Source organism: Streptomyces sp. NPDC000075, from assembly GCF_040301925.1.
In the GTDB taxonomy this organism is placed as follows: domain Bacteria; phylum Actinomycetota; class Actinomycetes; order Streptomycetales; family Streptomycetaceae; genus Streptomyces; species Streptomyces polychromogenes.
The window spans coordinates 1-113,194 of sequence record NZ_JBEPFL010000016.1; the positions used below are offsets into that span (position 1 = coordinate 1).

Annotated in this window: 103 protein-coding genes, 1 tRNA gene, 3 pseudogenes and 1 riboswitch (1 of these 108 cut by a window edge); of the genes and pseudogenes, 67 read left to right on the forward strand and 40 right to left on the reverse strand. The window is 73.6% G+C overall.

The genetic code is table 11. The annotated features are described in order from the left end of the window. Both ABT403_RS19615 and ABT403_RS19620 read right to left on the reverse strand, forming a co-directional pair. On the reverse strand, positions 1-1,431 hold a 1,431-nt coding region (locus ABT403_RS19615; RefSeq protein WP_351649413.1), incomplete at its 3' end, for an NAD(P)/FAD-dependent oxidoreductase. 108 nt (positions 1,432-1,539) lie between these two features. Continuing rightward, the gene (locus tag ABT403_RS19620; RefSeq protein WP_344166438.1) at positions 1,540-2,103 is read right to left on the reverse strand and encodes a toxin-antitoxin system, toxin component; all 564 of its coding nucleotides are present in this window, start codon (positions 2,101-2,103) and stop codon (positions 1,540-1,542) included. A gap of 397 nt (positions 2,104-2,500) precedes the next feature. Here ABT403_RS19620 and ABT403_RS19625 point away from each other — a divergent pair, with 397 nt between their 5' ends. After that, entirely contained in the window at positions 2,501-2,923 is a 423-nt protein-coding gene (locus ABT403_RS19625) for a hypothetical protein (RefSeq protein WP_344166439.1), read from the forward strand. A 10-nt stretch (positions 2,924-2,933) separates the two neighbouring features. On the opposite strand, the gene ABT403_RS19630 is transcribed toward ABT403_RS19625, so the two are convergent. Then, positions 2,934-3,737: a helix-turn-helix domain-containing protein gene (locus tag ABT403_RS19630; RefSeq protein WP_344166440.1), complete on the reverse strand. Its 804-nt coding sequence runs from the start codon at positions 3,735-3,737 to the stop codon at positions 2,934-2,936. A gap of 188 nt (positions 3,738-3,925) precedes the next feature. Between ABT403_RS19630 and ABT403_RS19635 the strand changes: the two genes are divergently transcribed. After that, positions 3,926-4,231: a 4a-hydroxytetrahydrobiopterin dehydratase gene (locus ABT403_RS19635; protein WP_344166441.1), complete on the forward strand. Its 306-nt coding sequence runs from the start codon at positions 3,926-3,928 to the stop codon at positions 4,229-4,231. A 24-nt stretch (positions 4,232-4,255) separates the two neighbouring features. On the opposite strand, the gene ABT403_RS19640 is transcribed toward ABT403_RS19635, so the two are convergent. The 3 genes from ABT403_RS19640 to ABT403_RS19650 all read right to left on the reverse strand — a co-directional run bounded on the left by ABT403_RS19640 (position 4,256) and on the right by ABT403_RS19650 (position 7,558). Further along, positions 4,256-4,744 carry an RICIN domain-containing protein gene (locus ABT403_RS19640; RefSeq protein WP_425580295.1) on the reverse strand — a complete coding sequence of 163 codons (489 nt, stop codon included), beginning with the start codon at positions 4,742-4,744 and terminating at the stop codon, positions 4,256-4,258. A gap of 7 nt (positions 4,745-4,751) precedes the next feature. Continuing rightward, positions 4,752-5,594 carry an aldo/keto reductase gene (locus ABT403_RS19645; protein ID WP_344166442.1) on the reverse strand — a complete coding sequence of 281 codons (843 nt, stop codon included), beginning with the start codon at positions 5,592-5,594 and terminating at the stop codon, positions 4,752-4,754. A 140-nt stretch (positions 5,595-5,734) separates the two neighbouring features. Continuing rightward, entirely contained in the window at positions 5,735-7,558 is a 1,824-nt protein-coding gene (locus ABT403_RS19650) for an AMP-dependent synthetase/ligase (RefSeq protein WP_344166443.1), read from the reverse strand. A gap of 256 nt (positions 7,559-7,814) precedes the next feature. Between ABT403_RS19650 and ABT403_RS19655 the strand changes: the two genes are divergently transcribed. Next, positions 7,815-8,489 (forward strand): hypothetical protein, encoded by a 675-nt coding sequence (locus ABT403_RS19655; protein WP_344166444.1) that lies wholly within the window; start codon positions 7,815-7,817, stop codon positions 8,487-8,489. A gap of 9 nt (positions 8,490-8,498) precedes the next feature. On the opposite strand, the gene ABT403_RS19660 is transcribed toward ABT403_RS19655, so the two are convergent. Beyond that, a complete protein-coding gene (locus ABT403_RS19660) occupies positions 8,499-9,350 on the reverse strand; it encodes a LysR substrate-binding domain-containing protein (protein ID WP_344166445.1) in 852 nt (283 codons plus the stop codon). Positions 9,351-9,529: 179 nt separating this feature from the next. Between ABT403_RS19660 and ABT403_RS19665 the strand changes: the two genes are divergently transcribed. The 4 genes from ABT403_RS19665 to ABT403_RS19680 all read left to right on the forward strand — a co-directional run bounded on the left by ABT403_RS19665 (position 9,530) and on the right by ABT403_RS19680 (position 13,069). After that, the gene (locus ABT403_RS19665; protein WP_344166446.1) at positions 9,530-9,868 is read left to right on the forward strand and encodes an effector-associated constant component EACC1; all 339 of its coding nucleotides are present in this window, start codon (positions 9,530-9,532) and stop codon (positions 9,866-9,868) included. After that, entirely contained in the window at positions 9,865-11,472 is a 1,608-nt protein-coding gene (locus tag ABT403_RS19670; protein WP_344166447.1) for a caspase, EACC1-associated type, read from the forward strand. Before ABT403_RS19665 ends, ABT403_RS19670 begins: the two co-directional genes overlap by 4 nt. Positions 11,473-11,578: 106 nt before the next feature. Further along, positions 11,579-12,631: a bile acid:sodium symporter family protein gene (locus ABT403_RS19675; RefSeq protein WP_344166448.1), complete on the forward strand. Its 1,053-nt coding sequence runs from the start codon at positions 11,579-11,581 to the stop codon at positions 12,629-12,631. A gap of 9 nt (positions 12,632-12,640) precedes the next feature. Then, positions 12,641-13,069 carry a (2Fe-2S) ferredoxin domain-containing protein gene (locus ABT403_RS19680; RefSeq protein WP_344166449.1) on the forward strand — a complete coding sequence of 143 codons (429 nt, stop codon included), beginning with the start codon at positions 12,641-12,643 and terminating at the stop codon, positions 13,067-13,069. A gap of 8 nt (positions 13,070-13,077) precedes the next feature. Here ABT403_RS19680 and fdhD read toward each other — a convergent pair whose 3' ends face one another. After that, positions 13,078-13,911: a formate dehydrogenase accessory sulfurtransferase FdhD gene (gene fdhD, locus ABT403_RS19685; protein ID WP_344166450.1), complete on the reverse strand. Its 834-nt coding sequence runs from the start codon at positions 13,909-13,911 to the stop codon at positions 13,078-13,080. A gap of 207 nt (positions 13,912-14,118) precedes the next feature. Between fdhD and ABT403_RS19690 the strand changes: the two genes are divergently transcribed. The 3 genes from ABT403_RS19690 (at position 14,119) to ABT403_RS19700 (ending at position 17,074) form a co-directional block, all read left to right on the forward strand. Beyond that, entirely contained in the window at positions 14,119-15,060 is a 942-nt protein-coding gene (locus ABT403_RS19690) for a beta-ketoacyl-ACP synthase III (protein ID WP_344166451.1), read from the forward strand. A gap of 182 nt (positions 15,061-15,242) precedes the next feature. Then, a tRNA-Leu gene (locus ABT403_RS19695) sits at positions 15,243-15,327 on the forward strand. 82 nt (positions 15,328-15,409) lie between these two features. Continuing rightward, on the forward strand, positions 15,410-17,074 hold the full coding sequence (locus ABT403_RS19700) for a serine/threonine-protein kinase (RefSeq protein WP_425580296.1): 1,665 nt from the start codon (positions 15,410-15,412) through the stop codon (positions 17,072-17,074). Between the two features lie 313 nt (positions 17,075-17,387). On the opposite strand, the pseudogene ABT403_RS19705 reads toward ABT403_RS19700, so the two are convergent. Both ABT403_RS19705 and ABT403_RS19710 read right to left on the reverse strand, forming a co-directional pair. Beyond that, positions 17,388-18,131 (reverse strand): annotated as a pseudogene (locus tag ABT403_RS19705) (IclR family transcriptional regulator); the annotation flags it as partial. 779 nt (positions 18,132-18,910) lie between these two features. Next, entirely contained in the window at positions 18,911-19,441 is a 531-nt protein-coding gene (locus ABT403_RS19710) for a sigma-70 family RNA polymerase sigma factor (RefSeq protein ID WP_351649421.1), read from the reverse strand. A gap of 444 nt (positions 19,442-19,885) precedes the next feature. Between ABT403_RS19710 and metG the strand changes: the two genes are divergently transcribed. Both metG and ABT403_RS19720 read left to right on the forward strand, forming a co-directional pair. Next, a complete protein-coding gene (gene metG / locus ABT403_RS19715; RefSeq protein WP_344166454.1) occupies positions 19,886-21,601 on the forward strand; it encodes a methionine--tRNA ligase in 1,716 nt (571 codons plus the stop codon). Positions 21,602-21,747: 146 nt separating this feature from the next. Next, positions 21,748-22,947, forward strand: coding sequence for a glycosyltransferase 87 family protein (locus ABT403_RS19720; RefSeq protein WP_344166455.1), 1,200 nt, complete (start codon positions 21,748-21,750; stop codon positions 22,945-22,947). Between the two features lie 11 nt (positions 22,948-22,958). Here the strand turns inward: ABT403_RS19720 and ABT403_RS19725 are convergent, their stop codons facing one another. The 6 genes from ABT403_RS19725 to ABT403_RS19750 all read right to left on the reverse strand — a co-directional run bounded on the left by ABT403_RS19725 (position 22,959) and on the right by ABT403_RS19750 (position 29,442). Beyond that, positions 22,959-23,780, reverse strand: coding sequence for a hypothetical protein (locus ABT403_RS19725; RefSeq protein ID WP_344166456.1), 822 nt, complete (start codon positions 23,778-23,780; stop codon positions 22,959-22,961). A gap of 97 nt (positions 23,781-23,877) precedes the next feature. Then, the gene (locus ABT403_RS19730; protein WP_344166457.1) at positions 23,878-24,441 is read right to left on the reverse strand and encodes a DUF6245 family protein; all 564 of its coding nucleotides are present in this window, start codon (positions 24,439-24,441) and stop codon (positions 23,878-23,880) included. Positions 24,442-24,490: 49 nt separating this feature from the next. After that, entirely contained in the window at positions 24,491-25,162 is a 672-nt protein-coding gene (locus tag ABT403_RS19735; RefSeq protein ID WP_344166458.1) for a response regulator transcription factor, read from the reverse strand. Beyond that, positions 25,150-26,487, reverse strand: coding sequence for a sensor histidine kinase (locus ABT403_RS19740; protein WP_344166459.1), 1,338 nt, complete (start codon positions 26,485-26,487; stop codon positions 25,150-25,152). Before ABT403_RS19740 ends, ABT403_RS19735 begins: the two co-directional genes overlap by 13 nt. A gap of 43 nt (positions 26,488-26,530) precedes the next feature. Beyond that, a complete protein-coding gene (locus tag ABT403_RS19745; protein ID WP_425580297.1) occupies positions 26,531-28,063 on the reverse strand; it encodes a YfcC family protein in 1,533 nt (510 codons plus the stop codon). Then, a complete protein-coding gene (locus tag ABT403_RS19750; RefSeq protein ID WP_344166460.1) occupies positions 28,060-29,442 on the reverse strand; it encodes a M20/M25/M40 family metallo-hydrolase in 1,383 nt (460 codons plus the stop codon). The genes ABT403_RS19745 and ABT403_RS19750 overlap by 4 nt, the downstream gene beginning before the upstream one ends. A gap of 261 nt (positions 29,443-29,703) precedes the next feature. On the opposite strand from ABT403_RS19750, the gene ABT403_RS19755 reads away from it, so the two are divergent. Together ABT403_RS19755 and ABT403_RS19760 are read left to right on the forward strand one after the other, a co-directional pair. Next, positions 29,704-30,276 (forward strand): hypothetical protein, encoded by a 573-nt coding sequence (locus tag ABT403_RS19755; RefSeq protein ID WP_344166461.1) that lies wholly within the window; start codon positions 29,704-29,706, stop codon positions 30,274-30,276. A 128-nt stretch (positions 30,277-30,404) separates the two neighbouring features. Continuing rightward, complete coding sequence (locus tag ABT403_RS19760) at positions 30,405-31,181, forward strand: bestrophin-like domain (protein WP_344166462.1); 777 nt, start codon at positions 30,405-30,407, stop codon at positions 31,179-31,181. Positions 31,182-31,220: 39 nt separating this feature from the next. Here ABT403_RS19760 and ABT403_RS19765 read toward each other — a convergent pair whose 3' ends face one another. The 3 genes from ABT403_RS19765 to ABT403_RS19775 all read right to left on the reverse strand — a co-directional run bounded on the left by ABT403_RS19765 (position 31,221) and on the right by ABT403_RS19775 (position 33,698). Then, positions 31,221-32,411 carry an MAB_1171c family putative transporter gene (locus ABT403_RS19765; protein WP_344166463.1) on the reverse strand — a complete coding sequence of 397 codons (1,191 nt, stop codon included), beginning with the start codon at positions 32,409-32,411 and terminating at the stop codon, positions 31,221-31,223. Next, positions 32,408-32,965, reverse strand: a complete 558-nt coding sequence (locus tag ABT403_RS19770; protein WP_344166464.1) for a toxin-antitoxin system, toxin component — start codon at positions 32,963-32,965, stop codon at positions 32,408-32,410. The genes ABT403_RS19765 and ABT403_RS19770 overlap by 4 nt, the downstream gene beginning before the upstream one ends. A gap of 64 nt (positions 32,966-33,029) precedes the next feature. Beyond that, entirely contained in the window at positions 33,030-33,698 is a 669-nt protein-coding gene (locus ABT403_RS19775) for a helix-turn-helix domain-containing protein (RefSeq protein ID WP_042817517.1), read from the reverse strand. Positions 33,699-34,033: 335 nt separating this feature from the next. Between ABT403_RS19775 and ABT403_RS19780 the strand changes: the two genes are divergently transcribed. The 3 genes from ABT403_RS19780 (at position 34,034) to ABT403_RS19790 (ending at position 38,644) form a co-directional block, all read left to right on the forward strand. Continuing rightward, positions 34,034-34,906: a helix-turn-helix domain-containing protein gene (locus ABT403_RS19780; protein ID WP_344166465.1), complete on the forward strand. Its 873-nt coding sequence runs from the start codon at positions 34,034-34,036 to the stop codon at positions 34,904-34,906. Positions 34,907-35,127: 221 nt separating this feature from the next. Then, positions 35,128-36,486, forward strand: coding sequence for a 6-phospho-beta-glucosidase (locus tag ABT403_RS19785; protein WP_344166466.1), 1,359 nt, complete (start codon positions 35,128-35,130; stop codon positions 36,484-36,486). 103 nt (positions 36,487-36,589) lie between these two features. Further along, a complete protein-coding gene (locus ABT403_RS19790; RefSeq protein WP_486388784.1) occupies positions 36,590-38,644 on the forward strand; it encodes an MDR family MFS transporter in 2,055 nt (684 codons plus the stop codon). On the opposite strand, the gene ABT403_RS19795 is transcribed toward ABT403_RS19790, so the two are convergent. Next, positions 38,641-39,150, reverse strand: coding sequence for a nucleotide triphosphate diphosphatase NUDT15 (locus ABT403_RS19795; RefSeq protein WP_344166468.1), 510 nt, complete (start codon positions 39,148-39,150; stop codon positions 38,641-38,643). The two genes, ABT403_RS19790 and ABT403_RS19795, sit on opposite strands and share 4 nt — an antisense overlap. 185 nt (positions 39,151-39,335) lie before the next feature. Between ABT403_RS19795 and ABT403_RS19800 the strand changes: the two genes are divergently transcribed. After that, a complete protein-coding gene (locus ABT403_RS19800) occupies positions 39,336-40,805 on the forward strand; it encodes an FAD-dependent oxidoreductase (protein ID WP_344166470.1) in 1,470 nt (489 codons plus the stop codon). Here the strand turns inward: ABT403_RS19800 and ABT403_RS19805 are convergent. Next, on the reverse strand, positions 40,772-41,836 hold the full coding sequence (locus tag ABT403_RS19805; RefSeq protein WP_344166472.1) for an ATP-dependent DNA ligase: 1,065 nt from the start codon (positions 41,834-41,836) through the stop codon (positions 40,772-40,774). The genes ABT403_RS19800 and ABT403_RS19805 overlap by 34 nt on opposite strands. Before the next feature lie 75 nt (positions 41,837-41,911). On the opposite strand from ABT403_RS19805, the gene ligD reads away from it, so the two are divergent. Next, positions 41,912-42,943: a non-homologous end-joining DNA ligase gene (gene ligD / locus ABT403_RS19810; RefSeq protein WP_344166474.1), complete on the forward strand. Its 1,032-nt coding sequence runs from the start codon at positions 41,912-41,914 to the stop codon at positions 42,941-42,943. 34 nt (positions 42,944-42,977) lie between these two features. Here ligD and ABT403_RS19815 read toward each other — a convergent pair whose 3' ends face one another. Beyond that, a complete protein-coding gene (locus ABT403_RS19815) occupies positions 42,978-43,907 on the reverse strand; it encodes a GDSL-type esterase/lipase family protein (RefSeq protein ID WP_344166476.1) in 930 nt (309 codons plus the stop codon). Positions 43,908-44,021: 114 nt separating this feature from the next. Between ABT403_RS19815 and ABT403_RS19820 the strand changes: the two genes are divergently transcribed. Next, positions 44,022-44,258: a WhiB family transcriptional regulator gene (locus ABT403_RS19820; RefSeq protein WP_344166478.1), complete on the forward strand. Its 237-nt coding sequence runs from the start codon at positions 44,022-44,024 to the stop codon at positions 44,256-44,258. A 29-nt stretch (positions 44,259-44,287) separates the two neighbouring features. Here ABT403_RS19820 and ABT403_RS19825 read toward each other — a convergent pair whose 3' ends face one another. The 4 genes from ABT403_RS19825 to ABT403_RS19840 form a co-directional block, all read right to left on the reverse strand. Continuing rightward, positions 44,288-45,259, reverse strand: a complete 972-nt coding sequence (locus tag ABT403_RS19825; RefSeq protein WP_344166480.1) for an acyl-ACP desaturase — start codon at positions 45,257-45,259, stop codon at positions 44,288-44,290. A gap of 263 nt (positions 45,260-45,522) precedes the next feature. Beyond that, on the reverse strand, positions 45,523-47,169 hold the full coding sequence (locus tag ABT403_RS19830) for an ABC-F family ATP-binding cassette domain-containing protein (RefSeq protein ID WP_344166482.1): 1,647 nt from the start codon (positions 47,167-47,169) through the stop codon (positions 45,523-45,525). 208 nt (positions 47,170-47,377) lie between these two features. Beyond that, positions 47,378-47,794, reverse strand: a complete 417-nt coding sequence (gene ssgD / locus ABT403_RS19835) for a spore wall synthesis regulator SsgD (RefSeq protein WP_344166484.1) — start codon at positions 47,792-47,794, stop codon at positions 47,378-47,380. A 179-nt stretch (positions 47,795-47,973) separates the two neighbouring features. Beyond that, positions 47,974-48,402: a (4Fe-4S)-binding protein gene (locus tag ABT403_RS19840; RefSeq protein WP_344166486.1), complete on the reverse strand. Its 429-nt coding sequence runs from the start codon at positions 48,400-48,402 to the stop codon at positions 47,974-47,976. A gap of 74 nt (positions 48,403-48,476) precedes the next feature. Between ABT403_RS19840 and ABT403_RS19845 the strand changes: the two genes are divergently transcribed. Further along, a complete protein-coding gene (locus ABT403_RS19845) occupies positions 48,477-49,583 on the forward strand; it encodes a WD40/YVTN/BNR-like repeat-containing protein (protein WP_344166488.1) in 1,107 nt (368 codons plus the stop codon). Positions 49,584-49,719: 136 nt separating this feature from the next. Here ABT403_RS19845 and ABT403_RS19850 read toward each other — a convergent pair whose 3' ends face one another. Next, positions 49,720-50,019: a YciI family protein gene (locus tag ABT403_RS19850; protein WP_344166490.1), complete on the reverse strand. Its 300-nt coding sequence runs from the start codon at positions 50,017-50,019 to the stop codon at positions 49,720-49,722. Positions 50,020-50,044: 25 nt separating this feature from the next. Here ABT403_RS19850 and ABT403_RS19855 point away from each other — a divergent pair, with 25 nt between their 5' ends. Both ABT403_RS19855 and ABT403_RS19860 read left to right on the forward strand, forming a co-directional pair. Then, positions 50,045-50,737: an endonuclease V gene (locus ABT403_RS19855; protein ID WP_344166492.1), complete on the forward strand. Its 693-nt coding sequence runs from the start codon at positions 50,045-50,047 to the stop codon at positions 50,735-50,737. Between the two features lie 148 nt (positions 50,738-50,885). Then, positions 50,886-52,127, forward strand: a complete 1,242-nt coding sequence (locus tag ABT403_RS19860; protein ID WP_344166494.1) for a DUF6923 family protein — start codon at positions 50,886-50,888, stop codon at positions 52,125-52,127. A gap of 51 nt (positions 52,128-52,178) precedes the next feature. Here ABT403_RS19860 and ABT403_RS19865 read toward each other — a convergent pair whose 3' ends face one another. Further along, positions 52,179-53,378, reverse strand: coding sequence for a saccharopine dehydrogenase family protein (locus ABT403_RS19865; protein ID WP_344166496.1), 1,200 nt, complete (start codon positions 53,376-53,378; stop codon positions 52,179-52,181). A gap of 96 nt (positions 53,379-53,474) precedes the next feature. On the opposite strand from ABT403_RS19865, the gene ABT403_RS19870 reads away from it, so the two are divergent. The 6 genes from ABT403_RS19870 to ABT403_RS19895 all read left to right on the forward strand — a co-directional run bounded on the left by ABT403_RS19870 (position 53,475) and on the right by ABT403_RS19895 (position 60,794). Continuing rightward, positions 53,475-53,861, forward strand: a complete 387-nt coding sequence (locus ABT403_RS19870) for an MmcQ/YjbR family DNA-binding protein (RefSeq protein WP_344166498.1) — start codon at positions 53,475-53,477, stop codon at positions 53,859-53,861. 132 nt (positions 53,862-53,993) lie between these two features. Then, a complete protein-coding gene (locus ABT403_RS19875) occupies positions 53,994-55,130 on the forward strand; it encodes a CaiB/BaiF CoA transferase family protein (RefSeq protein ID WP_344166500.1) in 1,137 nt (378 codons plus the stop codon). Next, positions 55,130-56,155: an LLM class F420-dependent oxidoreductase gene (locus tag ABT403_RS19880; protein WP_344166502.1), complete on the forward strand. Its 1,026-nt coding sequence runs from the start codon at positions 55,130-55,132 to the stop codon at positions 56,153-56,155. The genes ABT403_RS19875 and ABT403_RS19880 overlap by 1 nt, the downstream gene beginning before the upstream one ends. Positions 56,156-56,164: 9 nt before the next feature. Beyond that, entirely contained in the window at positions 56,165-57,307 is a 1,143-nt protein-coding gene (locus ABT403_RS19885; RefSeq protein ID WP_344166504.1) for an acyl-CoA dehydrogenase family protein, read from the forward strand. A 52-nt stretch (positions 57,308-57,359) separates the two neighbouring features. Next, complete coding sequence (locus ABT403_RS19890; RefSeq protein ID WP_344166506.1) at positions 57,360-58,574, forward strand: acetyl-CoA C-acetyltransferase; 1,215 nt, start codon at positions 57,360-57,362, stop codon at positions 58,572-58,574. 45 nt (positions 58,575-58,619) lie between these two features. Then, positions 58,620-60,794, forward strand: a complete 2,175-nt coding sequence (locus ABT403_RS19895; protein WP_344166508.1) for a 3-hydroxyacyl-CoA dehydrogenase NAD-binding domain-containing protein — start codon at positions 58,620-58,622, stop codon at positions 60,792-60,794. An 18-nt stretch (positions 60,795-60,812) separates the two neighbouring features. Here the strand turns inward: ABT403_RS19895 and ABT403_RS19900 are convergent, their stop codons facing one another. Continuing rightward, positions 60,813-61,550, reverse strand: a complete 738-nt coding sequence (locus ABT403_RS19900; protein WP_344166510.1) for a MerR family transcriptional regulator — start codon at positions 61,548-61,550, stop codon at positions 60,813-60,815. 85 nt (positions 61,551-61,635) lie between these two features. Between ABT403_RS19900 and ABT403_RS19905 the strand changes: the two genes are divergently transcribed. After that, positions 61,636-63,492 (forward strand): AMP-dependent synthetase/ligase, encoded by a 1,857-nt coding sequence (locus ABT403_RS19905; protein ID WP_344166512.1) that lies wholly within the window; start codon positions 61,636-61,638, stop codon positions 63,490-63,492. Between the two features lie 860 nt (positions 63,493-64,352). Here ABT403_RS19905 and ABT403_RS19910 read toward each other — a convergent pair. Together ABT403_RS19910 and ABT403_RS19915 are read right to left on the reverse strand one after the other, a co-directional pair. Then, positions 64,353-64,559, reverse strand: a complete 207-nt coding sequence (locus tag ABT403_RS19910; protein ID WP_344166514.1) for a hypothetical protein — start codon at positions 64,557-64,559, stop codon at positions 64,353-64,355. Next, entirely contained in the window at positions 64,552-64,713 is a 162-nt protein-coding gene (locus ABT403_RS19915; protein ID WP_344166516.1) for a hypothetical protein, read from the reverse strand. The genes ABT403_RS19910 and ABT403_RS19915 overlap by 8 nt, the downstream gene beginning before the upstream one ends. Before the next feature lie 198 nt (positions 64,714-64,911). Between ABT403_RS19915 and ABT403_RS19920 the strand changes: the two genes are divergently transcribed. From ABT403_RS19920 to ABT403_RS19930, 3 genes are all read left to right on the forward strand, one after another. Continuing rightward, a complete protein-coding gene (locus ABT403_RS19920; RefSeq protein ID WP_344166518.1) occupies positions 64,912-66,204 on the forward strand; it encodes an NsdA family TPR-like regulatory protein in 1,293 nt (430 codons plus the stop codon). A 21-nt stretch (positions 66,205-66,225) separates the two neighbouring features. Beyond that, the gene (locus ABT403_RS19925; protein WP_344166520.1) at positions 66,226-66,792 is read left to right on the forward strand and encodes a GNAT family N-acetyltransferase; all 567 of its coding nucleotides are present in this window, start codon (positions 66,226-66,228) and stop codon (positions 66,790-66,792) included. A gap of 673 nt (positions 66,793-67,465) precedes the next feature. After that, positions 67,466-68,074, forward strand: coding sequence for a phosphotransferase-like protein (locus ABT403_RS19930; RefSeq protein ID WP_344166522.1), 609 nt, complete (start codon positions 67,466-67,468; stop codon positions 68,072-68,074). Positions 68,075-68,150: 76 nt separating this feature from the next. On the opposite strand, the gene sph is transcribed toward ABT403_RS19930, so the two are convergent. Beyond that, complete coding sequence (sph, locus tag ABT403_RS19935) at positions 68,151-69,140, reverse strand: sphingomyelin phosphodiesterase (RefSeq protein WP_344166524.1); 990 nt, start codon at positions 69,138-69,140, stop codon at positions 68,151-68,153. A 161-nt stretch (positions 69,141-69,301) separates the two neighbouring features. Between sph and ABT403_RS19940 the strand changes: the two genes are divergently transcribed. Further along, the gene (locus ABT403_RS19940; protein ID WP_344166526.1) at positions 69,302-70,192 is read left to right on the forward strand and encodes an oxygenase MpaB family protein; all 891 of its coding nucleotides are present in this window, start codon (positions 69,302-69,304) and stop codon (positions 70,190-70,192) included. 36 nt (positions 70,193-70,228) lie between these two features. Here the strand turns inward: ABT403_RS19940 and ABT403_RS19945 are convergent, their stop codons facing one another. Both ABT403_RS19945 and ABT403_RS19950 read right to left on the reverse strand, forming a co-directional pair. Beyond that, positions 70,229-71,728 (reverse strand): M1 family metallopeptidase, encoded by a 1,500-nt coding sequence (locus ABT403_RS19945; RefSeq protein ID WP_344166528.1) that lies wholly within the window; start codon positions 71,726-71,728, stop codon positions 70,229-70,231. A 276-nt stretch (positions 71,729-72,004) separates the two neighbouring features. After that, positions 72,005-72,637, reverse strand: coding sequence for a LysE family translocator (locus ABT403_RS19950; RefSeq protein ID WP_344166530.1), 633 nt, complete (start codon positions 72,635-72,637; stop codon positions 72,005-72,007). Positions 72,638-72,881: 244 nt separating this feature from the next. Here ABT403_RS19950 and ABT403_RS19955 point away from each other — a divergent pair, with 244 nt between their 5' ends. From ABT403_RS19955 to ABT403_RS19980, 6 genes are all read left to right on the forward strand, one after another. Beyond that, positions 72,882-73,745, forward strand: coding sequence for an SCO6745 family protein (locus tag ABT403_RS19955; protein ID WP_344166532.1), 864 nt, complete (start codon positions 72,882-72,884; stop codon positions 73,743-73,745). A gap of 89 nt (positions 73,746-73,834) precedes the next feature. Beyond that, positions 73,835-76,288 (forward strand): Tex family protein, encoded by a 2,454-nt coding sequence (locus ABT403_RS19960; protein ID WP_344166774.1) that lies wholly within the window; start codon positions 73,835-73,837, stop codon positions 76,286-76,288. Between the two features lie 245 nt (positions 76,289-76,533). Next, entirely contained in the window at positions 76,534-77,040 is a 507-nt protein-coding gene (locus tag ABT403_RS19965) for a hypothetical protein (RefSeq protein WP_344166534.1), read from the forward strand. Next, entirely contained in the window at positions 77,027-78,223 is a 1,197-nt protein-coding gene (locus ABT403_RS19970) for an MAB_1171c family putative transporter (RefSeq protein ID WP_344166536.1), read from the forward strand. The genes ABT403_RS19965 and ABT403_RS19970 overlap by 14 nt, the downstream gene beginning before the upstream one ends. 41 nt (positions 78,224-78,264) lie before the next feature. Further along, positions 78,265-79,047, forward strand: a complete 783-nt coding sequence (locus tag ABT403_RS19975; RefSeq protein WP_344166538.1) for an SDR family NAD(P)-dependent oxidoreductase — start codon at positions 78,265-78,267, stop codon at positions 79,045-79,047. Positions 79,048-79,129: 82 nt separating this feature from the next. Beyond that, positions 79,130-79,363, forward strand: a complete 234-nt coding sequence (locus tag ABT403_RS19980; RefSeq protein WP_344166540.1) for a hypothetical protein — start codon at positions 79,130-79,132, stop codon at positions 79,361-79,363. Between the two features lie 6 nt (positions 79,364-79,369). Here ABT403_RS19980 and ABT403_RS19985 read toward each other — a convergent pair whose 3' ends face one another. Together ABT403_RS19985 and ABT403_RS19990 are read right to left on the reverse strand one after the other, a co-directional pair. Further along, positions 79,370-81,007: an ABC-F family ATP-binding cassette domain-containing protein gene (locus ABT403_RS19985; RefSeq protein WP_344166542.1), complete on the reverse strand. Its 1,638-nt coding sequence runs from the start codon at positions 81,005-81,007 to the stop codon at positions 79,370-79,372. A gap of 31 nt (positions 81,008-81,038) precedes the next feature. After that, positions 81,039-82,382: an SLC13 family permease gene (locus tag ABT403_RS19990; RefSeq protein WP_425580305.1), complete on the reverse strand. Its 1,344-nt coding sequence runs from the start codon at positions 82,380-82,382 to the stop codon at positions 81,039-81,041. Between the two features lie 35 nt (positions 82,383-82,417). Between ABT403_RS19990 and ABT403_RS19995 the strand changes: the two are divergent. Beyond that, positions 82,418-83,241 (forward strand): annotated as a pseudogene (locus ABT403_RS19995) (GlxA family transcriptional regulator). A gap of 92 nt (positions 83,242-83,333) precedes the next feature. Continuing rightward, on the forward strand, positions 83,334-83,978 hold the full coding sequence (locus tag ABT403_RS20000; protein ID WP_344166545.1) for a DJ-1/PfpI family protein: 645 nt from the start codon (positions 83,334-83,336) through the stop codon (positions 83,976-83,978). Here ABT403_RS20000 and ABT403_RS20005 read toward each other — a convergent pair. Then, the gene (locus ABT403_RS20005) at positions 83,947-84,726 is read right to left on the reverse strand and encodes an enoyl-CoA hydratase/isomerase family protein (protein ID WP_344166547.1); all 780 of its coding nucleotides are present in this window, start codon (positions 84,724-84,726) and stop codon (positions 83,947-83,949) included. The two genes, ABT403_RS20000 and ABT403_RS20005, sit on opposite strands and share 32 nt — an antisense overlap. An 80-nt stretch (positions 84,727-84,806) precedes the next feature. Here ABT403_RS20005 and ABT403_RS20010 point away from each other — a divergent pair, with 80 nt between their 5' ends. Both ABT403_RS20010 and ABT403_RS20015 read left to right on the forward strand, forming a co-directional pair. Further along, positions 84,807-85,457 carry an HdeD family acid-resistance protein gene (locus tag ABT403_RS20010; protein ID WP_344166549.1) on the forward strand — a complete coding sequence of 217 codons (651 nt, stop codon included), beginning with the start codon at positions 84,807-84,809 and terminating at the stop codon, positions 85,455-85,457. 130 nt (positions 85,458-85,587) lie between these two features. Next, positions 85,588-86,082, forward strand: a complete 495-nt coding sequence (locus ABT403_RS20015; protein ID WP_425580306.1) for an ATP-binding protein — start codon at positions 85,588-85,590, stop codon at positions 86,080-86,082. A gap of 32 nt (positions 86,083-86,114) precedes the next feature. Here the strand turns inward: ABT403_RS20015 and idi are convergent, their stop codons facing one another. After that, complete coding sequence (gene idi / locus ABT403_RS20020) at positions 86,115-86,717, reverse strand: isopentenyl-diphosphate Delta-isomerase (protein WP_344166553.1); 603 nt, start codon at positions 86,715-86,717, stop codon at positions 86,115-86,117. A 131-nt stretch (positions 86,718-86,848) separates the two neighbouring features. Beyond that, positions 86,849-87,361: pseudogene (locus ABT403_RS20025) on the reverse strand (GNAT family N-acetyltransferase); the annotation flags it as partial. A gap of 440 nt (positions 87,362-87,801) precedes the next feature. Here ABT403_RS20025 and ABT403_RS20030 point away from each other — a divergent pair. From ABT403_RS20030 to ABT403_RS20100, 15 genes are all read left to right on the forward strand, one after another. After that, entirely contained in the window at positions 87,802-89,583 is a 1,782-nt protein-coding gene (locus tag ABT403_RS20030; protein ID WP_344166778.1) for a DUF5941 domain-containing protein, read from the forward strand. Next, on the forward strand, positions 89,580-90,332 hold the full coding sequence (locus tag ABT403_RS20035; protein WP_344166555.1) for a phosphocholine cytidylyltransferase family protein: 753 nt from the start codon (positions 89,580-89,582) through the stop codon (positions 90,330-90,332). Before ABT403_RS20030 ends, ABT403_RS20035 begins: the two co-directional genes overlap by 4 nt. After that, entirely contained in the window at positions 90,320-91,381 is a 1,062-nt protein-coding gene (locus ABT403_RS20040) for an iron-containing alcohol dehydrogenase family protein (RefSeq protein ID WP_344166557.1), read from the forward strand. The genes ABT403_RS20035 and ABT403_RS20040 overlap by 13 nt, the downstream gene beginning before the upstream one ends. Then, positions 91,359-92,138 carry a CDP-alcohol phosphatidyltransferase family protein gene (locus tag ABT403_RS20045; RefSeq protein ID WP_344166559.1) on the forward strand — a complete coding sequence of 260 codons (780 nt, stop codon included), beginning with the start codon at positions 91,359-91,361 and terminating at the stop codon, positions 92,136-92,138. Before ABT403_RS20040 ends, ABT403_RS20045 begins: the two co-directional genes overlap by 23 nt. 35 nt (positions 92,139-92,173) lie before the next feature. Beyond that, on the forward strand, positions 92,174-93,019 hold the full coding sequence (locus ABT403_RS20050; protein WP_425580307.1) for a glycosyltransferase family 2 protein: 846 nt from the start codon (positions 92,174-92,176) through the stop codon (positions 93,017-93,019). A 96-nt stretch (positions 93,020-93,115) separates the two neighbouring features. After that, positions 93,116-94,051: an ABC transporter permease gene (locus ABT403_RS20055; protein WP_344166563.1), complete on the forward strand. Its 936-nt coding sequence runs from the start codon at positions 93,116-93,118 to the stop codon at positions 94,049-94,051. Continuing rightward, positions 94,044-94,826, forward strand: a complete 783-nt coding sequence (locus ABT403_RS20060; protein ID WP_344166565.1) for an ABC transporter ATP-binding protein — start codon at positions 94,044-94,046, stop codon at positions 94,824-94,826. Before ABT403_RS20055 ends, ABT403_RS20060 begins: the two co-directional genes overlap by 8 nt. Before the next feature lie 306 nt (positions 94,827-95,132). Then, positions 95,133-96,071, forward strand: a complete 939-nt coding sequence (hpnC, locus tag ABT403_RS20065) for a squalene synthase HpnC (protein WP_344166567.1) — start codon at positions 95,133-95,135, stop codon at positions 96,069-96,071. Next, complete coding sequence (gene hpnD, locus ABT403_RS20070; protein WP_344166569.1) at positions 96,068-97,018, forward strand: presqualene diphosphate synthase HpnD; 951 nt, start codon at positions 96,068-96,070, stop codon at positions 97,016-97,018. The genes hpnC and hpnD overlap by 4 nt, the downstream gene beginning before the upstream one ends. Before the next feature lie 184 nt (positions 97,019-97,202). Beyond that, the gene (gene hpnE / locus ABT403_RS20075) at positions 97,203-98,582 is read left to right on the forward strand and encodes a hydroxysqualene dehydroxylase HpnE (protein WP_344166571.1); all 1,380 of its coding nucleotides are present in this window, start codon (positions 97,203-97,205) and stop codon (positions 98,580-98,582) included. 53 nt (positions 98,583-98,635) lie between these two features. After that, entirely contained in the window at positions 98,636-99,736 is a 1,101-nt protein-coding gene (locus ABT403_RS20080; protein ID WP_425580298.1) for a polyprenyl synthetase family protein, read from the forward strand. A gap of 115 nt (positions 99,737-99,851) precedes the next feature. Next, the gene (shc, locus tag ABT403_RS20085) at positions 99,852-101,900 is read left to right on the forward strand and encodes a squalene--hopene cyclase (protein WP_344166575.1); all 2,049 of its coding nucleotides are present in this window, start codon (positions 99,852-99,854) and stop codon (positions 101,898-101,900) included. Further along, positions 101,900-102,535, forward strand: a complete 636-nt coding sequence (locus ABT403_RS20090; protein ID WP_344166577.1) for a phosphorylase family protein — start codon at positions 101,900-101,902, stop codon at positions 102,533-102,535. Before shc ends, ABT403_RS20090 begins: the two co-directional genes overlap by 1 nt. A gap of 6 nt (positions 102,536-102,541) precedes the next feature. Beyond that, positions 102,542-103,573: an adenosyl-hopene transferase HpnH gene (gene hpnH, locus ABT403_RS20095; protein ID WP_344166579.1), complete on the forward strand. Its 1,032-nt coding sequence runs from the start codon at positions 102,542-102,544 to the stop codon at positions 103,571-103,573. Next, on the forward strand, positions 103,570-104,982 hold the full coding sequence (locus tag ABT403_RS20100; protein ID WP_344166581.1) for an aspartate aminotransferase family protein: 1,413 nt from the start codon (positions 103,570-103,572) through the stop codon (positions 104,980-104,982). Before hpnH ends, ABT403_RS20100 begins: the two co-directional genes overlap by 4 nt. Positions 104,983-105,036: 54 nt before the next feature. Here the strand turns inward: ABT403_RS20100 and ABT403_RS20105 are convergent, their stop codons facing one another. Next, on the reverse strand, positions 105,037-105,801 hold the full coding sequence (locus ABT403_RS20105) for a tyrosine-protein phosphatase (RefSeq protein ID WP_425580308.1): 765 nt from the start codon (positions 105,799-105,801) through the stop codon (positions 105,037-105,039). 363 nt (positions 105,802-106,164) lie between these two features. Next, positions 106,165-106,325, forward strand: a riboswitch (cyclic di-AMP (ydaO/yuaA leader). Between the two features lie 4 nt (positions 106,326-106,329). On the opposite strand from ABT403_RS20105, the gene ABT403_RS20110 reads away from it, so the two are divergent. From ABT403_RS20110 to ABT403_RS20145, 8 genes are all read left to right on the forward strand, one after another. Continuing rightward, the gene (locus ABT403_RS20110) at positions 106,330-107,322 is read left to right on the forward strand and encodes a LysM peptidoglycan-binding domain-containing M23 family metallopeptidase (RefSeq protein WP_344166585.1); all 993 of its coding nucleotides are present in this window, start codon (positions 106,330-106,332) and stop codon (positions 107,320-107,322) included. Between the two features lie 164 nt (positions 107,323-107,486). After that, on the forward strand, positions 107,487-108,272 hold the full coding sequence (locus ABT403_RS20115) for an SGNH/GDSL hydrolase family protein (protein WP_344166587.1): 786 nt from the start codon (positions 107,487-107,489) through the stop codon (positions 108,270-108,272). A 151-nt stretch (positions 108,273-108,423) separates the two neighbouring features. Then, complete coding sequence (locus ABT403_RS20120; protein ID WP_344166589.1) at positions 108,424-109,635, forward strand: MBL fold metallo-hydrolase; 1,212 nt, start codon at positions 108,424-108,426, stop codon at positions 109,633-109,635. A gap of 237 nt (positions 109,636-109,872) precedes the next feature. Further along, positions 109,873-111,567 (forward strand): sensor histidine kinase, encoded by a 1,695-nt coding sequence (locus tag ABT403_RS20125; RefSeq protein WP_344166591.1) that lies wholly within the window; start codon positions 109,873-109,875, stop codon positions 111,565-111,567. A gap of 47 nt (positions 111,568-111,614) precedes the next feature. Further along, positions 111,615-112,067: a roadblock/LC7 domain-containing protein gene (locus tag ABT403_RS20130; protein ID WP_425580309.1), complete on the forward strand. Its 453-nt coding sequence runs from the start codon at positions 111,615-111,617 to the stop codon at positions 112,065-112,067. An 83-nt stretch (positions 112,068-112,150) separates the two neighbouring features. After that, positions 112,151-112,492: a DUF742 domain-containing protein gene (locus ABT403_RS20135; RefSeq protein WP_344166782.1), complete on the forward strand. Its 342-nt coding sequence runs from the start codon at positions 112,151-112,153 to the stop codon at positions 112,490-112,492. Continuing rightward, on the forward strand, positions 112,470-113,108 hold the full coding sequence (locus ABT403_RS20140) for a GTP-binding protein (RefSeq protein ID WP_344166593.1): 639 nt from the start codon (positions 112,470-112,472) through the stop codon (positions 113,106-113,108). Before ABT403_RS20135 ends, ABT403_RS20140 begins: the two co-directional genes overlap by 23 nt. Continuing rightward, positions 113,105-113,194, forward strand: the 5' end (the start) of a protein-coding gene (locus tag ABT403_RS20145) for a GAF domain-containing protein (RefSeq protein ID WP_344166595.1). Its footprint extends 456 nt past the window's final position; 90 of the gene's 546 nt are visible here — the first part of the coding sequence; its start codon is at positions 113,105-113,107; its stop codon lies off the right edge, out of view. The genes ABT403_RS20140 and ABT403_RS20145 overlap by 4 nt, the downstream gene beginning before the upstream one ends.

Here is a 113,194-nt window from a genome sequence, read left to right on the forward strand (position 1 = left end):
GGCCCGGCGGCCGGGGCCGACGGCGCCGCCCGCGGGCCCGTCGAGCCCGGCGACCGTCCGCTCGGCGGCCGTCAGCGGCGGGGCCTTGAGGGCGCCCCGGTCGGAGGACCGCAGCACCCGCCAGAGGACCTCCGGGCGGAACCAGACGGTGGGCGGGCTGGTCATCGTGATGACCTCGAAGAAGGCGGCCGTCAGGGGCTCCTCGACGGTGGCCCCGGCCATCAGCCGGTTGACGTACGCGTCCAGCAGCCCCGATCCCCGCTTCGGCCGCATGCCGGTGGCGCCGGGATAGAGGATGTCCTGCGAGGTCGCCAGGCTCCACGCGGCGGCCACCTGCGGGGCGAGGGCGCGCTGCGCCGCGTTGCCGAAACCGGGCCGGGACAGTCCCCCGGCGCGCAGCAGGGCGCGGACGGCGAGCAGCCCCTTGGCGGCGACCGACATGCCCTGGCCGTAGAGCGGGTTGAAGGTCGCGACGGAGTCCCCGACGGCGAAGAACCCGTCGGGCAGATCGGCCTTTTCGAAGTGGAGGCGGCGGTTCGTGGTGCTCTGGGTGACGGCGACGTCCGTGAGGGGGGTGCGCCCCCTCAGGAGCCGTCCCACGATCGGATCGCGCAGGTCCTCGGCGAACGGGATGAACGCGTCGGGGTCCCCGGTCGGCTGCCCGCCCCGGGTCCCGGACAGGGTGGCCTGCCACAGGCCGTTCTCGATGGGCACGATCGTCGCGGTGCGGCCGGGGACGGGAACCCGGGGGTCGGACTGGACGTTGACGATGGGGAAGCCCAGCGCGTGCGCGCCCTCGGGCGCCCGGAAGATCCGCGTCGCGTAGACGAGCCCGGAGTCGACCTCGGACTGGGGGACGGCGCCCGCGCCGAGCTCCTCCAGCCACAGCCGTGACCGTGAGCCGCGCCCGCCGGCGTCGACGACGACGTCGGCCGGGACCAGCACGCCCTCCCCCTCCGGGGTGTCCACGCGGACGCCGGTGATCCGCGCGGCCGTGCCCTCCAGGCCGCGCACCCGGCTGCGCTGCATCACGGTGACGCGGGGCAGGGCGGTGACCCGGGCCCGGACCACGGAGTCGAGCAGGTCGCGGCTGCAGGAGACGGTGAACTGCTTCTCGCCCCAGCGCGGCAGCCAGCCGTGCGCGGTCATCGTCACCACATCGGTGGGCAGCCGCCGGCGGATCGCCCCGGCCGCCGTCCAGGCGTCCGTGATGCCCGGCAGGATCTCCTCGATGGCGCGCGCCCCGCCCGACCACATGACGTGGACGTGCCGTGCCTGCGGCAGCCCGCGCCGGGGCTCCGGGCCCTCGGGGAAGGTGTCGGCGTCGATGATCGTGACCGTCGCGTACTCGGAGAGCACGGCCGCCGTCAGGAGGCCGGCCATGCTGCCGCCGATGACGACGGCGTGACGCGGCGGGGAGGACTGGGTCATCGTGTGGTGCTCTCTGTCAGGCCGCCGGGAACCCGGCACAGGTCCGGCGGCGGCTCGGGCGGGTGGAGTGGGGGCCGGCGGCCGGGGCGGGCGTCCGGTGGCGGGTGCTCAACGGCTCCAGCCGAGCGAGGACCTGATCCGTTCGAGGTCCTCGGGGAAGGGGTCCTGCCGGGGCGGGGGGAGGTAGGTCCGCAGGATTGTGCCGAGGTGCAGGCCGAAGGTCTCGGCCCGGACCTCCGCCGGATCCTCGGCGTCGGCGCGCGCGGCCGCCTGCCGGACCACCGCCTGCAGCCCGGAGTCCGTCCGCAGCAGGCCGGCGAGGCCGCCCCGGGGTCCGGTGAGCCGGGCGGCGACGGCCATGCCGGGGCCGTGGCGGTCGCAGGTGCCCTCGTCCAGGTGCCACAGCTCGTGGCAGGCGATGACGAGCTGGTGCTCGGGCCGGGTGCGCGCCTCGACCACGACCAGGTCGCGGTCCTCCAGCTCCAGCCACAGCCCGCTGGCCGTGTCCGGGGGGAACGGGACGAACCGGTGCTCCACCGGGCGCCCGCCGCGACGGCGCGCGTAGGCACCGCACAGCCCCGCGATGATCTCGGCGGCTCCGGACGGCCGCGCGATCCGCGCCTGCGCCAGCAGGTCGGAGCCGAGCCTTCGCATGGTCCGCGTGGTCCTCATCGCGCCTCCCCCTCGGCGACGGCGGCGAGCGGCCGCTCCCGGCCGTCTGCGTCGCGGCGGGTGGCGTCTCGCACCGGGAGGTTCTCCGTACGTCGACAGGGCGTTCGAGGGGGCTCGGTGCGACGAAGCCTAACCTCCGCTCCCGCGCCGGACCAGCGCATCCCCAAACATTGGCGCCATACGGACGGGTAGCTTTCCGGCCACCCCGGAGCACCCCGATCCGCCCGGCCCGGACGACCGCCATGACCCCGGCCCGGCCGACCGCCATGACCCCGGAGGTAATCGACCCCACCCGGCCCCCGTCGGCACAGTGGAGCCATCGGGCCCCGGGGCCGCGCACTCGGCCCCGGAGCCCGTCCCACCCCGCACGCTCCGACCTCGATGGAGGCTGACCGCCATGTCCGCGACCCTGCTCTCCGGCTTCGCCCGCACCACCGTCCCGCAGACCGCGCTGCGCCGCTTCCTCGCGCTCGACGCCGTCGTCACCACCTCGAACGGCCTCGCCTACGCCGCCTTCTGCGGCCCGCTGGGCCGCCTGCTCGGCGTCGGCCAGGCCACCCTCCTCGAACTCGGCCTCTTCCTGACCGCCTTCGGGGCCGGCGTCGGCTGGCTGGCCTCCCGCCGCCGCCCGCCGGTGTTCCCGGTGCGCCTCGTCATCGAGGCCAACTACCTCTGGGCGGCCCTCAGCCTGGTCTCGCTCCTCGTCTGGTTCTCGCCCACGACGGCCGGCGCGCTGTGGATCCCGGCCCAGGCCCTCACCGTCGCCTCCTTCGCCCTCCTGCAGCAGCTGGCGCTGCGCGCCACCGCCGCCGGCCGCTGACGGCGGGGCCTCAGCCCAGGGAACGCAGGTACTTCACCGTCGCCGGGTCCGCCGGCAGGAAGGTCTCGATGGCCAGCTCGGCGACGGTCACGTCCATCGGCGTGTTGAAGGTGGAGATGGACGACACGAACGACAGCAGGTGCCCGTCGTGCTCGATCCGCAGGGGCAGCGCGACGTACGGGACGGGCTCGTCCGGCTCGGCGTCGCCGGGCCGCTCCGCCACCGGGTACGCGGCCACCTCCTCGTACAGGGCGCGCAGCGGCGCCGAGCGGTCCAGCGCGATCTGCCGCTCCATCTGGGCCAGCAGATGGCCCCGCCACTCCCGCAGGTTGTGGATCCGCCCGGCGAGCCCCTCCGGGTGCAGGGTGAGCCGCATGGCGTTCAGCGGCGGCGCCAGCAGGTGCTCCGGGATCCCGTCCAGCAGCATCGCGATGCCCCGGTTGGCCGCGATCACCGTGTACGTCCCGTCCACCACCAGCGCCGGGTACGGCTCGTAGCCGGTCAGCAGCCGCTCCAGGCCCTCGCGCAGGGCGCCCATGGACGGGTCGTCGAGCGGGGTGTGCGCGTACCGGGGCGCGTAACCGGCGGCCAGCAGCAGCGCGTTGCGCTCCCGCACCGGCACGTCGAGGTGTTCGGCCAGGCGCAGCACCATCTCCTCGCTCGGCCGCGAACGGCCCGTCTCGATGAAGCTGATGTGCCGGGAGGAGCAGTCGGCGCGGCCCGCCAGCTCCAGCTGGCTGATCCCGCGCCGCACCCGCCAGGCGCGCAGCAGGGGGCCCGCGGAGGTGCCGTCCGGCAAGGTCGTGGTCGTCATGGCCACGACGTTAACCGAGGGGTACCGCGCCGGTCCGGACCCGTTCCGCGGAATGGGACGGCGGGGCCGCCCGCGACGCGGAAGCACCCGTGCGCACCGGCGCGGGAAGGGTTCACTCCGGCGCACACCGTGGAAAACTGACTGCACATCACGCACGAGGACCGGTAACGAGCACGAGGAGGCCGCGGATGCCGAGCGAACCGCTGTCGCAGAAGGAGATCGAGGACCGGCTCCGGGAACTCCCCGGCTGGGCCTTCGAGGACGACCGGATCCTGCGCACCTACCGGGTGGGCTCACACCGCGCCGCCAGTGCGCTCGTGGCCCATATCTCCGTGGTCCAGGACGAGTTGAACCACCACTCCGACCTGACCCTCGGCTACGACACCGTGCGCCTCGCGGTCAACAGCCACGACGCCGGCGGGCGCGTCACCGAGAACGACTTCGCCCTCGCCGAACGCGTCGAGGCCCTCGCCCCCGCCCACGGCGCGAACTGACCCGGGGGCCGGGGCCGGCCGGTGTCAGGCCCGCTCCAGCCGCCACCACTGCGACGGGGAGTCGGTGTCCTCGCCCTGCCGGGCCCGGCCCTCCCCGTCGGCCTCCAGCAGCAGGCCGCTGATGCAGGCCACCAGGGAGACCACGCCCGGGTCGTCCAGGTGCTCCTCGACGATCCACTCCTGGGCGCCGAAGGCGTTGGCCCGCCACACCTGCACCCGCGCCCCGCTGTCCGTCGACGCGTTCGCCACGTCGAGACGCCGGCCGTTGTCCTCGCTCACCACGTGGTACACCCCGGCGCCGCCGTGCGTCGGCGCGAGCCGCCACCGGCGGGCGGCCTCCGGGGCGGGCGGCCCGTCGGGGCCGACCCGCACCCGGGAGGCGCCCTCCAGCTGGAGCACCAGCCCGCTGCCCGCGTTGCGGATCAGGTAGACCCCCTCGTGGGGGGCCGGGGTACGGTCAGGGCCGGAAGCGCCCGAGGAGGCGGCGGATCCGGCGGAGCGCGGAGCGTTCACGTCCGCTTCAGACGTCGAACTCGGCCGGGTCCGGACCGATGCGGCGCCCGTCCGCGCCCAGCGCGTCCAGCGCCGCGAGGTCCTCGGCGTCCAGCTCGAAGCCGAACACGTCCAGGTTCTCCCGGATCCGCGACGGGGTCACCGACTTCGGGATCACGATGGTGCCCTTCTGGAGGTGCCAGCGCAGCACCACCTGCGCCGCGCTGCGCCCGTGCCGGGCGGCCACCGCCGCGACCGCCGGGAGCTCCAGCAGCTCCTTGCCCTGGCCCAGCGGGGACCAGGCCTCGGTCGCGATGCCGAGCGAGGAGTGCAGGGCGCGCAGTTCGTCCTGCGGGAACAGCGGGTGCAGCTCGATCTGGTTCACCGCCGGGACCAGCGGGCTCTCGGCCCCGAGCCGCTCCAGGTCCGCGGGACGGAAGTTCGACACGCCGACGGCCTTGGCGCGGCCGCTCGCCGCGATCTCCTCGAAGGTCTTCCAGATGGTGAGGAAGTCGTCGCGCATCGGGCGCGGCCAGTGGATCAGGTACAGGTCGACGTGGTCCAGGCCCAGCTTGCCGAGCGAGTCGTCGAAGGCGCGCAGCACCGCGTCGCGGTCCCAGCGCCGGTCCGGGCCGTTCCACAGCTTGGTGGTGACGAACAGTTCCTCGCGCGGCAGCCCGGAGCCGGTCACCGCCCGGCCGGTGCCCCGCTCGTTGCCGTAGACGGCGGCGGTGTCGACGCTGCGGTAGCCGGCCTCCAGCGCGGTTCCCACGACGCGTTCCGCCTCGTCGTCGGGAACCTGCCAGACGCCGAAGCCGAGCTGGGGCATGAGCGTGCCGTTGTTGAGCTTGATGTTCGGGACCTGGTGCACGGTGGGGGTTCCTCGTGATCGGGGCGCGGTGGCGTACGGGGGGCGACAACCGGCCTCCCGCGCACCGTATTCCCGCCGCCGCCCGCCACCACCGGCCACCACCCGGACGGCCCAGCCGCCGCCGCTCCCACGGCGTGCCGTCAGGACGGGTACAGGCCCGCGATCTCCCGCGCGTACGCCTTCTCGATCGCCCGGCGCTTCAGCTTCAGCGAGGGCGTCAGCAGCCCCCGCTCCTCGGTGAACTGCCCGGCCAGCACCCGGAAGGCGCGGATCTGCTCGGCCTGCGACACCAGGGTGTTGGCGGCCACCACCGCCCTGCGCACCTCCGCCGTCAGCGCCGGATCGCCCACCAGCTGCTCCGCCGCCCGCTGCGCGAGCCCCCGCATCGACAGCCAGTGCGCTATCCCCTCCATGTCGAGGGTCACCAGCGCCGCCACGAACGGCCGGTCGTTGCCCACCAGCACGCACTGGGACACCAGGGGATGCGAACGCACCCGCTCCTCCAGCGCCGCCGGCGCCACGCTCTTGCCGTTCGAGGTCACCAGGATCTCCTTCTTGCGCCCGGTGATCGTCAGATAGCCGTCCCCGTCCAGCCGCCCCAGGTCCCCCGTCGCCAGCCAGCCCTCGCGCAGCACATCCCGCGTGGCCCCCGGATCGCCCAGGTACCCGGAGAAGACGTGCCGCCCGTACAGCCACACCTCCCCGTCCTCGGCGATGTGCACCGTGGTGCCCGGGATCGGCGGCCCCACCGTCCCGTACTTCACCGCCCCCGGCGGGTTCGCCGTGGCCGCCGCGCAGGACTCCGTCAGCCCGTACCCCTCGAACACGGTGATCCCGGCGCCGTCGAAGAACAGGCCCAGCCGCCGCGACATCGCCGAACCGCCCGACATCGCGTGCCGCACCCGTCCGCCCAGGGCCTCGCGGACCTTCCCGTACACCAGCTTCTCGAACAGCTGGTGCTCCATCCGCAGCGCCGCCGACGGGCCCGGCCCGGTCCCGAACGCCTTCTGCTCCCGCGCCTCCGCGTACCGCACGGCCGTCTCCACCGCCCGGTCGAAGGGGCCCGTCCGCCCCTCAGCCTCCGCCGCGCGCCGTGCCGCCGCGAACACCTTCTCGAAGACGTACGGCACCCCCAGCACGAACGTCGGCCGGAAGGCGGCCAGGTCCGGCAGCAGTTCCGAGGCGGCCAGCGCCGGCTGGTGCCCGAGCTTGACCCCGGCCCGTACGGCCGCCACCTCCACCATCCGCCCGAAGACGTGCGCCAGGGGCAGGAACAGCAGGGTGGACGGCTGCTCGCCCGGCCCCGCCCGGAACACCGACTCCCAGCGGGAGACCAGGGTGTCGGCCTCGAACATGAAGTTCTCGTGGGTGAGCACGCACCCTTTGGGGCGGCCCGTGGTCCCCGAGGTGTAGATGACGGTGGCGACGGCCTCCGGGGTCACGGCCCGCCGGTGCCCGTGCACCACGTCCTCGTCCACCCCCCGCCCGGCCGCGACCAGTTCCGCCACCGCCCCCGCGTCCAGCTGCCACAGCAGTCGCAGCTGCGGCAGCCCCTCGATCACCGAGCCGACCGTCATCGCCTGGTCCTCGTCCTCCACGACGCACGCCGTGCAGGAGGAGTCGTAGAGGATCCAGTGCACCTGCTCCGCCGAGGAGGTCGGGTAGACGGGGACCGGCTGGGCGCCGACCGCCCACAGCGCGAAGTCGAACAGGGTCCACTCGTAGCGGGTGCGCGCCATCACCGCGACCCGGTCCCCGAAGCGCACGCCCTGCGCCAGCAGCCCCTTGGCGAGCGCCAGCACCTCGCCGGCCAGCTCCGCGGAGGTCACGTCCCGCCAGACCCCGGCCGTCTTGCGCCCGAGCACCACCCGGTCCGGGTCCCGCTCCGCACGCTCGAACACGACGTCGGCCAGGCCGCCGGCCGGCGAGCCGCTGACCACGGGCGGCACGGTGAACTCGCGCAACACTGCCTCCTTGGGTCCCGGGCGCCGAGACGCTACCCCACCGGCCCCGCCGCCCGGCACCCCTGAGGAAACCTCCACAAGATCCCCTCGCGCGTCCCCCCGCCCCACCTGCGAGATCCCTCGCCCGCACGTCCGAACGAGTGCCCCCCGGTCCGCCGTCCGGCCCCGCCCCACGGATGTCTCCCACACCCGCACCCCGCCCTGTGCTCCGCTGTCGGACGGCCCATCCCGCCGCCCTCCCGAAAGCTGGTCACCGGTGAACCGAACCCGCCTCCTCGCCGCGGCCGTACCGCCCCTCCTCGCCGCCGCCCTCTGCGCGGCCGCGGCGGGCGCACCCACCGCCTCCGCCGCCGACCCGGCCGCCAAGCCGCCCGTACCGCACTGCGTGGCCTCGGACGGTTTCGACTTCAACGCGGTCTTCCACGTCAGGGAGCGGATCATCGCCCCGCCGCCCACCTGCCGGGTCACGCTCGCGAAGGAGCGATGGGTGAGGGCGACCTTCGGCTGGTCGACCGCCGTGGACGCCGCGAGCGCCGTGTACCCCCCGGGCTACAAGCCGCTGCGCCCGGGGATCGCCCCGATCGAGGACTTCAACGCCAAGTTCGTCAGTGCCACCTACGTGCACGACATCGGAACGCCGCAGGAGCGGACCTTCACCTTCAAGAAGAAGGAGGTCCTGCGCACCGGTCTCTTCACCTCGGACGGCTTCCCGTACTCCGCCCCCGTCTCCCCGCCCTTCAAGGCACTGAGCGTCGGGACCCACACCAGCACGGTCTTCGTCACGCTCAGCGCCGAGCACTGCGACGGCGTCGCACCCGACCGGGAGGCGGACTGCCTGCCCGCGGGGACCATCCGGTTCAGCGGCGACGACACCTTCGAAGTCCAGGCCCGCCCCGCGGACGTCAAGCACCCCGCCCGGCTGCCCCGCTAGGCCGGCCGGTCAGGCCGGCCGGCTCAGGCGGTCGCCGCCCGCTAGGACTGCGGCCGCCAGGGCCTCCGCCGCCGGTGTGGGGCGGCGGCCCTGGAGGAGGGCGAACTCCACCGGGCCCAGCTCCGGCAGCCCGCCCACGCGCACCAGACCCGGCGGGATCAGCCCCCGGGTGTGCGCCATCACCCCGAGCCCCGCCCGGGCCGCCGCGATCAGACCGCTCAGGCTGCCGCTCGTACAGGCGATCCGCCAGGGCCGCCCCTCCCGCTCCAGCACCTCCAGCGCCCGCGCCCGGGTGATCCCCGGCGGCGGGAACACGATCAGCGGCACCGGCCGGTCCGGGTCCAGCCGCAGCCCCTCCGCCCCGATCCACACCATCCGGTCCCGCCACACCAGCCGGCCCCGCTCGTCCCCGGGTCCGCGCCGCTTGGCCAGCACCAGGTCCAGGCGGCCCTCGTCCAGCCGCTCGTGCAGGATGCCCGACAGCTCGACCGACAGCTCCAGGTCCACCTCGGGATGCTCGTGCCGGAACCCCTCCAGGATCTCCGGCAGCCGCGTCAGCACGAAGTCCTCCGAGGCCCCGAACCGCAGCCGCCCGCGCAGCCGGGTCCCGGCGAAGAAGGCCGCCGCCCGCTCGTGCGCCTCCAGGATCGTCCGGGCGAACCCCAGCAGGGCCTCCCCGTCCTCCGTCAGCGCCACGCTGTGGGTGTCCCGGGCGAACAGCGGCCGGCCGGTGGCCTCCTCCAGCCGGCGCACGTGCTGGCTGACCGTCGACTGCCGTACCCCGAGCCGTCCCGCGGCCTGCGTGAAGCTCAGCGTCTGGGCCACGGTGAGGAAGGTGCGCAACTGGACCGGGTCGTACACGCCCCCAGACTAGGCCGGTTCCTTCGGATCATCCGATCGCCGGTCCGGTGTGTCGCCAGGGCGCCCGGCGGGCACGCGTCGGACCGCTGTCGCCGAATCACCGGCGGCGCACGCCGCGCCTGACTAGCATGTGCGGCCTGCGAGTTGCGACATCCCGGGGGTGCTCCATGATCGTGCGGGTGGACTTGGCCGGCGACGAGGCGGGCGACGAGCTGCGCCGGCTGGAACAGTGGCTGCGGCAGGACGCCGACCTCGGGCGGGTCACCATCACCGCCGAGGCCGCGCCGGTCCAGGACGGGGACATGGGCCCGGTCGCGGAGGCGCTCCGGCTGCTGCTGGAACCCCAGGGGGTGCTCACGGCCGTCGCGGCCTCCCTGGGCACCTGGGCCGGCGTCCGGCGCCGCCCGGTGCGGATCCGCGTGCGCAGCGGGGAGAAGGAGGTGGAGATCGACGCCTCCCGGCTCCAGGACCCCGACGAGGTGGCCGTCCGGATCGTGCGGGAGCTGGACGGCCGGTGAGCGCGGGCCCCCTTCCCTCGTACGCGTCCTCCCGGGCCGTACTGATCGGCACCGCGGCGTACACCTCGCGTGACCTGAGGGCGATCCCCCACTCCGCGCGCAACATCCGCGGCCTCGCGGACGTGCTCACCGACGGCACGCTCGGCGGCTTCGCCGCAGCGGACGTGCGGCTCGTGGACGATCCCGGCACGGCGCAGGACATCATGGCGCCCGTGGCCGAGGCCGCCGCGCGGGCGGAGAACGTCCTGCTGGTCTACTACAGCGGCCACGGCCTCCTGACCGCCGGCGGTGAACTCCACCTCGGCCTCACGGGGAGCGAGCCCGGCCAGGACTGGACCAGCCTGCCGTTCTCCTACCTGGCGGGCGTCGTGAAGCGGTCCCGCGCGAACGTCAAGATCGTGATCCTCGACTCCTGCTACAGCGGCCGGGCGCACTGCGACCTCATGGGCGCCGAGTCCCGGCTGGTGACGGACCAGCTGGCCGTCTTCCAGGGCGTGTACTCCCTGACCTCCGCTCCCGGGAACCGCACCTCCAAGGCGCCGCCGGGGGCCCGGTACAGCGCGTTCACCGGGCACCTGCTGGGCGTCGTACGGGACGGCCTCGCGGACGCCGGACCGGTGCTGAGCCTGAGCGAGCTCTACGAGGAGGTCCGCCGGCGCATGCGGGCGGCGGAACTCGCCCCGCCGGAGGAGTGCGGCAAGACGGGCGCGGGGGCCTTCCCCCTCGTCCGCAACCGGCTCGACCGCCCCCGGGAGCCGGCCCCGCCGCCGGTCCCGCCGGTCCCGCCGCCGGTCCCGCCGGCCGTCGCGGCTCCGGAGCGGCGACCGGCCCGGGAGCCGGAGCGGCCGGCCGTCGCGGTGCCACCGGCGGCGGTCACCGGCGGGAAGATCCGCTTCGCCACGGTCAAGGCCGGCGGCTACCGGATGGAGGACGTCACCGCGCGGCTGAAGGAGGTCGAGGCGACGGTGGCCGACCCCGAGCGGTGGTCGCGGGCCGCCCCGCCGTACTTCCGCACCGAGGGGCGCCGCACGCGCCACGGTTTCGACATCGCGGAGGTCGACGCCCACATCGAGCGCCACCGCCGCGAACCGGCCACGTTCGAGGACGCCCTGCGCCTGGTGCTGATCCTGCGCGGCTTCACCCTGGCGGAGGCCGGCGCAAGGCGCGCCGGCCGGGTCGCCGCCACGCTGAGGAGGTCGTACCGCATGGCCGAGCGGGAGCGGTTGATCGGCCGTACCACGAACAGCTCGACCCGTACCGTCGCGTTCACCGACACGCACCTGTACGTCCTGAACGCCCCGACCGCCATCAGGATCCCCTACTCCCGTCTCGGCGACCTCTCCCTGTCCGTCTCGACCGGGATGGAGCGCGTGGTGACCGTCACCGATCAGGGGGGCTCCGCCGAGGACGTGCTGACCGTCACCACGGTCCTCACCTTCGGACACCAGCGGCTGGAGTTCACGGAGGGCTGGGAACACCCGCTCCTGTCGGCCCTGCGGAGCTTCCTCCCGGCCATGGCGCAGCTCCGCGAGCGGCACCCCGAATGGTTTCCCGAGCCCTCTTCCCGGGTCCAACCGGCATCCGCTCATCACGGAACCCGATGACAGTCAGAGCGGTGTGCGGGTTTCCCGATGACCGGGGACCGGCGACGATGGAAGCCGCCCCTCCGCCACGGGGCGCGCCCTTCCCGACAGCAAGTGAGCACCGCCCATGCGACGCCCCCGCCTTCCCGCCCGGCTCCCTCTGGACCCCTACGTACTGGCGCTCCTGGCCACCGTGGGGCTCGCCGCGCTGCTCCCCGCCCGAGGCGCGGCGGCCGCCGTCGCCGACGGAGCCTCCACGGCCGCCGTGGCCCTGCTCTTCTTCCTCTACGGAGCCCGGCTCTCCACCCGTGAGGCCCTTGACGGGCTGCGCCACTGGCGCCTCCACCTCACCGTCCTGGCCTGCACCTTCCTGCTCTTCCCGGCGCTCGGCCTGGCCGCCCGCGTGCTCGTCCCCACCCTGCTGACGCAGCCCCTCTACAACGGCCTGCTCTTCCTCTGCCTGGTCCCCTCGACCGTCCAGTCGTCCATCGCCTTCACCTCCATCGCCCGGGGCAACGTCCCCGCCGCGATCTGCGCCGGCTCCTTCTCCAGCCTCGCCGGGGTCGTCCTCACCCCGCTGCTCGCCGGAGCCCTCCTCGGCGGCGGCGCGGGCGGCTTCTCCCCGGACTCCCTCCTCAAGATCGCCGTCCAGCTCCTGCTGCCCTTCCTGCTGGGCCAGCTCCTGCGCGGCCGGGTCGGCGGCTTCCTCACCCGCCACAAGCCGGTCCTCGGCTACGTCGACCGGGGCTCGATCCTCCTCGTCGTGTACGCCGCCTTCAGCGCGGGCATGGCCGCCGGGGTCTGGCACCGGGTCAGCCTCCCGCGCCTGGGGGTGCTGATGGCCGTGGAGGCCGTACTCCTCGCCGTGATGCTCCTCGTCACCTGGTACGGGGCCGCCCGCCTCGGCTTCGGCCGCGAGGACCGCATCGCCATCCAGTTCGCGGGGTCCAAGAAGAGCCTCGCCGCCGGACTCCCCATGGCCAGCGTGCTGTTCGGGGCCCAGGCCTCCCTCGCCGTGCTGCCGCTGATGCTCTTCCACCAGACGCAGCTCATGGTGTGCGCCGTCCTGGCCCGCCGCCGCGCAGGGGACCCGCCGGCCCCGGACGGGACCCAACTCCCGGCCGGCCGTGTGGCGGAGGTCTCGCCCCGGCCCCAACACCCCGCTCCGCAGGGCCGGTAACGTGCGTCGGTGACCTGGATACGCCCGCTCGCCGCCCATGCCCCGCGCCCCTGCACCCTCGTGGTCTGCCGGGGCTGCTGCTGCGGGGACCCCCGCAAGAACCCCGGCACCGACCACGCCGGCCAGCTCGCCCGGCTCCGGGAGGCCGCCGACGCCTCCGGGGGCCGGCTCGCCGTGCGGACCAGCGACTGCCTCGGGCCCTGCGAGCGGGCCAACGTGATCGTGGTCCAGCCCACCACCGAGGCCCGCCGCCGGGGCGCCCGCGCCGTCTGGTTCGGCTGGGCCCTGGACGACACCGCGACGGACGAGATCATCGCCTGGGCCGAGTCCGGCGGCCCCGGCACCACCCCGCTCCCGGCCACCCTCGAACTGCACCGCATCGACCCCCCGGAGCCGAAGCCGGCCACGCCGGCCCCCCGCCGGGGCAGGCGCCGCTGAGAGCGGGCCTACGCGGGCAGGAGGATGCGCTCCTCGCCCGCGTAGATGTTCATGTCCGGCCCCCGCAGGAAGCCCACCAGCGTCAGCCCCGAGTCCAGGGCCAGGTCCACCGCCAGCGAGGACGGCGCCGACACCGCCGCCAGCACCGGGATCCCGGCCATCACGGCCTTCTGCGCCAGCTCGAACGAGGCCCGGCCCGACACCAGCAGCACCGCACCGGCCAGCGGCAGCCGCCCGGCCTGTAGCGCCCGTCCGACGATCTTGTCCACGGCGTTGTGCCGCCCCACGTCCTCCCGCAGGTCGAGCAGCTCGCCCTCCGCCGAGAACAGGCCGGCGGCGTGCAGCCCGCCCGTGCGGTCGAAGACCTTCTGCGCCGCGCGCAGCCGGTCCGGCAGCACGGACAGCAGGCCCGCGGGCACCCGTACCGGATCCGCCGCGAGCCCCGGGAAACGGGTCGCCGTGCGCACCGCGTCCAGGCTGGCCTTGCCGCACAGGCCGCAGGAGGAGGTGGTGTAGACGTTCCGCTCCAGCGTGATGTCCGGCACCGGAACCCCGGCGGCCAGCTGCACGTTCACGACGTTGTAGGTGTTGGACCCGTCCTCCGCGGCCCCCTCGCAGTACGTCACGGCCCGGACGTCCGAGGCCCGCGCGATCACGCCCTCGCTGACGAGGAAGCCCACCGCCAGCGCGAAGTCGTCACCGGGGGTGCGCATCGTGATGGCCAGCGGCTTGCCGTTCAGCCGTATCTCCAGCGGCTCCTCCGCGACCAGGGTGTCCGGCCGGACACCGGCCGACCCGCCCCGGACCCGTATGACGCGGCGCCGCTCGGTGACCCGTCCCATCGCGATCAGCCCGCCCGTTCCGTCCTCATCCTGTACCTGGCCAGTACATTCTCGCGGATCCGTCACGGGCCCGGTCCCCGGGCTGGAGCATGCTGGGAATTCTCCAAATTCCGGTGGCCTAATCCTGTTGGGTTACACGCAGACGTACTCATCAGTAGCAGGAGAAGGTGAATGATCCTGACTGCCGTACAAAGGGGGATCCCGCCCATGACCGGTTCACGCGTGGTGGCGCTTGGGCACTACCAGCCCGCGAAGGTGCTCACCAACGAGGACCTCGCGGCCATGGTCGAGACCAGCGACGAGTGGATCCTCTCCCGCGTCGGCATCAGGACCCGCCACATCGCGGGCCCCGAGGAGCCGGTCGACGAGCTGGCCTACCAGGCCGCCGCGAAGGCCCTCGCCAACGGCGGCCTGACCCCCGACGACGTCGACCTCGTCCTGGTCGCGACCTCCACGGCCATCGACCGTTCCCCCAACATGGCCGCCCGCGTCGCCGCCAAGCTGGGCATGAACAGCGCGCCCGCCGTGATGGACCTCAACGTCGTCTGCTCCGGCTTCACCCACGCCCTCGCCACCGCCGACCACGCCATCCGGTCCGGATCCGCCACCCGCGCCCTGGTCATCGGCGCCGACAAGATGGCCGGGATCACCGACTGGACCGACCGCACCACCTGCGTCCTGACCGGTGACGGCGCCGGCGCTGCCGTCGTCGAGGCCAGCCCCGAAGCCGGGATCGGGCCGGTCCTGTGGGGATCCGTCCCCGAGATGGGCCACGCCGTCCGCATCGAGGGCACGCCCCCGGTCTTCGCCCAGGAGGGCCAGTCCGTCTACCGCTGGACCACCAGCCGGCTCCCGGCGCTCGCCCGCAAGACCTGCGAGAAGGCCGGGGTCACCCCCGAGGAGCTCGCCGGGGTCGTCCTGCACCAGGCCAACCTGCGGATCATCGAACCCCTCGCCGCCAAGATCGGCGCCGTGAACGCCGTCGTCGCCCGGGACGTCGTCGACTCCGGCAACACCTCGGCGGCCAGCATCCCGATGGCCCTGTCCAAGCTCGTCGAGCGCGGCGAGATCCCCTCCGGCGCCCCGGTCCTCCTGTTCGGCTTCGGCGGCAACCTCTCCTACGCCGGCCAGGTCATCCGCTGCCCCTAGCCGAACCCCGCCCCGCCGCCCACCCCCTGCCGGGGTGGGCGCCCCCGTATCCGGCCCCGTGACATGCCCGCAGGTCAGCGCGGCGTGGCGGGCCGGCGGCCGGCCCGGATATCTGGTCGGAGGGGCGCCGATCCTTTGCTATTGTTGTCCATGTCGCCGCGGGAAACCGGGGCCAACCACCGGTCCGGGTGGCGGAATGGCAGACGCGCTAGCTTGAGGTGCTAGTGCCCTTTATCGGGCGTGGGGGTTCAAGTCCCCCCTCGGACACAGACAGAGAACCCCACTTCGGTGGGGTTCTTTTTCGTGTTCCGGGCCGGACCCCGGTGGCCGGATCCGCCGGTGCGGCATCATGGCCGTGACCAGGTCGAGGGGGAACAGCGTGCCGCAGGACGAACCGCGCAACGAGGTCGTGATCGCCGGGCGTTACCGCCTGGGGAAGAGGCTGGGCCGGGGCGGCATGGGCACCGTCTGGCGGGCCTCCGACGAGCTCCTCGGCCGCGCGGTCGCCGTCAAGGAACTCCACGTCGGCGAGGGCAAGGAGACGACGGGTGCCCTGCGCGAGGCGCGCACCGTCGCGCAGATCAAGCACCCGCACGTGGTCGTCGTGCACGACGTCGTCGAGGACGACGGCCGCCCGTACATCGTCATGGAACTCGTCGAGGGCGGCTCCCTCGCCGACCGCCTCACCGGCCGGGGGCCCCTGGACGCCGGCGAGGCCGCCCGCGTGGGGCTCGCCCTGCTCGGCGCCCTGAGCGCGGCGCACGAGCGCGGGGTGCTCCACCGCGACGTCAAGCCCGCCAACGTCCTCATGGAGGCGGGCACCGGCCGGGTGGTGCTCACCGACTTCGGGATCGCCCGCCTCGCCGGCTCCACCACCATCAGCGAGACCGGCGCGTTCGTCGGCTCGCCCGAGTACACCTCTCCCGAACGGATGCAGGGGGCCGCCGCCGGCCCCGCCTCCGACCTCTGGTCCCTCGGCGTCCTGCTGTGCGCCGCCCTCACCGGTGAGTCCCCTTTTCACCGGGACTCGCTGGGCGGCGTCCTGCACGCCGTCGTCTACGACGAGATCCGCCCGCCCGTCCAGGCCGGACCGCTGACCCCGCTGGTCCGGGGCCTGCTGGAGCGCGACCCCGACCGCCGGCTGGGGGTCGCGGAGGCACAGCGGATGCTCTCCGCGTACGTCACCACCGGCAGCCTCCCCCTCCTCGGCCGGCCCCCCGCCCCCGGCCCGGCGGGGCCCGCCCCCGCCGGGTACTCGCCCACCGAACGCGCCACCGCCCAGACCGGCCCCGCGCGGCCGCCGAACCAGCGGGCGGGCCTGCGCGCCGGGCTGGTCGCCGGGCTCGTCGCCGTGGCCGTCATCGGCGGCGTGACCGTGACCTCCCTGCTCTCCCGCTCGACGGGCGACGGCGGACGGCCGGCCGCGCGGGACGACCACCCCGCCACGTCCCCCGGCGCGGTCACACCCGCCGCAGGGTCCCCGGGCGCCTCCACGGCCACGGCGACCGCGACGGTGACCGCCCCCGCCCCCACCCGGCCGGCGCCCGGGACGCCGGCCGCCACCAGGCCCGTGCCCGCCGGCTACCGGACGGTGGCGGACCCGGAGGGCTTCAGCCTCGCCGTACCCCAGGGCTTCCAGCGCACCACCGACGACCAGCGGGTCTTCTACGTCTCCCCGGACGGGGCGTTCCGCATCGGCATCAAGGTCAAGCCCTCCTCGCCGGGCGGACCGCTCGCCGCGATGCGGCAGTCCGACGCGGACGGCCCCTCCACCAACCCCGGCTACCGCGACGACACCATCGTCCCCACCACCCACGACGGACTGCCCGCGGCCCTGTGGGAGTTCACCTGGAACGGCTTCAGCGCCGCCGAGGGCGCACGGCACACCTTCGACCTGTGCTGGGACCGGGACGGCCGGATGTACGACGTCTGGGTGTCGGCCCCCGTCGGCCGCCTCACCCAGGCCAGGGCCTACTTCGACACGGCCCTGGACTCCTTCGTCCCCGGGGCCTGAGGCCGCGACCACCCGGTCACGTGCCCAGGACCACCAGCCCCTCCTGCGCCGGCAGGCTCCCCGGGGCCAGCGGGCCCAGGGTCCGGGGGAGCGCCAGGCGCGGCCCGTCGCCCTCCGGGAGGGTGTCGAACAGGTACGCCGCCCCCGACGCGGAGTCGCTGACCAGGTGCGGTCCGGCGGCCGACGCCGCGAACCGGGTCAGCGGGGTCCGGAAGAGCCGGCCCAGGTGGCGCAGGGTCTCCGGGGCCGGGGCGGCGGCCGCCGGGGCGGGGGTCCGCGGCTGCGCCGGGGCGTCCGGGGGGATGGCCCCCGACAGCAGCAGGGCCAGCAGCACCGGCACCGCCTTGCGGCGCAGTGCCCGGGTCGCCTCGGGCAGGCGGTGGGCGTGGGCGGCCGGCAGGGACAGCGCCAGGCTCCCGGCGGCGCCGCCGGTGGCAATGGGCACCGCCGAGCAGACGACCCCGGGGGAGTACTCGCGCAGGTCGAAGACCGGGGCGCCGGGGGCCACCGCGTCCAGGGCGCTGAACAGGGCCCGGCTGTCGGTGATGGTGTGCGCGGTGAGCCGGGCCGGGCGGTGGCGGGCCACGTGGTCGGCCCGCACGTCGTGGTCGAGCTGGGTCAGCAGGCACTTGCCGACCGCGCTGGCGTGCGCGGCGGCCCGGAAGTCCACCCACTCCCGCACCGGCGGGGCCCCCGGGCCGTCCGCCATCTGGGTGATCCGGACCTCGCCCTCCGCGTACCGGCTGAGGTAGACGGCGGCGCCCGCGCTGTCCCGCGCCAGCGCCAGGGTGCGCTGGAGCTGGCCGGCCAGTCCCGCGCCGCCCGGGGCCGCGAGCCGGTCCAGGGCCGGGCCGGGCGCGTACACCCCCGCGCCGGGACGGTGGGCGTACTCCTCCTCGCACAGCATCGACAGCAGCGGGCGCAGCGCCGCCTCCGTGAGCCCGGTCTTCCGCGCGAGCTCGCCGGCCCGCACCCCGAGCGGGTGCCGCTCCAGGACCCGTACGACGTCCAGCGCGCGCCGGGCCTGCGCCAGGGCCTCCCCGGTGTCGGAGCGCACCGCCGTGCCCCGCGCGGCCGAGGTCAGCGCGGGGTGGCGCAGCGGGCCCGCGCCGGGGCGGGGCCGGGGCTCCGGGAGCGGGGGCGGCGGCAGGAACGCCGCCAGCACCCCGGGCAGCTCCGCCCGGGGCACCGGCACCGGGCCCAGGTCGGGGTCGTCGCACTGGTCGACGTACCGCAGGACGGCCGCCTGCGCGCACAGCCGTACCTCGCGCAGCTCCCGGCGGCCGGCGGGCCGAAAGCCGCGGCGGCCCAGTTCGCGGGCCCAGAGGCGGGCGTCGTGGTGCTCGCCGCGCCGGGAGTGGTCCAGGAACAGGCAGTAGGCGGCGGGGGCGGTGCGCGGGCTCCCGGACCCGGCGGCGAACTGCCACCAGAACCGGGCTCCGTCGCGCAGCCCCGCCAGGTGCAGCAGGCAGCCGAAGACGACCGACCCGGGCAGGTCGGCGTGGCCGCCGTCGACGAAGCGGCCGAGGTCGCGTCCGGCGCGCGGGTCGCAGACCACGGCGAGGCAGGCGGCCTTCAGGTCTCTGCGGGCCCGTTCGGAGTCGAGCGGGCGGTCCCGTGCCGGGTCGCTCCAGCCGAAGGAGCGGCGCCGGCCCCGGGGGGCCGGCGGGGTGGGGGCGCCCGAGGCGCGGGGGGTGCGCAGCAGCCGGGCCTCGGCGGCGCCGAGGTCGTAGTGCGGGTAACGGTCGCGCACGCCCGCGCGGAGCAGGAACTCGGCCAGGGCGCGGGGCGGGGCGTCCGGGCCGCCGTCCGCGCCGGAGCGGTCGTCGGCGGGGGTCATGATTCGGCGCCGGCGTCGAGCAGCCGTGCGAGGCGCCGGTGGGCCTGGCCGAGCTGCGAGCGGACGGTGGCCTCGTCGACGCCCATCACGGCGGCGGCCTCGCCCGGGGTGCACCGCAGCCCGTAGCGCAGCATCACGGTGTCCCGCTGCCGCTCGGCGAGGCGGGCGACGGCGCGGTAGAAGCGGATGGTGTCCGTCAGTACCTCGTACTGGTCGGGGTGGGCCTCCTTCAGCGCCGCCTCGAAGGCGCTGATGTCCATCGGCTCGGGCCGGCGCAGCCGGGGGTCGCGGCGCTGCTGCCAGTCGACGATGCGCTGCTTGAGCACGGTCCAGGCGTAGGCGTCGAGTCGGTCCATGTGCAGCATGCGGAGCCATTCGTGCATGATCGAGTCGAAGGTGGCGTCCACCGCGTCCTCGGCGTCCGCGTCGGAGCCGAGCTGAAGGTACGCGAAGCGCATGTACGCGGGCCGCCGGTTGGTGTGGAAGGCCCAGTACGACAGGCGCGCGGTCGGGTCCCACTGACTCATGGGCGTCGGCTGCCGCCGCCGGCTGGGCAGTCCCACGGCCCCGCCGGACTCCTCCGGTCCGCCATCGTTCACCGTTCCCCACCTCATCCCCTGGTGCCGGTCCATGAGAGCAGTACCGGCGCACTCGGGGGGCGCGGAGGAGGAACCTGAAGGGATTACGTGGGGTGGTGACCGCTTCGTGAACGATCTCGACCGGGCCGGGGGCCCGTCGGCCCGTACGCATATCCCGTCGGCACCTCCGCCCCGCCGGGCGCGGCGGGCGCCGCCGCCCGGCCCCGTGCCGGGTCCCCGTCCGCCCTCCGGATACCGGTCGGGGTCCGCGCCCGCGGTTCGATACGATGAACCGCCTCACCATGCGTGTCCGGCACGGCACGCCCCGGGCGGGCCGCCGCCGCGCACAGCCGCATGGACCCGTAGAAATGAACTGAAATGGAGCATCCGAGGATGGCTCGACACCTGATCACCAGCGCGCTTCCCTACATCAACGGGATCAAGCACCTGGGCAACATGGTCGGGTCGATGCTTCCGGCGGATGTGTACTCCCGGTACCTCCGCCAGCGCGGCCACGACGTCCTGTACATCTGCGCCACCGACGAGCACGGCACCCCCGCCGAACTCGCCGCCAAGGAGGCCGGGATCTCGGTCGCCGAGTTCTGCGCGCAGGCCCACGACGCCCAGAAGGCGGTCTACGACGGCTTCGAGCTGTCCTTCGACTACTTCGGCCGCAGCTCGTCCGCGCAGAACGCCGAGATCACCCAGCACTTCGCGCGGCAGCTCCAGGAGAACGGCTTCATCGAGGAGCGCGCGATCCGGCAGGTGTACTCGCCCGCCGACGGCCGCTTCCTGCCGGACCGCTACGTCGAGGGCACCTGCCCGCACTGCGGCTACGACAAGGCGCGCGGCGACCAGTGCGAGAACTGCACCCGCGTCCTCGACCCCACGGACCTGATCGAGCCCCGCTCCGCCATCTCCGGCTCCACCGAGCTGGAGGTCCGCGAGACCAAGCACCTCTTCCTGCTGCAGTCCAAGCTCCAGCACGAGGTGGAGGCCTGGGTCGCGCGGCACGAGGAGGAGTGGCCGCAGCTGGCCTCCTCCATCGCCCGCAAGTGGCTGACCGAGGGCCTGCACGACCGCGCGATCACCCGCGACCTCGACTGGGGCGTCCCCGTCCCGGCCGACACCTGGCCCGAACTGGCCGCCGAGGGCAAGGTCTTCTACGTCTGGTTCGACGCGCCGATCGAGTACATCGCCTCCACCAAGGAGTGGGCCGACGCCGACCCGGCGAACCGCGACTTCAAGTCCTGGTGGTACGAGGCCGAGGACGTCCGCTACACCCAGTTCATGGCCAAGGACAACGTCCCGTTCCACACGGTGATGTTCCCGGCCACCGAGCTCGGCACCCGCGAGCCCTGGAAGATGGTCGACTACGTCAAGGCCTTCAACTGGCTGACGTACTACGGCGGCAAGTTCTCCACCTCGCAGAAGCGCGGCGTCTTCACCGACCAGGCGCTGGAGATCCTCCCGGCCGACTTCTGGCGCTACTTCCTGATCGCCAACGCCCCCGAGTCCGACGACTCGTCGTTCACCTGGGAGCACTTCGCCGCCACCGTCAACAAGGACCTCGGCGGCACCCTCGGCAACTTCGTCAACCGCGTCCTGACCTTCTCCCGCAAGAAGTTCGGCGACGAGGTCCCGGCCGGCAGCCCCGCAGGCGAGGCCGAGGCGAAGCTGGGCGAGCAGATCGCCGAGCTCCTCGCCGAGTACGAGGGCCACATGGAGACCCTCCAGTACCGCAAGGCCGCGGCCGCGCTGCGCGCCCTGTGGTCGGCGGGCAACGCCTACCTGGACGAGAAGGCCCCCTGGCTGGAGGTCAAGACCGACCTGGAGGCCGCCGCGCTCACCCTGCGCACCGCGATGAACCTCATCCACCTCTACTCGGTGGTCTCCGAGCCGTTCATCCCGGCCTCGGCGCGCGCCATGCGCTCCTCGTTCGACCTGCCCGGCGACACCGCCGCGTGGGTCACCCCCGAGCAGGCCAGGGCGCTGGACGCGGTTCCGGCCGGGACCCCGTTCACCGTGCCGCCGGTGCTCTTCGCCCGGGTGACCGAGGAGGACCTGGAGTCCTACCGCGAGCGTTTCGGCGGTTCCCCGGAGGCCTGAGCCCCCGTGACCGCCGTCCGAAGGGCGCGACCCCGCCGGGGCCGCGCCCTTCGGCGTGTCCGGGGGCCGTGGTAGGGAAAACCCCACCCTGAAAGCTCCGCCCAGGCGTGCAGACCGGGCGGGGGCCGCGCGGCTGGAATGGGGCCATGACCCCTTCCCGTACCGCCCGGTGGACCGCCGGCTGGCTGCTCGCCGCCGCGTGGGCCCTGTCCTTCCCGCTGTTCTCCGCCCTGGCCCCGCACCGTCTGTGGGGGTGGTGCGCGGCCGCCGGATACCTCGCCGCCGCCGTGGCCACCGCCCTCGGCCGGCGCCGGGAGGCGGTCGGCGCGGCCCTGCTGGGGGCGGTCGCCGTCCCCCTCCTGTACCTGGTCCTGACCGGGCGGGGCCAGTCCGAGGTCGGCGTGATCGAACGCTCCGGGCGGCTCCTGCTCGACACCGGGAAGATGTACGTGGACCACCCGGCCGGGGTCGGCGACTACACCCCCTACCTCCCGGCCATGTCCCTCTTCGGCGTCCCCCGCGCCCTGCTGGACGGCGCCTTCGGCGGGGGAGGGGGATGGGCGGTCCGGCTCCTGGGCGACGCCCGCATCTGGTGCGCCGCCGCCCTGTTCGGCGGTATGGCCGCGGGCCGCCGCCTCCTCGGCGCGGCCCCCTCACCGCTGCTTCCGCTGCTGGTGGCCTCGCCCGTGGTGGCGCTGCCGCTCGCGGTGAGCGGGGTGGACCTGCCGCTGGCGGGGCTGTGCTGCCTGGCCCTGGCGGCGGCCGGCTCCGGCCGCCCGGCCCTCGCCGGGATGGCCCTGGGCGCGGCGTGCGCCCTCAAGTGGACGGCCCTGCCCGCGGTGGCGGTGGCGGTGGCCCTCCTCGGGTGCCGCTCCGGGGCCCGGGCGGCGGTCCGCTGCGCGGTGGTGGCCGGGTCGGCCGCGGCGGTCCTGGTGCTGCCGGGCGTCCTGCTCCAGCCGGGCGAGGTGTGGCGGCAGGTGTTCGCCTTCCCGACGGGCCGGGCGGCGGTGGCGACCCCGGCGAGCAGTCCCCTGCCGGGGCACCTGCTGGCGGAACTCGGGCCGTGGGGCTGGTACCTCACGACGGCCCTGCTGGTGCTGGGCGGGCTGGCGACGGCCCTCTCGCTGCGGGTGCGCCCGCCGCGCACGGTGGTGGCCGCGGCGGACCGGCTCGCGCTCGGGCTCACCCTGGCCTTCCTGCTGGCCCCGGCGGGGCGCTTCGGCTACCTGGCGCTGCCGGTGCTGCTGGTGGCGTGGGCCCGTTCGGCCGCCCCCGCCGGGCCCGCCGCCTCGCGGGTGGTGGCCCGGTCGCGGAGGCGGCCCGGGAGCCCGGCGCCGGTCCGGTGAGGGGCGCGGGGTCAGGGCGCGCCGGTCTCCTCGTACCGCCTGACCCGCTCGTCGACCGCGCGCTGGAGCGGTCGCAGCCGGTCGGCCAGCTGCTGGAAGTCGGCCGTCCGGCCGTCGGACCACTGCCCGAGCCCGGCCACCATGACCCGGCCGGTGCCCGAGAACGACTGCACCAGCCCGGTCCCGGGCCCCAGGGCCGCCAGCCCGGATCCCGGCGGTGGGGCCTGCACGCCGACCTGGTGGTCGTCGGGGGCCGCCGTCAGCCCGGTCACCACCCGCAGCGTGTCCTGGGGATCCCTCAGGGTGAAGACGGCGATGCTGAACTGGTTGTTCCGGGCGTCCTTGTAGAGGGCGATCTGCTCGCCGGCGCAGCCCTTGCCCTCCGTGAGCATGGCGGCGAGGCGGGGGCCGACCGAGTCCGGCTCGGTGCAGGAGGCCGGCGTCTTCGCGGTGACCAGGGTGAAGGCGCCCCCGGAGCCGTCCGGGACCTCGGCGGGGAAAGCCTCCGCCGGCGGGACCATCGGCCGGCCGTTGGCCGGAGACGCCGGAGCGGCCGGGGCGGGGGTCGCGGCGGCGGAGGGCGTCCGCCGGGGCCGGACGGTGACGTGCTCCTCGTCGGACGGGTCGGTCAGGTCGAGCGTGACGAGGGCCAGGAGGCCCATCAGCAGCAGCAGCCCGAGGACGAGCGGCCACGTCCGCGTGGGCCCCGGCGCGGCGGACTCGTGGATCGAGGCGCCACGGACGAAGTCCTCGTCGAGGACCACGTTCCACTTGTCCTCGTCCGGTCCGTCCGGTCCGTCCGGGCCTGGGGGCATCGCATCGTTCTTCGCCACCCTGAGACCCTAGTGAGCCCTTCCGTCGATCTGAACCTCAGCAGGTCACAGCCTCATCACTATGCGGCCCCCGGATCTTGCGCCGGGGGCGTGACGGCTACGTGCCGGACGGCGTGACCGACTCCAGCATCCTGTCGGTGTTCTCCAGGGCGTCCGCCAGGAATTCACGGGCCACCTTGATCACATCGACCTGGCGGACGATGGTGTCGTTGTCGCCCCTCGCGAGCGCCGTGTCGACCGCCGCGATGACGCCCAGAACGGTGTGCAGGAACTCGCCGGCGCGCGAGGCCGCGACCACGAGCGGCCCGGCCCCCGGGTCCTGGGCGACCATGTAGAGCGGGACGCCCACCCGCCGGACCTGCCAGCTCAGGAAGTCCATCTGCTTCGCCGGTTCGTCCCAGACGCCCGCGGCCTTGAGCTGCTCGAACCAGGCGGTGAACAGGTCCTCCCCGTCCTCCGCGGCCTCGTCGGCGAGCTTCGTCCGCCCCTGCACCGCGCCCAGCAGGGTGCTGAGCAGTCGCAGCCGGTAGATCTCGGGTCCGGCGAACTCCGCCGCCCTGCGGGCGTGCTCCTCCGGGGTGTTCTCCCCGTCGTAGAGGCCCAACGCGGCCAGTGCCGCGCAGATCTGTTCCACCGTCACATGATCCCCCTCGTTCTTCATACCGGCACGCTACCCGTCCCCGGCCGGGTGTGGGGAGGACGGCAGGGGGTCAATTCGCGGGGGTTCGCCCACCCGCGCCGCGCAGGTGGGCCAGTACGGCCAGGACGCGGCGGTTGCCTTCCGCCGGGTCCAGTTCCAGCTTCGTGAAGATGCTGCCGGCGTGCTTCACGACGGAGGCCTCGGTGACGAACAGCCGTGCCGCCAGGGCCTGGTTGTTGAGCCCCTCCGCCATCAGGGCCAGCACCTCGCGTTCGCGCGGGGTCAGCCGCGCGAGCGGGTCGCCCGCCGGGCGCGGGGCCAGCAGGACGCGGACCACCTCGGGGTCGAGGACCGTCCCGCCCTCGTGCACCCGTCGCAGGGCGTCGAGGAACTCCTCGACCTCGCCGACCCGGTCCTTGAGCAGATAGCCCAGGCCGGCCACCGAGCCTCCGGTGAACAGCCGCGTGGCGTAGGCGGTGGCCACGTACTGCGACAGCACCAGGACCGGCAGCGAGGGGTCCCGGGTGCGCAGTTCGAGCGCGGCCCGCAGCCCCTCGTCGCTCTGCCCGGGCGGCATCCGCACGTCCGTGACCACCACGTCGGGCCGCTCCTCGCCCACCGCCCGCAGCAGGGCGGGGGCGTCGCCCACGGCGGCGACGACCCGGTGGCCGCCCAGGGCCAGCAGCTCCGTCAGGCCCGCGCGCAGCAGGACGGAGTCCTCGGCCAGGATCACCCGGAGCACGGCACCTCCATCCGCAGCCGCGTCGGCCCGCCCACCGGACTGGACACCGTCAGTCTCCCCCGCAGCATCGCCACCCTGTCCGCCAGTCCCGCCAGGCCCGCTCCCGCGCCGGGATCGGCCCCGCCGCGGCCGTCGTCGGTGACGGTGAGGGTGAGCCGGCCGCCCTCGACCCTACCCGCGACGCCGACGCGCGAGGCGCCGCTGTGCTTGGCGGCGTTGGCGAGGGCCTCGGTGACGGTGAAGTACGCCGTGACCTCGACCGGTTCGGGCAGCCGGGGCACGTCGAGGTCCACCGTGACCGGGACCGGATGGCGCAGCGCCACCTCGGCGACGGCCGCCGCCAGCCCGTGGTCGGTCAGCACCTGCGGGTGCATCCCCCGTACGAGGTCCCGTAGTTGGGACAGCGCCAGCTTGGCCTCCTCCCGCGCCCGGCGTACGAGCACGGCGGCGCCGTCGGCGGCGGACGCCTTGCGCAGCTCCATCTCGGCGAGGCCCAGGGTCATGCTGAGGGCGACCAGCTGCTGCTGGGCCCCGTCGTGCAGATCGCGCTCGATGCGCCGCCGTTCCGCCTCGAAGGCCTCCACCAGCCGGACCCTCGACCGGGTCAGCTCCAGCACCCGGGCGTCCTCCTCGCGGGCTCCGAGCAGCAGCCGGGCCGTCTTCACCTGCGCCCCGGCGATCAGCGCGGCCGCGTACGCGGCGAGCGCCAGCCCCGCCAGGCCCACGGCCGTCCCGCCGAGGGCCTCCAGGGGCCCGGCCACCGCCTCGCCGGGTATCAGCATCACCGGCTCCGGGGCGAGGGCCCACACGATCACCGGGGCCGCCACCAGCATCAGGGAGAGGGCCACCAGGCTCAGCACCCCGAACCCGGCCGCGCCGAAGACCACCCCGAACAGCAGGGCGTACCCGAACTCCCGCCAGGTGGCCCGCTCCCGCAGCCGCGTGCGCAGCCAGGCCGCCGCGCCCGCCCCGGCGAGCGAGACGTGCGGATCGGCGACGGGCTCCGGCTCGACCCACCGCAGCCGCCGCCGCTCCAGCTCCCCGAGCGGCACCGCCCCGGCCACGGCGCCGACCAGCAGCACCAGCCCGATCCCGGCGACCGCCAGCAGCACTCCGAGCCCGATCAGCAGGGCCAGCGCGCACAGCACCCCGTACCCGAGCGCGAACCCGCTCCCCAGGTACGCCCAGCACCGCCAGGGCCACCAGGACCCCAGGAACCGCCGCGGCTGCCGCAGCACCCGCCAGACGGCCACGGGCGGTTCGGGAACGGGGGCGGGAACGGGGGTGGGAGCGGGGGTGGGAACGGGGGTGGAGGATCCGGGCATACCGTCAGCCTAGGCGAGAGGCGCCCCCGGGCCCGAGGGGCCGTCACATCGCCGCGCCCAGGGCTACGAAGCCGCAGATCAGCACGGCGAGCAGGGCCAGCAGCGGCCACACGAAGCGCAGGTACGTGTCGTAGCCGACCTTCGCGAGGGCGACGCCGCCGATGGTGACGGCCGTCGTCGGCACCCACAGGTTCATCCAGCCGCTGGCCGCCTGCCAGGCCGTCACCACCACCGCGCGGGAGACGCCCGCGAAGTCGGCCAGCGGGGCCAGGATGGGCATGGCGAGGGTGGCGTGGCCGGAGGTGGAGGGGATCAGGAAGGCGAGCGGCAGGTTGACCAGGAAGACGATCACCGCGAAGAGGCCGGAGGAGGTCCCCTTCACCACGCCCTCGATCGAGTGCAGGACGGTGTCGGTGATCTGCGAGTTGTTCATGATGACGGTGACCCCGCGCGCCAGCATGATGACCAGGGCGGGGGAGATGAAGTCGGCGGCGCCCTGGATGATCGTCGAGCTGAGCTTCGCCTCTCCCATCCGTGCCACCAGCCCCACCAGCACCGCCGCGCACAGGAACAGCGCCGACAACTGGGGGAAGGACCAGCCCAGCTCCCAGGGGTACGGGGTGGCGTCGGCCTTGCCGGTCAGCGCGCTGGACCAGGGCACCACCGAGAAGATCATGAAGGCGAAGACCAGGACGAGCAGCACCAGCACCGCCTGGTGCAGCCGGGTCAGCCGCGGCTCCTCGTCCGCGTCGGCCTCCGCCTTCCGGTCCAGGTCCCCGGGCAGGAACCCGCACAGGGAGCGGCCCGGGTCGCGCTGGACGCGCCGCGCGTAGCGGATGACGTAGAGGACGGTGACGGCCGTGAGCACCAGCCACATCGCGAAGCGCAGCACGATGCCGTCGCCCAGCGAGATCCCTGCCGCCGAGGAGGCCACGCCGGTGGCGAAGGGGTTGACGGTGGAGCAGAGCACCCCGATCCCGGCGCCCAGGATCGAGGCGCCGACGGCGACGAGCCGGTCGTAGCCGAGCGCCAGCATCATCGGCACCAGCAGGCCGTAGAAGCCGAGCGTCTCCTCGGCGAAGCCCTCCACGGTGCCGAGCACGGAGAAGACCACCATCACGGCGGCGATCAGCAGGGCCCCGCGCTCGCGCAGCCGGTGGGCCAGGCGGGCGATGCCCCGGTCGAGGGCGCCGGTGGCGAAGACGACGGTGATGAAGGCGCCGATGGCCAGCACGAAGAGGAAGACGCCGGCACTGCCGTACAGGGCGCCGGTGAGGCTGGGGCCGACCTCGTGGGTGGTGGTGTCCTGGATGCCGTAGAGGCCGTTGACGGGGGCGAGGAAGAGGTCGTCGAGGCGGTCGGTGAGGCTCCTGGTGCCGGGGACCCGGTGGTAGGAGCCGGAGACCGGGGCGCCGTCGGCGTCGCGGTCGTAGCTGCCCGCCGGGATCAGGAAGGCCAGCAGCCAGACGGCGACCGTGACCAGGGCCAGGATGGTCAGGGCGCTGGGGAAGCGCAGCCCCCTGGCGGGGGCTTCCGGTTCCGTCTCCGGGCCGCCGGTCCGGGGCGGGGCCGTCACCGGGGGGCTCCCGCGGCCCGGAAGTCCGCCGCGTACTCCCGTACGAACGCCGCCAGCGCCACCACCGTGTTGCGCAGCTCCGGCAGCAGGACCCGCTCGTTGGGCGCGTGCAGGTTGCACATCCCGTCCTGGGCGCCGAACAGCAGCACCTCCGCTGCGGGGGCCGCCTTGGCCAGCCCGTTGACCAGCGGGATCGAGCCGCCGCTGGCGATGTAGGAGGCCTCGGTGCCCCAGGCCTCCTTGAGCGCGGTCAGAGCCGCCCGGTAGGCGGGGCCACCGGTGCGGGCCTCGAAGCCCGGGCCGGTGTCGCCGGGGGTCACGGTGAGCGGGACGCCGAACGGCCGCTGCGCCCTCAGGTGCTCGACCAGGCGCGTGCGGGCCTCGACGGGGTCCTGGTGCGGATGGAAGCGCAGGTTCAGCTTGGCCCGGGCGTACGGCACCACGGCCGAGGCGGCGTGGTCCACGGCCGGTGCGTCCAGGCCGATCACCGTGACGGCCGGGCCGCTCCAGAGCCGCTCGCCGAGCGAGCCGGTGCCGGTCAGCGGGACGCCCTCCTCGACGGAGGCGAGCGCGCGGAACTCCGCCTCGGTGTAGGACGTTCCCTCCCAGGGGTCGCGCCGCAGGCCGGGGACGGCGACGTCGCCGTGCGCGTCGTGCAGGGTGGCCAGGGCGCGCAGCAGGACCAGCAGGGCGTCGGGGGCCGCGCCGCCGAACTCCCCGCTGTGGCGCGGCTCGGCGAGGGTGCGCACCTCGACGGTGACCTCGGCGGCGCCGCGCAGGCCGGTGGTCAGGGTCGGGGTACCGGGGCGCAGGTTGCCGAGGTCGGCGATGACCATCGCGTCGCAGGCGAAGCGGCCGGGGTCGGAGGGCGGGTACGCGTCGAAGGGGCTGCCGTACTCCTCCTGGCCCTCGATGACGATCTTGACGCCGACCGGGGGGCGTCCCCCGTAGACCCGGAGCAGGCCGAGGTGGGCGATCACGTTCGCCTTGTCGTCCGCGATGCCGCGCGCCCGCAGGCCGCCGGGGACGGGGGTGGGCTCGAAGGGCGGGGAGAGCCACAGGGCGGGGTCGCCGGGCGGCTGGACGTCGTAGTGGCCGTAGAGCAGGACGGTCGGGGCCGAGGGGTCCGGCGGCGGGATCTCGGCGTAGACCGCGGGCGCGGTCCCCGGCAGGTCGATCCGCTCGACGGTGGTGGCCCCGGCCGCGCCCAGCAGGGCGGCGACCAGGTCGTGGGCCTCCTCGACCGGCCCCGGGGGGTAGCCGGGGAAGGCGATCGAGGGGATGGCCGTGAGCCGCTCCAGGTCCTCCCGCAGCCCGTCCATGAGCGCGTCCACCCGCGCCTCCAGCCCGTCCGCCGGACTCCGCCCGCCTTCTTCCACGCGCGCCACCGTCCCTCGGCCGAGCCGCGAATGCGTCCCTCCGAGCATGGCCCGGGGGCCGGAGGGCCGCCGTGGCGGACTGGGCCGCACGGGTGACCGGGGGGCGGGTTCCCGCGCGCCCGCGTGCGCGGGGCCGTCATCCGCGGGCCCGAAGTCACCCCTCGGACAAGGATCTTGATCCGTCCGGCGCGTGTCGAACCGGGCCCTTGATCGTTTCTTCAGCCGTAACCCCCCAATCGGCCACCGAATCGGAGGACCGCGGTGACGGCTTGGCAGTACTACGCCGGGGCGGGCATGGTGGCCGCGCTCTGTCCGCTGCACGGTCACGTGGCGGTCGCCGGTGACGGGCACGGCAGCGGGGCCCGGGTCGACGTCTGCGTGCCCGCCGGACGGCCGCCCGCCGGCCCCCCGCCGATGCCCCCGCCCCCCGTGGCCCGGCCCGGCACGCCGGCCGTGGTCCCGCCCTCCGTCCGGTGGACCCTGCGCGGCGCCGAACGGCCCGCCGTGCACCACCCCGGCGAGGCGCCGGGCCTGCCGCGGCCGCCCGAGCCCGTGCCCCCGGCGCCGGACGGCGCGGCGCAGCCGCCCCCGGTCCCGCCGGCGCCCGCGCCCGGGCCGCAGGCCGCGCCGGCCACGGCTTCCGGTCCGCCCGCGCCCGCCGCCGCCGCACCCGTGCGCGCCTTCCACGTGCGCCCGTACCGCTCCGTGGCGCTGGAGCGGCGCGGCCCGAACGGACTGAGCACCATGATGCTGATGGTGGTCGTCACCACCCCGGCCGTGCTCGCCGCCGCCGCGCTGCGCCCCCGCTCCAAGGGCCGGGGCGCGGCCTCCTGAGACACCGAAGCACCGAAGTCCCGAAGCACCGAAGCACCGAAGCACCTGAGCACCGAAGTCCCGAAGTACCCCACCGCCGGCACCGCGGCGCACCCCGCACCGACGCATCCACGAACGGGAGATCCCTCGTGTCCGAATGGCTGGTCCTGGCCATCGCCATGGCGCTCGTCTGCGCCCTCGTCCTCGCCATGACCGTGATCCGGCACCGCCGGGTCGCGGACGACGAGGACACCAGCGAAACCCCCGACGTCATCGAGTACATGACGATGATGGTCGGCGTGGTCTACGCGATCGTCCTGGGCCTGGCCATCGCGGGGGTCTGGGAGGCGCGCGGGGCCGCCGAGGACAGCGTGCGCCGCGAGGCCCAGTCGCTGTACGAGGTGACCCAGCGCGCCGACGTCTACCCGGCGCCCGTCCGCGACCGGATCCGCGGCGAGGTGGACGCCTACGTCTCCCACACCGTCTCCGTCGACTGGCCGCGGCTGGTCGCCGGCAAGGAGGCCTCCCCCGAGGGCGCGCAGCTGCTCGGCAAGCTGCGCAGCGACGTCACCCACCAGAGTCCCGCCAGCGAGCTCCAGGCGCAGGCCTACCAGCCGCTGCTCGACCAGATCGCGGCCGCCGACGACGCCCGGCACTCGCGCACGCAGAGCGACGAGTCCACCCTGCCGAGCGTGGTCTGGGTCGGGCTGCTGGTGGGCGGGGTGGTCACCATCGGGCTGATCTTCACCCTGCAGATCCGCCGCTCCGGCCGCGAACTGCTGCTGGCCGGGCTGTTCAGCGCCCTGATCGTGTTCCTGCTCTTCATGGTCTGGAGCTTCGACGCCCCCTACGGACGCGACGGCACCGACTCCGCCGGCGCCTTCGAGGACCTCTTCCCGGCCCTGTCGGTGACGGCCTCCCGCTGAGGTCCGAGCCCTGTTCCCGGCCGCGCGGCCCCGGCGGAGTCAGCTCCCCGCCGGGGCCGCACGCCGTCGGGCGGCGGCCACCAGCGGCGAGTGCCGCAGCGCGCGCGAGATCCGTACGAGGTCGCGCGGCCCGTCGGCGGTGACGAGCACTCGCTCCCCGTCCGCGGGCTCCTCCTCGCTCCCGGCCGCCGCCTCCGGGTCCGCGGCGCAGACCAGTACCGCGGCCGCGACCATCGCCGCGTCGGCGACGGCGCGGGCCGTCTCCTCGTCCGCGCCGTTCTCCAGGGCCCGCTCGTAGGCGGTGTCGCGGTGGCGCCGGTCGAAGCAGGGGCCCAGCCGCAGGAACCCGTCGTGGATGTCGGACTCCCGCTGGATCACCCGGATCGCGGCCGGGGACCACCAGGACATCCGCACCCCCGGGGTGCCGCTCGGCGCGGTGGACTGCACCTCGTGCCACAGCGCGCCCAGGTGCCGGTAGGTGCTCCAGGTCCGCCAGCTGTCCGACACCCGCTGGTACACCAGGGGCAGCACGAAGCCCACCGAGCTGACGAGCGCCCCGGCGGAGGCCAGCGGCGGGGCGACGAAGGTGCTCAGGAAGTCCAGGTCGCGGCCCAGCCAGCGGGCGGCGACGGCGGACATCTTCGCGGCGTCGTAGGCCAGGCTGATGGCGTAGCCCGAGACGATGATCAGCAGGCCCGCCCGGAGCCAGCCGCAGACCTGGAGGGACCAGCGCCAGCACATCGACACCATCATCATCACGGCCACGTTGTGCGCCAGCAGGTAGGAGGCGATCATCAGCCGGATGTACGGGGTGTTCGCGTAGTACGTGTCGAAGTCGCGCAGCCGCTCGACGGGCACCGAACCGAGGGAGAACAGCACGATGATCGCGACGACGACGACGGCGTAGCCGGCGATCCAGCGCAGTGAGGTGTTGCGGATCTCCTCCGCCGGGCCGCCGCGCCAGTTGAACACCAGGACGAGGCAGGAGGCGCTGAAGGCCGTCATCAGGCAGTAGACCAGCGGGGCGGAGAAGTTGGGGACCCCGGTCCAGCGGTTGACGGCCTCGATGGTGGGCGGCGCCGCGAAGGTGAAGACCGAGCCGGCGAGGAGGAGCAGGAAGCAGACCGACCGCAGGAGCGGATCGCGCCAGTTGGTGCGCAGGGCCGGCAGTTTGCAGACGAGGGAGACCGCCATGGCGGCCGCCGGGATGTAGTAGTCCGGTCCTTTCAACGGTCGTTCCTGTGCCCCCGGTAGCCGAGGGAGGTCTCGATCCGGCTCGCCAGCTCGTCGCGCCCGCCGGCGGGCCGCCTGCCGGAGGAGCCCGCGAGCCAGGTGCGGCACCGGCTGCCCAGCAGGAGGCCGAAGGTCTCGGCCTCCGTCTCCTCCTGGACATCGGCGCGGGTGCGCGCGGCGACGCTGCGCACCGTCTCGCCGAGGTCGGCCCCGTCGGTCAGCAGCCGGGCCGCGACCGCGGCGCCGTCGACGTGGTGGCTGCAGTGGCCGGCCTTCATGTGCCACAGCTCGTGGCCCAGGATGACCAGTTGGTGGTCCGGCGCGGTGCGCTCCTCGATCACGATCAGGTCCCGGTCCGCCATGTCGAGCCACAGGCCACTGGCCGTCCCCTGCGGGAACGCCGCCATCCGGAACTGCACCGGGCGGCCCCGGTGCCTGCTCATGCCGTCGCAGAGGGCGGCGTAGAGGTCCACGGGTTCCACGGGGGCGGCCAGCTTGATGCCGGACACCAGCTCCGCGCACAATCGCCGCTGCGCTCTGCCTATGCTCACCGTTCTCCCCGTCGACGCGGATCCGGATCAGGACTCAAGGATCAGATCCAGACTTTCGACTGGGTCATGATTCGTTCGGTTTGACGCTTTCGAGAAGCATGTCCAGCCATTCGGTCACCTTGTCCCGGTGCTTGTCGCTGGGCAGTTGGGCGGCGCGCCAGGCGATGCCCCGGACACCGTGGTTCTGCAGGAGCCGTGCGAGCGGGTCCCCGGCCGCGGCGGCCTCGGCCGGTACGGTCTGCCGCTCGCGCCCCGCGAAGTCCTGGAGGAGCTGCTGCTCGGTGCGCTGGAGGGCGTCGGTGAGCGCGTCGGCGTCATGGGCGGTGAGGAAGCCCGCGTGCACCCCGAAGAAGCGCTGGATGGCGTCGCAGTGCTCCATGGTGGGGCGCCGGTCGCCGTTGATGAGCGCTCCGGCCTGCTGCCGCGACATCCCGGCGCCGTCCGCGATCTCTTGCTGGGTGTAGCGGCGGCCGTTGGGTTTCACCCGGGTCCGCCGGAGCAGGTCCAGACGCTGGAGGAACCGCGCCTGCAGGTCGGGTTCACCGGCCCGCCTGCCGTCGAGCAGGGATCTGATCACGTCCGTGGGAACCCCGGACGCCTCGGAGAGGCGGCGGAGGTCGAAGACCTGGTTCGGGTCGCGGCCCATTTTGTTCGCCAGCTCGGCGACCCGCGTGACGGTTGCCGCCAGGGGCGCGTTGGCCACCGCGACGGGAGCCGGGAAGCCGTCTGTCACCAGTGGTTCTCCTAGATCGCGCGAGGTCAGTGGGCACGTGGTCGGCCTCAGGGAATCTATCCGGTTTGTTTTGGGAGAGCCAGAACTTGCCACAGCTGTGGCGCGAATGAGCTGTCGCCAGGCTGGAATTGCCACAATAGTTGACACTCGAATGAAGTCGGTAGCAGGATCGCCACACGGAAATGAAGATCCAGACCGTTGAGGAGGGGGAGCTCTCGGTGCCACATCTCGCAGCGGTGGGCCCGTCTGATGGCCTCGTCCGAGCCGGTGATGAGCGCCTGGCGGGCGACGAGTCCGCCCGTGGCGCAGTGCGGACGGAGCGGCGCAAGGAGATTTTGCGCCAGCGCCGTGAAGAACTGGGCCTGAGCCAGGAAGACCTCGCGGCGCGCCTGCGCATCAGCGTACGCGCGTACGGGAACTGGGAGCGCGGGCTGGTCAAGGAGTGGACGGACCGCAAGCTCCTCGCCCTGGCCGAGGCCCTGGAGATGAGCGAGCGGCAGTGCTTCTGGCTCTTCCGGATCATGGTCGACCGCGACCCGCCGCCCACCTGGCGCGCGGCCGAGGAGAACCGGCTGCCCCAGGACCCGGCCCAGCGCGACTACCTGGTCGACTACGCGGCCCTGATGGAGGCCGTGCCCTTCCCCAGCTTCCTGGTGGACCACCGCTGGGACGTGGCCCTCACCAACTCGGCCTTCGACCGGCTCTTCCAGACGGTCAGGCCGCATCCCACGGCCCTGCCGGACGACAACTTCCTGCGCTTCGTGCTGTTCCACCCGGACGCCGCGGCCGTGCTGGAGGACCACGAGCCGGCCTGGTGCGTGCCCCTGCTCGCCCAGTTCGCGACCGCCCTGGCGACCGCCCCGGAGGACGAGGGCCTGCGCAGCATCCGCCAGGAGGTGGCCCGTGACCCGTTCATGGAGGCGGCCTACCGCTACGGGGTCCCGCACTGGCTGACCACCCACGGGCAGGAGGCCGCCGAACAGGACGGCGCCGTGCGCACGGTCCGCCACCCCGACCCGGGCTGGGGCCTGGTGCGCTGCCGGATGGTGGCCGAAACCAGCCGGATGCTCGACGGGATGGGGCTCACCCGGATCACCCTGGTGCTCTCCGCCCCGCAGGGCCTGCCGGCGGGTCCGGTGCGCGGCGGGGCCGGGTTCCCGCAGCAGCAGGGAGCCCGTCTGCGGGCGGTCCCGGCGCTGGGGGACTGACGCGACGGGGGACACTGGTCCGCGGGCGCCCGCCACGGCGCGCGGCCGCGGGTTCCGGCGTCGCTCCGGTACGCCCCCGCCGCGCGCCGAGGCCCGGATGCCACGATCGGCGACATCATCCCGGTGTCGCCGATCGTGGCATTCGTGTCGGAGCCCGGGGTGCGTCGCCCCGGGCCGTGGCGGCGGGCGGTACCTCGGAAGGCCGGAAGGACGGTAGGGGCGTGCGGTTGACCATCCTCGGCGGGGGCGGATTCCGCGTCCCGCTCGTCTACGGAGCACTGCTCGGCGACCACGCCGAGGGCCGGGTGTCCCGGGTGACCCTCTACGACGAGGACCCCGCGCGGCTCGCCGCGATGGCCCGGGTGCTCGCGGACCAGGCCGCCGCCTCCGGGGCGGCGGACGCCCCGGAGGTCACCGCCACCCGGGACCTGGACGAGGCCCTGCGCGGCGCCGACTTCGTCTTCTCCGCCATCCGCGTCGGCGGCCTGGAGGGGCGCGCGGCGGACGAGCGGATCGCCCTCGCCGAGGGGGTGCTCGGCCAGGAGACGGTGGGCGCGGGCGGCATCGCGTACGGGCTGCGGACGGTGCCGGTGGTCCGGGAGCTGGCGCGCCGGATCGCCCGCAGTGCCCCGGACGCCTGGGTCATCAACTTCACCAACCCGGCCGGGGTGGTCACCGAGGCGATGTCCGAGGAGCTCGGCGGGCGGGTCATCGGCATCTGCGACTCGCCGGTCGGCCTCGGCCGCCGGATCGCCCGGCTGCTCGGCGTCGCCCGCCCGCAGGAGGCCTGGATCGACTACGTCGGCCTCAACCACCTCGGCTGGGTGCGCGGGCTGCGGGTGGGCGGACGCGACGAACTGCCCCGGCTGCTGGCCGACGACGCGGCGCTGGAGTCCTTCGAGGAGGGACGCCTCTTCGGCGCGGAGTGGCTGCGCTCGCTCGGCGCGATCCCCAACGAGTACCTGCACTACTACTACTTCAACCGTGACACCGTACGGGCCTACCAGGAGGCCGGGCAGACCCGCGGGGCCTTCCTGCGCGACCAGCAGCGCGGGTTCTACGCCGAGGCCGGCCGGCCCGGGCAGCCCGCCGGGGCGGCGCTGGCCGCCTGGGACCGGACCCGGGCCGAGCGCGAGGCCACGTACATGTCCGAGAACCGCGAGGTGGCGGGCGTCGGGGAGCGCGAGGAGAGCGACCTGGAGTCCGGCGGCTACGAGCAGGTCGCCCTCGCGCTGATGCGGGCCATCGCGCGTGACGAGCGGGCCACCCTGATCCTCAACGTCCGCAACGGCTCGACGCTCTCCGTGCTGGACGCGGAGGCGGTGATCGAGGTGCCCTGCCTGGTCGACGCCAACGGGGCCCACCCGGTGTCCACGGCGCCGCTGCCCCTGCACGCGGTGGGGCTGGTGACCTCGGTCAAGGCGGCCGAGCGGGCCGTGCTGGCGGCCGCGGCGAGCGGTTCGCGGGCGGACGCGGTGAAGGCCTTCGCGCTCCACCCGCTGGTGGACTCGGTGGGCGTGGCCCGGCGGCTGCTGGACGGGTACGCCGCCGAGCACCCGGGGCTGGCCTACCTGCGCTGAGCCGGGCCCGTGGCCGGCCGGCGCCGAACCGGGCCCGTGGCGGATTCACCCGTACGGCGGCTTGCGGCATGCGGGGCGGGCGGCCGGCTGTGACAGTGCGAGGGTGACCACTGCCCCCGTCGCGGCCGCGCCGGCGCCGGTGCTCGACCGGCGGCGGCGCAACGTCGTCTTCGGCACGATCATGCTCGGTGTGCTGCTGGCCGCCCTCGACCAGACGATCGTGGGCACGGCCCTGCCCACGATCGTGGGGGACCTGGGCGGCGGGGACCACATGGCCTGGGTGGTGACCTCGTACCTGCTCGCGGAGACCGTCGCGACCGTGCTCGTCGGCAAGTTCGGCGACCTCTTCGGCCGGAAGGTCGTCTTCCAGATCTCCGCGGTCGTCTTCATCACCGGCTCCTTCCTGTGCGGGCTCGCCGGGAACATGTCCCTGCTGATCCTGTGGCGGGGCGTCCAGGGCATCGGCGCCGGCGGCCTGATGGTCACCTCCATGGCCCTCATCGCGGACGTGGTGCCGCTGCGCGAGCGCGGCACCTACCAGGGCGCGATCGGCGCCGTCTTCGGCGTGGCCACCGTCATCGGGCCCCTGCTCGGCGGGCTGTTCACCGACCACCTCAGCTGGCGCTGGGCCTTCTACGTCAACGTCCCCATCGCCGTGCTGGTGGTCGCGGCGGCCGCCCGCACCATCCCCTCCGTCCGGGCCGGCGGCAGACCCCGCATCGACTACCCGGGCATCACTCTGGTCGCGGTGGGGTCCAGCGCGCTGATCCTGGCCACCAGCTGGGGCGGCAACGAGTACCCCTGGGGCTCCGGGGTGATCATCGGACTGCTGGCGGGCGGGGTGCTGGCCCTCGCGCTGTTCTGCCTGGCGGAGACCCGGGCCGCCGAACCGATGCTGCCGATGCGGCTGTTCCGCAACCCCGTCTTCACGGTGTGCTCAGTGCTCAGCTTCGTGGTCGGCTTCGCCATGCTCGGGGCGATGACCTTCCTGCCGACCTACCTCCAGTACGTGGACGGGGACTCGGCCACCCTCTCCGGCGTACGGACCCTGCCGCTGGTCATCGGCCTGCTGATCGCGTCCGTCTTCAGCGGCAACGTCACCAGCCGGACCGGCCGGTACCGGATCTTCCCCATCGTGGGCTGCGCGGTGATGGGCGCCGGCCTCTACCTGCTGTCGCGGATGGGCCCGGGCACCGGCGCCTGGCTGGAATCCCTCTACATGTTCGTGCTCGGCGCCGGGATCGGCCTGTGCATGCAGGTGCTCACCATCGCCGTCCAGAACACCGTGGACTACGCCGACCTCGGCACGGCCACCTCCGGCGTCACCTTCTTCCGCACACTGGGCAGCTCGTTCGGCACGGCCGTGTTCGGGACGATCTACGCCAACGGCCTGGGGCCCGCGCTGAAGTCCGCCGTGGCCGAGGCGGCCCGGGCCACCGGCCAGGACCCGGTCCGGCTCGCCGCCGCCGCGCAGAGCCCCCAGGGGGTGCACGCGCTCGACCCGGCGGCCTCCGCGGTGATCGTCGGCGCCTACACCGAGGCCCTGCACACCGTGTTCCTGTGGACCGTGCCCGTGGCGGCCGTCGGCTTCGTCGTCGGCCTCTTCCTCAAGCAGGTCCGGCTGCGCGACAGCGCCCGCGCCGCGTCCACGGACATGGGCGACGGCTTCGCCTCCCCGGCGACGGCCTCCGGGGACTCGGCCAAGCTGCTGGAGCTGGCCGTGGGCAAGCTGGTGCGGAACATGGGCCCGCAGCAGGCCCGGGGCATCGTCGAGGCCTCCGACACCCGGCTGGACATGGCCGGCGCGTGGGCGGTCATGCAGGTGGACCTGCTGACCCGCACGGTCGGGCACGCGGGCCTCGGGCTGATCGCCGCGCGCCGCTCCCTGCCGCCGGAGGTACTGCTGCCGGTCTTCGACCGGATGGTGGAGGAGGGCTACCTGACCCGGCAGAACGGGTTCTTCAGCCTCACCCGGGGCGGGCAGCGGGAGGCCGACGTCATCTCCGCCGCCTGGGCGGCATGGCTCGGCGACCAGCTGGAGCGGGACCGGGGCCGCCCGCGCAGCGCGGAGCTGAGGGCGGCGGCCGACGCGATCGCCAAGCGGCTGCTGGCGGAGGACCTGCGCGAGGGGAACTTCGCCCCCCGGCAGGGTGTCTAGCCTTCCGCCGTCCGGGTGGCGTAGTCGTGGCAGGGGACCTCGGGCAGGGACCTGAGGCCGGGCCGCCAGGCGCGCAGGACCGCCGCCGAGGGGGCGTACAGGGCTCCGGGGATCTCCGCCGGGGCGAACCAGCGCCACCGGGCGATCTTGTCCGGTTCGGTGACGGCCGGGGTGCCCTCGGCGGAGCGGGTCAGGGCGGCCGCCGTCAGCCGGGTCACCTCGGTCTCCGCCGCGGCGATCTGGACGGCCAGCACCTCGACGGCCTCCGGGGCGGTGCGCAGCGAGGTCTCCTCGGCGAGTTCCCGCGCGGCGGCCTGTTCGAAGCCCTCGCCGGGGTCGACCTTCCCGCCGGGCAGTTCCCAGCGCCCGTCGTGCGCCTGGCCGAGGAGGACCCGGTCGTCGGCGTCGAGCACGATCAGCCCGACGCCGACGACCGCGTTGGGGTGGGGGACGGCCCTCGGGGCGCCCGCGGGCTCGGGGTTCCGGTTCCGGTTCCGGGATGTCACGCGTGGCCGTCCTGTTCCTCGTCCGGCGGGGAGGGCCATTGTCCCATGCACCGCCGCGAGGAGACGGGGCGTCAAGGCTCCGCCGAACGGGTCCCTCGGACGGGTGTACGAGTTTCGGCCAGGGGCGGTGCGTGCAGGCTCTGTCGGTCTGATCGTCGTACGTACGTCGGTTCGGGGGGCGCGCAATGGCACATGTGCTGGTGATCGGCGGCGGGGTCGCGGGGCTGGCCACGGCCCTGCTCGCGGCCCGGCGGGGACACACCGCCGAGGTCTTCGAACGGGACGCCCGCGCTCCCGGGACCGCCCTCGACCGGGACTTCTTCGACTGGCGCCGCCCGGGCGTACCGCAGGCGGTCCAGCCGCACGTCCTGCTCGGCGCCGCCCGCGCGGTACTGCGGGCCGAGCTGCCCGACGTACACGCCGAGATGCTCCGGCTCGGCGCCCGCGAACGGCACGAGCTCGACTGGTTCGACGTCCGGCCTCCCGCGCGGCCCGGCGACGAGGACCTGGTGCTGCTCCAGGCCCGGCGCATCGTGCTGGAGAGCGCGCTGACGACCGCGCTGCGCGCGGAGCCGGGCACTGTGCTGCGCTACGGGGAACCGGTGACGGGGCTGACGGCGGCGGCCGGGGGAGCGGAGCCCCGGGTGACCGGGCTGCGCACCCCCTCCGGCCGGTACGCGGGCGACCTGGTGGTGGACGCGGGCGGCCGGCGCGGCGGATCGCAGTCCCTGCTGGCCGGGGCCGGCTGCCGCCCGTCCGCCGTCGAGCGGCACCGCACCGGCCTCGCCTACTTCTGCCGCTGGTACCGGCTGCCCCGGGGAACGGACGAGGGGCCGCGCCGGCCCTGGACGGTGACCGGCGGCGCCTTCGCCGGCTGCGCCGTATTCCCGTCCGACAACCGGCTCTTCGCCGTGACCGTCTTCGCCCACACCGGGGACCCCACCCGGGCCGCCCTGCGCGATCCGGCCGTCTTCGAGGCCGCTGCCCGGACCTTTCCGCCCGGCGCCGCCTGGCTGGACCTGGGCGCCGAACCCCTGTCGGAGGTGCTGGCCACGGGCGGGCTGGACAACCGGTGGAGCCCTCCGGCCGACGGGCGGGGCCCGGTGGTGAGCGGCCTGGTCGCCGTCGGGGACGCCCTCGCCCACACCAACCCGACCCTGGGCCAGGGAACCTCGCTCGCGCTGTGGGCGGCCGACCGGGTGGCGCGCACGGCCCACCGGGACACCGCTTCCCCCGGCTTCGCCGCCGGCTACCACGCCTGGGCGCTGCGCACGCTGAAGCCCTGGTTCGACTTCCAGGCCGGCGCGGACACGGCCGTGGGGGAGCGGCTCGCGGCCGGGGCGGGGACCGGCGGGCCGGACCGGCCGGACCGCGCGGACCGGGCGCGGCAGGCGGCCGCGCTGTTCGAGTGCGCGCTGGAGGACCCGGAGGTGATGCGGGCCCGGGCCAGGGTCCGCCACCTGGCCGAACCCCCCGGACGGGCCTACGCGGACCCCGTGGTCCGCACCCGGGTGGCCCGCTGGCTCGCACACCGCCCGGGCTGGACCCCCCACACGGCGGGCCCGGACCGCCCCCAGTGGGAAAAACTCACGACCCCCACCCCCACCCCCGCCCGAGCCCCTCAGCCCCTACCGAGCACTTCGGCCAGGTCGTAGCCCACGACCTCTTCGAGCTGGTCGTACGTGCAGCTCTCCGGGGTGCGGTCGGGGCGCCAGCGGGCGAACTGGGCCGTGTGCCGGAAGCGGTCGCCCTCCATGTGGTCGTACTTCACCTCGCAGACGCGCTCGGGGCGCAACGGAACCCAGGACAGGTCCTTCTTGCCCGTCCAGCGGCTCTGCGCGCCCGGCAGCCGGGCGCTCTCGTGCGCGGCCTCCTCGGTCCAGGACGCCCACGGGTGCCCCTCGGCGTCCGGCATCCGCAGCGGTTCCAGCTCCTCGACGAGCTCGGCGCGGCGCTTCATGGGGAAGGCCGCGCAGACGCCCACGTGCTGGAGCGCGCCGTGGCCGTCGTACAGGCCGAGGAGCAGCGATCCGATGATCGGACCGCTCTTGTGGAAACGGAAACCGGCGAGGACGACGTCGGCCGTACGCTCGTGCTTGATCTTGAACATCAGGCGGGCGTCGGGCCGGTAGGGGAGGTCGAGGGGTTTCGCGACGACCCCGTCCAGCCCGGCGCCTTCGAACCGCTCGAACCACTCCCGCGCGAGCGCGGGGTCGGTGGTCGCGGGCGCGAGGTGCACGGGGGGACGGGCTGTGGAGAGGATGCGGACCAGGGCGCTGCGGCGGTCGGCGAGTGGGGTGTCGAGGAGGGAATCGTCGCCCAGGGCCAGCAGATCGAAGGCGACGAAGCTGGCCGGGGTGGTCCCGGCGAGCAGTTTCACCCGGGAGGCGGCCGGGTGGATCCGCTCGGTGAGCCGGTCGAAGTCGAGCCGCCCGCCGTGGACGATCACGATCTCCCCGTCCACCACGCAGCGCGCCGGCAGGTTCTCCTTCAGCGCCGCCACCAGCTCGGGGAAGTACCGGGCCAGGCTCTTGCCGGTGCGGCTGCCCAGCTCCAGCTCGTCCCCGTCGCGGTGCACGATCGCCCGGAAGCCGTCCCACTTGGCCTCGTACTGCATGCCGGGCGGGATCCTCGCCACGGACTTGGCGAGCATCGGCTTCACGGGCGGCATCACCGGAAGGTCCATACGGACGATTCTGCGGTGGTACGTCCGGGCCCGCTCGGTGTGCGCGTCCGCCCGCGCCCGCCTACCGTGGCGGCCATGGGCGGTAGCGCGGGTGGTGCGATCGAGCTCGACGCGGGCGGCCGGGCGGTGCGCCTGTCCAGCCCGGACAAGGTGTACTTCCCGGAGCGCGGGTTCACCAAGCGGGACGTCGCCGAGTACTACCTGGCCGTCGCCGACGGGATCACCCGGGCGCTGCGGGACCGCCCCACCACCCTGGAGCGCTACCCGGACGGGGTGGAGGGCGAGTCCTTCTTCCAGAAGCGGGCCCCGAAGAACCTGCCCGACTGGATCCCGACCGCCCACATCGCCTTCCCCAGCGGCCGCACGGCCGACGAGATCTGCCCCACCGAGCCGGCCGCCGTCCTGTGGGCCGCCAACCTGGGCTGCCTCACCTTCCACCCCTGGCCGGTGCGGCGCGGGGACACCGACCGGCCGGACGAGCTGCGCATCGACCTGGACCCGCAGCCGGGCACCGACTACCACCACGCGGTGGCCGCGGCGCACGAACTGCGGGCCCTCCTGGACGAGGTGGGGATGCGCGGCTGGCCCAAGACCTCCGGCGGACGCGGGCTGCACGTCTTCGTGCCGATCGAGCCGCGCTGGACCTTCACCGAGGTCCGCCGGTGTGCGATCGCCCTGGGCCGGGAACTGGAGCGGCGCATGCCGGGCCGGGTCACGACGGCCTGGTGGAAGGAGGAGCGCGGCGAGCGGATCTTCGTCGACTACAACCAGACCGCCCGCGACCGCACCATCGCCTCCGCCTACTCCGTCCGCCCCCGCCCGCACGCCCCGGTCTCCGCGCCCCTGCGCTGGGAGGAGGTGGACGACGCGGAGCCGCGCGACTTCGATATCGCGACGATGCCGGCCCGCTTCGCCGAACTCGGCGACCTGCACGCCGACATGGACGAGCACGCGTTCAGCCTGGAACCCGTCCTGGACCTCGCGGCCCGCGACGAACACGACCACGGCCTCGGCGACATGCCGTACCCGCCGGACTACCCGAAGATGCCGGGCGAGCCCAAACGCGTCCAGCCGAGCCGGGCGAAACACGACCCCCCGGGAACCTGAACGCCGGCAGGCCGCGCCCGTACCCCCGGCACCCCTAGTTCATGAGGTGGCGGTAAAGGGCTTCGTGCCCCTCGGGGGTGGGGTGGATGCCGTCCGTGAACAGGTCGGGGCGGCCGTGGAGGGGGGACCACAGGTCGATGTGGTCGACGTGGTGCTCCGCGCACCAGGTGCGCAGCGCCTCGCGCAGGGTCAGGGCGCGGGACTCGGTGAAGCGCAGACCCTCGTAGTCGGCGGTGCGGGACTCGTCCAGCCAGGCCGGGCCGAGGACGACCAGGCGGGCCTGGTGTTCCCGGGCCGTGGCCGCCAGCGAGGCGAGGGAGTCCGTCAGGTGCGCCAGACCGTCGGGGGACGGCGCCGGGGCCGCCGACGGGACGGCCGAGTCGTTGATGCCGGCCGCGACCAGGAGGGTGTCAGGGCGGCGCGCGGCGAGCAGGGCGGGCGTCTGCTCGGCGACGCCGGCCAGGGTGCTGCCCGGCACGGCCAGGTTGAAGACCCGGTGGTCCACCTCGTTCGCGGCGATGTGGCGGGCCGCGAGCCGGGCCGCCCAGCCGCCCTGCGGATCGCAGCGCCCGTAGGCGATGCTGTCGCCCGCGATCACGATCCGCGCCGCCGAGCGCAGCGGGTCGGCGTCCAGGTAGGCCCACGCGCTCTCCCCGGAGGCGAGCGGCACCCGCCGGCGGACGTAGTCGTCCACCTCGTAGGCGTCGGCGGCGGCCAGCTCCGCGTCGGTCAGCCGCAGGACGGCGCCCTCGACCTCGGAGCCCAGCCGGCACTCCAGGGTCAGGTGCACGTCGAGGCCGCTGGCGGCGATCACGGCCGGGTCGGTGATCTTCAGGGGCCGGGTCGCGTAGCCGGCCAGCGAGGCCGGTGAGCTGGGCACGGCCCGGCCGAAGAGGGAGGTCTGCACGCGCTCGTCCCGCAGCGTGCCGAAGGAGAACAGGGCGTGGGGGCGTGACTCGGTCACCGTGAGAACCGGGGCCTTTCTTCAGTGGATGATCATCACTTCACCCTATCGGCCCATGGACGGTGTTGATCAGGCGTTGATCGGACGTCCATCGGCCCCGTCCAGGATCGCCGCATGTCGATGAACACCACCACCGCCCCCGCCTGGTACGACCTCGCCCTGTGCGCCCAGACGGGCCCGAGCTTCTTCTTCCCGGACCCGGGCTCCTCCCTCCGGGACGCGAAGCGGCTGTGCGGGGCGTGCGAGGGCCGGGCCGCGTGCCTGGAGTACGCCCTCGCCAACGACGAGCGCTTCGGCGTCTGGGGCGGCCTCTCGGAGGCCGAGCGGCTGGCCCTTCGCCCGCGCGGCTGAGCGCCGCGCCGGGCCGGGCCGGAAGGGACTCAGCCCTTGCGTGCGGCCATGCGCGCGGCGCGCGCGGCCAGCCGCTCGTCGAACTTGCGGGCCTCGGCGTCCAGGCCGTTCATGAAGAGCCCGAGCTCCTCCTGGGCCTTCTGCCCCTCGGGGCCCAGCCCGTCGATGTCCATGACCTTGAGGAAGCGGATCACCGGGCTCAGCACGTCGTCGTGGTGGATCCGCAGGTTGTAGACCCCGCCGATCGCCATCTGCGCGGCCATCCGCTCGAAGCCGGGCATGCCGTGTCCGGGCATCCGGAAGTTGACGACGACGTCGCGCACGGCCTGCATCGTCAGGTCCGGGGCGATCTCGAAGGCGGCGCCCAGCAGGTTCCGGTAGAAGATCATGTGCAGGTTCTCGTCCTGCGCGATGCGGGCCAGCATCCGGTCGCAGACCGGGTCACCGGACTGGTGGCCGGTGTTGCGGTGCGAGATGCGGGTCGCCAGCTCCTGGAAGGCCACGTACGCCACCGAGTGCAGCATCGAGTGGCTGTTGTCGGACTCGAACCCCTCCGACATGTGCTGCATCCGGAACGCTTCCAGCTTGTCCGGGTCCACGGCGCGCGAGGCCAGCAGGTAGTCGCGCATCACGATGCCGTGGCGGCCCTCCTCGGCCGTCCAGCGGTGCACCCACGTGCCCCAGGCGCCGTTGCGGCCGAAGAGCGTCGCGATCTCGTGGTGGTAGCTGGGGAGGTTGTCCTCGGTCAGCAGGTTGACGACCAGCGCGATCTTGCCGATGTCGGTGACCTTGGACTGCTGCGGGTCCCAGGCCTCGCCGTCCTCGAAGAAGCCCGGGAAGTTCCGGCCGTCGCTCCACGGCACGTACTCGTGGGGCATCCAGTCCTTGGTGACCTTCAGATGGCGGTTGAGCTCCTTCTCGACCACCTCTTCCAGCGCGAACAGCAGCTTGGCGTCGGTCCACGCCTCCGAGCTGCCGAGGTGGGGAGAGGTGATCGTCACGGGTGCTCCTGGGGACAAAGCGAATTACCTACGGTTCCGTAGCCTACGGTCTCGTAGGTTAAGCGCGACATCAGAGCCCGCCAACCCCCAGCCATGGTTCTGTCCGGCTACATCCGGTTATCTATGCAGTTGGAAGGGGTGGCAGGGGCCTCCGCCAGGGTGAGAATCACGCCGGAAGGTGGCCGGCCCCTCCGGCCTTGACGGCGGGAGGGGCCGGTGCGCGGGCCGCGGCGGGCCGGTGTGCGGGCCGCCGCGGCGGGGTGTCAGTCCTGCCGGTGCGCGGCGCGGACCTCGTCGGCCGTGGTCGGCCGCAGCCCCCGGCCGGCGTCGAGCAGCAGCCACCTGGTGATCCCGACCGACTCCAGGAACGGCACGTCGTGGCTGGCCACGATCAGCGCGCCCTCGTACGACTCCAGGGCCTCGCCCAGCCGGCGCACGCTCGCCAGGTCCAGGCTGTTCGTCGGCTCGTCCAGCATCAGCAGCTGCGGAGCCGGCTCCGCCAGCAGCAGTGCCGCCAGCGTCGCCCGGAACCGCTCGCCGCCCGACAGGGTGCCGGCCGCCCGGTCCGCCCGGGCGCCCCGGAACAGGAAGTGCGCGAGCCGCGCCCGGATCAGGTTGTCGGAAGCGTGCGGGGCGAACCGCGCCACGTTCTCCACCACCGAGCGCTCGTCGTCCAGCACGTCCAGCCGCTGCGGCAGGAAACGCGCCGGGACGTGCGTCACCGCCTCCCCTGACACGGGCGGCAGCAGCCCGGCGAGCGTGCGCAGCAGCGTGGTCTTGCCGGAGCCGTTCGCGCCGACCAGCGCGATCCGCTCCGGGCCGCGCACCTCCCACTCGCCCTCCGCGCCCGCCCCGTGGGCCAGGCGCAGATCGCTCAGGGTCAGCACCCGCCGGCCCGGCGGGACCTGGGTGGCGGGCAGCTCGATGCGGATCGCGTCGTCGTCGCGGACCGCCCCGACCGCCTGGTCCAGCCGTTCGCGGGCGTCCGCCAGCTTCTCGGCGTGCATCGTGCGGTGCTTGCCCGCCGACTCCTGGGCGGCGCGCTTGCGCGCACCCATGACGATCTTCGGCTCGCGCTTGTTCTCGTACATCTTCTGGCCGTACCGCTTGCGGCGGGCCAATTTGACCTGTGCGTCGGCCAGTTCGCGCTTCTGGCGCTGTACGTCGGCCTCGGCGACCCGGACCATCCGCTCGGCCGACTCCTGCTCGGCGGCGAGCATCCGCTCGTAGTCGCCGAAGTTGCCGCCGTACCAGCGGACTTCGCCGTCGCGCAGGTCGGCGATCTGGTCCACCCGCTCCAGCAGTTCCCGGTCGTGACTGACCAGCACCATCACCCCCGACCAGGACTCGACGGCCGCGTAGAGGCGGCGCCGGGCCCGCAGGTCCAGGTTGTTGGTGGGCTCGTCCAGCAGCAGCACGTCCGGGCGGGCCAGCAGCAGGGCCGCCAGCCGCAGCAGGACGCACTCGCCGCCGGACAGTTCGCCGACGGTGCGGTCCAGGCCGATCCGGGCGAGCCCGAGCTGGTTGAGGACGGCCAGTGCCCGCTCCTCCACGTCCCAGTCGTCGCCGATGGCGGCGAAGTCGGCCTCGGTGGCCTCACCCGCCTCGATGGCGTGCAGGGCGGTGCGGGCGGTACGGATGCCGAGTGCCTCGTCGACACGGAGCGCGGTGTCGAGGGTGGCGTCCTGCGGGAGGTAGCCGATGGTGCCGGCCACGCAGACCTGGCCCCCGGAGGGGGTCAGGGCGCCCGCGACGAGCTTCAGCAGGGTGGACTTCCCGCAGCCGTTGACCCCGATCAGGCCGGTGCGGCCGGGACCGACGGTCCAGTGGAACCCCTCGAGGACGGGGGTCCCGTCGGGCCAGTCGAAGGAGAGGGCGGAGCAGGTGACGAAAGCAGGGGCATGACTCATGGAGGCCTCCAGGTTGCGTGAATGGTGCGTGCAACGCGGGGAGACAGCCGACTGTCACAAGGGTGTGGTCGTGGTGGTCGGTGTCTCGGACCTCAGAAGAGCAACGTCCTGCTCCGTTTCGACGGCTATGGGGGCGAGGACGACGTTACGGGCGGCCGTGGCCGCCCGCAACGGAATAAAAGGGGGCGAGCGATCCGGGACGGTGAGCTCAGCAGGAGCCGCGCATCAGCTCGTCCAGGCTGTGGTCCATGTCCAGGTAGCGGTGCTCCAGCCCCGGCGGGACGAGCTCACGGGAACGCTCCAGGAATCTCTGGATCTCGCCCGTGCTCATCAGCACGATCGCCACCCCCTCCGGCGCGTGGAACTCGACCGTCGTCCGGTCCCCGTCGTACGGGCGCACCCGGACGTCGCCGCAGCCGGCCGGGTGCTGGATGCCGGACATCAGCAGCTCGCGCGCGAAGGTCCACGAGACCTCGACGCCCTCCAGGGTGGCCAGGGCGGGGAAGGCCATGCGGACGGCGAAGGGATCCGAGCGGTCGTAGCAGAGGGTGACGGGGACGGTCTCGACCTTCGGGGCGGTGGCGACCAGTCGTGCCTGTACGGCCTGCTCGATGACAGTGATCAAGGCTCGCTCCCTTGCAGCGGATCTGCTGCCGGGCTGTGGGGTGGAACCCGGCAACCGGATAGACGCCGGAATCGGCAAATCCGTGCAGGGCGGATGACGTGAGCTGCGTCACCGGTTGGCCGGAATCCGCCCGTGTGATCGCACAGAGTGACCGTATGGGAGGCGAGGGGAAGGGGGTCTCACTCCTTTCCGCAGGCTCCGGAGTGATCGCAATAAGGCTGGTTACCGCTCACTCCACAGGCGCAAAGCACCGCCCTGGTCTCCCGGTGGACCGCTCCGTCCGGGGTGGTCACGCTCAGTTCCCCCCGCAGGAACAGCTGGCCGAGAGGCGACCGTGACACGCTGGTCGGCCGGTCCCCCTCCTCCGCCGCCGCCGGGCCGGCGGCGAGCCGGTACTGGAGCGCCCCGGACGGGCAGCGCCGCACCACCTCCGCGACCCGCTCCGGCGCGGCCCCGTCCGGCCGGATCCAGGGGTGCCCGGCACTGTCGAACACCTCGGGCAGACCGCCCACGCAGCGGGCGGCGTGCAGGCACCGGCCGGCGTCGTAGGTGACGGTGATCCCCTCACCCGCGTACGCCCTGGGCTCGTTCGCATCCTTGGAGGCCATGGGCCCACGGTAGGAACGCGCGGCCGGGAACGCACCCTGGACGGCGAAATAAGGGTGCGTTAGCTTCCCGCGCCATGAGACTTCTGGGAGTTGGCATGTGCGCGGCGGCCCTGCTGGCGGCGGTGGTGGCGGCCCCGGCGCGGGCGGACACCGGGGCGGCGGGCCTCGCCGCCCCCGGCGCGCGGGGCGTGGGCTGGGCCCTGAAGGACACGGGCCCGGCGGCCGCGCAGGGGGTCCGCTTCCGCGGACTGGCCGCCGTCGGGCACGACGAGGCCTGGGTGGCCGGCTCCAAGGGAACGGTTCTGCGCACCGGCGACGGTGGCCGCACCTGGCAGGACGTATCGCCGCCCGGCGCGGTCGCGGAGGGGCTGGAGCTGCGCGACATCGAGGCTTTCGACGCCCGGCGGGCGGTGGCGCTGTCCATCGGCGAGGGCGCGGCCTCGCGGATCCTGCGGACCGAGGACGGCGGCGCGACCTGGACCGAAGCCTTCCGCAACCCCGATCCGCGGGCCTTCTACGACTGCCTGACCTTCTTCGACTCCCGGCACGGGCTGGCCGTGAGCGACCCCGTGGACGGAAGGTTCCGCATCCTGGCCACCGACGACGGCGGGCGCGCCTGGCGGGTGCTGCCCGACGCCGGGATGCCGCAGGCCCTGCCCGGCGAGGCCGGTTTCGCCGCGAGCGGGCAGTGCCTGGTGGCGTCCGGGCCGCGCGACGTCTGGCTGGCCACCGGGGGCGGGGCGGCCGCGCGCGTGCTGCACTCCGGCGACCGGGGGCTGACCTGGCGGGTCGCCGACTCCACCGTCCCGGGCGGCGACCCGGCGCGCGGGGTCTTCGCCCTGGCCTTCCAGGGACGTACGACGGGCCTCGCGCTCGGCGGTGACTACCGCACCGGCCAGGCCTCGCCCCTGGCGGCGGCCCGCTCCGCCGACGCGGGGCGCACCTGGACCCAGGCGGCCACGCCGCCGCCGGCGTACCGCTCGGGCGCGGCCTGGTACCCGTACGGGCGCACGGTGGCCCTGGCGGTGGGCCCGACGGGCACGGACGTCACGCTGGACGCGGGGCGGAGCTGGCGGGGGCTGGACGGGGGATCGTTCGACACGGTCACCTGCGCGGGCGACGGGGGCTGCTGGGCGGCGGGGGAGAAGGGGCGGGTGGCCCGCCTGGAGCGGCGCGGCTGAGCCGGGCGGCGTTCCGCCGGGCAAGCCGCGCGGCCGAGCCGGGCGGCGTTCCCCCGGGCAAGCCCCGGCCCCCCCACGCCCCGGACGCCGGCGGGGCCGCGCACGGCCCCGTCGGCGTCCGAGGCGACCGGGTCCGCTACGACGGGAGGGACTCGCGGACCTCCGTCAGACCGGCCGAGGTCTTCGAGGCGATGAACTCCGTGATCCGGTACTCGCACACCCCCGCCAGCACGAACGGATCCCCGGCCGCGATCTGCTCGACCTCGGCCCGCGAGACCCCGCGGGCCAGGATGACCCCGCCCTCGCGCGGGACCTTGCGCCCCGAGGCGAGGAAGACACCGGACGCGTAGTACTCGTCGAGCCAGGCGATGTGCGCGTCCATCGCCTCCTCGACGTCCTCGATGGGCGCTGTGTACATGAGCTCCATGATGAACATGATCGCCACGCTACCCTCGCACTCCATGACACGTGTGAAGACCCCCGCCGACGAAGCCGAGGCCCGGGCGATACAGGACGAACTCCGCAAGCACGTCGTGCTCGACGAGCCCGGCCCCGAGCCCGGCGCCGGACTGGTCGCCGGGGTCGACGTGGCCTACGACGACGAACGCGACCTCGTCGCCGCCGCGGCCGTCGTCCTCGACGCCGCCACCCTCGACGTCGTCGCCGAGTCCACCGCCGTCGGCCACGTGAGCTTCCCCTACGTGCCCGGCCTCCTCGCCTTCCGCGAGCTGCCGACCGTCCTGGCCGCCCTGGAGGCGCTCCCCGTCACCCCCGGCCTCGTCGTCTGCGACGGCTACGGCCTCGCCCACCCGCGCGGCTTCGGCCTCGCCTGCCACCTAGGGGTGGTGACCGGGCTGCCGACCATCGGCGTCGCCAAGAACCCCTTCACCTTCACCCACGAGGAACCGGGCGCCCCGCGCGGCGCGGCCTCTCCGCTGCTCGCGGCCGACGGGACCGTCGTCGGCAGGGCGCTGCGCACCCGGCACGGGGTCAAGCCGGTGTACGTGTCCGTCGGCCACCGCGTCTCCCTCGACAACGCCTGCGCCCACACCCTCGCGCTGAGCCCCCGCTTCCGGATCCCCGAGACCACCCGGCACGCCGACTCCCTGTGCCGGCGCGCCCTGCGCGAGGCCGTGGAAGGGGCAGCGGGTTAGTAGAACAAGCGGACTGCCCTGATGTATACAGGCGAACTCGGCCGGTAGGCCCGAGCCGTGATATGCGGCGCAACGCCCCTTGTGCTCATCTTTGTCCGGCACTTGTGCCGGTACGTGCGGCGCACACGGCAGCGAAAGGGGCACACAGGTGAGCAAGGGAACGAGCAGGGCGGTCCAGAGGAAGCGGCACCGGCGGGCGCTGGCGGCGCTGGGCGCGGCGGCCCTGGCCGCCGGGCTCGCGGCCGGCACGCCGGCCGCGGCCGAGCCGAAGCAGCCCGACGGCGTTCCGGTCGCCTGTGATGGCAAGGTGTACGTCTCGTTCGGCAACCCGGACCAGCTCTACACCGCCGAACGGGAGCCCGGGAGGGTGCGGTTCGAGACGCTGGGCGCGCCGACGCCGTTCCTCTACAACGCCATCGGCGTGAACCCGGACGACCGCTTCCTCTACGCGCTGACGTTCGGCGGTGCGACCAACGAGCTGGTCCGCTTCGACGGCAACGGGGACTTCACCACCCTCGGTGCCATCGCGGGCCTGCCGAAGGCCGTCTACATCTCGGGCACGTTCGACGACGAGGGCAACTACTACGTCCTCGCCGACGACACCGGCCAGATCTACCGGATCGACGTCGAGCACCGCAGGGTCACCGGCGTCGTGAACGTGCCCGAGCTGGCCGATCCGGAGCTGGACGTCTTCGACATCGCCTTCCGCGACGGCTTCCTGTGGGGCTCGACGGACTCGGGCGCCATCACCCGGGTCGACATCGCCCAGCAAAGCGTGGACTTCTTCCCGGGCGTCCTCCCGGGTGGTGAGGACTTCGGCGGAGTCTTCGTCTACGGCAACGGTGACCTCGGGTTCTTCCGCAACTCCGGAGAGCTCATCCGGGTGCGGGTGAAGAACCCGACCGGCTCCAACCCCCGCTTCACCGTCCTGTCGCGGCAGACCACGACTCCGGCGACCAACCTCGACGCCACCTCCTGCTTCTTCGACTCGTCCGCCGATCTGGCGGTGCGCAAGCACGGCCCCGAGAAGGTGCGGGCGGGCGAGCGCGTCACCTACACCGTCGAGGTGAAGAACGACCACAAGGGCGACTCCTCCGGCTGGTCGCTGACCGACGACCTCCCCGCCAAGCTCCTGGACCCCAGCACCTCGACCGAGGGCTGCGGGATCACCGATGGGCTGCTCTCCTGCACGGGCGGCCCGCTGGCGGAGGGCGGACGCGTGAAGATCACGGTGACCGGCACCGCGGCGAAGGTCACGAAGCCGACCCGCGTACCGAACACGGCCACGGTGTTCGGTGACGACGAGGACCCGCGCAAGGAGAACGACAAGGGCTTCGCGTCCACCGTGATCAAGCCCCCGCACGAGGACGGCGACGGCGCGGCGAGGTGAACGTGCGGCCGGGGCCCGGACGCGGGCGGACCGGGCCCCGGCCGGCAAGCCCTAGCGCTCCGCCGCCACCCGGAAGCGGATGCCCGCCTTCTGGAGGCGGGCCAGCAGGGCGTCGCCCATGGCCACCGCCGTGGTGAGCTGGCCGGAGGTCTCGGGGAGGGCGTCGTACGCCAGGCACAGCGCGGACTCCGCCAGCATCTTCGCGGTCTCCCCGTAGCCCGGGTCACCGCCCGACACCTCGGTGAACACGCGGTGCCCGCCGCCCTCCCCGACGAAGCGGACGGTGAACCAGCTGCGGGCGCGCCGCTCCGCGTCCGGGCCGGAGCCCGGCTCCCAACGGGACGTCAGCCACCGCCGGCCCGCCGGGACCTGGGCCAGCGCGGCCGCCGCGCCCAGGGCCGCCGTCCCGCCCAGGGCGACCGGCAGGTGGCGGACCGAGGCGTAGTGCCGGTAGCGGAAGTCCGGACCGTACCGCTCCAGCGCGGCCGCCGACCGGGTCACCACCCGGGGGTCCAGGGTGGGCAGCGGCAGCGCCCAGGTCCCGGTCTCCCGGCTGAACCGGGGTGCCCCCACCGGGCCCCGCACCCGGCGCCCCGGCAGCCGGGGCTGGTACAGCCGGCGCTCCCGCGCGGCGGCCAGGGTCTGCGGGCCGCGGCCCAGGGCGGTGACGGCGGAGGCGAGGGTGCCGCCGGAGAAGAGCGCCGAGGACCGGACGAACCCGTCCACCCGCAGCGGCTCCCCGGCCGGCAGCAGGCCCACCGTGAAGTAGGCCCCCAGGTCGGCGGGGACGGAGTCGAACCCGCAGGCGTGCACCAGCCGCGCCCCCGTCTCCCGGGCCCGCGCGTCGTGCGCGACGTACATCCGGTCGACGAACTCCGGCTCGCCGGTGAGGTCCACGTAGTCGGTACCGGCCCCGGCGCAGGCCGCGACCAGCTCCGCCCCGTACCAGACGTACGGTCCGACGGTGGTGGCCAGCACCCTCGTCCGGGCGGCCAGCTCGCGCACGGCCCGCCCGTCGGCGGCGTCGGCGCGCAGCAGCGGCAGGCCGGCGCAGGCCGGGTCCAGGGCGGCCAGCCGCTCGCGCAGCCGCTCCAGTTTCGCGAGGTCGCGCCCGGCCAGGGCCCAGCGGCAGCCGGCCGGGGCGTGCCGGGTGAGGTACTCGGCGGTCAGCGCCCCCACGAACCCGGTCGCGCCGAAGAGCACGAGGTCGAAGTCCCGTTCCGGGCCACTGCGGTGGACGTGCTCGTACATGAAACGTTCCTCCCGGCTGATGTCGGTGGCTGAGGCTAGCGTGAAAGTCGACTGTCCGTGCGAGCAGGTGTGACCTGCGGTAAGTGGGAGGGTTCGATGAAGGCTGCGGTGCGCAAGTGGGAGACGGTGCGCGCGTTCGCGCTGGGGCTGCCCGAAGCGGTCGAGGAGCATCCCTGGGGCCCCGAGGACGGGGTGGTGAAGGTCAACAAGAAGATCTTCGTCTTCCTGGGGAACGCGGACGGCCCCGAACCGCCCGGCCTCTCGGTGAAACTCAAGGACGAGGCCCTCCACGGGCACGCGCTGGCCGCCCCCGGCGCGGCGCCCACCGGGTACGGCCTGGGCCGGGCGGGCTGGGTGTCGGTGCCGCTGGGGGAGAGGGGGGCGCCCACGGCGGAGGTGCTGTGCGAGTGGGTGGAGGAGAGCTACCGGACGGTCGCGCTCAAACGGCACGTCAAGGAGCTCGACGCGAGACACCCGTCGTGAAGGCGGCCACCGCGCGGGGGAGATTGAGCCAATCGGCTAAGCGCTTGCTCTTGTGCTGAGTGGGACGCGTTCCTAGCATCGCTGGTGTTACATCAGTTGTGTCACACACGCACCAGGGACGCTGGGGGCCCGATGACCGAGGCGAAGACAGGGACCGGCCCGCTCGCCGGGGTGCGCGTCGTGGAACTGGCGGGCATCGGACCCGGCCCGTTCGCCGCCATGCTCCTCGCCGACCTCGGAGCCGACGTCGTCCGCGTCGACCGGCCCGGCGGCGGCGGGCTCGCCATCGACCCCGCCTACGACGTCACCAACCGCAACAAGCGCTCCGTCCTGGTCGACCTCAAGTCCGGCGAGGGCCCCGCCCGGGTGCTGGACCTGGCCGAGCGGGCCGACGTGCTCATCGAGGGCTTCCGCCCCGGCGTCGCCGAACGGCTCGGCGTCGGCCCCGCCGAGTGCCTCGCCCGCAACCCGAAGCTGGTCTACGGCCGGATGACGGGCTGGGGCCAGGAGGGCCCGCTCGCCCACACCGCCGGGCACGACATCGCGTACATCGCCGTCACCGGCGCCCTCGGCATGATCGGCGCCCCGGACGGGCCTCCGGCCGTCCCCGCCAACCTGGTCGGGGACTACGCGGGCGGCTCCCTCTACCTGGGCATCGGCGTACTCGCGGCCCTCCAGCACGCCCGCACCCCCGGCGGGGCCGGCCAGGTCGTGGACGCCGCGATCGTCGACGGCACCGCCCACCTCACCGCCATGATCCACGGCATGGTCGCGGCCGGGGGCTGGCAGGACCGGCGCGGCGCCAACCTCCTCGACGGCGGCTGCCCCTTCTACGGCACCTACGAGACCTCCGACGGGGGGTACATGGCGGTCGGCGCGCTGGAGCAGCGGTTCTACGACACCTTCGTGCGCCTCCTCGGCATCGCCGACGGGGCCCCCGCCCGCAAGGACCTGGCCCGCTGGGGCGAACTGCGCGAGGCCGTCGCCGCCCGCTTCAAGACCCGTACGCGCGCCGAGTGGATGCAGGTCTTCGAGGGCACCGACGCCTGTGTGGCCCCCGTGCTCTCCCTGGGCGAGGCACCGCACCACCCGCACCTCGCCGCCCGCGCCACCTTCAGCGACTTCGGCGGGATCACCCAGCCCGCCCCCGCACCCCGCTTCTCCGCCACGCCGACCGCCATCGCGAGCGGCCCGGCGCGGCCGGGAGCCGACACCGAATCCGTGGCCCGCGACTGGGACGTGCCGGGCCTGAGCGCGAAGGGCGCCTGATGGAACTGTCCATGCTGCTCGACTACGCGGGCGACCCGCGCCGGGCCGCCGACGAGGCGGCCGCGCTCGAATCGGCGGGCCTCGACGCCGTCTGGGTCGCCGAGGCCTGGGGCTTCGACTCCCCGACGATCATGGGCTACCTGGCGGCGCGGACCGAACGGATGAAGATCGGCTCGGCCATCGTCAACGTCTACTCCCGCACCCCCGCCCTGATCGCCCAGACCGCCGCCGGCCTCGACGCGATGTCCGGCGGCCGGGCCCTGCTCGGCCTCGGCGCCTCCGGCCCGCAGGTGATCGAGGGCTGGCACGGCAAGCCGTACGACAAGCCCCTCGGCCGCACCCGGGAGACCGTAGAGCTGTGCCGGCGCATCTGGCGCCGCGAGACCATCGACCACCACGGCATCACCGACATGCCGCTGCCGCCCGAGCGGGGCGGCCGCCACGGCAAACCGCTGAAGATCCTCACCCGCCCGGTCCGCGACCGGATCCCCGTCTACATCGCCTCCCTCGGCCCGGCCAACGTCGCCCTGACCGCCGAGATCGCCGACGGCTGGCTGCCCACCCTCTTCATCCCCGAGAAGGCCCGCGCCGTCTGGGGGAGCGCCCTCGCCGAGGGAACGGCCAAGCGCCCCGCGGAGCTCGGCCCGCTCCAGACCGTCGCCGGCGGCCTGCTGGCCATCGGCGAGGACGCGGCGAGCGCCCGCGACCTGGCCCGCCCGCAGATCGCCCTGTACGTAGGCGGCATGGGCGCGCCCGGCCGCAACTTCTACAACGACCTCGCCGTGGCCTACGGGTACGAGGAGGAGGCCCGGAAGATCCAGGAGCTCTACCTCTCCGGCCGCAAGCGCGACGCGGCCGCCGCCGTCCCGGACGAGCTCTGCGAACTCACCACCCTCTGCGGGCCCGAGGGCTACGTGCGCGAGCGCGTCGAGGCCTTCCGGGAGGCGGGCGTCACCATGCTCAACGTCACGCCCGTCGGCCCCGAGCCGGCCAGGCTGATCGAAACCGTCAAGAGCTGGCTCTAGGGGGCCCCGATGCAACGCCGCATCTACGACGCCGACCACGAGGCGTTCCGCGAGACCGTCCGCACCTTCCTCACCAAGGAGGTGCTGCCGCACTACGAACAGTGGGAGAAGGACGGCATCGTCAGCCGCGAGGCCTGGCGCGCCGCCGGCCGCCAGGGACTGCTGGGCCTCGCCGTCCCCGAGGAGTACGGAGGCGGCGGGAACCCCGACTTCCGCTACGCGGCCGTACTCGCCGAGGAGTTCACCCGCGCCGGAGCCCCCGGACTGGCGATCGGCCTGCACAACGACATCATCGGCCCCTACCTCACCTCGCTGGGCACCGAGGAGCAGAAGCGCCGCTGGCTGCCCGGATTCTGCTCGGGCGAGACCATCACCGCGATCGCGATGACCGAACCGGGCGCCGGCTCCGACCTCCAGGGGATCCGCACGAGCGCCGAGGACCGGGGAGACCACTGGCTGCTCAACGGCTCCAAGACCTTCATCTCCAACGGCATCCTGGCCGACCTGGTCATCGTCGTCGCGAAGACCACCCCCGAGGGCGGCGCCCACGGGCTGTCCCTGCTCGTCGTCGAACGCGGCGCGGAAGGCTTCGAGCGCGGCCGCAACCTCGACAAGATCGGCCAGAAGTCCCAGGACACCGCCGAACTCTTCTTCAACGACGTACGCGTCCCCAAGGAGAACCTCCTCGGCGAGCTCAACGGGGCCTTCGTCCACCTGATGACCAACCTCGCGCAGGAGCGGATGGGCATCGCCATGGCCGCCATCGCCGCCGCCGAACACCTGCTGGAGATCACCACCGCGTACGTCAAGGAACGCGAGGCCTTCGGCCGCCCCCTCGCCAAGCTCCAGCACATCCGCTTCGAGATCGCCGAGATGGCCACCGAATGCGCGGTCACCCGGACCTTCCTCGACCGCTGCATCACCGACCACGCGAACGGCGAACTGGACCACGTCCACGCCTCCATGGCCAAGTGGTGGGCCACCGAACTCCAGAAGCGCGTCGCCGACCGCTGCCTCCAACTGCACGGGGGATACGGCTACATGACCGAGTACCGCGTGGCGCGGGCCTTCACCGACGGCCGCATCCAGACCATCTACGGAGGCACGACCGAGATCATGAAGGAGATCATCGGCCGCTCCCTCCTCGGCTGACGCCCCGACCCTCCCCGACCTCCGCCGGACCTCCCCCCGAAAGGCACGACCTGTGAGCACCGAAGCGTACGTGTACGACGCGATCCGCACCCCGCGCGGACGCGGCAAGGCCAACGGCGCCCTGCACGGCACCAAGCCGATCGACCTGGTCGTCGGCCTCATCCACGCCCTGCGCGAACGCAACGCCGGCCTCGACCCCGCCACCATCGACGACATCGTCCTCGGCGTCGTCGGCCCCGTCGGCGACCAGGGCTCCGACATCGCCCGCATCGCCGCCATCGCCGCAGGACTCCCCGACACCGTCGCCGGCGTACAGGAGAACCGCTTCTGTGCTTCCGGCCTCGAAGCCGTCAACCTCGCCGCCGCCAAGGTCCGTTCCGGCTGGGAGGACCTGGTCCTGGCCGGCGGGGTCGAGTCCATGTCCCGCGTCCCCATGGCCTCCGACGGCGGCGCCTGGTTCGCCGACCCGATGACCAACTGGGACACCGGCTTCGTCCCCCAGGGCATCGGCGCCGACCTGATCGCCACCATCGAGGGATTCACCCGGCGCGACGTCGATGAGTATGCCGCCCTCTCCCAGGAGCGGGCCGCCACCGCCATCAAGGAGGGCCGCTTCGCCGGCTCCGTCGTCCCCGTCACCGACCGCAACGGCCTGGTCGTCCTGGACCACGAGGAGTTCGTCCGCCCCGGCACCACCGCCGACACCCTCGCCAAGCTGAAGCCCTCCTTCGCCGACATCGGCGACCTCGGCGGCTTCGACGCCGTCGCCCTGCAGAAGTACCACTGGATCGAGAAGATCGACCACGTCCACCACGCCGGCAACTCCTCCGGCATCGTCGACGGCGCCTCCCTCGTCGCCATCGGCACCCGCGAGGCCGGTGAGCGGAACGGCCTGCGCCCTCGCGCCCGTATCGTCTCGGCGGCCGTCTCCGGCTCCGAGCCCACCATCATGCTCACCGGCCCCGCCCCCGCCACCCGCAAGGCCCTCGCCAAGGCCGGTCTGACCATCGACGACATCGACCTCATCGAGATGAACGAGGCCTTCGCCGGCGTCGTCCTGCGCTTCGTCAAGGACATGGGCGTCTCCCTCGACAAGGTCAACGTCAACGGCGGAGCCATCGCCCTCGGCCACCCCCTCGGCGCCACCGGCGCCATGCTGCTCGGCACCGTCGTCGACGAACTGGAGCGCCAGGACAAGCGCTACGGCCTCGTCACCCTCTGCGTCGGCGGCGGCATGGGCGTCGCCACCATCGTCGAACGCGTCTGATCCGTCCTGATCCCTGATCCCACCTCTGACACGGAAGTAGCGAACATGAGCGAGTCCACCACGATCCGCTGGGAACAGGACGAGACCGGCGTCGTCACCCTGGTCCTCGACGACCCCGACCAGTCCGCCAACACGATGAACCAGGCCTTCAAGGACTCCATCGCGGCCATCGCCGACCGCGCCGAGGCCGAGAAGGACACCATCCGGGGCATCATCTACACCTCCGCCAAGAAGACCTTCTTCGCCGGCGGCGACCTCAAGGACATGATCGCGCTGCGCCCCGAGCACGCCCAGCTGGCCTTCGACACCGGCACCGAGATCAAGCGGTCCCTGCGCCGCATCGAGACCCTCGGCAAGCCCGTGGTCGCCGCCATCAACGGCGCCGCCCTCGGCGGCGGTTACGAGATCTGCCTCGCCTCCCACCACCGCGTCGCCCTCGACGCCCCCGGCTCCAAGATCGGACTGCCCGAGGTCACCCTCGGCCTGCTCCCGGCCGGCGGCGGCGTCACCCGCACCGTCCGCCTGATGGGCATCGCCGACGCCCTCCTGAAGGTCCTCCTCCAGGGCACCCAGTACGACCCGCGGCGCGCGCTCGCCGCCGGCCTCGTCCACGAACTGGCCGCCACCCCCGAGGAGATGCTCGCCAAGGCCCGCGCCTTCATCGACGCCAACCCCGAGTCGAAGCAGCCCTGGGACGTCCCCGGCTACAAGATCCCCGGCGGTACGCCGTCCAGCCCGCGCTTCGCCGCGAACCTTCCGGCCTTCCCCGCCAACCTCAAGAAGCAGCTGAACGGCGCCCCCTACCCGGCCCCGCGCAACATCCTGGCCTGCGCCGTCGAGGGCTCCCAGGTGGACTTCGAGACCGCCCTGACCATCGAGGCCCGCTACTTCACCGAGCTGGTCACCGGCCAGACCGCGAAGAACATGATCCAGGCCTTCTTCTTCGACCTCCAGGCCGTCAACGCCGGCCGCAGCCGCCCGCAGGGCGTCGAACCCCGCAAGGTCCGCAAGGTCGCCGTCCTCGGCGCCGGCATGATGGGCGCCGGCATCGCCTACTCCTGCGCCCGCGCCGGCATCGAGGTCGTCCTCAAGGACGTCACCCCCGAGGCCGCCGCCAAGGGCAAGGCGTACTCCGAGAAGCTGCTCGACAAGGCCCTCGCCAAGGGCCGCACCACCGAGGCCAAGCGCGCCGAGCTGCTGGCCCGGATCACCCCGACGGCCGCGGTGGCCGACCTGGCGGGCTGCGACGCCGTCATCGAGGCCGTCTTCGAGGACACCGCGCTCAAGCACAAGGTGTTCCAGGAGATCCAGGACGTCGTCGCCCCCGACGCGCTGCTGTGCTCCAACACCTCCACCCTGCCCATCACCGGTCTGGCGGAAGGGGTTTCGCGCCCCGCCGACTTCATCGGCCTCCACTTCTTCTCGCCCGTCGACAAGATGCCGCTGGTGGAGATCATCAAGGGCGAGCGCACCGGCGACGAGGCCATCGCCCGCGCCTTCGACCTGGTCCGCCAGATCAACAAGACCCCGATCGTGGTCAACGACTCACGCGGCTTCTTCACCTCGCGCGTCATCGGCCAGTTCATCAACGAGGGCGTCGCCATGGTCGGCGAGGGCATCGAGCCCGCCTCGATCGAACAGGCCGCCGCCCAGGCCGGTTACCCGGCGAAGGTGCTCTCCCTGATGGACGAGCTCACCCTCACCCTGCCGCGCAAGATCCGCAACGAGACCCGCAAGGCCTTCGAGGCCGAGGGCCGCACGTGGACCGAGCACCCCGCCGACACCGTCATCGACCGCATGGTCGACGAGTTCGGCCGCCCCGGCCGCAGCGGCGGCGCCGGCTTCTACGAGTACGACGAGGCCGGCAAGCGCACCCGCATCTGGCCGGGCCTGCGCGAGCACTTCGCCAAGCCGGACGCCGCCGGGATCCCGTTCGAGGACATGAAGGAGCGCATGCTCTTCGCCGAGGCCGTGGACACCGTCCGCTGCCTGGACGAGGGCGTCCTCACCTCCATCGCCGACGCCAACATCGGCTCCATCATGGGCATCGGCTTCCCGGCCTGGACCGGCGGCGTGATCCAGTACATCAACGGCTACGAGGGCGGCCTGCCCGGCTTCGTGGCCCGCGCCCGCGAACTCGCCGCCGCGTACGGCGAACGCTTCATCCCGCCGGCCTCCCTGGTGGCCAAGGCCGAACGCGGGGAGACGTACTCCGACTGACCCGCCCGCGGGCGGCGTTCACCCGGTCTCCGGCTCCGAGGTGAACGCCGCCCGCAGCTCCTCCCGCAGCGAGCGCTGGAAGGCCGTCACCAGGGCCTGCACCACCATCGGCTGCATGTGCGCCGACAGGGCCTTCATCGACTCGATCCGCTCCAGATCGCTCTCGCCCTCGGTGAACGGCCCCCACACCTCGTCCCGGAACAGCGCCGTCAGCTCGTGCGCCGCCGTCCTCGCGTGCTCCAGCAGGATCCGCCGCGCCACCAGCAGCGTCTCGTGCGCGATCGGTACGTCGAGCAGCGCGACCCCCAGCCGCAGCAGGCCCAGGTCCACCCGGAAGCCCTCGCCCGTCTCCGACAGCACGTTCATCGCCGCCAGCCGGCGCAGGTCCGCGTCCGCCAGACCCCGCCCGGCCCGCTTCTCCAGCTCGTCCCGCGACACCTCCCGCGCCGTGTCCGGCGCCCAGGTCGCCACCAGAGCGCGGTGGATCGCCAGATCGTGCGGGCTCAGGTCGTCCGGGAGGGCGTCCAGATAGCGCTGGATCGCCGACAGGGTCATCCCCTGGTGCTGGAGCTCCTCGATCAGCGCCAGCCGCGACAGGTGCTCGGGCCCGTAGTGCCCCACCCGACGGGGTCCGATCACGGGAGGGGGCAAAAGCCCGCGCGTGCTGTAGAACCGTACGGTGCGGACGGTGACACCGGCCTTCGACGCCAGCTCGTCGACGGTGAGCATCGGCTCGGTCGCCCGGTGGTCGGCCATCGTCCGCTCCTCGCTCTCTGCTGCACGGCTTGGGTTCAACAGTATTGCTGTCGCACCAACGATGTGAAACGGCCAGGAGCTGCCCATGACCACGAACCTGCGACTGCCCGGACGTCCCGAGGAGCTCACCCTCCCCTCCCTGCTCGCCCGCAACGCCGCCGAACACCCGGACCTGCCCGCCCTCTCCTGGCGTGACGGGGGCGGGGACGGGGCAGAGGCCGGGGCCGGGGCCGGCTGGCAGACGCTCACCTGGAGCGAGGTGCGCCGCCGCGTCGCCGTCCTCGCCGCCGGATACACCGCCCTGGGCGTCGCCCGCGGCGAACACGTCCTGCTGATGATGGGCAACCGGCCCGAGCACTGGCTCAGCGACCTCGCCCTCGTCCACCTGGGGGCCGTCCCCGTCACCGTCTACGGGACCTCCGCACCCGAACAGATCGCCCACATCGCCCGCCACAGCCGCGCCCGCCTCGCCGTCGTCGAGGGCGCCCGCGAACTGGCCCGCTGGGCCCCGCTGCTGGACGACCCCGCCACCCCCCTGGAACGCCTCGTCGTCGCCGAGGCCGCCGAAGCCGGCCCGCACACCGCCTACGGCTCCCTCTACGCGAGCGGCGCCCGCCTGCACAGCCCCGACGCCTTCGAGAAGGCCTGGCGGGAGGCCCGCCCCGAGGACCCCCTGACCGTCGTCTACACCTCGGGCACCACCGGCGACCCCAAGGGCGTCCGGCTCAGCCACCGCAACATCGTGCTCCAGTCCGTGCGCCTCGACCGGCACGTGAACCTCCCCGAGCACGCCGAGCACATCTGTTACCTGCCCTTCGCCCACATCGCCGAGCGGATCCTCGGCATCTACCTGCCCCTGCTGCGCGCCGCGCACGTCCGGCTCGTCGCCGACCCCGCCGCCGTGGCCGGCGCGGTGCGCGAGCTGCGGCCGGTGCAGTTCTTCGGAGTGCCCCGGGTCTGGGAGAAGCTCGCCGCCGGCGTACGGGCGGCCCTGGCGGGCCTGCCCGAGGAGCAGCGGCGGGCCATCGACGGGGCCGGGGACGTGGCCCGCGCCCGGGCCGGGCACCGGGAGCGCGGCGAGGAGGTGCCGGCCGCGCTGGAGGCCTCGTACGCGGAGGCGAAGGAGCGGGTGCTGGACCCGCTGCTGCGGCTGGCGGGGCTGGACCGGCTGGTCTGGACGGCCAGCGCCACGGCGCCGATGCCGATCGACGTGGTCCGCTTCTGGGCCGGCTGGGGGATCACCATCATGGACGCCTGGGGGCTGACCGAGACCTCCGGCGTGTGCACGGTCAACAGCAACGGCCCCGGCGGGTTCCGGCTGGGCTCGGTGGGCCGGCCGATCGAGGGGCTGGAGCTCAGGCTCGCCGAGGACGGCGAGGTCCTGACGCGCGGAGCGACCGTCTTCGACGGCTACCTGCGGCCCGACGGCACCGTGGAGGGCGCGGCCGACGCGGAGGGCTGGTTCCCCACCGGGGACATCGGCCGGCTCGACGAGGACGGCTTCCTGTGGCTGACCGACCGCAAGAAGGAGCTGATCATCACCTCGAACGGCAAGAACGTGGCCCCGGCGCTGGTGGAGAACACCGTCAAGGAACACCCCCTGATCGGCCAGGCCCTGGTCCACGGCGACGGCCGCTCCTACCTGGTGGCCCTGCTGGTCCTGGACCCCGAACTGGCCCCGGCCTGGGCCGCCGCCCGGGGCATCGAGACGACCACCCTGGCGGAGCTGGCCGTGCACCCGGCGGTGCTGGGGGAAACGGCCCGCGCGGTGGAGGCCGCCAACGCCCGCCTCAACCGCACGGAACAGATCAAGCGCTACCGGCTGCTGGCCGAGGAATGGGGCCCGGAGACGGGCGAACTGACCCCGACGCTGAAACTGCGGCGCAGGGTGGTCCGCGAGAAGTACGGGGCCCTGATCGAGGGGCTGTACGAGGGGGAGTGAGGCGGGGGCCCTCGCGGGGGCCGGCCATCGCCCCCGCGAGGGGTCGGGGGTCTCGGGGTGCGGGCCCGCCATCTCCCCTTCGAGGGGCCGGGGGCGGGCCGGTGTCTGCCCACCCGCCTCCCCGGGTGCGGGCCGGTGGGTGGGGGCGGCGACCCGCCAGGCGGTGACGGGACGGCCGGGCGGGACCCGAGCCATCGGGGTCCCGGCGGGGCGGTCTCAAAGATGGCTTGGGGGTTTCCCGTCAGTCTCATCGTCCTTCCGCGTCGGGCCGCCCTGTCAAGGGCGCTCCTTCGTCGCGTCGCTTCGCGATCGCCTGCGGCGACCCTTGACAGACCGTCCCGCCACGGAAAAACGAAGACTGCCGGGAACCCCCCAAAGGAACGGGACGGTCCGGAGAGGGACATGCGGCGGGATCAGGGATCAGTCGGGGAGGTCGGGACACGGCAGACCAAACCTCCGGGCCGATATAGGCAGCAAGCTGGGCCACCCCACGCATCAGATCGCTACGCGCTTCTCCCGTCTCAGCGTCCAACGGCCGTCTGGGGCCGCTACCCGAACCTAGGGCCAATGAGATCGGCATCCGGGGCCGATAGGCGCATCAGATCGCTACGCGCTTCTCCAATTTCAGCGTCCGGCGGCCGTCCTGGGCTGGGATGATGTGCCGGTCGTGCGGTCAGCTGTGAGACGGCGGCTGCGTGATGAATCCGCGTGTCGGGCGTTTCTCCGGCTCGCGGGACGTCGGTTGCTGCGTCTGACGCCAGACCTTGACGAGCTCGGCGTACCGAGGGTCTGTCCACTCCTGCATGAGTCCTCCCACCTGTAGTCCTTGCTGCGGATCGTGCACCGACAGCGGATGGGTATCAAACCGGCTCGATGTTGCCGACTGCGGTGGTGAACTCGCGGCCGGAGGCGTTGCGGATGTAGGCCAGCTCCACCCAATGCTCGCTGCCGGCGGTCGAGACGTTTTCGTTGATCACGGCCATCAGCTCGCCTTCGACACCGGACGGGAGATCTCGAACGCGTTTGCGGAGGAGGCGATGAGGGACGTACTCGTACTGATCACTCATCTGCCGCCTCCGGTGAGGTGCTCATGAAGTGCTCCCATCCAACGCGGGCACGGTCGAGCAGGTCCGCGGTGGGCAGGGTCAGCGGGGCGGTCCCGGTGGCCGGGGCGTCGGGGGTGTCCAGGCTCAACACGCCACGGGGAATCGGACTCGGCACGGAGGCTTCCTTCCGTTGTCGGGGGTGGTGGACATCAGCGTCCCGGCGGGGTGGAACGCCTGCGAGGCAAGTGGGCGGAAGTTCAGCGGCAATTCGGAGGTGCCGGGCGCAGGGATTGGAGGCAAATGCACCGCGCCGCGTGCATTCACGGGCCGGCTCCGCCTAGGTTTTGTAACGGCCCACGACAGGAGCGAAGTGATGCGGACCCCCGCCAACGAGAAGCTGTTCGCTGCCAGAACGGCGCAGGGCTGGTTCTCGCAGGAGAGAGCCGCTGAGGAGATCTCGAAGGCCGGAGCCGCAGCACTCGGCCGCCCCGGGTACACGATCAGCGTGCGGACCTACCGAGCATGGGAGTCGAAGAACCCTCCGTGGCCACGCCCGGACCAGGCGACCGCGCTCCGAGCCGCGTTCGGCCGGGGGCCGGAAGCACTTGGCTTTCCCGGGTTCCCCGAGGGAGTGTTTGACAGTCGCCCGGGACTCCGGGAGATGATCCCGTCTGTGGACCGCCGAACAGCCTTGGGAGCCGGCGCGGCCGTGATGGGCCTGCCCTCGCTCAACTCATCCCCGCCTCGTGCCGCCTCAGACCTCCGCATCGGCCGTGACGAGATCGACCTTCTGGCCGCGACCGCCACCGACCTCGACGCGATCGATCAACGATTCGGCGGCGACCGGCTCTGGCGCACTGCGAAGATGCACCTGTCCTGGGTCCACCACGTGATAGACCACGGCTCTTACGCCGAGGACATCGGCCAGGAGCTGCACACCATCGCCGGGCAGCTCACCACGTCGTTGGGCTGGTTCTGCTACGACGCCGAGCAGCAGACCGAGGCCCGGGTGTACTTCTCCGAGGCCCTGAACACTGCGATGGTCTCGGGCGACGACCGGCTGGCCACCCGGACGCTGTCGAACATGGCCCGCCAGTCGGTGGACCTTGGCAAGCCACGTGAGGCGATCCGCTTCGCCCGCACCGCCGAGCGCCACGCGGCACGCTGGGACTCGCCGCCCCGGGTGAACGCGCTCTTGGCGATCCGGATCGCCCAGGGCTATGCACGGCTCGGCGACGAGATGAACGCCTCGTATTCGATCAAGCGGGCGTGGCAGGCATTCGACCAGGGCATCAGTGATCGTGATCCCGAGTGGACCCGCTTCTTCAACGAAGCCGAACTGGTCTGCCTGGAAGGCATGTGCCGTTCCGATCTCGGCCAATACAAGCGGGCCGTGCGCCTCCTGGACCGGTCGGCCGCCCTTCAAGGCATCGAGCATTCCCGTAACCGGGGGATGTGCCTCGTCCGGCTGGCGGACGCCGCCGTCCAAGCACGTGAACTCGACCGCACCGCCGAGGCCGCGCGTGAGTCCTTGCGCCTGATCCAGGGCGGGCAGGCGTCCATGCGCAACCGGAGGCAACTCAACCTGGTCAGGGACAAGCTTTACGGCCATTCCAGCCCGTCAGCCCGGGAGACCGCCGACTTGATCGCCGCGCAGATCGCATAGCGCGAGCATGGAAGGAACCGCATGCCCCACCGCACAGCGCCACAGCTCACCTTCGCCCGCCACACCCCTGAAACGGCGCGAGCGCGCATGGCCGAGTTGCTCGCCGTGTACGCCGAGGTCTACGACACCCCTCCCTATGCCGGTGACCCCTTCTTCTCCGTGACGACGTACGCCGATCGGCTTACGGCGGCGTTCGACATGACCGGTTTCGAGGTCGTGACCGCCGAACTGGAAGACGGATCTCTTGCGGGCTACGTACACGGGGTGACCTTGACTCCGGACCGGCCCTGGTGGGTGTCCCTCGCCGACCAGCTTCCCGCCGACGTAGCCGAGGCGGCCGAGTCCGGTGAGGTGTTCTGGCTGCGCGAGCTGATGGTCCTGCCGGAGCACGCGAACCGGGGCATCGGCCGGGCCCTCCATGACGAGATGGTGGCCGGACGGCCTGAGCCGTGGACGACGCTCACGTGCATCGTCGACAACGAGCCGGCCCGATCGGCCTACCCCCGCTGGGGCTATGACGTCATCGGCCGGATCAAGCACGCCCCGGAATCGCCGCTCTACGACGCCATGCTCCTACCGCCTGCCTAAACCTCCTCCCACCCCCGAATGCCGATCCATCCGTCATCTGGTGCGGGTACCAGCCCCCGACAGCGGCCGGACGCCGAGATGAGAGAAGCGCGTAGCGATCTGCCGCGCCCACCGCCCCCGGATGCCGATCCCGTCGGCCTTCGGGGCGGGTAGCGGCCCCGGACGGCCGCCGGACGCCGAGATGAGAGAAGCGCGTAGCGATCTGGTGCGTGGGCCGGCCCGGATTGCCGTTTGGCGCTGTCGGGGGCCGGATGTCTGGTCTGCCGGCCCCCGACCGCCCGGCTCATCGCTGATCCCGCCGTGTGTTCAAGGAACGTCCGTCCCGTTCCTTTGGGGGGTTCCCGGCAGTCTTCGTTTTTCCGTGGCGGGACGGGCTGTCAAGAGTGGAGCGCAGCGACATCGCGTAGCGACGCGACGAAGGAGCGCTCTTGACTGACCGGCCCGACGCGGAAGGACGATGAGACTGACGGGAAACCCCCAACCCTCCTCTGAGACCGTCCGGCTCAGGCACCGCCCTCCGTGGGGTTCCGGTCCGCTGTCCCGGGCCGGTCGTCGTGGCCGCTCCGGCACGGAAAACGTGACGCGTTCCTCCGTCCGGCCTGCGATGATCGCGGCCGCGGCATCACCGGCTCAGCGCCGCCGAGGTGAGATCGTGCGGCGGAAGGAGGGCACCATGGCAACCAGGGCAAGCGTGGACCAGGCCTCGGCGCGTATCCCCGATACCACGGCGGGCGGCACGGTCATCCTGCTCAACGGCGCCTCCAGTTCGGGCAAGACGAGCATCGCCCAGGAACTTCTCGACCTTCTCGACGGGACGTGGTTCCACGTTCCGGTGGACGCCTTCCATGCCATGCGCTGCGATCGCGAGATACCCGACGAAGAGCTCCAGGCTGAGATCGACCGCACCGCGAAGGGCTTCCATCGCGCCGTCGCCGGAATGGCGGCAGGCGGCAACAACCTCGTCGTCGACTATCCGCTCAGCCGCCGCTGGCGCCTGCTCGATCTGCTCGGCCTGCTCGTTCCCGAAGACACGGTCCTGATCGGCGTCCGCTGCCCGCTGGACGAGCTGAAACGTCGCGAGATCGCTCGCGGCGACCGGCAGCCCGGGCTGGCCGCCATGCAGTACGGGGAGGTGCACTCCCACGCACTCCATGACCTCGACCTCGACACCAGCCTCAACAGCCCGCGGGAATGCGCCGTTCGCATCCGCGGCTTCCTGCCGGTCCGGCCGCGCCCCACCGCCTTCGAAACGCTCCGGCAGACGATGTGCGCTACGCCCTGACCACGTTCAGGGCAGCCACCGCCCCGCCCCCGCCCCTCGCGGGGGCGATGGCGGGCCCGGGCCTCGGGCGGGGTGGTTAGCGGCCCACCACCGGGTAGTGGTCCGAGAGGTTGGAGTACGTGTACGACGTGCCCCAGCTGGAGACCGTCCAGGGGGCCGACTCCTCCTTGACCACGTTGTTCTCCCAGCCCGCCGGGCGGGCGTTGCCCTTGCGGTAGAGGACGTAGTCCAGGTCCTCGCGGGGGTCCGTCGGGTAGCGGTAGTTGGCGATCGAGTTGAGCGCCGTGTCGAAGGAGTACGGGTGGCCCGTGCGCGCGTCGGCCGGGGACAGGTCGAGGTCGCTGAGCATCGAGTTGTACTCCGGGCTGCGGGAGTCGACGTTCATGTCGCCCGCCACGATGACCTGTTCGCCGGCCGGGATGTTCTTGGCGTCCAGGAAGGCGTCTATCGCCTTGAACTGGCGGCTGCGCATCTGGGCCGCCTCACCCGCGCCGCAGCCGGGGTCGGTGGACTGGGCGTGCGTGCCGACCACGTGCACCCTGGTGCCGTTGACGTCGAGCACCACGTACGCGAAGCCCTTGTTGGACCACCAGTCGGCGCCGCACGCGTCCTTGTAGACCACCTGCTCCTTGCGCACGATCGGCCACTTGCTGAGGACCGTGACGCCGCCGTCCTCCGGGGTGGTGGAGGAGTAGGAGCCGCCCGTCGCGTCCCAGCCGCTCTTACTGCGGCCCACGACCGGGGTCTGGTACGGGTACTGGGCGGCGGCGTTCGCCTTCAGCGCGTCGGACGCGCCGTTGTCGAAGGTCTCCTGGAGGACCACCACGTCGTGGCCCTGGAAGAAGGAGGCCTTGGGGATCGCGGCGGCGCGGTGGTCCTGGCCCCAGTTCGGGTACAGGTTCGTGCTCATCAGGAACGTGTTGTACGTCAGCACGCTCAGCCGGGGCGCGGCGCCGCTCTCGGCGGCCGTGGCGGCGGGCGCGGAGGCGAGGGCGAGGGCGGCTGCGGCCGCGGTCGCGGCGACGGCCGTGGCGGCGGCGCGGCTGCGGTGCGTGATCTGCTGCATGGAGGTCTCCATCAGTCCTGTGGGATCCCCGGGAATCCGGCGGGGGAGGGGGGAGAGAAGATCGACGCCGTCATACAAGCAGCCGCGGTTACTTCGGGGTAACACCCGTGACAAGACTTTCTGTCCGGACCACGACTTCTCGCGCTCGCATAATGGAACTCATGAACCACACGGGTCGCATAGCCCCCGAAACCCCCACCGGTCGCCCCGACCCCGAGCCCCCGCCGCCGGGCGGAGTGCTGTGGAGCACCGCCGGGGACATCCGCTCCCTGCTGACCCTGCCCGCCGCGTTCACGATGCAGGTCGCCCACCCCGCCGTCGGGGCCGGGGTGGACCGGTACTCGGTCTTCCGCACCGACCCCTGGGGGCGCGGCGAGCGCTCCCTGCGCTCGGTGATGCTCTGGGTGTACGGCGGGGACGAGGCGGCCGCCGAGGGCCGCCGGGTGCGCCGCCTGCACAAGGAGATCCGGGGCACCGACACCCGGGGCCGGCGCTACCACTCCCTGGACCCGGCCTGCTACGCCTGGGTGCACGCCACCGGCTTCCCGGTCGCCCGGTACGCCGGGCGCTACCTGTTCCGCCGCACCACCCCCGAGCAGGACCGGCAGATGTACCGGGAGTGGCTCCAGGTGGGCCGGATCCTGGGGCTGCGCGACCGGGACATGCCGCAGACCGTCGAGGAGTTCTGGCCGTACTACCGCCGGATGCTGGCCGAGGAGATCGAACCGACCAAGGTCGCCCGCGAGCTGGTCTCCACCGACGCCGACCTGCCCCGCCCCGAGCCCGCCTCCCCGGTCCTGCGGCTGCTGCTGAGGCTCACCTGGCCGCTCCTGCGCGCCGGCTACCTGCGCTTCCGGGCCTTCGTCACCGTCGGCTACATGCCGCCCGACGCCCGGGCCGCCATCGGCCTGGAGTGGACCCCGGCCCAGGAACGCCGGCTCCGGCGGTTCAGTACCGCCGTACGGCTCCTCGTACCGCTCCTGCCCGAACGGCTGCGCTACCTCCCGCCGGCCCGCGCCGCCCGGGCGCGGTGGCGCGCCGGGACCCGCTGAGGGGTCCCGGCGCGCGGGTCCGCGTACCGCGGCCGGTCAGTGCTCGTGGATGTTGTTCGTCGCGGCGATCTTCTTCCAGGACTTCGGCTCCACGGCCGGCTTCGCCGGTGCCAGGGCGCGCGCGCCCGCCTTGGCGGCCGGGGCGCCGAACGCCGGCTTGCCCGGGGTGTACAGCCAGGTGTCGAAGAGCTGGGCGAGCGGCTTGTTCGAGATCTTCTCCGCGTACCGGACGAAGTCCCCGACCTTCGCGTTCCCGTAGGCCCGCTCGGTCGGCCAGCCCTTGAGGATCTGGAAGAACTTCTCGTCGCCGACCTCGTTGCGCAGCGCCTGGATCGCGATCGCGCCCCGGTCGTACACGGCCCCGTGGAACTGGTTCTCCGCACCCGGGTCACCCGGCTTGACCTGCCAGAACGGGTCCTCGGCCGGGCGGGTGTCGTACGCCCACTGGGCGAGCTCCTGCGCCGTGCCCTCGCCCTCCTTCTCCGACCACAGCCACTGGCTGTAGCGGGCGAAGCCCTCGTTGACCCAGATGTCCTTCCAGTTGTCGACGGACACGCTGTCGCCGTACCACTGGTGCGCCAGCTCGTGCACGACGACCGAGACGTTCGCGCCGTTCGCGAACTGGCGCGGGCTGTAGAACGGCCGCGTCTGGGTCTCCAGCGCGAAGCCGGTGGGCACGTTCGGGACGTAGCCGCCCAGGGCGTTGAAGGGGTACGGGCCGAAGACCGACTCCAGCCACTCCGCGACCTCGCCGGTCCGCTCGACGCTCGCCCGCGCCGAGCCCGCGTTGTCGCCCAGGTCCTTGCTGTACGCGTTGAGGATCGGCAGGCCGCTCGCCGTCTTGTCGGTGGTGATGTCGAACTTGCCGATGGCGAGGGTGGCCAGGTAGGTGGCCTGCGGCTTGTTGGAGCGCCAGTTGTAGCGGGTCCAGCCCAGCTTGGAGGTCTGCGACTGGAGGACGCCGTTGCTGATGGCCTGGGTGCCGTCCGGGACGTTGACCGAGATGTCGAACGTGGCCTTGTCGAGAGGGTGGTCGTTGCTCGGGAACCACCAGACCGCCGAGTCGGGCTCCTGCGCCGCGATGCCGCCGTCCGGGGTGCGCTGCCAGGCGGACCAGCCGTCGATCTTGAACTCCGAGGGCTTTCCGGCGTACTTGACGACGACGGTGGCCTGCTTGCCCTTAGCCAGCGGCTGGGCGGGGGTGACCTCCAGCTCGTGCGCGCCGGAGGTGGCGAACTTCGCCTTGGCCCCGTTGACCCGGATCTCGCTCACCTTGAGGCCGAAGTCCAGGTTGAAGCGCGACAGGTCCTGCTTGGCGGTGGTCAGGAGGGTGGCCGTGCCCTCCAGCAGGTCCGTCTTCGGCTGGTACTGCAGGCGCAGGTCGTAGTGGGAGACGTCGTAGCCGCCGTTCCCGCTCTCCGGGTAGTAGCTGTCGCCGATCCCCGGCGCACCCTGGACGGAGCTGGCCGCCGACGCCGGGATCACCAGCAGGAGGGAGGCGGCCAGGACGCTCGGGGCGATCACTTTGCGGTACACGAAGAGCTCCAAGGGGTAGGGGAGACAGATCGGTTCGACGTTCGTGGTGGGTCGTCCGTCGTACGTCGTTCGACCGTATTCACCCGTGGCGGCTCAGGTCATGTCCATGGCCCCTGCTGTCACACGATCGCCATTCGGCCGTCATGATCACGGCCCCGTACGGTGCGCCGTCCGGGGGACCGGGGTTCGGGGGAGTCCGTTCTGAGGCGTTCTCACACCCGCCGGGAGGGCCGCAGGTTGGCGCGAATGCGCCTGCCGCCCTCCGCCTTCGCGCGCTCACGGGCCGCCCGGCAGGAGGGCGGCCGCGGCCAGCGCCAGGTAGACCCCGCCGACCGCCCAGTGCCGCCGGGCCAGCGCGCGCGGGCTGCGGCGCAGCAGGCGGCTGACCATCCCGCCCGTGCAGGCGTAGCCGACGTCGAGGAGGGCGCCCAGGACCAGGAACACCGCGCCCAGCAACCGCATGCGTGCCTGCGGGTCGGCCGCGTCCGGTTCGACGAACTGCGGGAGGAACGCCAGGAGGAACAGGGTCGCCTTGGGGTTGAGCAGGTTGACGAGGAAGCCGTCGAGCCAGGCGCGGCCCAGCCGGACGGGGGCCGCCGCCCCCTCCCCGAGGGGCAGGGCCGACGGGCCGCCGCGCAGCGCCCGTACGCCCAGGTACAGGAGGTAGGCGGCGCCCGTGTACCGCAGGGCGAGGAAGGCGGCGGGGGAGCCGGTCACCAGCCGGGCCACGCCCGACACGGCGACGGTGAGGTGGACGACGGTCGCGCTCTCCACCCCCGCCGCCGTGGCGAGGCCCGCCCGGCGGCCCTGCGCGGCGGCGCGCGTCACGATCAGGATGAGGTTGGGGCCGGGCAGCAGGATCAGGGCCGCCGAGGCGGCGAGGAAGCCGAGGAGGGTGCCGGTGGTCATGCGTCCAGGCTGGCCGGAAGGGGACGCCCGGACCCGGGCCAATCGGGGGACAAGTGGACCGCCGCGCCGCGCGCGCCGGGACGCCGGACGGGCGGGACGGCGGAGGTGCGGGACGGGCGGGACGGCGGACTCGCGGACGGCCTCGCGCCCGGGGAACGGGCGGCGGGCGGGGCGGGGAGGCCCCGCGCGGCGGACCCGTCCGGGAGGCTAGGCGGCATACCGGCTAGTCGGTAGGGTGCCCCCCATGACCCTCGCCCCGCATGCCGCCCGCCGCTGCTGGCACGCCGCCGTCAACCCCCTTCACGCCACGAGCTACTTCTCCCCCGAGATCTTCGAGGAGCTCGGCGCCCTGGGCGTCACCCACCGCGTGGCCGTCAACCTCGCCAGCCGCTCCGCCGCCATGGGAGCCGTCGGCCCCGGCGTGGTCACCGCGACGTTCTACAACTACCGCCACGACCTGGTCACCCGCCACCTCCCCGCCGTCTGGGACACCACGACCCCCGAGCAGGTCCTCGCCGCCCGCCTGCGCGCGGCCGACCGCACCCTGCGCCGGCTCCTCGGGCCCGGGACCATCGCCTCGCCCGAGCTCGCGGAAGCCGCCGACCTCGCCCTGCGCGCCACCGAGGCCTGCACCCGCCACGGCCGGACCCTCTACGCCGCCCACGCCGACCTCCCCGTCCCAGAGGAGCCGCACCTGCGGCTGTGGCACGCCACCACCCTCCTGCGCGAGCACCGCGGCGACGGGCACCTCGCCGCGCTCCTCCTCACCGGCCTCGACCCGCTGGAGGCGCTCGTCAGCCACACCGCCACCGGCCGCGGCATGACCGCGAAGTGGATCAAGGGCAGCCGCGGCTGGGAGCAGTCCGACCTCGACGCCGCCGCCGACCGGCTCCGCGCCCGCGGCGTCCTCGACGCCGCCGGGGAGCTCACCGAAGAGGGCCGCGCCCTGCGCGAACGGCTGGAGACCGAGACCGACCGCCTCGACGCCGCCCCGTACGAGCACCTCGGCGCGGAAGGCGTCGCCCGGCTCCACACGCTCGGCGGGGCCCTCGTCCAGCAGGCCGTCGCCGCCGGGGCCTTCCCGCCCGGACTCTCCGGAAAGGGCTGAGGGGCTCCCCGCCGCCGTCACCGGCACCTGCCACAATTGGCAGCCTTCCACGCACACGCACGAAGGCAGGCGGGACCGCAGTGACGACGATGTCCATCGAAGGCAGGATCGCCGAGGAGCTCGGCGTACGGGAACGGCAGGTCAAGGCCGCCGTCGAGCTGCTCGACGGCGGCTCCACCGTGCCGTTCATCGCGCGCTACCGCAAGGAAGCGACCGAGATGCTCGACGACGCCCAGCTGCGCACCCTGGAGGAGCGGCTGCGCTACCTGCGCGAGCTGGAGGACCGCCGCGCGGCGGTCCTCGACTCCGTACGGGAGCAGGGCAAGCTCGACGCCGAGCTGGAGGCCCGGATCAACGCGGCCGACACCAAAGCCCGGCTGGAGGACATCTACCTCCCCTTCAAGCCGAAGCGCCGCACCAAGGCCCAGATCGCCCGCGAAGCCGGCCTGGAGCCGCTCGCCGAGGGGCTGCTGGCCGACCCCTCCACCGAACCGGCCGCCGCCGCGGCCGCGTTCGTCGACGCCGCCAGGGGCGTCGCCGATCCGGCGGCCGCCCTGGAGGGCGCCCGCGCCATCCTCACCGAGAAGTTCGCCGAGGACGCCGACCTCATCGGCGACCTCCGCGAGCGCATGTGGGGCCGCGGCCGCCTCGCCGCGAAGGTCCGCGAGGGCAAGGAGGAGGCGGGGGCGAAGTTCTCCGACTACTTCGACTTCGCCGAGCCGTTCACCGCCCTCCCCTCCCACCGCGTCCTCGCCATGCTGCGGGGCGAGAAGGAGGAGGTGCTCAGCCTGGACCTGGAGCCCGAGGAGCCCGCAGAGGCCGCCGCCGGCTCCCCGGCCCCCACCTACGAGGGCCTGATCGCCCGTCGCTTCAACATCGCCGACCGGGGCCGGCCCGGCGACAAGTGGCTGGCCGACACCGTCCGCTGGGCCTGGCGCACCAAGATCCAGGTGCACCTCGGCATCGACCTGCGGACCCGGCTGCGCGCCGCCGCCGAGGACGAGGCCGTACGGGTCTTCGCGGCCAACCTCCGCGACCTGCTGCTCGCCGCCCCCGCCGGCACCCGCGCCACCCTCGGGCTCGACCCCGGCTTCCGTACCGGTGTGAAGGTCGCCGTCGTCGACGCCACCGGCAAGGTCGTCGCCACGGACGTGATCCACCCGCACGTTCCCGCCAACAAGTGGGACCAGTCCCTGGCCACCCTCGCCCGCCTGGCGAAGGACCACGCCGTCGAGCTGATCGCCATCGGCAACGGCACGGCCTCCCGCGAGACCGACAAGCTCGCCGGGGACCTCATCACCCGCCACCCCGAGCTCGGGCTGACCAAGGTGATGGTCTCCGAGGCCGGCGCCTCCGTGTACTCGGCCTCCGCCTTCGCCTCGCAGGAACTGCCCGGCATGGACGTCTCGCTGCGCGGCGCCGTCTCCATCGCCCGCCGCCTCCAGGACCCCCTCGCCGAACTCGTCAAGATCGACCCGAAGTCCATCGGCGTCGGCCAGTACCAGCACGACCTGTCCGAGGTGAAGCTCTCCCGCTCCCTCGACGCGGTCGTCGAGGACTGCGTCAACGGCGTCGGCGTGGACGTCAACACCGCCTCCGCGCCGCTGCTGTCGCGGGTCTCGGGCATCAGCGGCACCCTCGCCGAGAACATCGTGGCCCACCGCGACGCCAACGGCCCCTTCCGCAGCCGCAAGGGCCTCAAGGACGTGGCCCGCCTCGGCCCCAAGGCGTACGAGCAGTGCGCGGGCTTCCTGCGCATCCGCGGCGGCGACGACCCGCTCGACGCCTCCGCCGTGCACCCTGAGGCCTACCCGGTGGTGCGGGCCATGGGCAAGAAGGCGGGCGGCGAGGTCGCGGCGCTGATCGGCAACACCTCCGTCCTGCGTTCCCTGCGCCCGGATGAGTTCGTCACCGAGGCCTTCGGCCTGCCCACCGTCACCGACATCCTGCGCGAGCTGGAGAAGCCGGGCCGCGACCCGCGCCCCGCCTTCAAGACGGCCACCTTCAAGGAGGGCGTGGAGAAGATCGGCGACCTCGCCCCGGGCATGGTCCTGGAGGGCGTCGTCACCAACGTGGCCGCCTTCGGCGCCTTCATCGACATCGGCGTCCACCAGGACGGCCTGGCCCACGTCTCCGCCCTGTCGAACACCTTCGTCAAGGACCCGCGCGACGTGGTCAAGCCGGGCGACATCGTCAAGGTCAAGGTCATGGACGTGGACATCCCGCGCAAGCGGATCTCGCTCACGCTGCGCCTGGAGGACGAGGCCGGGGCCGAGCGCGGAGCGGGCGCCCCGCGCCAGCGCGACGAGCGCCGGGGCGGCGGCCGTCCCCCGCAGCAGCGCGGCCAGGGCGGCCAGGGCCAGGGCGGTCAGGGCCGGGGCGACGGGCAGGGACGCGGCCAGGGCCAGCGCGGCGGCGGCCAGCGCCAGGGCGGCGGCGCGGGCCAGCGTTCCGGCGCCCCGGCCCCCGCCAACGGCGCCATGGCCGACGCCCTGCGCCGGGCCGGTCTCACCGGCGACCGGGAGGACCGCCGCAAGCGGTAGCGCGGCACGTCGCGCGCGGTCGGCAGACCTGGCCGGATAAGGCCCCCGAGGAGGGGCCGGCCTTGCCAACTCCCGTACGTGATCTGTAGGCATGGTGGAACGCCCGTTCGTCTCGCGCGGACGGGCGTTCCGCGTTTCCCCCTCAGGGACCGCACTCCCGAGGCCGCCTCAAGGCACAGGACGTCATGCCGAAGCCCACCCACGCCTACCGACGCTGCCCGAGAAAGGGTCCGAAGAGGGAACACATGCCCTACCGGAATCTCAGCCTGCGCAGACGCTGCGAGATGATTCTCGGTCACCTGGATCTGACGCACCCGTTCTCCCTGGACACCCTGTGCGCCCGCATGGCCGAACGGCGCGGCCGCCCGATCCGGCTCCACCCCTTGCCACGCGAGGCCGCCGAATCCGGCGTCTGCGGCCTGTGGGTGGGCACCGACACCGTGGACTACGTCTTCTACGAGGCCCACACCACCCCCCTGCACCGCGAGCACATCGTGCTCCACGAGCTGGGCCACATCCTCTTCGGCCACCACTCCCTGGAGGGCGAGGAAACCGGCGGCCCGGCCCCCGTGATCCTGGGGCGCACCAACTACACCACCCGCCAGGAGCAGGAGGCGGAGATGCTCGCCAGCATGATCCGCATCCACACCGCGGGCGCCGGACACTCCCGGCCCGCCCCCGGACCCCGGGGCGCCCTCGCCCGGCTGGAGTCCGCCATGGGGTACGAGCGGGGCCACCGTGACGGCAGCTGAACTCACGGCCCTCGGGGACCGCCTGGCGGTCCCCGGCGTGGTCTGCCTGTGGATCGCCGTCCTGCTGCGCGCCCCCGGCGCCCTGCGCTCCCCGCAGCAGCGCGGGCTGTGGCTCGCCGTCGCCACCGCCGCCGGCGCCATGACGCTGAACCTGCCCGACGTCGTCGCGTACGCCATGAGCCGCGAGGCCTCGTACGCGCACACCATCGGCCTGATCCGCAACCTCATCGGCGTCCTGTCGGCGGGCGCCGTGCTCTACTTCGTGGCCGCCGCCACCCGGGGGCGCGCCCTCCAGCTCGCCTCCTGGGCCGGCACCCTGCTCTGGCTCGGTGTCCTCGTCACCCTGGACGCCGCCGCGCCCGCCCACGGCACGCACACCATCCCGAGCTCCGGGGCCCCCGTGCCCTCCCTGCCGTACTGGCTCGTGCTGATCTCCGCCCACCTGATCGCCAACACCATCTGCGTGTACGTGTGCTGGCGCTACAGCCGGCGCACCGAGAGCCGCGGACTGGCCGCCGGACTGCGGCTGTTCGGCCTGGGCACCGGCCTGGCCTGGCTGTTCTGGTTCGCGTACCTGCTCAAGGCCCTGTTCGCCAGCACCTGGGCGATGCCCGCCCTGCCGCTGCTGATGAACCTGCACGGACTGCTGCGCGCCGCCGCGATCCTCGTGCCCACCCTGTTCACGCTGCGCCACACCCTCGCCGACACCGCCACCGCCTGGCGGCTGTGGCCGCTGTGGCGGGACCTGGTCCAGGCCGTCCCGCACGTGGTCCTCTCCCGCCCCCGCGCCGGGCGGGTGCTGGAGGTGCTGTGGCCGCCCGTACCGCGCAACCTGCTCGTCTACCGCAAGGTCATCGAGACCCGCGACGCCATCCTGATCCTGGGGGAGTACGTGGCCCCGGGCGTCCCCGAGCTCGCCCGCGGCCACGTCGCGGGCAGCCGGATCCCCGAGCAGCGGCACACGGCGGCCGCGCTCGCCTGCGTACTGAGGGAGGCGCGCCGGGCCAAACTCGCCGGACTGCCCGGCCGGCCGGCGCAGGCGTCCGCCCTGGAGCTCCCGGCCGCCATGCAGACCTCGGCGGAGGGCGGCGGCCTGTGGGAGGAGGCCCGCTTCCTGGTGCACGTCGCCCAGGCCTACGCCTCGCCCGAGACCTCCGCCTTCGCCCCGGGACCCGCCGCCTGAACCACCGGCACCGACCGCGACACCGAGGAAGTGAACCCTTCTTGACCACCACCGTTCTGATCACCGGCGCCAGCGCCGGCCTGGGCGCCGCCTTCGCCCGCGGCTTCGCGGCCAAGGGCTGCGCCCTGGTCCTCGTCGCCCGGGACAAGGCCCGCCTGGAGGCCGTGGCCGCCGCACTCGGCAGGGACTTCGGGACGGTCTGCGAGGTCCTGCCCGCCGACCTCCTCGACCCGGCCGGCCGCACGGCCGTCGAGGAACGCCTCGCCGACACCGCCCGGCCCGTGGACGTCCTCGTCAACAACGCCGGGTTCGGCCTGCCCGCGCCCTACCCGTACAGCCCCGTCGAGGACGAGGAGCGGATGCTCGACCTCCTCGTGAAGGTCCCGCTCCGGCTCACCCACGCCCTGCTGCCGGGGCTCAGGGAGCGCCGCCGGGGCGCGGTGCTCAACGTCTCCTCGGTCGCGGGCCTGCTGCCGACCGGGACGTACGGGGCGGCGAAGGCCTGGCTCACCGCCTTCAGCGAGTCCCTGCGGGTCGACATGGCCCCGTACGGGGTCCGGGTGCTGGCGGTGCTGCCCGGCTTCACCCGCACCGAGTTCCAGGAACGCGCCGGGATGGACGTCAGCGCCCTGCGCGAGGGCTTGTGGCTGGAGCCCGAGGCCGTGGTGGCCAAGGCCCTGCGCGACCTCGCCCTGCGCCGCCCGGTCAGCATCACGGGCCGGGGGTACCAGGCGTACGCCCTCGCGGTGCGCCACCTCCCGCGCGCCTTCGTGGCGGGCCGGATGGCCCGCAAGCGCAGGGCCCCGGCCGGCCGGGCGGACTGAGCGCGGGCGCGTTTGCCGGGCCCGCTTCCGGGCAGCCGCCGGGCGAGGGGGCGGCTGTGCGGGGGCGGGAGGAGGACCTGTCATGGACGAGCAAGGCGGCGCCGGAGGTGTTCCGCTCCACGAAGACGACGACGCACGGCGGCGGCGCGGGCCGCACGCGGGAGGGGACGCCTCCCGCAAGCCGCCCCGGCCGGAGCCCGGCCCCGTCCGGCGCGAGGACACGGACGAGGCCAGCCGCCTCGACCACCCCGGGGTCCCGGAGCCGGACGAGCCGCGCAAGCACCGAGGCGGCGGCAAGGGCCCGGACGAGCTGTAGGGCCGGTCAGAGCTCGGTGACCTTGCCGTCCGCGACCTCCAGGCGGCGGGTCACGTGGACCGCGTCCAGCATCCGGCGGTCGTGGGTGACCAGGAGCAGGGTGCCCTCGTAGGCCTCCAGTGCCGACTCCAGCTGTTCGATCGCCGGCAGGTCCAGGTGGTTGGTCGGCTCGTCCAGGACGAGGAGGTTCACCCCGCGCCCCTGGAGCAGTGCCAGGGCCGCCCGGGTGCGCTCGCCCGGGGAGAGGGTCGCCGCCGGGCGCAGGACGTGCGCCGCCTTCAGGCCGAACTTGGCCAGCAGCGTGCGGACCTCCGCCGGCTCGGTGTCCGGGACGGCCGCGCAGAAGGCTTCCAGCAGCGACTCGTCGCCGAGGAACAGCCCGCGCGCCTGGTCGACCTCGCCGACCAGCACGCCCGAGCCGAGCGTGGCGGCGCCCGCGTCCGGGACCAGCCGGCCCAGCAGGACCGCGAGGAGGGTGGACTTGCCGGCGCCGTTGGCCCCGGTGATCGCCACCCGGTCCGCCCAGTCGATCTGGAGGGTGGCCGGGCCGAAGGCGAAGTCCCCGCGCTTGACCGCCGCCTCGCGCAGGGTGGCGACCACCGAGCCGGAGCGCGGCGCCGCCGCGATCTCCATGCGCAGCTCCCACTCCTTGCGGGGCTCCTCGACGACCTCCAGCCGCTCGATCGCCCGCTGCGTCTGGCGGGCCTTGGCGGCCTGCTTCTCGCTGGACTCGCCGCGCAGGGCCCGGCCGATCTTGTCGTTGTCGGAGGACTTGCGGCGGGCGTTGCGCACGCCCTTGTCCATCCAGTTGCGCTGCATCTGGGCGCGGCCCTCCAGGGCTGCCTTCTTGTCCGCGTACTCCTCGAACTCCTCGCGGGCGTGGCCGCGGGCCCGCGCGCGCTCCTCCAGGTAGGACTCGTAGCCGCCGCCGTAGAGGTTGATCTGCTGCTGGGCCAGGTCGAGTTCGAGGACCTTGGTGACGGTGCGCGTCAGGAACTCGCGGTCGTGGCTGATGACGACCGTGCCCGCGCGCAGCCCCGTCACGAACCGCTCCAGCCGCTCCAGACCGGCGAGGTCCAGGTCGTTGGTGGGCTCGTCGAGGAGGAAGACGTCGTAGCGGGAGAGCAGGAGGGAGGCGAGGCCGGCGCGGGCGGCCTGGCCGCCGGACAGGGCCGTCATCGGCAGGTCCAGGCTCACCGCCAGGCCCAGCTCGTCCGCCGTCTCCTGGGCCCGTTCGTCCAGGTCGGCGCCGCCGAGGTTCAGCCAGCGGTCGAGGGTCTCCGCGTACGCGTCGTCGGCGCCCGGGGTGCCGTCCACCAGCCCCTGCGTGGCCTCGTCCAGGGCGGCCTGCGCGGCCGCGACGCCCGTACGGCGGGCGAGGAACTCGCGCACCGTCTCGCCCTCCCGCCGCTCGGGCTCCTGCGGCAGGTGACCGACGGCCGCTCCGGGCGGGGAGAGGCGCAGCTCACCGGTCTCGGGGGTGTCCAGCCCGGCGAGCAGCCGCAGCAGGGTCGACTTCCCGGCGCCGTTGACGCCGACGAGGCCGATGACGTCGCCGGGTGCGACGACGAGGTCGAGGCCGGCGAAGAGCGTGCGCTCGCCGTGCGCGGCGGTGAGGTTCTTGGCGACGAGGGTTGCAGTCATGATGCCCCGATCCTATCGGCGCGCCGCCCGCCTACCCGCCGGTCAGGCGCAGCCCGGCCCACAGGGCCGCGACCGCCGCCGCGAGCGCGGCGGGGGTGGTGAGCAGCCCGAGGCGGGTGAAGTCCCCGAGCCGTACGTCCTCGCCGTGCGCGTGCAGCATCCGCCGCCACAGCAGGGTGGCCAGCGAGCCCGCGTACGTGAGGTTGGGGCCGATGTTCACCCCGATCAGCACGGCCAGGACCACGCCCGGCCCGCCCGGGGCCGCCAGCGGGAGCAGGGCGAGGACGGCGGGGAGGTTGTTGATCAGGTTGGAGAGCACGGCGGCCGTCCCGGCCACGGCCAGCAGCGCGGGCAGCGCGTCCCCGTCGGGCAGCAGCCACTCCAGCCCGTCGCCGAGGCCGTGGTCCACCACGGCCCGTACGACGACCCCCAGGGCGAGGACGAACAGGCAGAACGCCGGCGCGGTGGAGGCCGCCAGCCGCCGCACGGTGGTCTCCCGGCGCCACAGCGCCCGTATGCCCAGCGCCACCGCCCCGGCCAGCGCGGCCCAGGCCGGGCTCGCCCCCGCGAAGGAGGCCACGGCGAAGCCCCCCAGGGTCAGCAGCAGCACCGCCAGGGCGAACCGGGGGAGCGGGGCGGGCTCGGCCGCCCCGGGGACGTGCTCGGGCTCCGCAGCCAGGTCGGCCCGGAAGAACCGGCGGAAGACCGCGTACTCCACCCCGATCGCGACCGCCCAGGGCAGGGCCATCAGCGCCGCGAACCGGGTGAAGGTCAGCCCGCTCGCCGTGAAGGCCAGCAGGTTCGTCAGGTTGGAGACGGGCAGCAGCAGCGAGGCCGAGTTCGCCAGATGCGCGGTGGCGAACACGTGCGGGCGCGGCCGGGCGCCCAGCCGGGCGGCCGTCGCCAGCACCACCGGGGTCAGCAGCACCACCGTGGCGTCCAGGCTCAGTACGGCCGTCACCGCCGAGGCAACCAGGAACACCCCGCCCAGCAGCCCCGCCGCCCCGCGCCCGGCCGCGCGCCGGGCCACGGCGGATCCCGCGGCCCGGAACAGCCCCTCGTCGGCGCACAGCTGGGCCAGGGCCAGGATCACGGCCAGGAACCCCACCACGGGCAGCAGCCCGCGCAGCTGCTCCCACGCGTCGGCCGGCGACACCACCCCGAGCGCGATGAGCAGCCCGGCCGCCGGCACGGCGGCCGCCGCCTCGGGCAGCCCGCGTGGGCGCAGCACGGCGAAGGCCAGGACGAGGAGCAGCAGGGCGCACGACAGGGACTCGGCGAGGACGGTGTTCAGGACGGCACTCCGGGCGGGGCTGACGGGGACCGGCCAAGGATCGCACGGCCCCGATGGCCGGATAGGTGGGATGCCCGTCATTGCGGCCATCGCCGACGGCGTCACACCATGGAGGCATGCCGCTGCGAAACGTGCTGGTCGTCCTCTACGACGGGGTCCAGAGCCTGGACGTGACGGGCCCCGTCGAGGTGTTCGACGGAGCCCGGCGCTGCCGCCCGGACGACGGCGGGTACGCGGCCCGGACGGTCTCCCCCGGGGGCCGTCCGGTCCGGACCGGCAGCGGGCTGACCCTGCTCCCGGACGGGGCCCTGGAGGACGCCCGCCCCGGCCCGGACACCACCCTGCTGGTGCCCGGCGGCCGGTTCACGGGGGACTTCGAGCCGAGGATCACCGACTGGCTGCGTGCGCACGGGGCTCGGGCGGGCCGCCTGGTGTCCGTCTGCACGGGCGGCCTGCTGCTCGCGGAGGCCGGGCTGCTGGACGGGCGGCGGGCGACGACGCACTGGTCGGTGTGCGAGCGGATGGCACGGGACTACCCGAGGGTGGCGGTGGAACCGGACCCCATCTACGTCCGGGACGGCCCCGTGGCCACCTCGGCCGGGGCGTGCAGCTTGGGGTCTCCCCGCCGGAAGGCAGGGGAAGGATCACCGAGCACCCGGGCGGCGACCTGAGCGTGGAGGCCCTCGCGGCCCGTGCCGCGCTGTCGCCCCGGCACTTCGCGCGGGCCTTCCAGGCGGAGACGGGGGTCACGCCGGGGCGGTACGTCGAGCGGGTGCGGGTGGAACACGCGCGGCGGCTGCTGGAGCAGTCGGGGGAGGGGGTGGCGGGGATCTCCCGCGCGTGCGGGTACGGCACGCCGGAGGCGCTGCGCCGGACCTTCGTCCGGACCCTGGGGCAGTCCCCGGCCGAATACCGCCGCCGCTTCGGAGCTCCGCCGTGACGGGCCGCCGCTGCGCGGAGCCGCTTCCCCGCCCGCCCTTCCGCCCCCGGGAAACCCCTGCCCACCGTCACGACAACCCCTCCGGAGGAGACATGCAGATCGCCGTCCTGCTCTACGACCGTTTCACCGCCCTCGACGCCATCGGCCCCTACGAGACCCTCAGCCGGCTCGACGGTGCCGAGACCGTCTTCGTCGCGGAGCGGCCCGGGCCGGTGCGCACCGACAACGGCGCGGCCGTCCTCGTCGCCGGGAAGGGGCTTGACGAGGTGACCCGCCCGGACATCGTCATCGTCCCCGGCGGCCCGCACCCCGAGATCGAGATGAAGAACCCCGCGGTCCTCGACTGGCTGCGCGCCGTCGACGCCACCACCACCTGGACCACGTCCGTCTGCACCGGCTCACTGCTCCTGGCCGCCGCCGGTCTCCTCGACGGGCGCCGGGCGACCAGCCACTGGCTCTACCTCGACCACCTGGCCCCCTTCGGTGCCGAGCCCACGGGGGAGCGCGTCGTCTTCGACGGGAAGTACGTCACCGCCGCCGGGGTCTCCTCCGGGCTGGACATGGGGCTCGGGCTGCTCGGGCGGATCGCGGGGGACCAGTACGCGCAGACCGTGCAGCTGATGTGCGAGTACGACCCCCAGCCGCCCTACGACGCCGGTTCCCCGGCCAAGGCCCCGGCCGAGATCGTCGCCCGGCTGCGTGCAGTCAATCCCCTGACGGAGCGGGACGCCAGCTGAACTCCGGCTCCCGGCGTTCCAGGAAGGCGGCGACACCCTCGGCGGTGTCGCCGCTCGCGGCGGCCTGCCCGCTCCAGTACGCGTCCCGGTCGGTGCGCCCGTCCGCGAACTCCTTCGCCGCCGCCTGCGTCAGCCGTGACCGGGTGGCCAGGATCCGGGTGAACTCCGCCACCCGCTCGTCCAGTCCGCCCGCCGGCAGCAGCTCGTTCAGGAACCCGGCCCGCAGGGCGGTCTCCGCCCCGATCAGCTCCGCCGAGAACAGCAGGTACTTGGTCCAGGCCGGGCCGACCAGCGAGGCCAGCCGCCGGGTGGAGGAGGCCGGGTAGACGACGCCCAGCTTGGCCGGGGTCACCCCGAACCGGGCCCCCTCCTCCGCGAACCGCAGGTCGCACGCCGCCGCCAGCTGGCTGCCGCCGCCCACGCAGAAGCCGCGGATCGCCGCCACCGTCGGCTTCGGGAACGCGGCCAGGGCCTCCTCCGCCGCCACCGCCAGGGCCTGCGGGTCCTCGTCCCCGGTGAGGGAGGAGATGTCGGCGCCCGCGCAGAAGGTGGCGCCGGCCCCGGTCAGGACCAGCACCCGGACGGCCGGGTCGGCGGCCAGGGGCGGGAGCAGCTCCGGGAGGGCCCGCCACATCGCGGCCGTCATGGCATTGCGCTTGGCGGGGTGGGAGACGGTGACCGTGGCGATCCCGCCGGCGACGGAGGTGCGCAGGGTCGCTTCCCCCGCCGTGTCCATGGCTGCGTCCATGCGCCGGATGCTATCCCGGGGCGACGATCCTATGATCAAGGGGACTCCGTCCCAGGGGGGTGCGAGGAGGTGGCACGCCCATGGGCGCCGACCGCAGCGAGCAGCAGCAGGACAAGCGCAGGCTCAACCGCAGCTTCGGGCTGCTGGCGTTGCTCGGGGTGATCCTCGTGCTGGCCGGGCTGGTGGGCCTGGTCTATGCCGGGGTGGCCACCCTGACCTCGATGTTCCTCTTCGGCTGGCTGCTGCTGCTCGGCGGTGTGGTGGGGCTCGTGCAAGCCGTGCAGTCCCGCAGGAGCAACTACTTCTGGCTGGCCGTGATCGTCGCCGCGGTCAACCTCGCCGCCGGTTTCGTGATCCTGCGCCGCCCCGAGGCGAGCGCCGAGGCGCTGACCATGTTCGCGGCGCTGCTCTTCCTCACCGGCGGGGTGTTCCGCCTCGCGGGCTCCCTGGTGGTGCGCGGGTCCAACTTCGGGCTCGCGCTCGTCCAGGGCGCCTTCGGCATCCTGCTGGGCGTGCTGATCCTCGCGGAGTGGCCCGGCAGCAGCCTGTACGTGATCGGGACCTTCTTCTCCCTCGCCCTGCTGTTCGACGGGCTGAGCCTGGTGGCGGTGGGCATGGGGGCCCGGCGGATCCTCGGCCTGGTCAAGGACGACGCGGGGGCGGCCGCAGGGGAAGACGAGGCAGACGCTGCCAAGCGGAGCGTGCGGGATCAGGAACAGTCCAACAACTGACTCCGTCATACGCCGGTGGTCAGATTGTGTCCGATTGCTGCTGACTTCTGGTCAGTGACGCGGTCCGGACCAGGCTGCTCGCCACTCTTGACGCGTGGAGACGATCGAGCGTGAAGACGGGGGCCGGAAGATGGACGACAGCGGGAGCATCCCGCAGGCCAGGGGAGGTGAGACGGCGGCTCCGGCCGACCCCCTCACGTACGAGGGGGTGTGGCGCTTCACCGCGCCGGCGGTAGAAGAATCCGTTCCGCAGGCCCGCCGCGCGGTCCGCGACCTGCTCGGCCGCCAGGGGGTGCCGGCCACGCAGGACCTCGTGTACTCCCTGCTGCTGATCGTCTCCGAGCTGGTGACGAACTCCGTCCGGCACGCCGCCCTGCTCTCCCCGGAGGTGGCCGTCGAGGTGGCGGTGGGACGGGAGTGGGTACGGGTGGCCGTCGAGGACGACCACCCGTACCGGCCCAAGGCGCTGGAGGCCGACTTCGGCCAGACCGGCGGCCGGGGCCTGCTGCTGGTCCGCGAGATCACCCTGGAGGCCGGCGGGGTGTGCGACGTCGAGCACACCTCCACCGGCGGCAAGGTGATCTGGGCCGCCCTGCCCCTCCAGGCCCCGGCCCGCCCGCTCTGACCCCCGCGTCCCGCACCCGAACGGCGTAGCGGCTACCAGCCGGCCGCGTCGCCGGTCAGTTCGCGGATCGCGGGACGCGCCGCGTCGAGCACCGTCATGAACCAGGCCGAGAACGGCACCTCCGCGTGCCGCTTCGCCAGCTCCTCGGCCGTGACGAAGGCGGTGTCCCCGACTTCCTCCGGATCCGGGTCCGGCGACGTCTGGGCCAGTCCCACGAACAGGTGGTTGTACTCCTGCTCCACCAGGCCCGACGCGGGGTCCGGGTGGTTGTAGCGCACCGTTCCCGCCTGCGCGAGCAGCGAGGGCGACAGGCCCAGCTCCTCGTGGGTGCGCCGGGCCGCCGCGGCGAACGGGGACTCGCCGGGGTAGGGGTGACCGCAGCAGGTGTTCGACCAGACGCCGGGGGAGTGGTACTTCCCGAGGGCGCGCTGCTGGAGCAGCAGCCGGCCCCGCTCGTCGAAGAGGAACACGGAGAACGCCCGGTGCAGCAGGCCGGGGGCCTGATGGGCGGAGAGCTTCTCCGCCGTGCCGATGGTGTTTCCGGACTCGTCGACCAGTTCGAGCATGATCGGTTCTTGAGCGCCGGTGCCGGCGGACGCGCTGTTGTCGGCGTCAGTGGCTGATGTGGTCGGCATACCCATCCTTCGCTTCGGACTTCGGTCTTCAGTCTGCCGTACAAAAGAGGCTTGTCCCCACTTCGGCCATCCGCGCATGTCCGCCCCCCGCCGCGTGATAAACGGCGGAGGGCGGACGAGGTGTCAGCGCGTCAGATCCCGAACGGGGCCGGATACCCGATCGTGCCCGCCGGCACCGGAACGGAATCGTCCAGTACCAGCGCCATCATCGCCTCGTCCGGCACCTCGAAGGGCGGCCGGATCCCGTAGCGCGACGCCGGGACGAAACCGAAGCGCGGGTAGTACGACGGATGCCCCAGGACCAGCACCAACGCCTCCCCGCGCCGCGCGGCGGCCGCGAGGAGCGCCCGTACGACGGCGCTGCCCGCACCCGAACGCTGGAGCGCGGGATCGGTCGCCACCGGCGCGAGCGCGAGCGCCGGTACGCCGTCCACCTCGCACCGGGTCAGCAGGGCGTGTGCCGCCACCTTCCCGTCCGGGCCCTCGGCCACGTAGGAGAGCCCCGAAAGCCAGGATCCGTCGGCGCGCAGCGCGTCGACGAGATCAGCCTCCAGCGGGGTGTCGAAGGCCGCCAGGTTGACGGCCCGCACGGCCGCGACGTCGGCGGCCGTCTCGGGACGCGTCCGCCAGCGGCCCTTGCCCGGAGCCCCGTCCCCGGCGCTCACCGGGACCCTCCGGAAAGCCGGGTGGTGGTGCCGGAGCCGTGATGATCGGTGGTGCTGATGATGTCGGTCAACGTGAACCCTTGAACGGGGGCTCCGGCCGACGGGGTCTGCCGCTGTGGTGCGGGAAGGGGATTCAGACCCGGCCGGACGCCCGGGAAGACGGGGAGATGTACCGGAGTTCGCCGCACATGGCGGCGACGGCTGCGACGGTCATCAATCCACCTCTTCCATGTTCCGATCCGGCGTCCACCCTAACATCCACCCTCAAACCGGACGGATGGGGGCCGAACGGCTGATGAAAGCCGTCTTCCATTCATCCGATAGCCTCTGCCGACAGCCGCAGCCCCCGTGCCGCCGCGCTTTCTGCCGCCGCCCACGAGGCGGCCGCCCGGAACGTTCGTTGCAAGGAGTGAGTTCGTCTGTCGACCGTCATCCTCACCGGCCTGCCGGTCCCCGGATCACCGCTTGAAGACGAGCTCCGTTCGCTCGGGTTCGAGGTCCGCCCGGTCCCCGCTCCCGAAGACACCGCCGCCGCCCTGGCCGCTGTGCCGGCCGGGGAGCGGGTGGCCGTCGTCGACAGCGGCTTCGTCGGGCACGCGCACGCGCTGCGCCTCGCGCTGACCGACCCGCGCTTCGACGCCTGCGCCGTGACCGGCGCCTTCGCCGTCCAGGCCGGGGCCCGCGCGGCCCTGGAGAAGGCCGCGCAGCTCCCCCCGGACGGCGAGGGCCCGTACGCGGACCGGCTCGCCGCCGCCGTCGAGGCCGCCGGGACCGTCGTGCGGCGGCCCGAGCTCGGCACCCTGGTCGCCGCCGTGCCCTCCGGCGAGGCGGATCGCGCGGAGGCGCTGGCCGCCGTCGCCGCCGTGGACGACGAGGCCGTCCGGCTGCGCACCGCCGTGAAGTCCCGCGACGGGTTCTTCACCACCTTCTTCATCAGCCCCTACTCGCGCTACATCGCCCGCTGGTGCGCGCGCCGGGGCCTGACCCCCAACCAGGTCACCACGGCCTCCCTGCTCACCGCGCTGATCGCGGCGGGCTGCGCCGCGACCGGCGAGCGCTGGGGATACGTCACCGCCGGCGTGCTGCTGCTCGTCTCCTTCGTGCTGGACTGCACGGACGGGCAGCTCGCCCGCTACTCGCTCCAGTACTCGACGCTGGGCGCCTGGCTGGACGCCACCTTCGACCGGGCCAAGGAGTACTCCTTCTACGCCGGGCTCGCGCTGGGCGCGGCCCGGGGCGGCGACGACGTCTGGGCGCTGGCGCTCGGCTCGATGATCCTGATGACCTGCCGGCACGTGGTGGACTTCTCCTTCAACGAGGCCAACCTCGATGCCACCGCCGTGGGCAAGTCCGTCACCGGCAGCCCCACGGCCGCCCTCTCCACCCGCCTCGACAGCGTCGGCTGGACCGTCTGGGTCCGGCGGATGATCATCCTGCCGATCGGCGAGCGCTGGGCGATGATCGCGGTCCTGACCGCCGCCACCACTCCCCGGATCGTCTTCTACGCCCTGCTGATCGGCTGCGCCTTCGGCGCGCTGTACACCACCGCCGGCCGCGTCCTGCGGTCGGTGACGCGCAAGGCCGAGCGGACCGACCGGGCCGCACAGGCCCTGGCCGACCTCGCCGACTCGGGCCCGCTCGCCGGGCTGGTCGCCTCCCACCCGCTGCGCACCCTGCGGCTGCCGTTCGCCGTGCTGGGTGCGGCCGTGATGGTCGGCGCCGCCTGCTACGAGCCCTACGGCAGCCTGGTCGTCGTCTTCGCCGCCCTGCTGTACGTCCTGCTCAGCGGTGACGCCGTGGGCACCCCGCCGCGCGGCCCGCTGGACTGGCTGCTGCCCCCGCTGTTCCGGGCCGCCGAATACACCACGGTGCTCGTCCTCGCCGTCAAGGCGGACGTCCCCGGGGCCCTCCCGGCCGCATTCGGACTGGTCGCGGCGGTCGCCTACCATCACTACGACACCGTCTACCGCATCCGCGGTGGCTCGGGCGCCCCGCCGCGCTGGCTGGTGCGGACGACGGGCGGTCACGAGGGCAGGGTCCTGCTGACCGCGGCCCTGGCCGCAGTCGTCGCCCGTGAGGCGTTCCCCGTCGCGCTCACGGCCCTGGCCGTGTTCGTGGCCCTGGTGGTGCTCGTGGAGAGCATCCGCTTCTGGGTCTCCGCCGGAGCACCCGCCGTACACGACGAAGGAGAACCCGCATGATCGGCCTTGTCCTCGCTGCCGGTGCCGGACGCCGTCTGCGTCCCTACACCGACACCCTGCCCAAGGCGCTCGTGCCCGTCGGCCCCGAGGGGCAGGAGGACAGCCTCACCGTCCTCGACCTGACCCTGGGCAACTTCGCCGAGGTCGGCCTGACCGAGGTCGCCATCGTCGTCGGCTACCGCAAGGAGGCCGTGTACGAGCGGCGCGAGGCCCTGGAGGCCAAGTACGGGGTCAAGATCACGCTGATCGACAACGACAAGGCCGAGGAGTGGAACAACGCCTACTCCCTGTGGTGCGCGCGTGAGGTCCTGAAGCAGGGCGTGATCCTCGCCAACGGCGACACCGTCCACCCGGTCTCCGTCGAGAAGACCCTCCTCGCCGCCCGCGGCGACGGCCAGAAGATCATCCTTGCCCTCGACACGGTCAAGAACCTGGCCGACGAGGAGATGAAGGTCGTGGTCGACGGCGCCGAGGGCGTGCGGAAGATCACCAAGCTGATGGAGCCGTCCGACGCGACCGGCGAGTACATCGGCGTCACCCTCATCGAGCCCGAGGCCGCCGAGCAGCTGGCCGAGGCCCTGAAGACCACCTTCGAGCGCGACCCCGACCTCTACTACGAGGACGGCTACCAGCAGCTCGTCAACGACGGCTTCACCATCGACGTGGCCCCCATCGGCGACGTGAAGTGGGTCGAGATCGACAACCACGACGACCTCGCCAAGGGCCGGACGATCGCATGCCAGTACTGACGCGGCTGATCCCCTCGCCGGTCGTCGTCGACATCAGCCGCGGGGCGATGGACAAGCTGGACGGCATCCTCGCCGACCAGCGGATCTCCGCGTCCGGCCGGCTCGCGATCGCGATCAGCGGGGGCTCCGGGCAGGCGCTGCGCGCCCGTTTGGAGCAGGCCCTGCCGCACGCCGACTGGTACCCGGTCGTCGACGGCACCATCGACTCGGCGGTCAAGCTCGCCGACGACATAAAGGGCCGCCGCTACGACGCGGTCGTGGGTCTGGGCGGCGGCAAGATCATCGACGTGGCGAAGTACGCCGCGGCGCGGGTCGGGCTGCCCATGGTGGCCATCGCCACCAACCTCTCCCACGACGGCATCTGCTCCCCGGTGTCCATCCTGGACAACGACAACGGCCGGGGCTCCTACGGGGTGCCCACGCCGATCGCCATGGTCATCGACCTCGACGTGATCCGCGAGGCGCCCACGCGCTTCGTCCGCGCCGGCATCGGCGACGTGATCTCCAACATCTCGGCCATCGCCGACTGGGAGCTCTCGCACCGGATCACCGGCGAGGCCGTGGACGGCCTGGCCGCCGCCATGGCCCGCACGGCGGGCGAGTCCGTGCTGCGCCACCCCGGCGGCTGCGGCGACGACGAGTTCCTCACCGTGCTCTCCGAGGCCCTCGTGCTCTCCGGCATCGCCATGTCGATCAGCGGCGACAGCCGCCCCTCGTCCGGCGCCTGCCACGAGATCAGCCACGCCTTCGACCTGCTCCACCCCGGACGCTCCGCGCTCCACGGCGAGCAGGTCGGCATCGGCGCCGCCTTCGCCATGCACCTGCGCGGCGCCCGCGAGCAGTCCGGGCTCTTCGTCGAGGTGCTGCGCCGCCACGGCCTGCCCGTGCTGCCCGAGGAGATCGGCTTCAGCGCCGACGAGTTCGTCGCGGCCGTGGAGTACGCCCCCCAGACCCGCCCGGGACGGTTCACCATCCTGGAGCACCTCAACCTGTCCGCAGCCGAGATCAGGGACGCTTACGCCGACTATGCCCAGACCATCCGTAGCTGAACTGCGCCCCGTCGTTCACCCGGCGGGCGTCAAGGACCGGCGCAGTGGCGAGCACTGGGGCGGCCGCCTCTACATGCGCGAGATCTCCCTGCGCGTCACCCGCCTCCTGGTCACGACCAAGGTCACGCCCAACCAGCTGACCTACGTGATGACCCTGAGCGGCGTCCTGGCCGCGCCGGCCCTGCTGGTGCCGGGCATCTGGGGCGCCGTCCTCGGGGTGCTCGCCGTCCAGGGCTACCTGCTGCTCGACTGCGTCGACGGCGAGGTCGCCCGCTGGAAGAAGCAGTTCTCGCTCTCCGGCGTCTACCTGGACCGCGTCGGCGCCTACCTGTGCGACGCGGCGGTCCTCGTGGGCTTCGGGCTGCGCGCCGCCGACCTGTGGGGCGGCGGCCGGGTCGACTGGCTGTGGGCCTTCCTCGGCACCCTCGCGGCGCTCGGCGCCATCCTGATCAAGGCCGAGACCGACCTGGTCGGCGTCGCCCGCCACCAGGCGGGCAAGCCCGTGGTCCAGGAGTCCGCCGCCGAGCCGCGCTCCTCCGGCATGGCCCTGGCCCGCCGGGCCGCCGCCGCGCTGAAGTTCCACCGCCTGGTCCTCGGGATCGAGGCCTCGCTCCTGATCCTGGTGCTGGCGGTCCTCGACCAGGTCCGCGGCGACCTGTTCTTCTCCCGCCTCGGCGTCGCCGTCCTGGCCGGCATCGCGCTGCTCCAGACGGTGCTGCACCTGGTGTCCATCCTCGTGTCGAGCAGGCTGCGGTGAGCGCCCCGCTGCGCGTCGGTGCGGTGATCATCACCATGGGCAACCGCCCCGACGAGCTGAAGGCGCTCCTGGACTCGGTGGCCCGGCAGGACGGCGACCCCGTCGAGACCGTCGTCGTCGGCCAGGGCGTCGAGGTCACGGGCCTGCCCGAGGGCGTGAGGACCGTGCACCTCCCGGAGAACCTGGGCATCCCCGGCGGCCGCAACGTCGGCATCGAGGCCTTCGGCCCCGGCGGCCGCGACGTGGACGTCCTGCTCTTCCTCGACGACGACGGGCTGCTGGAGCGCACCGACACCGCCGAGCTGTGCCGGCAGGCCTTCACGGAGGACCCGGAGCTCGGGATCATCAGCTTCCGGATCGCCGACCCGGACACCGGCGCCACCCAGCGCCGTCACGTTCCCCGGCTGCGCGCGTCCGACCCGATGCGCTCCTCCCGCGTGACCACCTTCCTGGGCGGTGCCAACGCCGTCCGCACGAAGGTGTTCGAGCAGGTCGGCGCCCTGCCGGCCGAGTTCTTCTACGCCCACGAGGAGACCGACCTGGCCTGGCGCGCCCTCGACGCGGGGTGGCTGATCGACTACCGCGCGGACATGGTGCTGCTGCACCCGACGACCGCCCCCTCCCGCCACGCGGTCTATCACCGTATGGTGGCGCGTAACCGGGTGTGGCTCGCCCGCCGGAACCTGCCCGCCCCGCTGGTCCCGGTCTACCTGGGGGTCTGGCTGGCGCTGACGCTGGTGCGCAGGCCCTCGGCGGCCGCGCTCAAGGCCTGGTTCGGCGGGTTCAAGGAGGGTCTGACCACCCCCTGCGGTCCCCGTCGCCCCATGCGGTGGCGTACGGTCTGGCGGCTGACGCGACTGGGCCGACCGCCTGTCATCTGAGAAGCTCGCGTCTGGGACCATGGGCCCCGACCACGGGTCCGGCGCTCCAGGCCCGATGCCCCACCTGCGCATCTGGAAGACGGAAAGTTTCAACTTGTGAGTGACACAACCCCCGACGGCGCCCTCGCCACGAGCAAGCCGCCGTCCGACGACGCGGGGCTGACCCCGGCGCAGCTCGCCGCCAAGTACGGCCTGTCCGTCAGCGGCGCGCGGCCCAGCCTGGGCGGATACGTGCGCCAGCTCTGGGACCGGCGCCACTTCATCATGGCGTTCTCCCGGGCCAAGCTGGTCGCCCAGTACAGCGAGGCGAAGCTCGGGCAGATCTGGCAGGTGGCGACCCCGCTGCTCAACGCGCTGGTCTACTACCTGATCTTCGGCCTGATCATGAACGCGGGCCGCGGCATGGAGAAGGGGGTCTACATCCCCTTCCTGGTGACCGGCATCTTCGTCTTCACCTTCACCCAGAGCTCGCTGATGGCGGGCGTCCGGGCCATCCCCGGCAACCTGGGCCTGGTCCGCGCCCTGCACTTCCCGCGCGCCTCCCTGCCGATCTCCTTCTCGATGCAGCAGCTCCAGCAGCTGCTGTACTCGATGATCGTCGTGCTGATCGTCACGGTCTCCTTCGGCAACTACCCGAGGCTGTCCTGGCTGCTGGTCGTCCCGACGCTGGCGCTCCAGTTCGTCTTCAACACCGGTCTCGCGCTGATCTTCGGGCGGATGGGTTCCAAGACCCCCGACCTCGCGCAGCTGATGCCGTTCATCACCCGCACCTGGATGTACGCCTCGGGCGTCATGTTCTCGATCAGCGGGGCGCTCAAGGACCGGCACGTGCCCGGGTGGGTCACCGACGTGCTCCAGTGGAACCCGGCGGCCATCTACATGGACCTGATCCGGTACGCGCTCATCGACGACTACGGCCGGCACAACCTGCCGCCGCACGTCTGGGCCTTCGCCGTCGGCTGGGCCGTCGTGATCGGCCTCGGCGGTTTCGTGTACTTCTGGAAGGCTGAGGAGCGTTACGGCCGTGGCTGAGAACAACCGGGGCAAGGTCCCCACCGTCATCGCCGACGACGTGCACATCGTCTACCGCGTCAACACCGGCAGCTCCGGCAAGGGCAGCGCCACCGCCGCCCTCAGCAAGATCATGCGCCGGGGCAACCGCGACGCACCCGGTGTCCGCCGGGTCCACGCGGTGCGCGGCGTCTCCTTCACCGCCTACCGCGGCGAGGCCATCGGCCTCATCGGCTCCAACGGCTCCGGCAAGTCCACCCTGCTGCGCGCCATCGCGGGGCTGCTGCCCTGCGAGTCCGGCAAGGTCTACACCGACGGCCAGCCCTCGCTGCTCGGCGTCAACGCCGCCCTGATGAACGACCTCACGGGCGAGCGCAACGTCGTCCTCGGCGGTCTCGCGATGGGGATGAGCCGCGAGCAGATCAAGGAGCGCTACCAGGACATCGTCGACTTCTCGGGGATCAACGAGAAGGGCGACTTCATCTCCCTGCCGATGCGCACCTACTCCTCCGGTATGGCCGCCCGCCTGCGGTTCTCCATCGCCGCCGCCAAGGACCACGACGTCCTGATGATCGACGAGGCGCTGGCCACCGGTGACCGCAAGTTCCAGGTCCGCTCCGAGGCGCGCATCCGCGAGCTGCGGGAGAAGGCCGGCACGGTCTTCCTGGTGAGCCACAACAACAACTCGATCCGCGACACCTGCAGCCGGGTGCTGTGGCTGGAGAAGGGCGAGCTCCTCATGGACGGGCCCACCGAAGAGGTCGTCGCGGCGTACGAGAAGGCCAGCAGCCACTGAGCCGTCCACGCCCCGCCAGGCCCCTGCCGCTCCCCGCGGCGGGGGCCGCCGACATTCCGGGCACGGGGGCCACCCGATAGGCCCCCGCGGTGTTGTACAGCGTAAGCTGGACCAGTTCTCAATCGCGCCAAGAGGGGACGATTCCCCGCAGCCGGTTCGCCCGGGATACTCCCCGGTAAACTCCGCGGCGTGTCCGAAATGGGATGACTTGGGTCGGCAGTGTAGAACGGGAGACGTGACGGCAATGGCTACGGGAATTCTGCGGCCCCCAGGCACAGCGGCCGTCCCGGCCCCGGGCGGCGGGCGGTGACCCCCGGGCACGGCCTCCGCCCCCCGTCGGCCCCGGCCCCCGGCGCAGCCGCCGGCGCCACCCTCGCCAAGGCCTCCTCGGAGAACTTCCCCGTCGCCCCCGCCTTCCTGCCCCGCGCCTGGCGCCAGGGCCTCATGGCCGTCTACGGGTACGCCCGCCTCGTCGACGACATCGGCGACGGCGACCTCGCCCCGGGCGGCCGCGACGCCGTCCTCCTCGGCCTCGACCCGGCCGCCGCCGACGACCGCCCCGCCATGCTCGACGCCCTGGAGGCCGACCTCCTGCGCGTCTTCGGCGCCGCCGACGGCCCCCCGCGCCACCCCCTCCTGCTCGCCCTCCAGCCGGTGGCCCGCGAGCACCGCCTCAGCCCCGAGCACTTCCTCGGGCTCATCGAGGCCAACCGCCTGGACCAGCGGGTCGCGCGCTACGCCACGTACGGGGAACTCCTCGCCTACTGCGAGCTCTCCGCCAACACCGTCGGCCGCCTCGTGCTGGAGCTCACCGGCACCGCCACCCCCGAGCGGATCCGCCGCTCCGACGCGATCTGCACCGCCCTGCAGATCGCCGAACACCTCCAGGACGTCGCCGAAGACCTCGGCCGCGACCGGATCTACCTCCCCGCCGAGGACATGCGGCGCTTCCGCGTCACCGAGGCCGACCTCGGGGCCCGCTCCGCCGGAGCCTCCGTACGCGCCCTGATCGCCTTCGAGACGGAACGCGCCCGCGGGCTGCTGGACGAGGGCACCCCGCTCGTGGGCAGCGTCCACGGCAGGCTGCGGCTGCTGCTCGCGGGGTTCGTGGGAGGCGGGCGCGCCGCCCTGCGGGCCGTTACGGCCGCCGGCTTCGACGTCCTGCCCGGCCCGCCCAAGCCCACCCGCGGCCTCCTCCTGCGCGAGGTGGCCGCCGTCCTGCGCACCGCGCCGAGAAAGGGGTGAGCCCCACCGTGGAGGGCCTCCACCACGCGTCCGCTCCGTCCGCCCCGGTCCTCGCCGCCTACAGCTACTGCGAGGCCGTGACCGGAACCCAGGCGCGCAACTTCGCGTACGGCATCCGGCTGCTGCCCACCGACAAGCGGCAGGCGATGTCCGCGCTGTACGCCTTCTCCCGCCGCGTCGACGACATCGGCGACGGCACCCTCGACCCCGGGGCCAAACTGGCCCGCCTGGAGGAGACCCGCGCCCTGCTCGGCCGGATCCGGGCCGAGGAGATCGACGAGGACGACACCGACCCGGTCGCCGTCGCCCTCGCGCACGCCGCACGCCGCTTCCCCATCCCGCTCGGCGGCCTCGACGAGCTCATCGACGGGGTCCTGATGGACGTCCGCGGCCAGGAGTACGAGACCTGGGACGACCTCAAGACCTACTGCCGCTGCGTCGCCGGCGCCATCGGCCGGCTCTCGCTCGGCGTGTTCGGCACCGTCGGCCCCGGCGAGCACGCCGAGGAGTACGCCGACACGCTGGGCCTGGCCCTCCAGCTCACCAACATCCTGCGCGACGTCCGCGAGGACGCCGGGAACGGGCGCACCTACCTGCCCGCCGAGGACCTCGCCAAGTTCGGCTGCGCCGAGGGCTTCCAGGGCGGCCGCGCCCCCGCAGGCTCCGACTTCCCGGGCCTCGTCCACCACGAAGTGCGCCGCGCCCGCGCCCTGTTCACCGAGGGCTACCGGCTGCTGCCGATGCTCGACCGGCGCAGCGGTGCCTGCGTGGCCGCCATGGCCGGCATCTACCGGCGCCTGCTGGACCGCATCGAACGCGAACCCATGGCCGTCCTGCGCGGCCGCGTCTCGCTGCCGACCCACGAGAAGGCGTACGTGGCCGTCCGCGGCCTCTCCGGCCTCGACGCCCGCACCGTCTCCCGCCAGAGCGCCCGGAGGCGCGCCTGATGCCCCCGACGACAACCCCACCGGCCCCCACCCGAACCGGCACCCCCCGACTTGCCCCGGCGGGGAGCGCCCCGGGCCTCGGGGCAACCCCGCGGCGCGTGAGCGCGTCCGTACGGGCGGGCCTCGCCCCCGCCGCAGCACACCCCGGCCCGCAGGGCCGCCGCACCACCACCCCGGAGGCCTCATGAGCGGCAGCGACCAGCACGCCGTCGTCGTCGGCGGCGGGCTCGCCGGAGTCACCGCCGCCCTCGAACTCGCCGACGCCGGACTGCGGGTCACCCTCCTCGAAGGACGCCCCCGCCTCGGCGGCCTCGCCTTCTCCTTCAAGCGCGGTGACCTGACCGTCGACAACGGCCAGCACGTCTACCTGCGCTGCTGCACCGCCTACCGCTGGTTCCTCGACCGCGTCGACGGCGCCGCCCTCGCCCCGCTCCAGGACCGGCTCGACGTCCCCGTCCTCGACGTCGCCCACCCCGCCGGACCCCGCCTCGGCCGGCTGCGCCGCAGCGCCCTGCCCGTCCCGCTGCACCTCGCCGCCTCCCTGGCCCGCTACCCGCACCTCTCCCTCGCCGAGCGGGCCTCCGTCGGCCGTGCCGCCCTCGCCCTGCGCCGCCTCGACCCCGCCGACCCCGCGCTCGACGGCCTCGACTTCGCCACCTGGCTCGCCCGCTACGGCCAGAGCCCGCGCACCGTCGAGGCGCTCTGGGACCTCGTCGGCATCGCCACCCTCAACGCCACCGCCGAGCAGTCCTCCCTGGGCCTGGCCGCCATGGTCTTCAAGACCGGCCTGCTCTCCGAGAACGGCGCCGCCGACATCGGCTGGGCCCGCGTCCCGCTCGGCGAGCTCCACGACACCCTCGCCCGCAAGGCCCTCGACTCCGCCGGCGTCCGCACGGAGCTGCGCACCCGCGTCACCGGGATCTCCCGCACCGCCGAAGGGGACTGGCGGGTCGACACCGACGGCGAGTCCCTCGACGCCGCCGTCGTCGTCCTCGCCGTCCCGCAGCGCGAGGCCCACGGCCTGCTGCCCGCCGGCGCGCTCGCCGACCCCGACAAGCTCCTCGACATCGGCACCGCCCCCATCCTCAACGTCCACGTCGTCTACGACCGCAAGGTGCTCCGGCAGCCCTTCTTCGCCGCCCTCGGCACCCCCGTCCAGTGGGTCTTCGACCGCACCGACTCCTCCGGGCTCACCGACGGCGGCCAGTACCTGGCCCTGTCCCAGTCCGTCGCCCACGACGACATCGACGAGCCCGTCTCCGTCCTGCGCGCCAAGTACCTGCCCGAACTGGAACGGCTGCTGCCCGCCGCCCGGGGCGCGAAGGTACGGGACTTCTTCGTCACCCGCGAGCGCACCGCCACCTTCGCCCCCGGCCCCGGCGTCGGCCGGCTGCGCCCGGGCCCCCGGACCGACACGCCGGGGCTCTATCTCGCCGGTGCGTGGACCGCCACCGGCTGGCCCGCGACCATGGAGAGCGCCGTCCGCAGCGGCCTCGGCGCGGCACACGCCGCGCTCGCCGCTCTCGGCCGCCCCCGGGAACATCCTCTGCAGGAGGCGGTATGACGACCACCACGAGCACCACCAGCACAGCACGTACAGGAACCAGAGGAGAGCCAGTGAACCCGGGGAACCCGGCTGTCGAGAACACGGATGCCGGCGCGGGCACGGCAGGAGGGGGCGTCGAGAAGGCCGACACCCTCGCCCTCCTCGAACGCGGACGCACGCTGTCGACCCCCGTGCTCCGCGCGGCCGTGGACCGGCTGGCGGCGCCCATGGACACCGTCGCCGCCTACCACTTCGGCTGGATCGACGCCGAGGGCAACCCGGCGGACGGCGACGGCGGCAAGGCCGTCCGCCCCGCCCTCGCCCTGCTCTCCGCCGAGGCCGCCGGAGCCGCCGCCGAGGTCGGCATCCCCGGCGCCGTCGCCGTCGAACTCGTCCACAACTTCTCCCTGCTGCACGACGACCTGATGGACGGCGACGAGCAGCGCCGCCACCGCGACACGGTGTGGAAGGTCCACGGCCCCGCGCTCGCCATCCTCGTCGGCGACGCCCTCTTCGCCCTCGCCAACGAGGTCCTGCTGGAGCTCGGCACCGTCGAGGCCGGCCGCGCCACCCGCCGGCTGACCACCGCCAGCCGCAAGCTCATCGACGGCCAGGCCCAGGACATCTCCTACGAGCACCGCGAGCGCGTCAGCGTTCAGGAATGCCTGGAGATGGAGGGGAACAAGACCGGAGCCCTGCTCGCGTGCGCCGTCTCCATCGGCGCCGTCCTCGGCGGCGCGGACGACCGCACCGCCGACAAGCTGGAGGAGTACGGCTACCACCTCGGCCTCGCCTTCCAGGCCGTCGACGACCTCCTCGGCATCTGGGGCGACCCCGAGTCCACCGGCAAGCAGACCTGGAGCGACCTGCGCCAGCGCAAGAAGTCCCTGCCCGTCGTCGCGGCCCTCGCCGCGGGCGGACCCGCATGTGAGGAGCTCGCCAGGCTGCTCGCGGCCGACGCCAAGAGCAACGACTTCGAGAACTTCTCCGAGGAGGAGTTCGCCCACCGCGCCTCCCTCATCGAGGCCGCCGGCGGCCGCCAGTGGACCGCCGACGAGGCGCGCCGGCAGCACGCGATCGCCGTACGGGCGCTCGACGACGTGGACATGCCGCAGCGGGTGCGGGAGCAGCTCGTCGCCCTCGCCGACTTCGTCGTCGTGCGCAAGAGGTGATCTTCGCCGGATTGTGGATATGAATCGCGAGTCGGCGGCCGGGGACCCCTCCTGAGGGAACCCCCGGCCGACGGCAGACCCGGGCACAGCCGAAGCACTGTACGAAGGGGAAGCCATGACAGCGACGACCGACGGCGGCGGTGCGATCACCGGCGGCGCGGATCCGCGACACGACGCCGCGGCGGCCCCGGCCGCCGTGGCCGCAGGCCCGTCCGGCGAGGACACCGGCCTGCTGAAGGCGGTCCGGGAGGCCGCCGACCGGGCCGCCCGGGAACTGCTGGACCGCCAGGACCCGGACGGCTGGTGGAAGGGCGACCTCCAGACCAACGTCACCATGGACGCCGAGGACCTGCTGCTGCGCCAGTTCCTCGGCATCCGCGACGAGGAGACCACCCGGGCCGCCGCGCTCTTCATCCGCGGCGAGCAGCGGCCGGACGGCACCTGGGCCACCTTCCACGGCGGCCCGCCCGAACTCTCCGCCACCGTCGAGGCGTACGTGGCCCTGCGGCTGGCCGGGGACCCGGCCGACGCCCCGCACATGGCCCGCGCCTCGGCCTGGATCCGCGAGCGCGGCGGGATCGCCTCGGCCCGGGTCTTCACCCGGATCTGGCTGGCCCTCTTCGGCTGGTGGAGCTGGGACGACCTGCCCGAACTCCCGCCCGAGCTGATCTTCCTGCCGTCCTGGGTGCCGCTGAACATCTACGACTTCGGCTGCTGGGCCCGCCAGACGATCGTCCCGCTCACCGTGGTCTCCGCGCTGCGGCCCGTCCGCCCGGCCCCCTTCGCCCTCGACGAGCTGCACACCGACGCACGGAACCCCAACCCGGCCAGACCCCAGGCCCCCGCGGCCAGTTGGGACGGGGCCTTCCAGCGGATGGACAAGGCCCTGCACCTCTACCGGCGCGTCGCCCCGCGCCGGCTGCGCAAGGCGGCCATGGCCGCGGCGGGCCGCTGGATCATCGAACGCCAGGAGAACGACGGCTGCTGGGGCGGGATCCAGCCCCCCGCCGTGTACTCCGTCATCGCCCTGCACCTGCTCGGCTACGACCTCGGGCACCCGGTGATGCGGGCCGGACTGGAATCCCTCGACCGCTTCGCCGTCTGGCGCGAGGACGGCGCCCGCATGGTCGAGGCCTGTCAGTCCCCGGTCTGGGACACCTGCCTCGCCGCCATCGCCCTCGCCGACGCGGGCGTCCGCCCCGACCACCCGGCCCTGGTCAAGGCCGCCGACTGGATGCTCGGCGAGGAGATCCGGCGCACCGGGGACTGGGCCGTGCGCCGCCCCGGACTCGCCCCCGGCGGCTGGGCGTTCGAGTTCCACAACGACACCTACCCCGACATCGACGACACCGCCGAGGTCGTCCTCGCCCTGCGCCGCATCCGCCACCCCGAGCCGGGGAAGGTCGAGGCCGCCATCGCCCGCGGCACCTCCTGGACCCTCGGCATGCAGTCGAAGGACGGCGGCTGGGCCGCCTTCGACGCCGACAACACCAGCCCCTTGCCCAACCGGCTGCCCTTCTGCGACTTCGGGGAGGTCATCGACCCGCCCTCGGCCGACGTCACCGCCCACGTGGTCGAGATGCTCGCCGTCGAGGGCAGGGCCGCCGACCCGCGCACCCGGCGCGGCATCGCCTGGCTGCTCGCCGAACAGGAGGCGGACGGCAGCTGGTTCGGCCGCTGGGGCACCAACTACGTGTACGGGACGGGCTCGGTGGTGCCCGCCCTCACCGCCGCCGGGATCGCCCCCGGCCACCCCGCCGTCCGGCGGGCCGTCGGCTGGCTGGAGTCCGTACAGAACGAGGACGGCGGCTGGGGCGAGGACCAGCGCTCCTACCGCGACCGGGCCTGGGCCGGGAAGGGAGCCTCCACCCCCTCCCAGACCGCGTGGGCCCTGATGGCCCTGCTCGCGGCGGGGGAGCGGGAGGGGGAGGCCGTCCGGCGCGGGCTCGCCCACCTGGTGGAGACCCAGCGCGCCGACGGGACCTGGGACGAGCCCTACTTCACCGGGACCGGCTTCCCCTGGGACTTCTCCATCAACTACCACCTCTACCGGCAGGTGTTCCCGCTCACCGCCCTGGGCCGCTACCTGTACGGGGACCCCTTCGGCCCCGCCGCCCGGGGGACCGTCGAGGCCGCGGCCGCCGTCCCGGCCGAGGGGGCCTGATGTCCGCCCGGGCGGACCCGTCCGCCGTGCCGCTGCTGATCGCCTGCGCCCTGCGCATCGAACGGGCGGCCCTCGGCGGGGGCCGCGCCCCGGGCGGCAGCGCCGTGCTGCGCACCGGCATGGGCCCGCGCGCCGCCGACCGGGCCGTGGCCCGGGCCCTGGAGCGGCCCGGGATGGAGCGGGCCGCCGTCCTCGCCACCGGATTCTGCGCCGGCCTGGTTCCCGGGATGAACCCCGGAGACCTGGTCGTCGCCGAGGAGACCCGCGACCCGCGGGGCGCGGTCGCCTGCACCGCCACCGCCCTGCTCGCCGAGGCACTGTCCCGCGCCGTCCCCGGCCGGACCGTGCACACCGGCGCACTGACCGGATCCGACCACGTCGTCCGCGGCCAGGAGCGCGACCGGCTGCGCGCCGGCGGCGCCATCGCGGTCGACATGGAGTCCGCGGCCACCCTGTGGACCGCCTCCGGGGCGGGCCGCCCCGTTGCGGCCGTCCGGGTGATCGTGGACGCTCCGGAGCACGAGCTCGTCCGCATCGGCACGGTGCGCGGTGGAATATCTGCCTTCCGTGTACTGCGTGCCGTACTGCCCGCGTTCTACGACTGGCACCGTTCGTTGCCGCTTTCCAGGAGGTGAATCCAGATGGCCATGCCGTTGCGACAGTCCATCAGGGTCGGGACGTATCTTCTCGAACAGAAGCTCCGCAAGCGCGAGAAGTTCCCGCTGATCGTCGAGCTGGAACCGCTCTACGCGTGCAACCTGGCCTGCGAGGGGTGCGGGAAGATCCAGCACCCGGCGGGGGTGCTCAAGCAGCGCATGCCCGTCGCCCAGGCGGTCGGCGCGGTCCTGGAGTCCGGCGCGCCGATGGTGTCCATCGCGGGCGGCGAGCCCCTGATGCACCCCCAGATCCACGAGATCGTGCGCCAGCTGGTGGCCCGCCGGAAGTACGTCTTCCTCTGCACCAACGCCCTGCTGCTCCGCAAGAAGATCGAGAAGTTCACCCCGTCCCCCTACTTCGCCTTCGCCGTGCACATCGACGGACTGCGCGAACGCCACGACGAGTCCGTGGCCAAGGAAGGGGTCTTCGACGAGGCCGTGGCCGCCATCAAGGAGGCCAAGCGGCGCGGATTCCGGGTGACCACCAACTCCACGTTCTTCAACACCGACACCCCCCAGACCGTCATCGAGGTGCTGAACTACCTCAATGACGACCTCCAGGTCGACGAGATGATGATCTCGCCCGCCTACGCCTACGAAAAGGCCCCCGACCAGGAGCACTTCCTCGGCGTCGAACAGACCCGGGAACTGTTCAAGAAGGCCTTCGCGGGCGGCAACCGCCGCCGCTGGCGGCTCAACCACTCCCCGCTCTTCCTGGACTTCCTGGAAGGGAAAGCGGATTTCCCCTGCACCGCCTGGGCCATTCCGAATTACTCCCTCTTCGGCTGGCAGCGCCCCTGCTATCTGATGAGCGACGGATACGTCCCCACCTACCGGGAACTGGTGAACGACACCGACTGGAGCAAGTACGGCCGCGGAAAGGACCCGCGCTGCGCGAACTGCATGGCGCACTGCGGGTACGAGCCCACCGCCGTCCTCGCCACCATGGGCTCCCTCAAGGAGTCCCTGCGCGCCGCCCGCGAGACGGTCGCCGGGAACCGGGACGCGTCGTCATGACGGAGCCGCGGGCGGCGGCCGGCCGGGGCGGCGGGTTCGACCTCGCCGCCCTGCTGGCCGAGCGCGGCGGCGAACGCTACGAGCTGCACGCCCGCCACCTCAACCACCAGCTGCCCCGCATGCTGCGCACCATCGGCTTCGACAAGGTCTACGTACGCGCCGAGGGCGCCCACTTCTGGGACGCCGAGGGCAACGACTACCTCGACATGCTCGCCGGCTTCGGGGTGATGGGCCTGGGCCGCCACCACCCCGTGGTCCGCCGGGCCCTGCACGACGTCCTGGACGCGGACCTCGCCGACCTGACCCGCTTCGACTGCCAGCCGCTGCCCGGCCTGCTGGCCGAGAAGCTGCTCTCCCACAGCCCCCACCTGGACCGCGTCTTCTTCGGCAACAGCGGCACCGAGGCGGTCGAGACCGCCCTGAAGTTCGCCCGCTACGCCACCGGCCGGCCCAGGATCCTCTACTGCGACCACGCCTTCCACGGGCTCACCACCGGCTCCCTGTCGGTCAACGGGGAGGGCGGCTTCCGCGACGGCTTCGCCCCGCTGCTGCCCGACACGAAGATCGCGCTCGGGGACCTGGCGGCCCTGGAGCGCGAGCTGCGCCGGGGCGACGTGGCCGCCTTCGTCGTCGAGCCGATCCAGGGCAAGGGGGTGCACGCGGCCCCGCCCGGGTTCCTGCGCGCCGCCCAGGAGCTCCTGCACCGGCACAAGGCGCTCCTGATCGCCGACGAGGTGCAGACCGGACTGGGCCGTACCGGGGACTTCTACGCGTACCAGAACGAACCGGGCGTGGAGCCGGACCTGGTCTGCGTGGCCAAGGCCCTCTCCGGCGGCTACGTGCCCGTCGGGGCGACCCTGGGCAAGGACTGGATCTTCCAGAAGGTGTACTCGTCCATGGACCGGGTGCTGGTGCACTCCGCGAGCTTCGGCTCCAACGCGCAGGCGATGGCCGCCGGGCTGGCGGTCCTCCACGTCATGGAGGACGAGGAGGTGGTGGCCAACGCCCGTGCCATGGGCGACCTGCTGCGCGGGCGGCTGGCCGCCCTGGTGGACGAGTACGAGATGCTGCACGAGGTGCGGGGCCGCGGGCTGATGATCGGCATCGAGTTCGGCCGGCCGTCCTCGCTGGGCCTGCGCGGCCGCTGGGCGATGCTCCAGGCGGCCCGCAAGGGGCTGTTCGCGCAGATGGTCGTGGTGCCGCTGCTCAACCGGCACCGGATCCTCACCCAGGTCTCGGGGGACCACCTGGAGGTCATCAAGCTGATCCCGCCGCTGATCGTGGACGAGGCGGACGTGGACCGGTTCGTGGCCGCCTTCCGCGAGGTCATGGACGAGGCGCACGGCGGGGGCTCACTGATGTGGGACTTCGGCCGGACCCTGGTGAAGCAGGCGGTCGGCAACCGCTAGGCGGTGGGGTCGGCGTACGGGGCCCCGGTTCGCCGGGGCCCCGCGCCGGGCCGGTCAGTCCAGCAGCCGGTCCCGCAGCCGCTCGCGGGTCGCGGGGGTGAGCCCGAGGCCCTCCCGGAGGTAGCGCTCCACCCCGCCCCAGTGCGCGTCGATGGTCTCGTACGCGGCGGCCAGGTACGCGGGCCGGGCATCGAACAGCGGCGCCAGCAGCTCGGTCACCTCGGGGTCGCGGGTCTCGGGGGTGTCGTCGCGGCGCACCATCCGGTAGCGGTTGTGCGGGGCGTCCGACTCCATGTAGTCCGCCGTGATCGCGTCGCGGTCGACCCCGAGCGCGAGCAGGGTGACGGCGACCGCCAGCCCCGCCCGGTCCTTGCCGGCCGCGCAGTGCATCAGCGCCGGCACGCTGTCCTCGGCGAGCGCCTGCACCACGCGGCCGTGCTCGGCGGTGCGGGTGCGGACCATCTCCCGGTACGACTCCGCCATGCGGGCGGCGGCCCTGCCCCCGCCCAGGAGCGCGCGGAGCCGGTCGATGCCGCCCTCGCGGACCATCCGCCAGAACTCCCCGCCGTCGGCCGGGTCCGAGAGCGGGATGTTCACGTTGCGCACGCCTGGCAGTTCGACGTCCGGCCCCTCCAGGGCCCGGTCGGCGCGGTTGCGGAAGTCGAAGACGGTGTGCAGACCGAGGGAGGAGAGGAACTCTGCGTCGGTTTCGGTGGCATGCGCCAGATGTCCGCTTCGGAACAGTCGTCCCGGCCTGACCCTCCGTCCGTCCGTGGTCGGCAGTCCGCCCACGTCACGGAAATTGCGCACTCCGGTCATCTCGGGCGTGGGCTCGGGGTGTGCGGGCAGGTCCTGGGGTATCTGCTGGGTCACGTCTGCTCCTTCGCGCGTGCCGCTTGTCCGAATTGCTCTGGTTGGGACCAACTTGCCATAGGTGGACGAGAGATCGGGCCGAACTCCGTGAGCCAGATCATACGGTGACCGTGCGTGCCTGATCGCGAAAACCGAATTCCCTTGCCGGGGCGGCTGTTGCGGATCCGGAATGGACGCAGGGTGACCGTCATTCCGTTGATCCCTCATACCTGCTATTCCGTCAGGGAATTCACGGCTTGTTGCCCGTGGTCCCGCTGGATTACCTTCGCGAGCGATCCGGGTGGACCGCCTAATCCTGCCGCCGCCCGGGAACCTCACCCGACCAACCATGCGCGCGGCAGGAGCGGGGGAACCAGGTGAACCGCCGTTCCGGATCATTCCGGAACGGCTCGGGGTGAAGCCGTACCCGTACGGCCGGACATCTCCAGTCCGAACCCGACAGCTCACCTCGCAGGCGCCGGAGAGGAATTCGCCATGCCCGGAAAGGGTAAGCACCGCCGTCCGAAGTCCCGTTCCATATCCCGCGGCCTCGCCCTCGCCGGCACCGGCGGCGCGGCCCTCGCGCTGCCGCTGACGGCCGCCGCGGGCGCCCAGGCCGCGACCCCCGCCGCCGCGGCCCCGGCCGCCGCCCCGGCCCAGGCCCCGACGGCGGCGCGGACGGCCGCCCCCGCCGCCCCCTCCACCTACACGGTCGTCTCCGGTGACTGCCTCTCGACGATCGCCGCCGGGCACGGCCTCTCCGGCGGCTGGGAGCGGCTGTACGCCGACAACCGCGAGGCCGTCGGCGACGACCCGTCCCTCATCCACCCGGGGCTGCGCCTGACCCTCGGCGGCCGGGGCGCGGCCCCCGCCCCGAAGGCGGCTGAAGCGCCCGCCGAGGAGACCTCGACCGGCACTCCGGCGGCCGGTGAGGACGCCTCCGGCTCCGCCGCCTCCGAGGGCTCCGCCGCCGGGGCGGGCACGGCCGGCGCCTCCGGCGCCACGCCGCTGAAGGGCGCCGCCGCCCCGTCCCGCGGAATGAAGCAGTCCGCTCCGGCCGCCCAGTCCGCGCCCGCGAGCGCCGCCGGGTTCGTCGCCCCCGTCAGCGGCGGCGTCTCCACCGCGTACCGCACCCCCGGCGCCATGTGGTCCTCCGGCTACCACACCGGCGTCGACTTCATCGCGAGCACCGGCACCACCGTCCGGGCCGTCGGCGCGGGCACCGTGGTTTCCGCAGGCTGGGGCGGTGCGTACGGCAACCAGGTCGTCATCCGGCACGCCGACGGCAAGTACTCCCAGTACGGCCACCTGTCCCAGCTGAACGTCTCGACGGGCCAGACCGTCACCGCCGGCCAGACCATCGGGCTCTCCGGCGCCACCGGCAACGTCACCGGCCCGCACCTCCACTTCGAGATCCGCACGGGCCCCTCCTACGGCTCCGACATCGACCCGCTGGCCTACCTCCGCTCGAAGGGCGTCAGCGTCTGAGACCGTCCGGCGGCATGGCGCCGGCAATGCGTGGGGCCGGGACCCGAGGGGGGTCCCGGCCCCGCTTGTACTTATTCCTTATCCCCCGCGTGGTATAGATCACGGTCCGTCAACCCCTCATTACGTTGGCGTAGGTTGGCGACGGGGGTGAAGGATGGGTTCCCGTGGCAGCGACGAAGACGACACTCAAGACCATCGGCTCGTACGCGGCGATCGGGGACAGCTTCACCGAAGGCGTGGGGGACCCGGGACCCGGGGATTCCTATCTCGGCTGGGCGGACCGGTTCGCCGTGCTCCTGGCGGATCAGCGCGACGAGCACGACTTCCGGTACGCGAACCTCGCGGTACGGGGCAAGGTGCTCGACCAGATCGTGGAGGAGCAGGTTCCGCGGGCCAAGGAACTCGCCCCCGACCTCGTCTCCTTCTGTGCGGGCGGCAACGACATCATCCGGCCCGGCAGCGACCCCGACGACGTCGCCGAACGCTTCGAGGCGGCCGTGGCCGACCTCACGGCCTCCGTCGGCCTCGTGATGATCACCACCGGCTTCGACACCCGGGGCGTCCCGGTCCTCAAGCACCTGCGGGGCAAGATCGCGACGTACAACGTCCACGTGCGGGCCATCGCGGACCGCTACGGCTGCCCCGTGCTCGACCTCTGGTCGCTGAAGACCGTACAGGACCGCCGCGCCTGGGACGGCGACCGCCTCCACCTCTCGCCCGAGGGCCACACCCGCGTCGCGCTGCGCGCCGCGCAGGTCCTCGGCTACGACGTGCCGGCCGACCCCGACCAGCCCTGGCCGCCGGCCGCGCCGCGCGGCTCCGTGGACGTCACCCGGGACAACATCCAGTGGGCGCGTGAGCACCTCGTCCCCTGGATCGGGCGGCGGCTGCGCGGGGAGTCCTCCGGCGACCACGTCGAGGCCAAGCGCCCGGACCTGCTCCCGCTGTAAGCCGTACGGCAGGGCCCGGCCCCGGGCCGGGCCCCTGCCGCACGGCCCGTACGCGCGGACGGGAGACGGCGGGGCGGAATCCCCGGAAGCCGGTGCGCGTTGGGATGGTCGTGGGCGTACCCCACCCCACCCGCACTCCCCAGGAGGCGCCTTGACCGGCTCCCTTCCCCTGCGTCCCCGGCTGCGCGCCCTGCGGCCCGAAGCCTTCGGCGCGGACCCGTCCGGCGCACGGCTGGAGCGCATCCTGCGCTCCCCGAACTTCGCCGACGGCGTCTTCCAGAACCCGGTGGGGGCCAGGACCAGGCCTTCCGGCTCCATGCTGGAATTCGCCAAGATCTACTTCCACAAGGAGCAGCGGATCCGGCGCAACCCCGGCGCGCCGATCCCCGTCTACCCCACCACCCTCGCCGAGCTGGCCAAGCCGCCGGCGAGCGGACTGCGCCTGACCTGGATGGGGCACTCCAGCGTGCTCGCCGAGATCGACGGCCGCCGCGTGCTCTTCGACCCCGTCTGGGGCGAGCGCTGCTCCCCCTTCCCCTTCGCCGGCCCCAAGCGCCTGCACCCCGTACCGGTGCCGCTGGCCTCCCTGGGCGAGGTCGACGTGGTCGTCATCTCCCACGACCACTACGACCACCTGGACCTGCCCACCGTCAAGGCTCTGGCCGGTACGGACACGGTCTTCGCCGTCCCGCTCGGGGTCGGCGCCCACCTGGAGCGCTGGGGCGTCGCCCCGGGCCGGCTGCGCGAGCTGGACTGGAACGAGACCACCGAGGTCGCCGGCCTCTCCCTGACGGCCACCCCGGCCCGCCACTTCTGCGGGCGCGGCCTGCGCAACCAGCAGTTCACCCTGTGGGCCTCCTGGGTGGTCGCCGGCGAGGAGCACCGGATCTTCCACAGCGGCGACACCGGCTACTTCCCGGGCTTCAAGGAGATCGGCGCCGAGCACGGCCCCTTCGACGCCACGATGATCCAGATCGGGGCGTACTCGGAGTACTGGCCCGACATCCACATGACCCCCGAGGAAGGCATGCGGGCCCACCTCGACCTCCAGGGCGGCGCCCCGGCCGGCACGATGCTGCCCATCCACTGGGGCACCTTCAACCTGGCCCCGCACCCGTGGGACGAGCCCGGCGAGGGCACCGTCGCCGCGGCCGGCGCCGCCGGGGCGGCCGTCGCCCTGCCCATCCCGGGCCAGCCCTTCGAACCCGGAGCCCCGGACGCCCCGGCCGCACCCTGGTGGCGCCCCTTCGTCGCGGGCACCACCCCCCTCGCCGGCCTCACCGCCCCCGCGGGGACCGGCGCGGCCGAGCCGGTCCCCGCCCCGTCCGCCGGGATCGGTGAACCGGAGGCCGTGGGTTCCTGAACCGGCCCGGGGTTCCCCGGCCCGTGGAGCGCGCACGCCCCGAGCCGTACGGGCGTGCGCGCTCCCGGCGCATTCGGGCTGTCGTACGAGCGCTCCGTCGGGAGCGGGAAGCAGCGCGGCCAAGTTCCCCAACTGGGCAACGACCGCGGGAGCGTGCGGTCTAGCGTGGGTATCCGGTGATCAACACCGGGCCCCGGAACTGGAACCGGGTTCCGGACCCACGTACCGAGGACGCCGATGTCCGCACTCCGCCCCGCCCGCCACGCCCCGTCGAGACACGCCGCCCCGGGAACCGGCCGGCAGATACGCCCCCAGCCGGTCCGCGCCGCCGTGCTGCCCACGCTCGCCGCCGGGCTCAGCGGCACCGCCGCCGTGATCTTCACCCTCCAGCTCGGCGGGGGCGCCGGGGAGCGGGACGCGCGGCTGTGGCCGGTGCTCGCGGGCTGCGCCCTGCTGGCCGTCGGAGCGCTCGCCGCCGCCCTGCTGGGGGCCCAGCGCACGGCCAAGGCCGTCCGCGACCGGTGCGAGGCGCTGCGGCGCTCCAGCATGCGCGGCCGCCAGGAGCTGCGCACGGCCGCCGAGCGGCTGGAGCGCGGGGAACGGCCGGCCCGCCCCGTGCGGTCCGGCCGGGGCGCCCCGCCGGCCGGGGCCGGACGGGCCGGGGCGGACGAGTTCTGGCTGCTCGCCCAGGAGCTGCGCGGCGCGCGCGAGCAGGCGCACGAGACCCTCCTACGGCTCGCCGTCCCGGCCGCGCCCAGCGACAGCGACCGCAAGGTGGAGGTCTTCGTCAACCTCGCGCGCCGGCTTCAGTCGCTCGTGCACCGCGAGATCTCGCTGCTCGACGAGCTGGAGGACACGGTCGAGGACCCCGACCTGCTCAAGCAGCTCTTCCACGTCGACCACCTCGCCACCCGGATCCGCCGCCACGCCGAGAACCTCGCGGTGCTCGGCGGAGCCGCCTCCCGGCGCCAGTGGACGCGGCCGATCGACCTGAGCGAGGTGCTGCGGTCCTCCGTCGCCGAGGTGGAGCAGTACACGCGCGTCAAGGTGGTGCCCCCGGCGGGCGGCACCGTACGCGGGCACGCCGTCGCCGACGTGGTGCACCTGCTGGCCGAACTCGTCGAGAACGCCACGGTGTTCTCCGCCCCCGACACCGACGTGGTGGTGCGGGCCGAGCGGGTGACCGCCGGGATCGCGGTCGAGGTGGAGGACCGCGGGCTGGGCATGCCGCCGCAGGAGCAGAACCGGATGAACGCCCTGCTGGGCGACCCCGACCAGGTCAGCGTCCGGCACCTGCTGGCGGACGGCCGGATCGGCCTGTTCGTGGTCTCCGCCCTGGCCCGGCGGCACGGGATCGCCGTCGAGCTGAAGTCCAACATCTACGGCGGCGTGCTCGCCGTCCTCGTGCTGCCCCAGGGCCTGCTGGGCGCGGAGGCCCCGAGCGCGGCCGACGCCCTGGGCGGCTCCCGCACCACCTCCTGGGGCACGGCCGAGACCGCCCCGCCCCTGGAACCGGCCCGCGTGCCCGCCCCCGCCGCCCCGCCCGCACCGGGGCCCGCCCCCGCCGGGGGAAGCGGCCGCACCCTGGACCTCGGCCTGGTGCCGGCCTCCCCGGAAGGGTTCACGGCCCCCCGCGCCCCGGCGGGGGCCGGACCGGAGCCGGTGCGGGACCGGGGGGCGGAGGCCGCCGTCGGGGCGGCCGGGCACCCCGAGCCCCTGCCCCGCCGGGTGCCCGCCGCCCGGGCCGACCGCGACGACCGGCCGCCGCTGCCCCGGCGGCTGGCCCAGACGCACCTCGCGCCGCAGCTGCGCGAGGCCCCCGCCCCCCGCAGGCCGGACGCGGACACCGAACAGCCCGTGCACGACCCCGGCCTGATGGCGGCCTTCCAGCGGGGCTTCGGCCTCGCCCAGACCTCCGAGCAGCAGACATGACCCCCCGCGTGAACACCCGCACGAACCCCAGCAAGGAGCACACCCCCATGGCCGGCGAAGTGGCGACGCAGACGAAGACAGGCAGCCTCTCGGACCTCGACTGGCTGCTCGGCGGACTGGTCCAGCGCGTCCCGTACACGCGCGCCGCGGTCCTGCTGACCAACGACGGGCTCGTCACCTGCGTCCACGGCCTGGACTCCGACAGCGCCGACCACATGGCCGCCCTCGCCTCCGGCCTGTACTCCCTCGGCCGCAGCGCGGGCGCCCGCTTCGGCGATGGGGCCGAGGTCCGCCAGGTGGTCGTCGAGCTCGACAGCGCCCTCGTGTTCGTCTCCGCCGCCGGCTCCGGCACCTGTCTGGCCGTCCTCGCGGACCGCGAGGCCGACGCGGGCGTCCTCGGCTACGAGATGGCGATGCTGGTCAAGAGCGTACGGCCGTACCTCGCGGCCCCCCCGCGCCGCCCCGTCGCCGCCGTCTCCGACGCCGACCCCGGGCGATGAGGGTCCGGGCCGGGGGGGCTCACGGGGCGGTGGCCGGGGCGGCGCGCGACACGCCCTGGCTCGACGACTCGGCCGGCCGGGTCATGCGCCCGTACACGGCCAGCGGCGGCCGCACCCGGGCCGCCGTCGCCCTCGACCTGCTGTCCCTGGTGAGCGCCACCGGGGCCCGGCCGAGGATCCCGCTCGGGGCCGAGCACACCCTCGCCCTGCGCTGCTGCGCGGCCGCGCCCGCGGTGACGGTCGCCGAGGTGGCCGGCCAGCTGCGGCTCCCGGCGGTGGTGGTCAAGGTGCTGCTGTCCGACCTCATGGAGCACGGGGCCGTGACGGCGCTGGCCCCGAGGTTCCCGGGCGGCGGCGGCTCCTTCGCCGCCGACGACCAGACGCTGCTGAGGGCGGTGCTCGATGGCCTGCGCCGCCGGCTCTGAGGCCCCGGCCCTGCCCGCGACCCTGAAGATCCTGGTCGCGGGCGGGTTCGGGGCGGGGAAGACCACCTTCGTGGGCGCGGTGAGCGAGATTCCGCCGCTGTGCACGGAGGAACTGCTGAGCGGGATCGGCGAGGCGGCCGACGGCCCGCTCGACGGGGTGGACGCCAAGACCGCGACCACCGTGGCCCTGGACTTCGGCCGGCTCACCCTCGACGACCGGCACGTCCTCTACCTGTTCGGCACGCCCGGCCAGCAGCGCTTCTGGTTCCTGTGGGAGGAGCTCTGCGCGGGCGCGCTGGGCGCGGTGGTCCTCGCGGACACCCGCCGCCTCGCCGACTGCTTCCCCGCCGTGGACTTCTTCGAGCGGCGCGGCATCGGCTTCGTCGTCGCCGTCAACGAGTTCGACGGGGGCCACCGCTACACGGCCGAGGAGGTCCGCGCGGCGGTGGGGCTCGGCCCGGAGGTGCCCGTCGTCCACTGCGACGCGCGCCTGACGGGTTCCGGTACGGGGACGCTGGCCGCCCTCGTCCACCACCTGCTGTCCACGGCCCGGCGCACCGCCGCCGGGCCGCCGGGACGGTACGCCCACCACTTCCGACCGGGGGAACCGCCATGAACCGCTACGAGTCGACCGGACACCTCCTGCTCACCCCCGTGGACCGGGAGGCGCCCGCACGGGCCGTCCGGCTGCGCGAGATGAAC

Excerpts from the sequence above, each read along its gene's own strand:
- ABT403_RS19620 (WP_344166438.1), bottom strand. The coding sequence starts at position 2,103 with ATGAGGACCACGCGGACCATGCGAAGGCTCGGCTCCGACCTGCTGGCG.
- ABT403_RS19625 (WP_344166439.1), top strand. The coding sequence starts at position 2,501 with ATGTCCGCGACCCTGCTCTCCGGCTTCGCCCGCACCACCGTCCCGCAG.
- ABT403_RS19630 (WP_344166440.1), bottom strand. The coding sequence starts at position 3,737 with ATGACGACCACGACCTTGCCGGACGGCACCTCCGCGGGCCCCCTGCTG.
- ABT403_RS19635 (WP_344166441.1), top strand. The coding sequence starts at position 3,926 with ATGCCGAGCGAACCGCTGTCGCAGAAGGAGATCGAGGACCGGCTCCGG.
- ABT403_RS19675 (WP_344166448.1), top strand. The coding sequence starts at position 11,579 with ATGCGACGCCCCCGCCTTCCCGCCCGGCTCCCTCTGGACCCCTACGTA.
- fdhD (WP_344166450.1), bottom strand. The coding sequence starts at position 13,911 with ATGGGACGGGTCACCGAGCGGCGCCGCGTCATACGGGTCCGGGGCGGG.
- ABT403_RS19690 (WP_344166451.1), top strand. The coding sequence starts at position 14,119 with ATGACCGGTTCACGCGTGGTGGCGCTTGGGCACTACCAGCCCGCGAAG.
- ABT403_RS19700 (WP_425580296.1), top strand. The coding sequence starts at position 15,410 with ATGGCCGTGACCAGGTCGAGGGGGAACAGCGTGCCGCAGGACGAACCG.
- ABT403_RS19710 (WP_351649421.1), bottom strand. The coding sequence starts at position 19,441 with ATGAGTCAGTGGGACCCGACCGCGCGCCTGTCGTACTGGGCCTTCCAC.
- metG (WP_344166454.1), top strand. The coding sequence starts at position 19,886 with ATGGCTCGACACCTGATCACCAGCGCGCTTCCCTACATCAACGGGATC.
- ABT403_RS19720 (WP_344166455.1), top strand. The coding sequence starts at position 21,748 with ATGACCCCTTCCCGTACCGCCCGGTGGACCGCCGGCTGGCTGCTCGCC.
- ABT403_RS19730 (WP_344166457.1), bottom strand. The coding sequence starts at position 24,441 with ATGAAGAACGAGGGGGATCATGTGACGGTGGAACAGATCTGCGCGGCA.
- ABT403_RS19740 (WP_344166459.1), bottom strand. The coding sequence starts at position 26,487 with ATGCCCGGATCCTCCACCCCCGTTCCCACCCCCGCTCCCACCCCCGTT.
- ABT403_RS19800 (WP_344166470.1), top strand. The coding sequence starts at position 39,336 with ATGGCACATGTGCTGGTGATCGGCGGCGGGGTCGCGGGGCTGGCCACG.
- ABT403_RS19805 (WP_344166472.1), bottom strand. The coding sequence starts at position 41,836 with ATGGACCTTCCGGTGATGCCGCCCGTGAAGCCGATGCTCGCCAAGTCC.
- ligD (WP_344166474.1), top strand. The coding sequence starts at position 41,912 with ATGGGCGGTAGCGCGGGTGGTGCGATCGAGCTCGACGCGGGCGGCCGG.
- ABT403_RS19820 (WP_344166478.1), top strand. The coding sequence starts at position 44,022 with ATGTCGATGAACACCACCACCGCCCCCGCCTGGTACGACCTCGCCCTG.
- ABT403_RS19830 (WP_344166482.1), bottom strand. The coding sequence starts at position 47,169 with ATGAGTCATGCCCCTGCTTTCGTCACCTGCTCCGCCCTCTCCTTCGAC.
- ABT403_RS19840 (WP_344166486.1), bottom strand. The coding sequence starts at position 48,402 with ATGGCCTCCAAGGATGCGAACGAGCCCAGGGCGTACGCGGGTGAGGGG.
- ABT403_RS19845 (WP_344166488.1), top strand. The coding sequence starts at position 48,477 with ATGAGACTTCTGGGAGTTGGCATGTGCGCGGCGGCCCTGCTGGCGGCG.
- ABT403_RS19850 (WP_344166490.1), bottom strand. The coding sequence starts at position 50,019 with ATGTTCATCATGGAGCTCATGTACACAGCGCCCATCGAGGACGTCGAG.
- ABT403_RS19855 (WP_344166492.1), top strand. The coding sequence starts at position 50,045 with ATGACACGTGTGAAGACCCCCGCCGACGAAGCCGAGGCCCGGGCGATA.
- ABT403_RS19865 (WP_344166496.1), bottom strand. The coding sequence starts at position 53,378 with ATGTACGAGCACGTCCACCGCAGTGGCCCGGAACGGGACTTCGACCTC.
- ABT403_RS19870 (WP_344166498.1), top strand. The coding sequence starts at position 53,475 with ATGAAGGCTGCGGTGCGCAAGTGGGAGACGGTGCGCGCGTTCGCGCTG.
- ABT403_RS19875 (WP_344166500.1), top strand. The coding sequence starts at position 53,994 with ATGACCGAGGCGAAGACAGGGACCGGCCCGCTCGCCGGGGTGCGCGTC.
- ABT403_RS19880 (WP_344166502.1), top strand. The coding sequence starts at position 55,130 with ATGGAACTGTCCATGCTGCTCGACTACGCGGGCGACCCGCGCCGGGCC.
- ABT403_RS19885 (WP_344166504.1), top strand. The coding sequence starts at position 56,165 with ATGCAACGCCGCATCTACGACGCCGACCACGAGGCGTTCCGCGAGACC.
- ABT403_RS19895 (WP_344166508.1), top strand. The coding sequence starts at position 58,620 with ATGAGCGAGTCCACCACGATCCGCTGGGAACAGGACGAGACCGGCGTC.
- ABT403_RS19900 (WP_344166510.1), bottom strand. The coding sequence starts at position 61,550 with ATGGCCGACCACCGGGCGACCGAGCCGATGCTCACCGTCGACGAGCTG.
- ABT403_RS19905 (WP_344166512.1), top strand. The coding sequence starts at position 61,636 with ATGACCACGAACCTGCGACTGCCCGGACGTCCCGAGGAGCTCACCCTC.
- ABT403_RS19910 (WP_344166514.1), bottom strand. The coding sequence starts at position 64,559 with ATGAGTGATCAGTACGAGTACGTCCCTCATCGCCTCCTCCGCAAACGC.
- ABT403_RS19920 (WP_344166518.1), top strand. The coding sequence starts at position 64,912 with ATGCGGACCCCCGCCAACGAGAAGCTGTTCGCTGCCAGAACGGCGCAG.
- ABT403_RS19925 (WP_344166520.1), top strand. The coding sequence starts at position 66,226 with ATGCCCCACCGCACAGCGCCACAGCTCACCTTCGCCCGCCACACCCCT.
- ABT403_RS19930 (WP_344166522.1), top strand. The coding sequence starts at position 67,466 with ATGGCAACCAGGGCAAGCGTGGACCAGGCCTCGGCGCGTATCCCCGAT.
- sph (WP_344166524.1), bottom strand. The coding sequence starts at position 69,140 with ATGCAGCAGATCACGCACCGCAGCCGCGCCGCCGCCACGGCCGTCGCC.
- ABT403_RS19940 (WP_344166526.1), top strand. The coding sequence starts at position 69,302 with ATGAACCACACGGGTCGCATAGCCCCCGAAACCCCCACCGGTCGCCCC.
- ABT403_RS19950 (WP_344166530.1), bottom strand. The coding sequence starts at position 72,637 with ATGACCACCGGCACCCTCCTCGGCTTCCTCGCCGCCTCGGCGGCCCTG.
- ABT403_RS19955 (WP_344166532.1), top strand. The coding sequence starts at position 72,882 with ATGACCCTCGCCCCGCATGCCGCCCGCCGCTGCTGGCACGCCGCCGTC.
- ABT403_RS19960 (WP_344166774.1), top strand. The coding sequence starts at position 73,835 with ATGTCCATCGAAGGCAGGATCGCCGAGGAGCTCGGCGTACGGGAACGG.
- ABT403_RS19965 (WP_344166534.1), top strand. The coding sequence starts at position 76,534 with ATGCCCTACCGGAATCTCAGCCTGCGCAGACGCTGCGAGATGATTCTC.
- ABT403_RS19980 (WP_344166540.1), top strand. The coding sequence starts at position 79,130 with ATGGACGAGCAAGGCGGCGCCGGAGGTGTTCCGCTCCACGAAGACGAC.
- ABT403_RS19985 (WP_344166542.1), bottom strand. The coding sequence starts at position 81,007 with ATGACTGCAACCCTCGTCGCCAAGAACCTCACCGCCGCGCACGGCGAG.
- ABT403_RS19990 (WP_425580305.1), bottom strand. The coding sequence starts at position 82,382 with ATGACGGGCATCCCACCTATCCGGCCATCGGGGCCGTGCGATCCTTGG.
- ABT403_RS20000 (WP_344166545.1), top strand. The coding sequence starts at position 83,334 with ATGCAGATCGCCGTCCTGCTCTACGACCGTTTCACCGCCCTCGACGCC.
- ABT403_RS20005 (WP_344166547.1), bottom strand. The coding sequence starts at position 84,726 with ATGGACGCAGCCATGGACACGGCGGGGGAAGCGACCCTGCGCACCTCC.
- ABT403_RS20010 (WP_344166549.1), top strand. The coding sequence starts at position 84,807 with ATGGGCGCCGACCGCAGCGAGCAGCAGCAGGACAAGCGCAGGCTCAAC.
- ABT403_RS20015 (WP_425580306.1), top strand. The coding sequence starts at position 85,588 with ATGGACGACAGCGGGAGCATCCCGCAGGCCAGGGGAGGTGAGACGGCG.
- idi (WP_344166553.1), bottom strand. The coding sequence starts at position 86,717 with ATGCCGACCACATCAGCCACTGACGCCGACAACAGCGCGTCCGCCGGC.
- ABT403_RS20035 (WP_344166555.1), top strand. The coding sequence starts at position 89,580 with ATGATCGGCCTTGTCCTCGCTGCCGGTGCCGGACGCCGTCTGCGTCCC.
- ABT403_RS20040 (WP_344166557.1), top strand. The coding sequence starts at position 90,320 with ATGCCAGTACTGACGCGGCTGATCCCCTCGCCGGTCGTCGTCGACATC.
- ABT403_RS20045 (WP_344166559.1), top strand. The coding sequence starts at position 91,359 with ATGCCCAGACCATCCGTAGCTGAACTGCGCCCCGTCGTTCACCCGGCG.
- ABT403_RS20050 (WP_425580307.1), top strand. The coding sequence starts at position 92,174 with ATGGGCAACCGCCCCGACGAGCTGAAGGCGCTCCTGGACTCGGTGGCC.
- hpnE (WP_344166571.1), top strand. The coding sequence starts at position 97,203 with ATGAGCGGCAGCGACCAGCACGCCGTCGTCGTCGGCGGCGGGCTCGCC.
- shc (WP_344166575.1), top strand. The coding sequence starts at position 99,852 with ATGACAGCGACGACCGACGGCGGCGGTGCGATCACCGGCGGCGCGGAT.
- ABT403_RS20090 (WP_344166577.1), top strand. The coding sequence starts at position 101,900 with ATGTCCGCCCGGGCGGACCCGTCCGCCGTGCCGCTGCTGATCGCCTGC.
- hpnH (WP_344166579.1), top strand. The coding sequence starts at position 102,542 with ATGGCCATGCCGTTGCGACAGTCCATCAGGGTCGGGACGTATCTTCTC.
- ABT403_RS20100 (WP_344166581.1), top strand. The coding sequence starts at position 103,570 with ATGACGGAGCCGCGGGCGGCGGCCGGCCGGGGCGGCGGGTTCGACCTC.
- ABT403_RS20105 (WP_425580308.1), bottom strand. The coding sequence starts at position 105,801 with ATGACCGGAGTGCGCAATTTCCGTGACGTGGGCGGACTGCCGACCACG.
- ABT403_RS20110 (WP_344166585.1), top strand. The coding sequence starts at position 106,330 with ATGCCCGGAAAGGGTAAGCACCGCCGTCCGAAGTCCCGTTCCATATCC.
- ABT403_RS20125 (WP_344166591.1), top strand. The coding sequence starts at position 109,873 with ATGTCCGCACTCCGCCCCGCCCGCCACGCCCCGTCGAGACACGCCGCC.
- ABT403_RS20130 (WP_425580309.1), top strand. The coding sequence starts at position 111,615 with ATGGCCGGCGAAGTGGCGACGCAGACGAAGACAGGCAGCCTCTCGGAC.
- ABT403_RS20135 (WP_344166782.1), top strand. The coding sequence starts at position 112,151 with ATGCGCCCGTACACGGCCAGCGGCGGCCGCACCCGGGCCGCCGTCGCC.
- ABT403_RS20140 (WP_344166593.1), top strand. The coding sequence starts at position 112,470 with ATGGCCTGCGCCGCCGGCTCTGAGGCCCCGGCCCTGCCCGCGACCCTG.